The sequence below is a fragment of the Glaciimonas immobilis genome (genome assembly GCF_011947285.1).
Lineage (GTDB): Bacteria > Pseudomonadota > Gammaproteobacteria > Burkholderiales > Burkholderiaceae_D > Glaciimonas > Glaciimonas immobilis.
In genome coordinates, this window is record NZ_JAAOZT010000001.1 from 57,672 (window position 1) to 173,014 (window position 115,343).

At 51.4% G+C, this 115,343-nt stretch carries 98 protein-coding genes and 1 other RNA gene (1 of these 99 only partly in view); 67 read left to right on the forward strand and 32 right to left on the reverse strand.

Going from position 1 to position 115,343, the window contains the following annotated elements; translation table 11 throughout:
* The 10 genes from murD to lpxC all read left to right on the forward strand — a co-directional run.
* A protein-coding gene (gene murD / locus HAV38_RS00255) for a UDP-N-acetylmuramoyl-L-alanine--D-glutamate ligase (RefSeq protein WP_168051280.1) crosses the window boundary here: on the forward strand, positions 1-604 show its end. The gene continues 932 nt to the left of window position 1, outside the view; the window shows 604 of its 1,536 coding nt (coding positions 933-1,536); the start codon falls outside the window, past its left edge; it ends in the stop codon at positions 602-604.
* Complete coding sequence (gene ftsW / locus HAV38_RS00260; protein ID WP_168051282.1) at positions 601-1,851, forward strand: putative lipid II flippase FtsW; 1,251 nt, start codon at positions 601-603, stop codon at positions 1,849-1,851. Before murD ends, ftsW begins: the two co-directional genes overlap by 4 nt.
* Entirely contained in the window at positions 1,848-2,939 is a 1,092-nt protein-coding gene (murG, locus tag HAV38_RS00265) for an undecaprenyldiphospho-muramoylpentapeptide beta-N-acetylglucosaminyltransferase (RefSeq protein WP_168051284.1), read from the forward strand. Before ftsW ends, murG begins: the two co-directional genes overlap by 4 nt.
* Positions 2,929-4,332: a UDP-N-acetylmuramate--L-alanine ligase gene (gene murC / locus HAV38_RS00270; RefSeq protein ID WP_168051286.1), complete on the forward strand. Its 1,404-nt coding sequence runs from the start codon at positions 2,929-2,931 to the stop codon at positions 4,330-4,332. Before murG ends, murC begins: the two co-directional genes overlap by 11 nt.
* Positions 4,333-4,395: 63 nt before the next feature.
* Complete coding sequence (locus HAV38_RS00275; RefSeq protein WP_168051288.1) at positions 4,396-5,382, forward strand: D-alanine--D-alanine ligase; 987 nt, start codon at positions 4,396-4,398, stop codon at positions 5,380-5,382.
* 107 nt (positions 5,383-5,489) lie between these two features.
* Positions 5,490-6,254 carry a cell division protein FtsQ/DivIB gene (locus tag HAV38_RS00280; protein WP_168051290.1) on the forward strand — a complete coding sequence of 255 codons (765 nt, stop codon included), beginning with the start codon at positions 5,490-5,492 and terminating at the stop codon, positions 6,252-6,254.
* 27 nt (positions 6,255-6,281) lie between these two features.
* Positions 6,282-7,514 (forward strand): cell division protein FtsA, encoded by a 1,233-nt coding sequence (gene ftsA / locus HAV38_RS00285; protein ID WP_168051292.1) that lies wholly within the window; start codon positions 6,282-6,284, stop codon positions 7,512-7,514.
* Between the two features lie 358 nt (positions 7,515-7,872).
* Positions 7,873-9,060 (forward strand): cell division protein FtsZ, encoded by a 1,188-nt coding sequence (gene ftsZ / locus HAV38_RS00290; RefSeq protein WP_168051294.1) that lies wholly within the window; start codon positions 7,873-7,875, stop codon positions 9,058-9,060.
* Between the two features lie 328 nt (positions 9,061-9,388).
* On the forward strand, positions 9,389-9,892 hold the full coding sequence (locus HAV38_RS00295; protein ID WP_168051296.1) for a peroxiredoxin: 504 nt from the start codon (positions 9,389-9,391) through the stop codon (positions 9,890-9,892).
* A gap of 191 nt (positions 9,893-10,083) precedes the next feature.
* On the forward strand, positions 10,084-11,019 hold the full coding sequence (gene lpxC, locus HAV38_RS00300; protein ID WP_168051960.1) for a UDP-3-O-acyl-N-acetylglucosamine deacetylase: 936 nt from the start codon (positions 10,084-10,086) through the stop codon (positions 11,017-11,019).
* A 343-nt stretch (positions 11,020-11,362) separates the two neighbouring features.
* Here the strand turns inward: lpxC and HAV38_RS00305 are convergent, their stop codons facing one another.
* The gene (locus HAV38_RS00305) at positions 11,363-11,881 is read right to left on the reverse strand and encodes a hypothetical protein (protein ID WP_168051298.1); all 519 of its coding nucleotides are present in this window, start codon (positions 11,879-11,881) and stop codon (positions 11,363-11,365) included.
* Positions 11,882-12,096: 215 nt separating this feature from the next.
* Between HAV38_RS00305 and HAV38_RS00310 the strand changes: the two genes are divergently transcribed.
* The 5 genes from HAV38_RS00310 to HAV38_RS00330 all read left to right on the forward strand — a co-directional run bounded on the left by HAV38_RS00310 (position 12,097) and on the right by HAV38_RS00330 (position 18,955).
* On the forward strand, positions 12,097-12,948 hold the full coding sequence (locus tag HAV38_RS00310) for a M23 family metallopeptidase (protein WP_245182117.1): 852 nt from the start codon (positions 12,097-12,099) through the stop codon (positions 12,946-12,948).
* A gap of 318 nt (positions 12,949-13,266) precedes the next feature.
* The gene (gene secA, locus HAV38_RS00315) at positions 13,267-16,032 is read left to right on the forward strand and encodes a preprotein translocase subunit SecA (RefSeq protein WP_168051300.1); all 2,766 of its coding nucleotides are present in this window, start codon (positions 13,267-13,269) and stop codon (positions 16,030-16,032) included.
* Between the two features lie 348 nt (positions 16,033-16,380).
* Positions 16,381-17,619: a bifunctional glutamate N-acetyltransferase/amino-acid acetyltransferase ArgJ gene (argJ, locus tag HAV38_RS00320; protein ID WP_168051302.1), complete on the forward strand. Its 1,239-nt coding sequence runs from the start codon at positions 16,381-16,383 to the stop codon at positions 17,617-17,619.
* 58 nt (positions 17,620-17,677) lie between these two features.
* The gene (locus HAV38_RS00325) at positions 17,678-18,553 is read left to right on the forward strand and encodes an ATP-binding protein (RefSeq protein ID WP_168051304.1); all 876 of its coding nucleotides are present in this window, start codon (positions 17,678-17,680) and stop codon (positions 18,551-18,553) included.
* Entirely contained in the window at positions 18,554-18,955 is a 402-nt protein-coding gene (locus tag HAV38_RS00330) for an NUDIX domain-containing protein (RefSeq protein ID WP_168051306.1), read from the forward strand.
* A gap of 446 nt (positions 18,956-19,401) precedes the next feature.
* On the opposite strand, the gene yacG is transcribed toward HAV38_RS00330, so the two are convergent.
* From yacG to HAV38_RS00350, 4 genes are all read right to left on the reverse strand, one after another.
* Positions 19,402-19,587: a DNA gyrase inhibitor YacG gene (gene yacG / locus HAV38_RS00335; RefSeq protein ID WP_168051308.1), complete on the reverse strand. Its 186-nt coding sequence runs from the start codon at positions 19,585-19,587 to the stop codon at positions 19,402-19,404.
* An 18-nt stretch (positions 19,588-19,605) separates the two neighbouring features.
* On the reverse strand, positions 19,606-20,361 hold the full coding sequence (gene zapD, locus HAV38_RS00340; protein WP_168051310.1) for a cell division protein ZapD: 756 nt from the start codon (positions 20,359-20,361) through the stop codon (positions 19,606-19,608).
* 119 nt (positions 20,362-20,480) lie between these two features.
* Entirely contained in the window at positions 20,481-21,122 is a 642-nt protein-coding gene (coaE, locus tag HAV38_RS00345; RefSeq protein WP_168051312.1) for a dephospho-CoA kinase, read from the reverse strand.
* Between the two features lie 18 nt (positions 21,123-21,140).
* Positions 21,141-22,031 carry a prepilin peptidase gene (locus tag HAV38_RS00350; protein ID WP_168051314.1) on the reverse strand — a complete coding sequence of 297 codons (891 nt, stop codon included), beginning with the start codon at positions 22,029-22,031 and terminating at the stop codon, positions 21,141-21,143.
* Between the two features lie 866 nt (positions 22,032-22,897).
* Between HAV38_RS00350 and HAV38_RS00355 the strand changes: the two genes are divergently transcribed.
* On the forward strand, positions 22,898-23,428 hold the full coding sequence (locus tag HAV38_RS00355; RefSeq protein ID WP_168051316.1) for a hypothetical protein: 531 nt from the start codon (positions 22,898-22,900) through the stop codon (positions 23,426-23,428).
* A 237-nt stretch (positions 23,429-23,665) separates the two neighbouring features.
* Here the strand turns inward: HAV38_RS00355 and HAV38_RS00360 are convergent, their stop codons facing one another.
* Positions 23,666-27,496 carry an NAD(P)-binding protein gene (locus HAV38_RS00360; protein WP_168051318.1) on the reverse strand — a complete coding sequence of 1,277 codons (3,831 nt, stop codon included), beginning with the start codon at positions 27,494-27,496 and terminating at the stop codon, positions 23,666-23,668.
* Positions 27,497-27,906: 410 nt separating this feature from the next.
* On the opposite strand from HAV38_RS00360, the gene HAV38_RS00365 reads away from it, so the two are divergent.
* Positions 27,907-29,163 (forward strand): metallophosphoesterase family protein, encoded by a 1,257-nt coding sequence (locus HAV38_RS00365; protein WP_168051320.1) that lies wholly within the window; start codon positions 27,907-27,909, stop codon positions 29,161-29,163.
* A 5-nt stretch (positions 29,164-29,168) separates the two neighbouring features.
* Positions 29,169-32,633, forward strand: a complete 3,465-nt coding sequence (locus tag HAV38_RS00370) for a YhaN family protein (protein ID WP_168051322.1) — start codon at positions 29,169-29,171, stop codon at positions 32,631-32,633.
* 215 nt (positions 32,634-32,848) lie between these two features.
* Here HAV38_RS00370 and HAV38_RS00375 read toward each other — a convergent pair whose 3' ends face one another.
* The 17 genes from HAV38_RS00375 to HAV38_RS22050 all read right to left on the reverse strand — a co-directional run bounded on the left by HAV38_RS00375 (position 32,849) and on the right by HAV38_RS22050 (position 54,162).
* Positions 32,849-34,090 carry a type II secretion system F family protein gene (locus HAV38_RS00375; protein ID WP_168051324.1) on the reverse strand — a complete coding sequence of 414 codons (1,242 nt, stop codon included), beginning with the start codon at positions 34,088-34,090 and terminating at the stop codon, positions 32,849-32,851.
* Between the two features lie 23 nt (positions 34,091-34,113).
* A complete protein-coding gene (gene pilB, locus HAV38_RS00380) occupies positions 34,114-35,841 on the reverse strand; it encodes a type IV-A pilus assembly ATPase PilB (RefSeq protein ID WP_168051326.1) in 1,728 nt (575 codons plus the stop codon).
* A 275-nt stretch (positions 35,842-36,116) separates the two neighbouring features.
* A complete protein-coding gene (locus HAV38_RS00385; RefSeq protein WP_168051328.1) occupies positions 36,117-37,409 on the reverse strand; it encodes an HlyC/CorC family transporter in 1,293 nt (430 codons plus the stop codon).
* 338 nt (positions 37,410-37,747) lie between these two features.
* A complete protein-coding gene (gene ispB, locus HAV38_RS00390; protein WP_168051330.1) occupies positions 37,748-38,698 on the reverse strand; it encodes an octaprenyl diphosphate synthase in 951 nt (316 codons plus the stop codon).
* A gap of 322 nt (positions 38,699-39,020) precedes the next feature.
* Complete coding sequence (locus HAV38_RS00395; protein ID WP_168051332.1) at positions 39,021-41,375, reverse strand: Tex family protein; 2,355 nt, start codon at positions 41,373-41,375, stop codon at positions 39,021-39,023.
* Positions 41,376-41,653: 278 nt separating this feature from the next.
* Positions 41,654-42,583, reverse strand: coding sequence for a peptide chain release factor N(5)-glutamine methyltransferase (prmC, locus tag HAV38_RS00400; protein ID WP_245182118.1), 930 nt, complete (start codon positions 42,581-42,583; stop codon positions 41,654-41,656).
* Entirely contained in the window at positions 42,567-43,064 is a 498-nt protein-coding gene (locus tag HAV38_RS00405; RefSeq protein ID WP_168051334.1) for a disulfide bond formation protein B, read from the reverse strand. The genes prmC and HAV38_RS00405 overlap by 17 nt, the downstream gene beginning before the upstream one ends.
* A 189-nt stretch (positions 43,065-43,253) precedes the next feature.
* The gene (prfA, locus tag HAV38_RS00410) at positions 43,254-44,336 is read right to left on the reverse strand and encodes a peptide chain release factor 1 (RefSeq protein WP_168051336.1); all 1,083 of its coding nucleotides are present in this window, start codon (positions 44,334-44,336) and stop codon (positions 43,254-43,256) included.
* A gap of 201 nt (positions 44,337-44,537) precedes the next feature.
* Positions 44,538-45,845, reverse strand: a complete 1,308-nt coding sequence (gene hemA, locus HAV38_RS00415; RefSeq protein WP_168051338.1) for a glutamyl-tRNA reductase — start codon at positions 45,843-45,845, stop codon at positions 44,538-44,540.
* A 441-nt stretch (positions 45,846-46,286) separates the two neighbouring features.
* Positions 46,287-46,976 (reverse strand): response regulator transcription factor, encoded by a 690-nt coding sequence (locus HAV38_RS00420; RefSeq protein WP_168051340.1) that lies wholly within the window; start codon positions 46,974-46,976, stop codon positions 46,287-46,289.
* Positions 46,977-47,511: 535 nt separating this feature from the next.
* A complete protein-coding gene (gene minE / locus HAV38_RS00425) occupies positions 47,512-47,763 on the reverse strand; it encodes a cell division topological specificity factor MinE (RefSeq protein ID WP_168051342.1) in 252 nt (83 codons plus the stop codon).
* A 1-nt stretch (position 47,764) separates the two neighbouring features.
* The gene (minD, locus tag HAV38_RS00430) at positions 47,765-48,580 is read right to left on the reverse strand and encodes a septum site-determining protein MinD (protein WP_168051344.1); all 816 of its coding nucleotides are present in this window, start codon (positions 48,578-48,580) and stop codon (positions 47,765-47,767) included.
* A 31-nt stretch (positions 48,581-48,611) separates the two neighbouring features.
* Positions 48,612-49,373 (reverse strand): septum site-determining protein MinC, encoded by a 762-nt coding sequence (minC, locus tag HAV38_RS00435; protein ID WP_245182119.1) that lies wholly within the window; start codon positions 49,371-49,373, stop codon positions 48,612-48,614.
* A 261-nt stretch (positions 49,374-49,634) separates the two neighbouring features.
* Entirely contained in the window at positions 49,635-50,417 is a 783-nt protein-coding gene (locus HAV38_RS00440; protein ID WP_168051348.1) for a flagellar brake protein, read from the reverse strand.
* A gap of 113 nt (positions 50,418-50,530) precedes the next feature.
* Positions 50,531-51,592, reverse strand: a complete 1,062-nt coding sequence (locus tag HAV38_RS00445) for a M29 family metallopeptidase (protein ID WP_375791673.1) — start codon at positions 51,590-51,592, stop codon at positions 50,531-50,533.
* 1,646 nt (positions 51,593-53,238) lie between these two features.
* Entirely contained in the window at positions 53,239-53,856 is a 618-nt protein-coding gene (locus HAV38_RS00450; protein ID WP_168051350.1) for a carboxymuconolactone decarboxylase family protein, read from the reverse strand.
* 183 nt (positions 53,857-54,039) lie between these two features.
* Positions 54,040-54,162, reverse strand: a complete 123-nt coding sequence (locus tag HAV38_RS22050; RefSeq protein ID WP_260326407.1) for a hypothetical protein — start codon at positions 54,160-54,162, stop codon at positions 54,040-54,042.
* Between the two features lie 62 nt (positions 54,163-54,224).
* On the opposite strand from HAV38_RS22050, the gene HAV38_RS00455 reads away from it, so the two are divergent.
* The 9 genes from HAV38_RS00455 to HAV38_RS00495 all read left to right on the forward strand — a co-directional run bounded on the left by HAV38_RS00455 (position 54,225) and on the right by HAV38_RS00495 (position 66,984).
* Positions 54,225-54,383, forward strand: coding sequence for a hypothetical protein (locus tag HAV38_RS00455; protein WP_168051352.1), 159 nt, complete (start codon positions 54,225-54,227; stop codon positions 54,381-54,383).
* A gap of 316 nt (positions 54,384-54,699) precedes the next feature.
* Entirely contained in the window at positions 54,700-55,635 is a 936-nt protein-coding gene (locus tag HAV38_RS00460) for a LysR family transcriptional regulator (RefSeq protein WP_168051354.1), read from the forward strand.
* A 572-nt stretch (positions 55,636-56,207) separates the two neighbouring features.
* Positions 56,208-57,518, forward strand: coding sequence for an MFS transporter (locus HAV38_RS00465; RefSeq protein WP_168051356.1), 1,311 nt, complete (start codon positions 56,208-56,210; stop codon positions 57,516-57,518).
* 13 nt (positions 57,519-57,531) lie between these two features.
* Complete coding sequence (nirB, locus tag HAV38_RS00470) at positions 57,532-60,093, forward strand: nitrite reductase large subunit NirB (protein ID WP_168051358.1); 2,562 nt, start codon at positions 57,532-57,534, stop codon at positions 60,091-60,093.
* A gap of 130 nt (positions 60,094-60,223) precedes the next feature.
* The gene (gene nirD, locus HAV38_RS00475) at positions 60,224-60,571 is read left to right on the forward strand and encodes a nitrite reductase small subunit NirD (protein ID WP_168051360.1); all 348 of its coding nucleotides are present in this window, start codon (positions 60,224-60,226) and stop codon (positions 60,569-60,571) included.
* Complete coding sequence (locus HAV38_RS00480) at positions 60,568-61,821, forward strand: NAD(P)/FAD-dependent oxidoreductase (RefSeq protein WP_168051362.1); 1,254 nt, start codon at positions 60,568-60,570, stop codon at positions 61,819-61,821. The genes nirD and HAV38_RS00480 overlap by 4 nt, the downstream gene beginning before the upstream one ends.
* A gap of 13 nt (positions 61,822-61,834) precedes the next feature.
* A complete protein-coding gene (locus HAV38_RS00485) occupies positions 61,835-64,612 on the forward strand; it encodes a nitrate reductase (protein WP_375791674.1) in 2,778 nt (925 codons plus the stop codon).
* A gap of 113 nt (positions 64,613-64,725) precedes the next feature.
* The gene (locus HAV38_RS00490) at positions 64,726-65,682 is read left to right on the forward strand and encodes an alpha/beta fold hydrolase (RefSeq protein WP_168051364.1); all 957 of its coding nucleotides are present in this window, start codon (positions 64,726-64,728) and stop codon (positions 65,680-65,682) included.
* Positions 65,683-66,102: 420 nt separating this feature from the next.
* Entirely contained in the window at positions 66,103-66,984 is an 882-nt protein-coding gene (locus HAV38_RS00495) for a hypothetical protein (protein ID WP_245182120.1), read from the forward strand.
* Between the two features lie 38 nt (positions 66,985-67,022).
* Here the strand turns inward: HAV38_RS00495 and HAV38_RS00500 are convergent, their stop codons facing one another.
* The gene (locus HAV38_RS00500) at positions 67,023-67,553 is read right to left on the reverse strand and encodes an isochorismatase family protein (protein ID WP_168051368.1); all 531 of its coding nucleotides are present in this window, start codon (positions 67,551-67,553) and stop codon (positions 67,023-67,025) included.
* Between the two features lie 511 nt (positions 67,554-68,064).
* Here HAV38_RS00500 and HAV38_RS00505 point away from each other — a divergent pair.
* The 3 genes from HAV38_RS00505 to HAV38_RS00515 all read left to right on the forward strand — a co-directional run bounded on the left by HAV38_RS00505 (position 68,065) and on the right by HAV38_RS00515 (position 70,842).
* Positions 68,065-68,736, forward strand: coding sequence for a glutathione S-transferase (locus HAV38_RS00505; RefSeq protein WP_168051370.1), 672 nt, complete (start codon positions 68,065-68,067; stop codon positions 68,734-68,736).
* 304 nt (positions 68,737-69,040) lie between these two features.
* The gene (locus HAV38_RS00510; protein ID WP_168051372.1) at positions 69,041-70,534 is read left to right on the forward strand and encodes an AMP nucleosidase; all 1,494 of its coding nucleotides are present in this window, start codon (positions 69,041-69,043) and stop codon (positions 70,532-70,534) included.
* 110 nt (positions 70,535-70,644) lie between these two features.
* Positions 70,645-70,842, forward strand: a complete 198-nt coding sequence (locus HAV38_RS00515; protein WP_168051968.1) for a DUF1653 domain-containing protein — start codon at positions 70,645-70,647, stop codon at positions 70,840-70,842.
* Positions 70,843-70,922: 80 nt separating this feature from the next.
* Here the strand turns inward: HAV38_RS00515 and HAV38_RS00520 are convergent, their stop codons facing one another.
* Positions 70,923-72,131 (reverse strand): YbfB/YjiJ family MFS transporter, encoded by a 1,209-nt coding sequence (locus HAV38_RS00520; RefSeq protein ID WP_168051970.1) that lies wholly within the window; start codon positions 72,129-72,131, stop codon positions 70,923-70,925.
* 433 nt (positions 72,132-72,564) lie between these two features.
* On the opposite strand from HAV38_RS00520, the gene HAV38_RS00525 reads away from it, so the two are divergent.
* The 28 genes from HAV38_RS00525 (at position 72,565) to tatC (ending at position 99,410) form a co-directional block, all read left to right on the forward strand.
* Positions 72,565-72,783, forward strand: coding sequence for a VF530 family protein (locus HAV38_RS00525; RefSeq protein ID WP_168051374.1), 219 nt, complete (start codon positions 72,565-72,567; stop codon positions 72,781-72,783).
* 147 nt (positions 72,784-72,930) lie between these two features.
* The gene (locus tag HAV38_RS00530; protein ID WP_168051376.1) at positions 72,931-73,311 is read left to right on the forward strand and encodes a glutaredoxin; all 381 of its coding nucleotides are present in this window, start codon (positions 72,931-72,933) and stop codon (positions 73,309-73,311) included.
* 189 nt (positions 73,312-73,500) lie between these two features.
* The gene (locus HAV38_RS00535) at positions 73,501-74,214 is read left to right on the forward strand and encodes a transposase (RefSeq protein WP_168051378.1); all 714 of its coding nucleotides are present in this window, start codon (positions 73,501-73,503) and stop codon (positions 74,212-74,214) included.
* Positions 74,215-74,463: 249 nt separating this feature from the next.
* Positions 74,464-79,191, forward strand: coding sequence for a glutamate synthase-related protein (locus HAV38_RS00540; RefSeq protein WP_168051380.1), 4,728 nt, complete (start codon positions 74,464-74,466; stop codon positions 79,189-79,191).
* Between the two features lie 193 nt (positions 79,192-79,384).
* On the forward strand, positions 79,385-80,848 hold the full coding sequence (locus tag HAV38_RS00545; protein ID WP_168051382.1) for a glutamate synthase subunit beta: 1,464 nt from the start codon (positions 79,385-79,387) through the stop codon (positions 80,846-80,848).
* Positions 80,849-81,402: 554 nt separating this feature from the next.
* Positions 81,403-82,206, forward strand: coding sequence for an ABC transporter ATP-binding protein (locus HAV38_RS00550; protein WP_168051384.1), 804 nt, complete (start codon positions 81,403-81,405; stop codon positions 82,204-82,206).
* Positions 82,203-82,982, forward strand: a complete 780-nt coding sequence (gene mlaE, locus HAV38_RS00555; protein WP_168051386.1) for a lipid asymmetry maintenance ABC transporter permease subunit MlaE — start codon at positions 82,203-82,205, stop codon at positions 82,980-82,982. The genes HAV38_RS00550 and mlaE overlap by 4 nt, the downstream gene beginning before the upstream one ends.
* A 159-nt stretch (positions 82,983-83,141) precedes the next feature.
* Entirely contained in the window at positions 83,142-83,615 is a 474-nt protein-coding gene (gene mlaD / locus HAV38_RS00560; protein WP_168051388.1) for an outer membrane lipid asymmetry maintenance protein MlaD, read from the forward strand.
* Complete coding sequence (locus HAV38_RS00565; RefSeq protein WP_168051390.1) at positions 83,612-84,304, forward strand: MlaA family lipoprotein; 693 nt, start codon at positions 83,612-83,614, stop codon at positions 84,302-84,304. The genes mlaD and HAV38_RS00565 overlap by 4 nt, the downstream gene beginning before the upstream one ends.
* A gap of 296 nt (positions 84,305-84,600) precedes the next feature.
* Positions 84,601-85,230 carry an MlaC/ttg2D family ABC transporter substrate-binding protein gene (locus HAV38_RS00570; protein WP_168051392.1) on the forward strand — a complete coding sequence of 210 codons (630 nt, stop codon included), beginning with the start codon at positions 84,601-84,603 and terminating at the stop codon, positions 85,228-85,230.
* A 179-nt stretch (positions 85,231-85,409) separates the two neighbouring features.
* Positions 85,410-85,715 carry an STAS domain-containing protein gene (locus HAV38_RS00575; RefSeq protein WP_168051393.1) on the forward strand — a complete coding sequence of 102 codons (306 nt, stop codon included), beginning with the start codon at positions 85,410-85,412 and terminating at the stop codon, positions 85,713-85,715.
* A gap of 411 nt (positions 85,716-86,126) precedes the next feature.
* Positions 86,127-87,083, forward strand: a complete 957-nt coding sequence (locus tag HAV38_RS00580) for an ABC transporter ATP-binding protein (protein ID WP_168051395.1) — start codon at positions 86,127-86,129, stop codon at positions 87,081-87,083.
* A complete protein-coding gene (locus tag HAV38_RS00585) occupies positions 87,080-87,835 on the forward strand; it encodes an ABC transporter permease (RefSeq protein WP_168051397.1) in 756 nt (251 codons plus the stop codon). Before HAV38_RS00580 ends, HAV38_RS00585 begins: the two co-directional genes overlap by 4 nt.
* A 233-nt stretch (positions 87,836-88,068) precedes the next feature.
* A complete protein-coding gene (locus HAV38_RS00590; protein WP_168051399.1) occupies positions 88,069-88,332 on the forward strand; it encodes a BolA family protein in 264 nt (87 codons plus the stop codon).
* Positions 88,333-88,342: 10 nt separating this feature from the next.
* Positions 88,343-89,593 carry a UDP-N-acetylglucosamine 1-carboxyvinyltransferase gene (murA, locus tag HAV38_RS00595; protein ID WP_168051401.1) on the forward strand — a complete coding sequence of 417 codons (1,251 nt, stop codon included), beginning with the start codon at positions 88,343-88,345 and terminating at the stop codon, positions 89,591-89,593.
* A 164-nt stretch (positions 89,594-89,757) separates the two neighbouring features.
* Entirely contained in the window at positions 89,758-90,411 is a 654-nt protein-coding gene (gene hisG, locus HAV38_RS00600; protein WP_168051403.1) for an ATP phosphoribosyltransferase, read from the forward strand.
* 30 nt (positions 90,412-90,441) lie between these two features.
* The gene (hisD, locus tag HAV38_RS00605) at positions 90,442-91,767 is read left to right on the forward strand and encodes a histidinol dehydrogenase (RefSeq protein ID WP_168051405.1); all 1,326 of its coding nucleotides are present in this window, start codon (positions 90,442-90,444) and stop codon (positions 91,765-91,767) included.
* A 61-nt stretch (positions 91,768-91,828) separates the two neighbouring features.
* The gene (locus HAV38_RS00610; protein WP_168051407.1) at positions 91,829-92,611 is read left to right on the forward strand and encodes a DNA-methyltransferase; all 783 of its coding nucleotides are present in this window, start codon (positions 91,829-91,831) and stop codon (positions 92,609-92,611) included.
* Positions 92,612-92,933: 322 nt separating this feature from the next.
* Positions 92,934-93,530, forward strand: a complete 597-nt coding sequence (gene hisB, locus HAV38_RS00615; RefSeq protein WP_168051409.1) for an imidazoleglycerol-phosphate dehydratase HisB — start codon at positions 92,934-92,936, stop codon at positions 93,528-93,530.
* Positions 93,531-93,806: 276 nt separating this feature from the next.
* On the forward strand, positions 93,807-94,445 hold the full coding sequence (gene hisH / locus HAV38_RS00620; protein WP_168051411.1) for an imidazole glycerol phosphate synthase subunit HisH: 639 nt from the start codon (positions 93,807-93,809) through the stop codon (positions 94,443-94,445).
* Positions 94,446-94,586: 141 nt separating this feature from the next.
* Positions 94,587-95,408, forward strand: a complete 822-nt coding sequence (hisA, locus tag HAV38_RS00625) for a 1-(5-phosphoribosyl)-5-[(5-phosphoribosylamino)methylideneamino]imidazole-4-carboxamide isomerase (RefSeq protein ID WP_168051413.1) — start codon at positions 94,587-94,589, stop codon at positions 95,406-95,408.
* Positions 95,405-96,169, forward strand: a complete 765-nt coding sequence (gene hisF / locus HAV38_RS00630; RefSeq protein ID WP_168051415.1) for an imidazole glycerol phosphate synthase subunit HisF — start codon at positions 95,405-95,407, stop codon at positions 96,167-96,169. The genes hisA and hisF overlap by 4 nt, the downstream gene beginning before the upstream one ends.
* Complete coding sequence (gene hisI, locus HAV38_RS00635; protein WP_168051417.1) at positions 96,166-96,564, forward strand: phosphoribosyl-AMP cyclohydrolase; 399 nt, start codon at positions 96,166-96,168, stop codon at positions 96,562-96,564. The genes hisF and hisI overlap by 4 nt, the downstream gene beginning before the upstream one ends.
* 24 nt (positions 96,565-96,588) lie before the next feature.
* Complete coding sequence (locus HAV38_RS00640; protein ID WP_168051419.1) at positions 96,589-96,978, forward strand: phosphoribosyl-ATP diphosphatase; 390 nt, start codon at positions 96,589-96,591, stop codon at positions 96,976-96,978.
* A gap of 158 nt (positions 96,979-97,136) precedes the next feature.
* On the forward strand, positions 97,137-97,514 hold the full coding sequence (locus HAV38_RS00645) for a histidine triad nucleotide-binding protein (protein ID WP_168051421.1): 378 nt from the start codon (positions 97,137-97,139) through the stop codon (positions 97,512-97,514).
* Between the two features lie 161 nt (positions 97,515-97,675).
* Positions 97,676-97,912 carry a Sec-independent protein translocase subunit TatA gene (tatA, locus tag HAV38_RS00650; protein ID WP_168051423.1) on the forward strand — a complete coding sequence of 79 codons (237 nt, stop codon included), beginning with the start codon at positions 97,676-97,678 and terminating at the stop codon, positions 97,910-97,912.
* 68 nt (positions 97,913-97,980) lie between these two features.
* On the forward strand, positions 97,981-98,478 hold the full coding sequence (tatB, locus tag HAV38_RS00655; protein WP_168051425.1) for a Sec-independent protein translocase protein TatB: 498 nt from the start codon (positions 97,981-97,983) through the stop codon (positions 98,476-98,478).
* Positions 98,479-98,642: 164 nt separating this feature from the next.
* Complete coding sequence (tatC, locus tag HAV38_RS00660; RefSeq protein ID WP_168051427.1) at positions 98,643-99,410, forward strand: twin-arginine translocase subunit TatC; 768 nt, start codon at positions 98,643-98,645, stop codon at positions 99,408-99,410.
* A 128-nt stretch (positions 99,411-99,538) separates the two neighbouring features.
* Here the strand turns inward: tatC and HAV38_RS00665 are convergent, their stop codons facing one another.
* Positions 99,539-100,219, reverse strand: a complete 681-nt coding sequence (locus HAV38_RS00665; RefSeq protein WP_168051429.1) for a DUF2461 domain-containing protein — start codon at positions 100,217-100,219, stop codon at positions 99,539-99,541.
* A 10-nt stretch (positions 100,220-100,229) separates the two neighbouring features.
* Positions 100,230-101,399: a S1C family serine protease gene (locus HAV38_RS00670; protein WP_168051431.1), complete on the reverse strand. Its 1,170-nt coding sequence runs from the start codon at positions 101,397-101,399 to the stop codon at positions 100,230-100,232.
* A gap of 13 nt (positions 101,400-101,412) precedes the next feature.
* Between HAV38_RS00670 and HAV38_RS00675 the strand changes: the two genes are divergently transcribed.
* From HAV38_RS00675 to HAV38_RS00705, 7 genes are all read left to right on the forward strand, one after another.
* Entirely contained in the window at positions 101,413-102,195 is a 783-nt protein-coding gene (locus tag HAV38_RS00675; RefSeq protein ID WP_168051433.1) for a Nif3-like dinuclear metal center hexameric protein, read from the forward strand.
* 27 nt (positions 102,196-102,222) lie between these two features.
* Positions 102,223-102,609 (forward strand): RNA-binding S4 domain-containing protein, encoded by a 387-nt coding sequence (locus tag HAV38_RS00680; RefSeq protein ID WP_184013409.1) that lies wholly within the window; start codon positions 102,223-102,225, stop codon positions 102,607-102,609.
* A gap of 234 nt (positions 102,610-102,843) precedes the next feature.
* On the forward strand, positions 102,844-103,509 hold the full coding sequence (locus tag HAV38_RS00685; protein WP_168051974.1) for a TetR/AcrR family transcriptional regulator: 666 nt from the start codon (positions 102,844-102,846) through the stop codon (positions 103,507-103,509).
* Positions 103,510-103,534: 25 nt separating this feature from the next.
* Positions 103,535-105,325 carry an acyl-CoA dehydrogenase C-terminal domain-containing protein gene (locus HAV38_RS00690; protein WP_168051435.1) on the forward strand — a complete coding sequence of 597 codons (1,791 nt, stop codon included), beginning with the start codon at positions 103,535-103,537 and terminating at the stop codon, positions 105,323-105,325.
* Between the two features lie 76 nt (positions 105,326-105,401).
* The gene (locus tag HAV38_RS00695; protein ID WP_168051437.1) at positions 105,402-107,789 is read left to right on the forward strand and encodes a 3-hydroxyacyl-CoA dehydrogenase/enoyl-CoA hydratase family protein; all 2,388 of its coding nucleotides are present in this window, start codon (positions 105,402-105,404) and stop codon (positions 107,787-107,789) included.
* Positions 107,790-107,803: 14 nt separating this feature from the next.
* A complete protein-coding gene (locus HAV38_RS00700; protein ID WP_168051439.1) occupies positions 107,804-109,000 on the forward strand; it encodes an acetyl-CoA C-acyltransferase in 1,197 nt (398 codons plus the stop codon).
* A 252-nt stretch (positions 109,001-109,252) separates the two neighbouring features.
* Positions 109,253-110,017 (forward strand): enoyl-CoA hydratase, encoded by a 765-nt coding sequence (locus tag HAV38_RS00705; protein WP_168051441.1) that lies wholly within the window; start codon positions 109,253-109,255, stop codon positions 110,015-110,017.
* Positions 110,018-110,467: 450 nt separating this feature from the next.
* On the opposite strand, the gene HAV38_RS00710 is transcribed toward HAV38_RS00705, so the two are convergent.
* The 4 genes from HAV38_RS00710 to HAV38_RS00725 form a co-directional block, all read right to left on the reverse strand.
* Positions 110,468-110,863: a hypothetical protein gene (locus tag HAV38_RS00710; RefSeq protein WP_168051443.1), complete on the reverse strand. Its 396-nt coding sequence runs from the start codon at positions 110,861-110,863 to the stop codon at positions 110,468-110,470.
* Entirely contained in the window at positions 110,857-111,315 is a 459-nt protein-coding gene (locus HAV38_RS00715; RefSeq protein ID WP_280730136.1) for a DUF6402 family protein, read from the reverse strand. The genes HAV38_RS00710 and HAV38_RS00715 overlap by 7 nt, the downstream gene beginning before the upstream one ends.
* A 513-nt stretch (positions 111,316-111,828) precedes the next feature.
* Positions 111,829-111,978, reverse strand: a complete 150-nt coding sequence (locus HAV38_RS00720; protein WP_221313807.1) for an entericidin A/B family lipoprotein — start codon at positions 111,976-111,978, stop codon at positions 111,829-111,831.
* 279 nt (positions 111,979-112,257) lie between these two features.
* Positions 112,258-112,935, reverse strand: coding sequence for a MarC family protein (locus HAV38_RS00725; protein ID WP_168051447.1), 678 nt, complete (start codon positions 112,933-112,935; stop codon positions 112,258-112,260).
* Positions 112,936-113,423: 488 nt separating this feature from the next.
* Between HAV38_RS00725 and rnpB the strand changes: the two genes are divergently transcribed.
* Positions 113,424-113,751: RNase P RNA component class A (gene rnpB / locus HAV38_RS00730), an RNA gene on the forward strand.
* Positions 113,752-114,209: 458 nt separating this feature from the next.
* Positions 114,210-114,764: a fasciclin domain-containing protein gene (locus tag HAV38_RS00735; RefSeq protein WP_168051449.1), complete on the forward strand. Its 555-nt coding sequence runs from the start codon at positions 114,210-114,212 to the stop codon at positions 114,762-114,764.
* A gap of 20 nt (positions 114,765-114,784) precedes the next feature.
* Here HAV38_RS00735 and HAV38_RS00740 read toward each other — a convergent pair whose 3' ends face one another.
* Positions 114,785-115,141, reverse strand: a complete 357-nt coding sequence (locus tag HAV38_RS00740; protein WP_168051451.1) for a hypothetical protein — start codon at positions 115,139-115,141, stop codon at positions 114,785-114,787.
* Positions 115,142-115,343: the final 202 nt, after the last annotated feature.

Below are 115,343 nucleotides of genomic sequence, written 5' to 3' on the forward strand. Positions count from 1 at the left end.
TGCCTTACGGATTCGCGGTCAGCATAATGCTGCCAACGCATTATCAGCCCTCGCGCTAGGACGGGCAATCGGATTGCCATTTGCTGCGTTGCTGCATGGTTTGCGCGAATATCGCGGCGAACCGCACCGGGTAGAGCTTGTTGCCAGTATCGATAATGTCGAGTTTTATGATGACAGTAAGGGCACAAATGTTGGCGCGACAGTGGCGGCCTTGAATGGTTTGGGCCGTGGCCCGGACGGCGGTGCAAGCGCCAATCGACTGGTCCTCATCGCTGGGGGAGAAGGCAAAGGGCAAGACTTCACGCCATTGGCAGAACCATTGGCACGCTATGGACGTGCACTTATATTGATTGGTCACGATGCCGATGCGATTCGCCATGCGGTCAATAGCGCGTTGCTGGATGCAAGTATCGATATCGTTGATTGCGACACGCTAGAGCAAGCAGTTCAACGTGCAGCTGAGTTTGCCCATCCTGGTGACGCCGTGCTGCTGTCACCTGCGTGCGCCAGCTTTGACATGTTCCGTAACTATGCGCACCGTGCTGAGGTTTTTGTAGCCGAAGTGCGTCAATTAGCGCTGGCGCGTGGTGAGGTAAGCCTATGAAACTCGCTTTCCCATTCTTTTCGGGGAAGAGCGATAAGCCTGCGGATAAGCCGCGGGTGCCGGTGCGTATGCGTTCGGCTGATGGCAGTCAGCCGGGCGTTCAACGGTCCAAAATGATGGAATACGATCAGCCGTTGGTATGGGTCGTCGTGTTGTTAATGCTACTTGGTCTGGTGATGGTGTATTCGGCCTCTATTGCGTTACCGGACTCGCCTAAGTACGCGAGCTATAAAAGCTATAATTTTTTACTCCGCCAGGCAATTTTTATCTGTGTCTCGATGGTTGCCGGATTTGTGACATTTCGTATCCGCATCGCGACCTGGCAGCGATGGGCACCGTACCTGTTTGTGATTACGCTGGTGTTGCTGGCGATGGTGCTGGTGCCGGGTCTGGGTAAGGGCGTGAATGGTGCCAAGCGCTGGTTATCGTTCCGTGTTTTCAATTTACAGCCTTCTGAATTAATGAAGCTGTTTATCGTCTTGTACGCCGCCAATTACACCGTCCGTAAACAAGAAGTAATGCACAAGCTGACCAAAGGTTTTCTGCCGATGACGGTAGCGGTCGGGGTCGTCGGATTACTGCTGATGCTGGAGCCGGATCTGGGTGCGCTCGGTGTGATCGTGTGTATCGCGATGGGCATTTTGTTTTTGGGCGGGATTAACGGAATCTGGTTTGGCGGCATTACGGCGATGTTAGTGGCAATGTTCTCGTTGGTCATCTGGTTATCACCATGGCGCCGTGAGCGGATCTTTGCTTACCTGAATCCATGGGATCAAGAGAATGCATTGGGCAAGGCATACCAGCTTTCGCACTCATTGATTGCATTCGGGCGTGGCGAGATATTCGGTGTCGGATTGGGTGGTAGCGTTGAAAAATTGCATTATTTGCCCGAAGCACACACCGACTTTTTACTGGCGGTGATCGGCGAAGAATTGGGATTCGTTGGCGTCGTGGCGGTGGTCATTATGTTTTACTGGATTATCAAACGCGCGTTTGAGATCGGTCGTCAGGCGATTGCCATGGAACAGGTTTTTGCCGGATTAACTGCCAAAGGTATCGGCATCTGGATAGGCGTGCAGACCTTTATCAACATGGGCGTCAATTTAGGATTGTTGCCGACCAAAGGGTTGACCTTGCCACTGATGAGTTACGGCGGTTCAGGCGTGTTGATTAATTGTATTGGATTAGCGATTTTGCTGAGAATTGATTACGAGAACAGAGTCATGATGCGCGGGGGCCGACAATGAAAAAATTGTTGATCATGGCCGCTGGCACGGGCGGGCATATTTTCCCGGGTCTGGCCATTGCAGCGACCATGCGCCAACGCGGTTGGCAAGTGTCGTGGCTCGGAACAACCCATGGCATGGAAGGCGATCTGGTACCGCAGCACGATATTGAAATGGATCGCATCACGTTCTCAGGAATGCGCGGCAAAGGCCTTGCCCACACCTTGCGCGGCGCATGGCGTTTGTTGGCTAGCTTTCCCGCATGTTTTAATTTTATTGGACGGCGCAAGCCGGACGTTGTGCTGGGAATGGGCGGTTACGTCACAGTGCCTGGTGGCGTGATGGCGCGTTTGCGGGGTGTCCCGTTGGTATTAGTGAATGCCGACGCCGCATTGTTGTTGTCGAATAAGTTATTAGCCCCGCTGGCCCGTCGCGTACTGTTCGGATTGCCAACTGAGTTTGTGGGCACCGCGGATAAAGCCCTGGTGACCGGCAATCCGGTGCGCCAGGAAATCATGCAGTTGCCTTTGCCGGAGCAACGTTACAGCGGTCGTATCGGGCCGCTCCGTTTGTTAGTGGTGGGCGGCAGCTTAGGTGCCAAGGCGCTCAACGACTGCATGCCCGCCGCACTGGCACTGATGCCCGTTGCGGTGCGTCCCAGCGTGACCCATCAGTCCGGCAAGCAGCACATTGCCGCATTGCAGGCAGCGTACAAGGTGGCAGGTGTAGTCGCAGAAGTAGTCGCTTTTATCGATGACATGCCGCGTCGGTATGCCGATGCCGATCTGGTTGTGTGCCGCGCCGGTGCGATTACGGTGTCGGAACTGACCGCGGCCGGTGTCGCCAGTGTATTGATTCCGTTCGTCGCATCAACCACTTCGCATCAGCGCGACAACGCACGTTGGATGGCTACCAAAGAGGCAGCAATTCATTTAAAGCAAAGTGACTTAAGTAAGGAACGTTTGTCTGGATTGCTGACGCGCATGACGCGTCACGATTGCCAGTTGATGGCACAGGCAGCGTATGAAATCGGCCGCCGCGATGCGAACCAATCCATCGCACAGGTCCTCGAAGAATGTGCAAGTCCCGAAAGCAGTCATGAAACATAAAGTAAAAAATATTCATTTTGTTGGTATCGGCGGCTCCGGAATGAGCGGCATTGCCGAGGTATTGCTGAACCTGGGCTATACCGTGTCCGGCTCCGATCTCAGCTGCAACGCTGCGACCCGCCGTTTAGCCAAGTTAGGTGCTAACGTCATTTTGGGCCACGCCGCCGAAAACATTAAAAACGCCAATGCCATCGTCACTTCGACGGCAGTCAAGGCAGACAACCCGGAAGTTGTCGCCGGGCGTGAGCAACATATTCCGATCGTGCCGCGTGCGATGATGCTGGCCGAATTAATGCGCCTCAAGCGCGGTATTGCCATTGCCGGTACGCACGGCAAAACCACGACCACCAGTCTGGTTGCGAGCGTGCTGGCCGAAGGTGGCCTGGATCCAACCTTTGTCATCGGTGGTCGCCTGACCAGTGCCGGGGCCAACGCTAAATTAGGTTCCGGCGACTTTATCGTTGCCGAGGCGGACGAGTCAGATGCCTCTTTTTTGAATTTAACGCCCGTGATTGAGGTCATCACCAACATCGACGCCGATCATATGGAAACCTATGATCACGATTTTAATAAATTAAAACAGGCATTCGTTGAGTTCACCACGCGTTTGCCGTTTTACGGGGTCGCAGTACTGTGCATAGATGACGCCAATGTGCGCGACATCATGCCGCAAATATCAAAGCCGATCACCACGTATGGTTTCCACGCAGAAGCACAAGTGCGCGCCATCGATGCCAGGCCGGTCGCCGGCTATATGCAATTTACCGTGATTCAGGACGGTTATGCACCGATGCCGATCAGCCTTAACCAGCCGGGTATGCATAACGTTCAGAACGCCTGCGCTGCCGTAGCTATCGCACGTGAACTCGGCGTTGCCGACGCAGCGATTCAAAAAGCGCTGACTGAATTCCACGGCGTGGGCCGTCGCTTTACGCGCTACGGCGAGATCCCTTTGCCAGCCCCAGCCGCCACCGGCAGCTACACATTGGTGGATGACTACGGTCATCATCCGGTGGAAACCATCGCCACGATTTCTGCTGCGCGTGGTGCATATCCCGGACGTCGGCTAGTACTGGCATTCCAGCCGCATCGTTATACGCGAACGCGTGATTTATTTGAAGATTTTGTGAAGGTTTTATCTAGCGTCGATGTGCTGGTGCTGGCAGAGGTGTATGCCGCCGGTGAAACGCCTATCGTCGCCGCCGACGGACGTGCGCTGGCACATGCCTTGCGTGTAGCAGGGATGGGCGAACTGGTCTTCGTTGAAAATATTGCCGATATGCACGCCGCAATTGTCAACATAGTGCGTGATGGCGACGTTGTAATGACCATGGGTGCGGGTTCCATCAGCGCGGTACCCGCGCAGTTGGTGAATCAGACGGCGTCGGATTAAGTAGCGGCCAGGTAATACGAAAGATGGTGCAGTAACCAATATAGCGAGCACAAGCAGAGCAAAATGAGCGAAAAAAAGATGGCAACGGAATTCGGAAAAGTCGGCGTCCTGTTCGGTGGGCGTTCGGCTGAGCGCGAGGTGTCGATCATGTCTGGCAACGGCGTGGTCCAGGCTCTGCAAAGTAAGGGTATCGACGCGCATGCGTTTGATCCGGCAGAACGTAGTCTGGCAGAACTGGCTGCCGAAAATTTTGACCGCGTGTTCATCGCCTTGCATGGACGTTTCGGCGAGGACGGCACGCTTCAGGGCGCATTAGAGCAATTGGGGATTCCTTATACCGGCCCCGGCGTCATGGCATCCGCGATTGCGATGGATAAAGTGATGAGCAAGCGCGTCTGGCAAAGTTTTGAATTGCCGACGCCGCGATTTTTGGTATTGGACACAAGCACGGTGACCAGTGAAGAATTGCGTCAGTTACCCGATGCCCTAGGTTTGCCATTGATGTTAAAAGCCCCGCATGAAGGCTCCACAATTGGCATCAGCAAGGTAACGGGATACGCAGATATCGAAGCGGGCTTCGCATTGTGTGCAAAATACGATGAGGTCGTCCTGGCGGAAGAGTTTATCGCCGGGCGTGAGCTGACCGTGCCGGTATTAGGAGTCGGACGTAACGCCCGTGCGTTACCGATTGTCGAGATTCGGGCACCGGACGGCAATTACGATTATCAGCACAAATATTTCACCAACGACACCCAATATCTATGCCCTGCGCCGTTGGACGACGCATTGACGCTGCGGATTCAGGCGCTGGCCGTGCAAGCCTTTAATGCGCTGGGCTGCAAAGGTTGGGCACGCGTTGACTTCATGTTGCGCGACACCGATAACGCGCCATTCCTGTTGGAAATCAATACGTCGCCGGGCATGACCGGTCACTCTTTGGTGCCAATGTCTGCTAAACAGGAAGGTTCTAGTTACGAAGAATTATGTGTTGAAATATTGGCATCGGCGGGTCTGGAACTGCAGCATTCGGATAAAAGGATGCTGGGCTGATTAAGGTCAGAAGTGGTAACAAATTTGGTGCAGTGTAAAAAAATTGAAGACCAAAGTAGCGCAAAATTAAATATGCTTTGTAACCGTTCGCAATAAAGACAGCAATTATGTGGCAAGACATCAAAATATTGAATGCGACCTCCAACGCTTTATTCGGCCTGGCCCTGCTCGCCTTGATGGCGGGCGGAGCCTGGTGGCTGGCGCAGCGACCGATGTTTGCGCTGAAGGTGATACGGGTTGAGAGTGCTGAAAAAAGCGACTTGCGGCGGGTTAATCCATTGACCATCCGTGCGAGCGCTCTGCCGCGCATCAAGGGCAATTTTTTTACCGCAAATCTGGATTCAGTACGGGTGGCGTTTGAGTCCGTGCCTTGGGTGCGTAAGGCATCTGTCCAACGCGAGTGGCCGAATCAACTGGTGGTCACGATTGAAGAGCATCAACCGCTGGGAACCTGGGACGACGATGGACGATTATTGTCAGTAAAAGGTGACTTGTTTATCGCCAATCTGGACGAGGCCGAAGAAGATGGCGAGTTGTTGAAGTTCGGTGGTCCAAACGGTAGCGAAAAAGACGTGCTTGCGCGCTTTGCCGATTTTCAGAAATGGTTTGCGCCAATCAAACTGACGCCGACCGATGTGGAACTTTCACCACGCTATGCGTGGAGCGTTAAATTGAATAACGGCATGACCGTGGCGTTAGGACGAGAACAAACCAGGGCGACCTTGCATGATCGGGTCAATCGACTGATAGAAATTTATCCGCAATTGCTGGCGCGTTTGCAGGACCGAATTGAAAGCGTGGATATGCGTTATCCGAATGGTCTGGCATTAAAGGCTAGTAGCCTTGGTGCTGAACTGAACAATAAAAAATAATAAGCAAAAAATAATAAGCGGAAAATTATGACCAAAGACGCAAAAAACTTGATCGTAGGCCTCGACATCGGCACCTCTAAAGTGGTGGCTGTGGTAGCGGAAGTGCTACCCGACGGACGGCATGAAGTGATCGGTCTCGGCCAGCACGAGTCCAGAGGTTTAAAGAAAGGAGTCGTCGTCAACATTGAGGCCACGGTTGAGTCTATCCAGCGCGCGCTGGAAGAGGCCGAACTGATGGCCGACTGCAAGATTCGTAACGTGTATACCGGTATCGCCGGTAGTCATATACGCAGCTTCAATTCCAGTGGCATGGTAGCGATCAAAGACAAAGAAGTGACCGCTGCCGATGTGTCGCGCGTGATTGAAACCGCTAAGGCCGTCAACATCCCCACCGATCAGCAATTGCTCCATACCGTGCCGCAGGAATTTATCGTTGATAGTCAGGACGATGTGCGTGAACCAATTGGAATGAGCGGTATCCGATTAGAGGTGAAGGTCCATATTGTCACCGGCGCTGTGTCGGCGGTCCAGAACATCGTTAAATGCGTGCGTCGTTGCGGGCTGGAAGTGTCCGACCTTATTTTGCAACCGATGGCTTCAGCCGATGCGGTCCTGACCAATGATGAAAAAGAACTCGGCGTCGTGTTGGTGGATATTGGTGGCGGCACGACCGATGTTGCGGTATTTACGGAAGGCGCAATTCGTCACACCGCGGTGATTCCGATTGCAGGCGATCAGATTACCAATGATATCGCGATGGCGTTGCGCACACCGACGGCGGAGGCAGAAGAAATTAAATTGCGCTACGGCGTCGCTAAACAGATTTTGGCTGATCCAGGCGAAACGCTGGAAGTGCCGGGGCTGGGTGATCGTAACTCGCGCACCTTGTCGCGTCAGGCGCTGGCGGCAGTCATTGAGCCACGGGTTGAAGAATTATTCGCGCTAGTGCATCAAGTCGTGCGGGAGTCAGGCTACGAAGAAGTGCTCTCAAGCGGCATCGTATTGACCGGCGGATCGGCACTCATGCCCGGCATGATTGAACTGGCCGAAGATATTTTTTTGAAACCCGCACGTTTGGGTACGCCGCATTACAACGGCCAGTTGGCCGATGTAGTGCGCAGTCCGCGCTATTCAACGGTATTGGGTTTGCTGCTGGAAGCCAAAAAGCAATATCTGCGCGGCTACATCGTGACACGCCAGGAGGGTTCGGCTAAAGCGGTCTGGCAGCGGATGAAAGAATGGTTTTTGGGTAATTTTTAGATTTTTGAAACGGCGCTAACGGTACCCGTGGAAAAGTTCTGAAACGGTAAGCTCCGGGATGCAGCGCAAAGTGAATATGAGTAGCCGAAGTGTCAATTTCAGGTAATAGTTTTGGGTTGCAATTCGGTAAGTGGATGTCGGTGGCAATTTGGGTAGCAAAGCAGTCAGCAACTAAAGCAGGTCAGGCAGTCGGGTAAGTAACAAAGAGGTGTCGGTAGAGTAATCGCAGGAAATGTGGAATAAATTATTTTAAATTGGTCTTGTTAATGTTGTTTGTGTAACGCGCAGTGGTCAGTTGCCAGGCATCACACCGCGTGATGCCTATTGACTGGATGCTGCAACTTTATAAGGAAACATCATGGAAATCGATATGCTTGACAATGCAACGCTGGGTACCGTGATTAAAGTCGTTGGCGTTGGTGGCGCTGGTGGCAATGCGGTTCAGCACATGATTAACAAAGGTGTATCGGGAGTCGAGTTTATCGCTGCGAACACTGATGCACAGGCGTTGAAACACTCAAAGGCGCACAATGTAATTCAGATCGGTGAAACCGGACTGGGTGCGGGGATGAAGCCGGAAGTCGGTCGCAAACTGGCCGAAGAATCACGCGCACGCATCGAAGATGCGCTGCGTGGGGCGCACATGGTATTTATCGCCGCCGGTATGGGTGGTGGTACTGGTACTGGAGCTGCGCCAGTGGTCGCGCAGATCGCCAAAGAACTTGGTGCGTTGACAGTGGCCGTCGTGTCCAAGCCGTTCTCGTATGAAGGTCAGAAGTGCATGGACCTCGCCGACGAAGGTCTGGAAGCGCTGTCACAGCACGTTGACTCGCTGATCATCATCCTCAATGAAAAACTGGAAGAGATCTACGAAGACGACAGTATGGTGGAATGGCTGGAACACGCCGATGATGTCCTCAACAATGCCGTTGCCGGGATCGCAGAAATCATCAACGTACCGGGTCATATCAATGTCGACTTTAATGACGTGAAAACGATCATGGGCGAACAAGGCAAGGCAATGATGGGTACAGCCACTGCGCACGGCGTTGATCGTGCGCGCCTGGCGGCAGAGCAAGCGGTTGCGTCACCGTTGCTGGACGGCATCGATTTATCCGGCGCACGTGGGGTATTGGTCAACGTCACCGCAAGTCGTAGCCTCAAGGGTAAAGAAATCAAAGAAGTCATGGCGACCGTGCGGGCATTTGCAGCACCGGATGCATCGATTGCGCAAGGGATCGCGTACGATGAAACCATGGGCGACGATATCCGCGTCACCGTGGTCGCGACTGGTCTTGGCCGCGCACGCAAATCAGTGCAACTGGTCCAGCCGCAAATGCTGCGCACAGGCACGCATAATGAGCCGATGATGCAGCATGGTCACGCCAATGGCCATTCGGTTGGGCACGGTAGTTCAGGGTTTGACGGGATGAAAGCGCCAGCAGTATGGCGTCGTGAATCGGCTTCTGACACGGTGCGGGCACTGGAGAAAAATGGCATGGAAACTTATGACATTCCGGCCTTCTTGCGCAAGCAGGCAGACTAAGCAGAGCAGATTGGATTATCTGCAGCAAGGGCGATTATAGAAGGGCATCTTAAACGGTGCCTACCTATCACAACGCCCTGCAGAAACCTGCGGAACAAGGCATACTTAAGAACGTCGCGTCCTTTTTGGCGCGGCGTTTTTTTTCAATCAATTTTTTGGTCGTGGCAGTGCAAGCAGGCGCACGTATTTTTCGGCGAGGGCGCAAAAGTGTGCGGGCATTATTCGACTCGTTGCGCCCTCGGTGTGTCGTTCGCTCAACTTTTCACTTACTCGCGCTCGCTCACCTACTCGATCAGCTGCTCAAACAACTCTTTAAAGGACAAATATCATGACAATCAAAATCGGCGACACCTTGCCTGAAGGCCAACTGGCAGAATTTATTGAAACCGAGACTGAAGGTTGCGCTCTGGGACCAAATACTTTTAATGTCAGAGATCTTGTCAAGGGCAAAAAGATTGCATTGTTCGCAGTGCCTGGTGCATTCACCCCAACTTGTTCGGCCAAGCATCTGCCGGGTTACGTGAAGTTCGCCGCCGAATTCAAAGCCAAAGGCGTGGATGAAATCTGGGCCATCTCGGTGAATGATGCATTCGTCATGGGTGCATGGGGCCGCGATCAAAAGGCGACCAACATCGTGCGCCTGCTCGCCGATGGCAATGCCGCTTTCGTCAAGGCGCTTGGTCTGGATGCCGACTACAGCAAATCCGGGATGGGGACGCGTTCCCAGCGGTTTTCTGCTTACATTGATGATGGCGTGGTCAAACAACTCAATGTAGAAGCGCCTAAGACGTTTGAAGTATCAACGGCTGAAGTATTGTTGTCGCAAATATAACTTTGTAGCGCTTTGTTATTTTTTCTTAAAGAATGACCTGAAGACGGCGCGGAATACGCCGTTTTTTATATGTCCGGGTTAAGCTACCTGAAAAAAGCCAGATATTTTTTAAGCGTCGAATCCGTGTCGTTTATCCCACAAGTCAACACATGGTTACAGTTGATAATTTCGGTAACATCTATAATGGCGATATGTTGAAACAACGCACTATTAAAAAACTCGTCAAAACCATCGGTATCGGCTTGCATTCCGGCACCAAGGTGGAACTGACTTTGCGCCCCGCAGCGATAAATACCGGGATTGTGTTCAGACGGATTGATCTCGATCCCGTCATTGATTTTCCGGCGTCGGCCACCGGGGTCGGCGATACACGCATGGCTTCAGTGCTTTCCAAAGATGGTCAACGGGTATCTACGGTCGAACATTTACTCTCCGCTTGCGCCGGTCTGGGGATCGATAATTTGTACGTCGATCTGACTGCGGAAGAAATTCCCATCATGGATGGATCGGCAACATCTTTTGTGTTTTTGCTGCAGCAAGCAGGGCTGGAAGAACAGGGCGCTGCCAAGAAATTCATTCGCGTCAAAAAGAGCGTAGAAGTCCGGGAAGGGCAGGGCGACAAGGAAAAGTGGGCGCGGCTGGATCCGTTTGATGGCTTCAAGCTCAAGTTTTTTATTGAGTTCCATCATCCCGCTGTTGATGGTACAGGCCAGACCGCTGAGGTTGACTTCAGTATAGAGTCTTACGTCAAAGAAATCGCCCGGGCGCGTACTTTTGGCTTTATGCAGGATGTCGAGACTTTACGCGGGATGGGGTTGGCGCGTGGCGGCTCGCTGGAAAATGCGATTGTCATGGATGAGTATCGGATACTTAATAGTGATGGTTTGCGCTATGAAAATGAATTTGTTCGGCATAAGATTTTGGATGCCATCGGGGATTTGTATTTGATTGGGCATCCGTTGTTGGCTAGCTATACCGCGCATAAGTCGGGTCATGCGATGAATAATCAGTTGCTGCGGGCGCTTTTGGCGCAGCCTGATGCTTATGAGATTGTTAGTTTTGAGAATTTGTCTTCTGCGCCGGAGACTTATCAGAGGCAGGTGGAGCAGGAGTGGGCGCTGAATTAATCGGACTGTTCGATTGGTGGTAACTTAGAAGGTTACTGCTCCGTGGATGCTGGTCGGGGGCGGCCCGACACCCGGTCACTTTTTTTTGCTTCGCCAAAAAGAAGTAACCAAAAAAAAGGCGACCGCAGAGGCGTCGCCCGCCGTTGGCGGGTCCCCGATTATTTCGACTATCAGTCGGGTCGAAATACCAACTCGCTGGCGCTCAAACATGGTTTCCGACAATTCCCGCCTGACAGCCGAAATAACCTGCAACGCCTATGACGGGGTAGGTCAACTTCAACGGCAACTTCAACCGCAACCGCAACCGCAACCGCAACCGCAAACTATATCGGCGGTTGATCATTTATTTCCGCGACTGTTCTTCTTTATACCTTCTTACCAGTGATGCCAGTGCGGCTTTCAGGGCTTCGTTGCGGGGGGAGGATTCTAGTGTGCTTGCCAGGGTATCGAATGCGGAGACTGCTTGGGGCGTCAGGCTGAATTGTTTTACAGGGGTTAGTTTTTGCAATTTTTGGCTTACTTGCACTTTGATTCGGATTCCATTAACCTGCCAGTTCTCTGTGAGCAAGTAATTCTGCAGTTTTGGCAGTTGCTGTTTCAGTTTTGTCGCCAACGCGGCATTTGGGGCCGATAACACTAGTTGGCCGCCTTCAAAATGCAATACTTCGCATGCCTCGAACATGTTTGGTAATCCGGCGGCACATTGCTTTTGTAACGCCGCCATACGCGTGAGTGTGGGTAGCAAGGCGGCCATTTTGTCGTTGCCGCGCAGAAAATCGGCGGCCTCTCTGGACACCGATTTGGAAAAATTTGAGCCGGTCGGCCCTTGCCCAAAAGTAGAGGAAAATGAGAGTTTGCGCATAATGAAACGATATCACACCTGCCGCGCTAAGGGCCAGCGATCCCGCCTGTCTGAATGGTCGCGATGCAAGTAATCCTGTTACATCCGCGCTTTTCCCGCGCTAAGTCGATCACCTTGGACGCGCGTCATGTCACGCTGCTGGTTGTCCTGTTTGTTGGGCAGTGTTATTAGCGACTGCGCTGGTTTATTTTTTGACATTTCGCTATGCGTCCAGTATGCATATTCCGTTTATCCGAAGTCCTCTGGCAACTGAAAGCGGTCATCCATCGGAAAATGAGCAATATCTGAAAGAAAATCTGGCTGCCATGGCGATCAAGTTGGGACAGATGCAGGCGCAGTTGTTTCGATTGGATGCGCTCGGGGAGCGGGTTCAGGGGCTGTCGGGCGTGAAGCCGGAAGAATTTAACTTCAAACAGATGCCAGGCACCGGCGGGTCCAACCCATCCACCGCTGGAGACCGCATGTCGCCTGCTTCAAATTCTCACGGATTTAAATCTCCTGCATTTAATTCTCATTCCTTAAACATGTCGGAATTGCAAATAGCGCTCGATGCCATGTCACGCGACATCGGTCATCGTGCTGACTATATGGACGTGGTTGAAACGACGCTGATGAGCGACAAGATCAAGGCAAAGTTATTGCCGACCAATCAACCGGTCTCCTCCAATTACAATTCCTCAAGTTTTGGTTGGCGTCTGGACCCGTTCTCGGGCCGGAGTGCTTTTCATGAAGGGTTGGATTTTCCCGCGGTAACTGGTGCACCCATCGTTGCCGCCGCTGCGGGCGTGGTGATCGCGGCCGAATTGCACCCGGCGTATGGCAATATGCTGGATATCGATCATGGCAATGATATCGTAACGCGCTACGCCCATACCTCCATATTGCTGGTAAAGGTCGGGGATATTGTACGACGCGGTCAGCACATTGCCGATGTCGGCAATACGGGGCGATCAACCGGACCACATCTGCATTTCGAGGTCAGAATCAAGGGCAGCGCCCAGGATCCGCGTAAATTCCTTGCCGCGGGTACGGATCAGGCCAAGATGGCAGCGCTCATCGGTAATTAGTTGTTTTTTGACCTTATTGGCCGATAGCAGGCGATTCATCTGCGTAAATTGAGGCAACTGGGCATTGTTTCCTAGTGCATAACCCCAACCTGTCGAAGCACGCATGATAAAATCTCTCACTTAATTATTAAAGTCGGGAAGTACAGCCGCACTTTTAGCTGTAGTTTAAGTGAATCTCCCGACTCGCTTGCATTGTGTACGCTTCGCTTGCCTTTACTTTTAGGGTTCGCGCTTCGCCCTTACGTTAATGGTGGAATTAACTGAAGTTGTTTTGTGGAAACGCACAACATTTTCGACGCCTTTTTTTAGAATCCAAGCATGTCATTACTGACCCAGATTTTCGGTAGCCGCAACCAGCGACTGCTCAAGCAATACCAAAAAACTGTAAGCCAAATTAACGGCCTTGAGCCGACAATGGAAAAATTGTCGGACGCGCAGTTAAAAGCGAAAACTGCAGAGTTCAAGCAGCGTATTGAGGGCGGTGAAAAGCTCGATGATATGTTGCCAGAAGCATTTGCAGTATGCCGTGAGGCCGGTAAGCGTGTGCTCAAAATGCGCCACTTTGACGTCCAGTTAATTGGTGGCATGGTCCTGCATTACGGCAAAATCGCCGAAATGGGCACGGGCGAAGGTAAGACGCTGATGGCAACATTGCCAGCCTACCTGAACGCCTTGTCGGGTAAGGGCGTGCATGTGGTGACGGTCAATGATTATCTGGCGCAGCGCGATGCGGACTGGATGGGGCGTTTGTATAGCTGGCTCGGCCTGACCACCGGTGTGAATTTGTCCGCTGTCGAGCACGACGACAAGCAGATCGCTTATTTGGCCGATATCACTTACGGCACGAATAACGAGTTCGGCTTCGATTATCTGCGCGACAACATGGTGTTTGAAGCTGGCGACCGCGTGCAGCGCGTGTTGAACTTCGCCATCGTCGATGAAGTTGATTCGATTTTGATCGACGAGGCGCGTACGCCGCTGATTATTTCCGGTCAGGCAGAAAATCATACTGATCTCTACCAAAAAATTAATTCTTTGCCACCCCTGCTGACGTTGCAAGTCGGCGAGGAAACGCCTGACGGCAAAGGCAAAGTTGAGGTACCCGGCGATTATACGAAGGACGAGAAGGCGCATCAGGTCTTGCTGACCGAAGCCGGTCACGAAAAAGCTGAGCAAATTCTGACCAACATGGGCTTGCTCGCCGAAGGCGCATCGCTGTATGACGCGGCCAATATCAGCCTGATTCACCATTTGTACGCTGCTTTGCGCGCGCATTCGCTGTATCACAAGGATCAGCATTACGTTATTCAAAACAATGAAGTCGTCATCGTGGATGAATTTACCGGCCGCATGATGCAGGGACGTCGTTGGTCGGATGGTTTGCATCAGGCCGTAGAAGCCAAGGAAGGCGTTCAGATTCAGAACGAAAACCAGACGCTCGCCTCGATTACCTTCCAGAATTATTTCCGGATGTACGGCAAGTTGGCGGGCATGACCGGTACTGCCGATACTGAAGCGTACGAATTTCAAGAAATCTACGGTCTGGAAACAGTCGTTATTCCCCAGAATCGTCCAAATCAGCGAAAAGACCGTCAAGATCAGGTATACAAGTCATCGAACGAAAAGTACAACGCAATGCTGATCGATATTCAGGATTGCTACGAGCGCGGACAACCCGTGCTGGTGGGAACGACGTCGATTGAGAATTCAGAACTGTTGTCAGGGATTCTGGATAAGGCCAAGTTGCCGCATAACGTTCTGAACGCCAAGCAACATGCCCGCGAAGCCGAGATCATCGCCCAGGCAGGTAGCCCTAAGGCGATTACTATCGCTACCAATATGGCCGGTCGCGGTACCGATATTGTGTTGGGCGGCAGTGTTGAGAAACAAGTGCAGTTTATTGAAGCGAATGATCAGCTAAGCGATACCGAGAAGGCATTGCAATCGGCCAAGTTGGTCAGTGAATGGCAATCGTTGCACGACCATGTCACGAACGCAGGCGGTTTGCACATCATTGGTACCGAACGGCACGAGTCACGCCGGGTCGATAACCAGTTGCGTGGTCGTGCGGCGCGTCAGGGCGATCCTGGATCTTCACGTTTTTACCTGTCACTGGATGATGCGTTGTTGCGGATTTTTGCTGGTGACCGCGTTCGCTCTATCATGGACCGTCTGAAGATGCCGGAAGGCGAGCCAATTGAAGCGGGTATCGTCTCCCGCTCAATTGAGTCTGCACAGCGCAAGGTAGAAGCGCGTAACTTCGATATCCGCAAGCAATTGCTTGAGTATGACGATGTCGCCAACGATCAGCGTAAGGTCATTTATCAGCAGCGTAATGAGTTGCTGGAATCGCGCGACGTGTCAGAGATGGTCGGTTCGTTGCGCCATGGTGTACTGCACGATACCTTCCGCCTGTATGTTCCTGCCGAGTCGCTGGAAGAACAGTGGGATATTCCTGCGCTTGAAGCGGCGCTGGGCAGCGAGTTACATTTAGAGATTCCACTCGCCAAGGTATTGGAACTGGAACCCAATCTGACCGACGATGAGTTGTTGGAGCGTGTGTTGAACGCGGCAGACGCCGAGTATGCCGGCAAGTCAGAAGTCGTCGGTAAAGAATCATTTGCCGGGTTTGAGCGTAGCGTCATGTTGCAAAGCGTTGATAGCCATTGGCGCGAACATCTGGCAGCACTCGATCACCTGCGTCAGGGTATCCATTTGCGTGGTTACGCGCAAAAGAATCCGAAGCAGGAATACAAACGTGAAGCGTTTGAACTGTTCGGGCAAATGCTGGATCTGATCAAAAACGAAGTTGTGCGTGTGGTAATGACGGTGCGTATCGAAAACCGCGAAGAGATCGCGGCAGTCGAGGAAGAAATGTCGCACTCGCATCTGGAAAACGTCCATTTTCAGCACGCAGATTTTAATCCGAATGCCGGCGCCGAAGAGTTGTTAGCACCAACGGCACATCCGGACGAAGCCCGATTGCAAGCGTTGGTCGATACAGTCCCGAAGGTAGGCCGTAACGATCCTTGTCCTTGCGGAAGTGGCAAAAAATACAAGCAGTGCCACGGCCAGCTATCGTAATAGCGATAAAACCGGCGCTAGCATCGGGGTCGCTATAAATCTGGCAGGACAAAAAGCAAAGGCGGAGCCGGGAAACCAGCTCTGCTTTTTTTCTGGCGAGTCGGCCCGATCGAATGTCCCGATGCCAGCTTATCCGATTAAAATAGCTCCCTTGGCTACACGTTACCAAAACAATTTTTAACCTGTCCGGTCGCTTGAAGGTCGGTTGAAGAATCGCTTAAGAACAGCACGGCGAGGTTTTAGTCGTATGACTTACTTTAGCGTGGTTTTTTCACTGTGCGGAGCAGGTTTCCACACTATTTTTAGTTTTGATCTTATTTTCGATTTTGTCTTTTATTTAGGATACTCATGGCCGTTAATTCCCCACTCCCTGTTGCGTCTGATCTGAAACCAGTTGCCGGTATCGAACTTGGCTACACGGAAGCCGGTGTGCGCAAGGCGAATCGCAAGGATTTACTGGTCATGAAGCTGGCACCGGGCGCGACAGTTGCTGGCGTTTTTACGCTCAATCGGTTTTGCGCTGCGCCGGTCCAGGTCAGCAAGGCACATCTTGCGGCCGCCCGGGTTTCCGGTGAACCGATTTGTGCCCTGGTTATCAATACCGGCAATGCAAACGCAGGCACCGGTGAGACCGGTCTGGCGGCGGCAAATGCAACCTGTGCTTCGCTGGCAGCGTTACTCGGCTGTCAACCGGCACAAATTTTGCCTTTTTCAACAGGCGTGATTTTAGAGTCCTTGCCTCTGGATAGAATTCAGGCAGGTTTGCCCGGCGCATTGAAGAATTTGGATGCCGACAACTGGTTTAACGCCGCAGAAACCATCATGACCACGGATACGCAGCCTAAGGCTGCGTCGCAAACCGTCATCGTTGCCGGGAAATCAGTCACGATGACAGGCATCAGCAAAGGTGCTGGCATGATCAAGCCAAACATGGCTACCATGCTTGGTTTTCTGGCAATGGATGCCAAGGTCGCCCAGCCGGTGCTGGATCAACTGGTTAAGCATGCGGCGGATCAATCTTTCAATTGCATCACGATTGATGGCGATACATCAACTAATGACTCCTTCATGTTGATCGCCACCGGGGCGGGCGCGTTGCAGGTTGATAGCGTTGATTCTCCAGAATATAGTGCGCTTGCCCAAGCCGTCACCGATTTGTCGCAACGTTTGGCGCAGGCGATTGTGCGCGACGGTGAAGGCGCGACCAAATTTATTACGGTCACGGTGGAAGATGGCAAAAACGTGGAAGAGTGCCGCAAAATTGCCTATTCGATAGGCCATTCACCGTTGGTGAAGACCGCATTTTTTGCCTCAGATCCTAACCTTGGCCGGATTTTGGCAGCGATCGGTTATGCGGGCGTGGACGATCTTGATGTGGAGAAAATCAATCTTTACCTTGACGATGTCTGGGTTGCCAAAGACGGTGGTCGCAATCCTGATTACCTTGAGTCGGATGGACAACGCGTAATGAAACAAAGTGAAATCGCCGTCCGCGTAAAACTGGGACGTGGCGCTGCCGCTGCGACCATCTGGACCTGCGATCTTTCGCATGAATACGTCACCATCAACGCGGACTATCGCTCTTGATTTGACAGCGGCTCGAACTGCGCCGCATGGATTATTTGAATAACCGGATAGTGTGACTATGACGCAATTAGACCAATTTTTACTGCGTGCTGAAGCCGTGCTGGCACGCCTCGAAGCAATCCTGCCGAACCCGAATGCGGTACCTGACTGGCAGAGTGCCATCGCTTTTCGCTGGCGTCGGCGCAATGGTAGCCAGGGCGGCGGCTACTTGCAAGCGGTACGTCATATGTCCGCTATCGGCTTATCCGATTTGCACAACATCACTGCGCAAAAGGTGCAGATTGATCAGAATACGCGTCAGTTTGTGGCTGGCAAGCCCGCCAATAACGTGCTGTTAACGGGTGCACGCGGGACCGGCAAGTCATCGCTGATTAAGGCTTGTCTGAACCAGTACGCGGATAAGGGCTTACGGTTGATAGAAGTCGACAAGGATGATCTGGCGGACTTGCCAGATATCGTGGAACTGGTCGCTGGACGGGCTGAGCGTTTCATCATTTTTTGTGATGACTTGTCGTTTGAAGAGGGTGAAAGTGGTTATAAAGCGTTAAAAGTCGCCTTGGACGGCAGTATCGCTACGCAGTCCGATAACGTGTTGATTTATGCGACGTCCAATCGACGCCACCTGTTGCCGGAGAAAATGTCTGATAACGCATCTTACAAAACGACCGAGGACGGCGATCTGCATCCGGGCGAGACGGTAGAAGAACGCATTTCGTTGTCCGAGCGTTTTGGGTTGTGGGTGACGTTCTATCCGTTTAAGCAGGATGATTATCTGGATATTGTGGCGCACTGGCTCGGGCACTTCGGTTGTAACGCTGAACAGATTGCTGAAGCACAGGGGGATGCGTTACGTTGGGCATTGCAGCGCGGCTCTCGCTCCGGGCGAATAGCATGGCAATTTGCTAAGGATCATGCTGGTCGGATGGCGTCCTAGATGACAGAAGTCAGTGCACCGCCGGTGGATGTTGCGGTCGGCATATTGGTGCGGCCCAATGGTGATGTGCTGCTTGGGCAGCGTCCTGAGGGGAAGCCTTACGCCGGGTACTGGGAGTTTCCGGGTGGTAAAGTGGAACGCGGGGAGTCAATTTTTGCGGCGTTGCAACGGGAGTTCATGGAAGAGTTAGGCGTGGAGATTATCTCTGCAGAGGCATGGTGTGGGGTGCAATATCAGTATCCTCACGCAAATGTTCGGCTGCATTTTTATATTTGTCGTGAGTGGCGGGGCGAGCCGCAAAGTTTGGAGGGGCAGGCTTTTGCGTGGCAGGGAAGCGTTGCGGTTTCGCCGCTGTTGGAGGCTACTGTGCCGCTGATTGAGTGGTTGGATCAGGTCAGGTGAGGAAGCTTCGGCTATCGTTTGATAGCGTTTGATAATGCGCCATTGGGCGCGGATGTGTTTATGTAAGCGGTGGCCGATTTTTTGGTTGCTGAAACGGGTAGTACTCCGTGGATGCTGGTCGGGTGTGGCCCGACAGCCAGTGTCTTTATTTTGCTTGGCTAGGCGCCCCCCCGCAAATAAAGGCACCAAACAAAAGGCGACCGCAGAGGCGTGGCCCGCCGTTGGCGGGTCCCCGATTATTTCGACTGTCAGTCGGGTCGAAATACCAACTCGCTGGCGCTCAAACAGGTATTCCGACAATTCCCGTCTGACAGCCGAAATAACCGGCAACGCCTATGACGGGGTGGGTCAACTGCCAGTTCAACGGCAACCGCAACCGCCTTTGTGGTTGACGTCATTCGGTTTTGAACGACGCCCGTATTCAAGCGCCGCAGATTTACACAATCTTATTGCGCCAATTTGTTGTCGTCATCAATATCATCCGGCGGATTGACGGCGGGGATGGTGTATTTCTCTTCGGCCCAGGCGCCCAGATCGATTTGCTTGCAGCGTTCGGAGCAAAAGGGGCGGAATTTGTTTGTCTCGGTCCATTCGACTTTGGACCCGCAAGTAGGACAATCGACTATAGCCATATGGTTGAAAATTTTAAATTAAAAATTGCAGAGGGTTAGTTCGAAGGGGACCTCGCCTTCGAAAGCCTTCGGTTTCAGGTCGCCGCCTTGGGATGTGTAACGTATCCAGAGCATGTATTTGTTTGCCGAAATTTCGGGGATTGCACCTAATTGTTCATTCAGGGTAATACGTAACATCTGATAGGATTTCCCCTGCAACATTTGTTGATAGCTGCCGTTCTCTGCGCTGATTTTGACGGGGTGACCGGTTTCACGCAGTAAGCGTAACACGATACCGATGGCGTCAAATAGCGGTGCAAGCGGCGAGAACCAACTTAAAATGTCGGCGTAACGTTTCTCTGCGGGATGGTGTTGCCACGCGTAGTAGGACGGTAGGTCGAATTCACATGCTCCGCCCGGGATGATAGTGCGACCGCGGATGCTCATTAACCATTCGTTTTCACGGATGTGCTGACCGGTCCGACCCTGCATTCCCTTCAGCGCTTCGCTGGTCTGGTCAAGTTCGTTCAAGACTGCATCCAGCATTTCTGGCAGAACATTGGGATTAGATCTAAAACTCATTAAAGTTTGCCGCTGGCGCTCAAGTTCTTGCAGCAGGTCCATTTTCAGATCTGCACGTCCGGCGACTTCGAGCATCTCAAAGATCGTGGATAGCGCGATGTGATGCTGCAAAGGACTTGCCTGACTTACAAAAAAAACGAATTTCTCGTGTAGGTCTTCCAGTCGCAATAAAGTTCGAATGCGCTCATTAAAAGGATATTCGTAAACGATCAAAGTAACATCCCTTTATTATGATGGACCCAACAAGTAGTGATTCTGACCGATGCGCAGCAAAATTACAAATGCTCAGCCATTTTAATTAAAAAATCCCGTCTCAGCGATAAGCGGTCGTATCAACTTTTTGCAATCAGGGATTGATAAAACGCATGTAACCGTTCGACCTGAGGTGTTAGCGCTTCGATATCAGAGTTGTTAGTAATAACATCAGTGGCCGCTTGCAGGCGCTGTTGACGGGTTGCTTGCGCTGCCATGATGGCCCGGACTTGTGGCTCGGTCATTGCGTTGCGTTCCATTACACGTCTGATCTGGGTCTGCTCATCGCAATCAACCACTAATATGCGCGTCAGGCGCTGTGGCCAAGTGCCGGACTCGACCAATAAAGGAATTGCCAGCATTACATATAAACCGCGCGCCCGATTAATTGCCAGCGCGGTTTCGGCGCGAATCAATGGATGCAAAATGGCTTCCAGACGTTGCTTGGCGCTCGCGTCCGAAAATACATGATCGCGCATTTTTTTGCGGTCCATTGCGCCGTTGGCGGCGATGAATTCGTTGCCAAAGGCGGTTTGAATAGGGGCGATCCCCGCGCCGTCTTTGGCGGTGAGCGCATGGGCGATCAGGTCGGTATCAACGATTGCGGCGCCACGTGCGGCAAACAGATTGGTAACGGTTGTTTTACCGCTGCCGATGCCACCCGTGAGGCCGACTCTGAAAGACGCGGCTGGCTTTACGTCAAGCGGGAGAGGCTTAAGCATGATCTCTGAAGGTTACCATTAAAGTACATAACCAAAATAAGCTTCTAAAATTTGATGACCATACAATAAAGCCAGCAATCCGGCACCCGCCAGATAGGGGCCAAACGGGATGGGTTTGTCGCGGCCATGCCGACTAAAAACAATCAACGCAATGCCGACTATTGCACCGACCAGCGATGAGAGCAATATAATAATTGGCAACATTTTCCAGCCCAGCCACGCGCCGAGTGCGGCTAATAACTTGAAATCGCCGTAGCCCATGCCTTCTTTACCGGTGGCGAGCTTGAACAACCAGTAAATCGCCCACAATGCGAAATAACCGGCAGCGGCCCCGATTACGGCCTCAGTGATTGGGACAAAGGTCCCGCTAATATTAATCAATAGCCCGGCCCAGAGTAAACCTAGTGTCAGATCGTCGGGCAACAACTGCGTATCCGCGTCTATAAACGTCATGGCGATCAACAAATAGACGAACAGCAACGTCCCGAGTCCCATCAGGCCACTACCAAAGCGCCAAATCATGAAGCCGGACAGAAAGCCGGTAAGCAACTCAATGATCGGATAGCGCTTTGAAATAGGCATCTTGCACGCTGCACACTTCCCACCGAGCACCAGATAGCTGATCACGGGGATGTTCTCGAGCGCGCCGATCTGGTGATTGCATTGCGGGCAGGCCGAGCGCGGCAACGTTAAGTTGTAGCGCTCTGTATGCGGTAACGCCTGACCGCTTTCCTGAGCGACATAGTTATCCGATTCACGCTGCATCATTTTAGGCAGTCGATGAATCACAACGTTCAAAAAACTGCCTATCAGCATCCCGAAAATAGCGGCAAATATCGTGGGAATAAGGTTGCCGGAGGGGGCGAAGAGGACACCGCTAAGCGCGTTATTTGTTAAAAGATCGATCATCCGTTTTAGTCGCTTTGTCAGTTATCAGTGTATGTACGTCGGGAGCTCGCACCGACTTCTTGGAACTTGTTCCGGATCTGATTCCCCGGCCTAATTGGTGATAAATATTGCTAGAAATCTTAATGGTCTAAAGACCACCCGTTTTTTACGCGCTATTTATCACCAAATTACGCCCGCTCGTTGGGTCTGATCGCGTCGCCACGCATTTTGCGCCAAAAAAACGTCTGGTACTACGCAATGTGTAAAGGTTAAATAAAATTCGTTAACAAGCGTTTTATTACAGCATGAAAAGTGTGTGCAAAACCGTTTATTTCGAGCAATGCGCGTCTTTTACTTATTTTGGTGTCCGTTGATTGGTTCTAGCCGTCGATTCGGTGACGCCATTTCTGTATCGATAAATGTCGCGTTAAGTGTGACAAAAAGCGGCCCCGCGGCGTATTAACAACGGTTGCAACGACTTCAAATCACGGGCCGAGGACCTCATCATAGGCAGCCATATGGTTTGTGCTTTTGCTTATATTTTCGCTAGAGCCATTGATAGGGCCGGTTTGGGGATTGTGTGCCTTTCACAAATGACGTCTGACATGCCGGACAGAGTGACGCTAACGCCATGCCGTGGCATTCGCTGGCTAGACGAACCGTACATAAACGGTGTGAAGGCGGGGATTTACTGTATCTTCATAGAAAGAAAAGTATTGCGTCAAACATTGGTGCAATGTGTTCAGTTTTTTGCGAACCGATAGCCGGTTAGCAGGTCCGACCCAGCTTTGAAGATGCAATTACCCCAAAGTCGCGCGGATCATGTTTGCTTTAATCGCACGCTAGCTCGCAACGGCGTTGTCGGTATTTATAACAGGGGATATTTCATGGCATGGCATCTACGCAAGGCATCTCTTGGTGCCGCTCTCTGGGCTGGTCTGATCGCGATCCTAATCAATACAGTCCTGCTACATATGGCGGATTTTATTCCGTTACAGACCGCTCACGGAGGTTTGCTCAACCTGTTAGACCTGGCTTTTGGCACAACGCTCGTAAAACTTGGCGTCGCCAGTGTGTGGCGCGTACTAGGTCTGCCGACACCGGACGGGGCCATTTTCAGGACAGGATTTCATGTCCTCGTGGGACTGGGGATGGCGATCGTGTACGCCTTTATTATTGAGCCGCGCCTGCCCGGGCCGGCTTGGGTCAAAGGGTTAATGTATGCGCTGGCGTTGTGGTTGCTCAATACCCTATTGATCTTGCCTTTGATCGGCGAGGGGATTGCTGGTAGCAAGCATTTGAGTGATGCGGGTATGGCTTATTATGCTGCTACGCATACGGTATTTTTCGTGCTCCTGGCGTTGCTATATGCGCTGTTTTCCCCTTCTCGCGTCCAGCAGAGCTTGCGGTATCGCTGAGCAGCGCCGCAGCACACGCTCGAATACGGCAGCGGCAGATACACGTAAGGGAGGGAGCTGATTCCGGTTAATTATTTCACCTAAAAACGTGTATCGGGAGGCTGCTGCGTCGCAATGAACGCAGCAGCCAACAACTTCGACGGCAGGCCGTCTGTAAGGGATCTCAATCGTTCCACGCTACCGGCCGAGTCACTAATTACTACTATGTGTCGTGCCGATACCCATTTGCGGTCCGGGTTACTCTGCGTTTATCTGTCTTCTATATTGCCCCGCGAGTATCTCCTCTGCCGCTTTTTTCCCGGCCAGAAACGCGTGATCCGAATTGTAATACTCCCATTCGCTATAGCGTCCCGCTAACACAACGTCATGTTGCGCCAACCACGTTTTAATGGTGGCGACGTTAGCCAGACGCGCATGGTCGTAGACGACGTAAGCATAGGGAATATCCACCAGATTACTGGTCAGCAATTTATCTTCCGACGTCAGCATGCCGACTTTGATGCAATCCGCGACGCAACGGTCGATCAGTGCCTGTCCATCTACCGGCAATGGCTTCCAGGGTGAATATGAAATCTCGCAAGTCAATCCGAATCCACCCGGCGGATTGCAAAGTGGACTGGTATTTCCCTGAACAAAGATGCGATGGAAAATTGATTCTTCCGGATAATAGACCCAGTGTTTATCCGTGATATTTTCGCGGTTAATCCCCAAATTCACACAGCGAACCGAGACGTGGCGCAGGGCCTGGGCCGCCGCCCGTACAGCGGCGGGCGCTTCCTTGCCGATCAATTTCACCAGTTCCGGTAATGGCATGGTGCTGATCAAATGGTCGTAGTGTATGCGTCGTCCGTCAGATAACGTGACGATATGTTCGCGAGGTAGTAAATGGACTATCTCCGTCGAGGTCGCCACTTCTCCTTTTATATAAGGCAGGAAGCCATTCATAAGGGCTTGAAAGCCACCCTTTAATGGATAACCAAAGCGCGCGTTCGGTCCCATAGGCCTGGCCACCGGCTCGAGTGCACCTTGAATTATTTCTTTTAAATCGGGTAGGGGCACCCGGCCGCCGAGCCATGACGTTTCCATTTCTGTTAGTGGAACGGTCCATAGTTTTTTGTTGTATGGAATTGCAAAATGTTTAGCAATGCCCGCACCCCAGACCTTATAAATAAATTGCTCAAAATTATGCGGGTCAGTCGACTGAACGGCGGTAGCAATTAAGGCATCCGCGCTCATGGTCCCATCGCCACAACAATCTTCAACCGGAGGCAGGATTGCGGCCTGCGCGATGCCGACACCGCCGAGAGTTCTTGGCGGTTGCGTTCCCTGCTTACCCTGTTTACCATAACGCGCCTCAATCGCCCCGAGAACACACTCTGCAATCACCGTCGGGGGCAGACCGTATAACGCGCCTTGAAACGGATAGCGCGTATGTACGCCTTTGCTGTAGACCCATGCTTCGCGATTCTGCCAGTGCAGGTTGTCGCCTAACAAAATCTTATAAAGTTCAAGAACGTACGCATCGTTCGAGAACATGATGTGTCCTGCATGATCGAAAGTGAAACCTTCATCGTTCACGGAACGGCACCAGCCTCCGACTTCCGCATTTTTTTCAAGCAGGAGCGCGCCCTCGCCGTAATGATAAGCCGCACTTAAACCAGTAGGACCGGCTCCGACGATCACGCATGGAGAGGATTGAAGCGCCCCATTCACCGGGACGTCCTTCCGTTCTAATTTGTCGGAAAAGTAATCCTCACTCAGTCCAGAGAGTGGAACCGGCTTTTTTTCGGCGATACGTTTTTGTAAAAGGGTCCCCATTTGCGCCACAGTGTCGTCCCAGGAGGTCGCCGCTACGACTTGCCGCATCTTGGTGATCAATGCCGATTTTTGCGGTTCCGTCAGCGCGAGCGCCTGTTCGCACCCGGTAATAAAGGCGGGGATGTCGCGTGCGACGGTCACTATGGTGCCGTAAGGTTGTTCGACGTCGGCAATAGCGGTACTGACGATGGGGAGTTCCGCTGCCATGTATTCGAGCACCTTGGTAGGGCTGATATAGCGGGTCGCCTCGTTTAACGCGAACGGTAGTAAGCAGACGTCCCAACCCGCCAAAAATTGCGGCAAAACTTTATAGGGCTGCTGCCCCATATAATGAATATTTGCACGGCGCGGCAAATTTGCGGGATCAATTTTTACCACCGGTCCCACCAACACGATCTGCCACTCAGGGTGCGTATCGGCCATCGCAGCAATCAACGCCACATCAAAGCGTTCATCAATCACACCAAAAAATCCCAGGCGCGGGTAGGGGATGTTTTCCTGCGCGGGGTGGGCGTTTGTGCGATCAAGCGCTTGCTCAAAATGGACCACATCAACGCTACTGGAAAAACAGTACGCATTGTTATGACGCTTACGCTTTGCCTCATACAGGCTCGGTCCACCGGTGAATAATATATCCGCGATATTGAGTAGCGCGGACTCCCTCTGAAGCAATTGTTTGGGCGAATTTTTGAAACCGGATAGCTCATCCATGCAATCATAAACGACTAAACAAGGCTGAAGTTCTTGCAACAACGGCAGCGCCATTGGTGTATAGAACCACACGATAGGCGCCTCATCAGCGCGCGCGATCTGCGCCAGCAAAGGCTTTAGTATGGGCAACTGATCATCGTGAAACCCGGCTGCTTTGATCGGCGTATGGGGGCGGTACACCGTAAGGTTGGGGGCGGCCTCCAAAACTTCCATAAAGCTTTCGCCTTCATGGAACACGGGTTCTTCGATAAATAAAATTTTGTAATGGTGTGCCAGACGCGACAGCAATTGTTGTGGCCGTTGGTAAACGAAATCCCAGCGAAGATGGCAGAACACGATGATGGTAGGCATGAAACGCTCCTTTCGCCCTGAGAGGGCATTGGTTGAGCAAAGGTTTTGAGTCAACTGTTGTGCTTGGTGAACGGCCAGTGCATACGGTTGGCACAGCACGCGGGCCAAGGGATCTGCCTGCGTCGGCGCGACATCCCATAAACCGCTGCGGTGCCAGGAACATGGATCGCTCCAATCAGGACGGTCGATAATCGGATAGATACAGATGCCACTCAGGTCGACGCCTTTTTGCATCGCCACTGCAACCTCCTGTGCGATCTCGCGGATCCAGACACCGCGTCCGCTGCCCACGTGGCTTGTTTCCGCTAACAGCAAAGGCCGCTGGTAGCGCGCATACAACTCAACCAGTAATTGATGCAAAGGTATGCGACGCTGATCTGAAAGATGCCACCATAATCTTGCATTGGTACAGCTTTCCCACTGATTGCTGTGATAATAATTGGCGCCCATTAAATCCAGATAACGTGGCGCGCCACCTAACTCCGGATCCTTGCGTCCACATAGCATGTCCCATGCGTCAAATTGCGAAGAGCGAAGGTATCGCGCCGCGCCGCCGTCATCGTGGTTCTCTGGCGAAACGAGATGAATCAATGGATCGCAATGCAGGATGCGCGCCTGCGGAATACTTTCCCAGATAGCATCGCACCCGGCCAGCGTCGCGCGTACTAATTGCCGCTTACCTTCCTCCGGTGCGGTGTTGTGGTCAGAATTCAGGCAATAAAACATGCCAGTCGATAATCCCCAACTGGTAAAAGAAATTTCGTTGATCGGAGAAAAAACCGGCACGCCCACCGAAAACGGGGCCAGGAAGGCTGCGACATGACGACAGAATCGTGCAAACCGCGGCACAAAATCGGGTCCATAAAGATCGATATCTGAAGGCCAACCATAATGACAAAGGGTCCAGCATATTTGCAAACCCATTTCCTGCGCCACGCGTGCGCGCGTCGCAATGGATGAAAAGTCGAATTCACCGTCACGTTCAACCAGCCGCCAACCGACGCTTTCCCGCACAGTACGAATATCAAACTGCCGCAATAATTCATAATCTGCACGCACCCGATCTATATGTCCGGTAGAGTCGTTCATCGACACCGGCTGTTGCCCATAACTGATGTGGTCCGCACCTTCGTACCCCGCCTGCCAGAACGTGCTGTACACGGTGGACATGCAAGCCGTGTTATTCATGCTGGTAATTTAAAATGCAGTTTTCAGTTGCTGTGCGCATGCTCAACCCCTTCAATAGTTGCGCCATCCCATTTAAATGCAACGTGAATTGAAGGGGCGACGAAATAAGCTTGTCTCATCATAACGAAATCGGGTAAATACACTATCAGGTAAAACCCGATGTTGGGGTAGGAATAAATGACGGGTTTAGCAAGACGCAGATACCTGCCAATGCAAAGCAGAGATTTATATTTCCGCCATGAGCCAGGTCCTTTTATTGGGTGCTCAGAAAAAAATTAAGCGCAATTAAAATTTCCTGCGGTTTGTCCATTTCCCCGGCATTATGGGAGACGTCAATAACCCAGGACGCGCATCGGTGATAACGTGACCTACCCATGGAATGTCGTTATTGCACCCAACAGGAAATAGCTATGAAATTCATCCACGCCGCCGATATCCATCTCGACAGTCCCTTGACCGGGCTTAGCGCCTACCCTGACGCGCCTGTGGAAATGCTGAGAACCGCCACAAGACGCGCATTCACCAACCTCTGTGATGAGGCTATCGATCAAAAAGTGGACTTTCTGCTGATTGCAGGGGACCTTTATGACGGTAGCTGGAAAGATTTTAATACCGGCATCTTTTTTTGTAAGCAAATGGGACGTCTCAAGAAGGTGAATATTCCGGTGTATATTTTGTACGGCAATCATGACGCTGAAAACGAAATGACTAAGACGTTACAGCTTCCAGATAACGTGTTCACGTTTGAGGCACGCAAATGCACCACTCACCTGATACCGCATCTTAAAGTTGCTCTTCATGGCCGCAGCTTCAAGGATGCCGCAACCACTGAAAATTTAGTCACAAGTTATCCGACGCCAACGGATGGCATGTATAACATCGGTGTTTTACATACCGCGTTAGAAGGTAACTCGGCGCATCCAAATTATGCTCCTTGTACTGTCGGCGAGTTGCACGCAAAAGGCTATGATTATTGGGCTTTGGGGCACGTTCATGAATACTCTGTCATTAGCGGGGCCGCAACGATCGTTTTTCCAGGAAACCTGCAGGGCCGCCATGTCAAGGAAAGCGGACCACGCGGTGCCGTGCTGGTTACGGTCGACGGACATGGGGACTGCGTGCTTGAGCGTCTTATTGTGGACGTTATTCGTTGGCATACTTTGATAGTTGATGTTTCCAGCTGTGTTGTGTTGGCCGATGTGGTGCGAACGGTGGGCCTGCAGCTTGAAGCGTTGGTCGCAACCAGTCCGGCGCATATTCCCTCTGCCGTGCGCATCAGCATCAATGGTCGTACGGCCGTCCATGGGGAGCTATTTGGTCTGGCCCGTCAACTTCGTACTGAAATTTTAGCGCTCGCAGCAGCTACCGACCCCGACTCTCTTTGGATCGAAAAAGTGCAGATTAATACAAGCGACCTCGACCACAACGAGAATTTGTCCCTTCGCGGCGATGCCGTTGCTGATCTGCAAACTATTCTTGATCAGGCAGAAAATGATCCGGAATTTGTCGACGCACTGAAGGCGGACCTCATGGCTTTAATCACCAAGGCTCCGATCGAACTTCAGACCAGCGTGTCTTACTTCAAGGAAATTCGTGCCGGCGACGTGAGCCGAATACTGGCAGAGGTCAGACCAGCACTGGTGGCTTATCTGGCGAAAGCGGAGTAACGGAAATGCGACTACATCAGCTACAACTCATCAAATACGGTAAGTTCACGGACCGCAGCGTTGACTTCCCGAAGGCTGTACACGATTTCCACTTTATCGTTGGTCCAAATGAAGCGGGCAAATCAACCTTGCGCAGTGCTATCCAGGATTTATTATTTGGTATTGCAACGCGCTCACCCTTGGCGTTCGTCCATCCTTTAAGCGATCTGCGCTTGGGAGCATCAATCTCTGAAGGTGACATGGCACTTGATTTCCATCGTGCGAAGGCGACTAAAAACACGCTTCGTACACCGCACAATGAGGCGATGACAGACACGGTACTCGTCCCTTTTCTGGGCGCGACGGACCGTAATTTTTTCGATCAGATGTTTGGCCTGGATCACGCCAAATTGATCCAGGGAGGAAAAAGTATACTTTCGGCAGAAAACGATATCGGCCAAATTTTATTTCAATCGGCTGCCGGCATAGCGGGGTTGGGTAAAATTCGTGATGCGCTGGTTACTGAAGCAGAAAGCCTGTGGGGGCCACGCAAGGCAGCCGATCGCGAATATTATATTGCGCAAGAAAAGCTTGACGATGCTAGTGCAATGCTAAAGGCGGCATCTATCAAGGCCAAGGCATGGGAGGAAGCAAACCGAACGGTCGACGAATTACAAACGGCATTGAGCGACGAGATTGCGTTGCACGGAAAGCTGAACGGGAATCGTAATCGGTTGGAGCGGCTGCGTCGGACAGCACCATTTTGGATCACTATCCGTGAAATGGAAAATCAACTTCGGGACTTGGGGGAGGTCATCGAAATGTCGGCGAACGCTGAAGTCCAGCTTGCGAAAGCGCTAGTGGATAAGGCTGGTGGGGAGCACCAACTTGATTTCCGCGATAGCGAAGTCGAACGTATTTCTCTGGAACTAAAAAACGTCCCGCTCAATAACGCAGTGTTTGAATGTTCCTCAGATATAACGGACCTGAATGAAAAACGTCTCCGCTATAGTGCCTATGCAAATGATATCGGACGGCGTGAAATTGAGGTCAAGGAACTTTGGAAAGAAGTGATCCGCGTTTGCGAACAGCTCACCTGGCCTGCGGAAACGGACGCGTTATTATTTCAGCGCATTCCGACACTTTTAGTAAGACGTGCTCTTGAGGCAAGCGCGCTAGCGCACAGCGGATTGCAGCAAGCGTTGCAAGGAGCGCAGTCAGCCGAAACCAGCAAGAAGAACGATTTATCCGATGTGATCGAGCAAATCAATGACCTCGGCAACCGGGTGGTTCCTGTTATTTTGCGCGCTGCGTTAAACACCGCACGCGCCATGGGGGAGACACAGTCTACTTCGCGCACCCACGAGACTAATTTGAGAAAGGCCTCAGCCGCGCTGGAAACATCGCTGCAGGCACTAGGATCCTGGAGGAAGACCGTTGCCCAACTGGCGGTATCGCTTTTACCCGAAAGTTCGACCATTTCCCGTCTTGAGCAGGACCGGCTGGCACTCTATACAGAGAACAAAAATGCTTCGCAACAATTAGAAGATGATGAAATCGAAGTAAAACGCATCGCATTATCGATCACCCAATTTCAGGATTTGCACCACCCGACAACCAAAGATGACGTCACGCACGCACGTGATCAACGAAATTTATCGTGGACGGCGATTAAAAGTCGCACCGTGACAATGGACGAGGGTGGAAATTCGTTCGAGGCGGCAATGGATCATGCCGACACGATGGCCGATCATCGACTTGATCAGGTAGAGGAAAGTGCTGCATTGCAAAGTCTTCAGCATGAATTGCAGCGCGCCATTGCTAAACATACAGCCAGTACCGCCAGATTGCTGCGTGCGGAAACTTCGGCGCACCAATTCGACACTGCCTGGAACGACACAACCAATGCCGTCGGCTTGTCGGGGCTTCCGCTAGAAGCGGCCCGCGAGTGGCTGGTAAAGACTGCAAAGACCCTGGACTGCAATGTGAGTTATCAGATGGCACAAGAGGCCGCAGACGCATACCAGGCACAGACCGCCACTGCGCGACAAACCTTATTAATCGCACTTGGAACGGTAGGGGTCGTGGTCGGCGAGGATGAGCTACTCAGCACCTTATGTGCGCATGCCGAGTTATTCATCAAGGACGCAGATAACACCGCCATTCGATACGAAGGCCTTTCAATCCAATGCAAGTCAGCGACCGCAGTGTTAAAAACATTAGCTCAATCCGTCGAGGATGCTCACCATGCACTTGCACAATGGAATAGGTCCTGGCTTGCAACGCTTGATAAAGCAAGGTTGCCACCGGATAGCAATGTGGGGTCGGCCAAGGGAGCGCTTGAGCTGATCGCTGCGCTCGAAGACAAGCTGAACAGGATGCGTGAGATTCGGGTCAATCGTATCGAGGCCATGAATGATGACCTGGCCGAATTTGACGGGCAAGCACGCAAACTTGCAGAGCAATTGGACGCAACATTGGTGTCCCAATCTGGGGCGGCCATTGCACAGGCGCTGGCGGTACGATTGCTTAAAGCACGTGAGGCGCAGAAAGATTCCGTCCGGCTCAAGACCGCATTGCGTTTAGCGCAAGAACAAGTAATCGCAGCAAAGGAAAGTATCAAGTCAGCGGATGCACAATTACAGCCCTTGCTGGAGCGAGCCCGCGTCGATACAACCGATCAGTTAGCCGATTGTATTGCCCGTTCCGCTTTAAAAAAGGTGTGTCAGAACACACTCGCCAACGCAGTCGAAAATTTTCTTGCCGGTGGCGATGGATTGACCCGAGACCGCATAGAAGGCGAGCTTGCTGAAGTGGATATCGCCGAGATCGGGACTGAACTTACGCATATTCAAGCCGCACTTTCCTCTGCTGTAGAGCGACAGGGATTGCTCTCTGCCGAGCATGCAAACGCTGTACGCAGTTTGGCGGAAATGACAGGGTCTGACGATGCCGCAACGGCGGAAGCCCGGCGACAAGAAGCCTTGGCGCAGATGACAGATGCAGCTGAACGATATGTGCGCGTCTGCACTGCAGTACGTCTTCTAAAATGGTCGATTGAGCGATACCGGGAACAGAAGCAGGGACCCATGTTGGCGCGTGCCAGTGCTTTGTTTTCAAAACTTACTCTTGGGGCTTTCAAAAAACTTCATGTGGATTTTGAAAGGGAAACTTTAACTTTGGAGGGGCAGCGCGATACCGGACAGTTGGTTGGCATCGCCGCCATGAGCGACGGTACGCGTGATCAATTATATTTTGCGCTGAGGCTTGCCGCGCTTGAGTTACACCTCGATCAGGCGTTGGCGTTGCCGTTCATCGCAGACGATTTATTCATCAACTATGATGATGATCGTGCGAAGGCCGGTTTAGAAGCACTTAAAGAACTCTCCACCAAAACGCAGGTGATTTTTCTGAGTCATCACGCGCATCTGGTAGATATAGTCAAGGAGGTTTTTGGATATGACGTGAATATTGTAACGGTAGAACGCTGATTTTCTGGGTGCTTGTCCGATAGATTCTTCGGCTTATTCTGCTCGTATTGGCTGTAGAGGCGCAAGCGCGTCGCACCGGCAAATCTACGGTCGCCACATGCCAATTTCGGTATCCAAATCGGGTGTACTTTGCACTTTCCTAAAGCCTGATATTGAAATCTGCTGCAAACCAGGTGATTTGCAGCAGACTAAGATGATTCCGTACATTTCCTACATCAAACTACAGATCCCAATTTAAAGATTGGCAAATACATCGCAATTACAAGTCCGCCAATTAGCACACCCAGAATCACCATAATCAATGGCTCCATCAGGCTGGACAATGACGCCACCGCATCGTCGACTTCTTCCTCGTAGAAGTCGGCTACCTTACCCAGCATCTGGTCCAATGAACCGGATTCTTCACCGATTGAGACCATTTGCGTGACCATGTTGGGGAAGACTTCCGAGTTTTGCATGGCGACTGTCAGACTGGTGCCGGTGCTTACTTCACTTTGAATTTTTTTGGTCGCGTGGAGGTAGACGGCGTTACCGGCGGCACCGCCGACGGAGTCCAGCGATTCTACTAACGGCACACCGGCCGAGAACATGGTCGCTAAGGTACGGGTCCAGCGCGCCATGGTTGCTTTGCGGATGATGGAGCCAAAGATGGGTGCTTTCAGCAGCGCTTTGTCCATGAATTCCTGGACTTTTAACGACCGTTTCCACGATTCAAAAAATAGATACAGTCCACCGAAAACGCCGCCGAAAATGAAGTACCAGTTGGCAACTACGAAGTCCGAGATGGACATCACGAACAGCGTTGGACCCGGTAAGTCGGCACCGAAGCTGGAGAACACCGTTTTAAACGCCGGTACGACCCAGATCATAATGACCGCGGTGACAATAAAAGCGACCGCCATGATGGATACCGGATAGAACATCGCGGATTTAATCTTGGCTTTGATCGCGATCGTTTTTTCTTTGTAGGTCGCGAGTCTGGCCAGCAATTCTTCCAGAATACCGGCTTGTTCACCGGCGCCGACCAGATTACAGAATAGCGGATCGAAATACAGCGGAAACTTGCGGAAAGCCTGATTCAGACTCGTGCCTGTTTCCACATCCAGGCGGATGTCATTGATCAGTTTGGATACCGATGGATTGGCATGGCCTTTGGCGACGATATCAAATGATTGCAGCAGAGGTACACCAGCCTTCATCATGGTCGCCAGTTGACGCGTGAACAGGGCGACGTCTTTCTCGGAAATCTTTTTTCCGGAACGGAAACTTTTTTTCTTGAGCTTGCTGACCAGAATACCTTGGCGGCGCAACGTAACGTTGACAAGCGTCTCGCCGCTGGCGCGCATTTCTCCACGAACCAAGCGTCCTTTTTTGTCCTTACCTTCCCAGACATAAACAAATTCTTTGACTTGGCGTGCGCTCGCTGTGTTGCGTGCATTGGGTGCGGCAGTGGCCATGACCGGTGTACTCCTTTAGGCGTCTAAATGTTGGTGCAGCTGAGTACTTCTTCGAGGCTGGTCAGTCCTTGTTTGACCTTTATCAGTCCCGATTCTCGTAAAGTACGCACACCCTCTTGTTTGGCTTTTGCTTCAATTTCCAGCGCGGTCCCATGCGCCAAAATGATGCGTTCCAGTTCTTCGGTAATTGGCATGATCTGATAGATCCCGACCCGGCCTTTGTAACCCGACCCGTTGCAACGCTCGCATCCAAGTGGCTTGTATGGCTTCCACGTGCCATCCAGATCATCCTCGATGAACCCTGCGTCAAGTAGCGTCTCGTCGGGGATGGAAACAAGCTGTTTGCATGTGCATAGTCGGCGTGCCAGACGCTGAGCGGTGATCAAAATCACGGATGAGGCGATGTTGAACGGTGCAACGCCCATGTTCATCAAGCGCGTAAGCGTGGACGGCGCATCATTTGTATGGAGTGTAGAAAACACCATGTGCCCGGTTTGCGCGGCCTTGATTGAAATATCGGCGGTCTCCAGATCGCGGATTTCACCGACCATAATAATGTCAGGATCCTGCCGCAGAAAGGCTTTGAGGGCGACCGGAAAGGTTAGCCCCGTACGATCATTAATGCTGACCTGATTGACGCCCGGCAGATTGATTTCGACCGGATCTTCGGCGGTGGAAATATTGATGCTGGGCTGATTCAGAATGTTGAGACAGGTGTATAGCGAGACGGTTTTTCCCGAGCCGGTCGGGCCGGTGACCAGGACCATGCCATAGGGGCGCTGAATCGCTTCCATCAGAATCGCTTTTTGATCCGCGTCATAACCCAGCGCGTCGATCCCCATCTGGGCCTGGGTTGCATCCAGAATACGCATGACGATTTTTTCGCCGAATAGTGTCGGTAAGGTACTGACCCTAAAATCAATAGCGCGGGTTTTTGAGATGATGAGTCGCATACGACCATCTTGCGGGACGCGTCGTTCAGATATGTCAAGTTTGGATAAAACCTTAATCCGCGAAGCCAGTTTTTCTTTAATCGACAGCGGTGGTTGGGCCATGTCGCGCAACACGCCATCTACGCGAAAGCGGATACGGTAAAACTTTTCGAATGGTTCAAAATGTAAATCTGATGCGCCCATATTAATCGCGTCGGTCAACATCTTCTGCAAAAAACGCACTACTGGCGTGTCGTCCACGTCATTCGCTGCGGCAGAGGAGTCAGCGGAGGAAGAGTCTTCTTCAACGAAGTTAATTTCTTCGCTGTCGCCGATCATGTCGGTGAGGCTTTGTTCAGCACTCTTGGAGTGTTTCTGAATTTCTTTCAGTAAAGCCGGGTGTTCAACGATGATTGGCTCAACCATCAATTCAGTATGGAACTTGATCTGATCCAGCGCTTGCGTATTGGTTGGATCCGAGATCGCGACGTAAATTTTATTGCCGCGTTTGGATAGGGCCAGCACCGACTGGCTTTCCATCAATTTTGGATCGATAGCTTTTGCGGGCAGCAAACTTAAGTTGAGAGCGGAAAGATCGACTAATGGATAGCCAAAGGTCTCCGCGCAAAACACCGCGAGGTTAAGAGCATTGACGTGTCCGCTACTTATTAGGACGTCAATAAATCGGGTATTGTCGTTGCTTGCGGTCCTGTTTAAGCCTTCAACCTGATCGATAGATAGCCGCCCAGCCTGCACTAATGCGCGGGCCAATCCGGACATCGGGCGGTTTTGATTAACAGGTGGAAGGACTACAGCCATAGAAATTTACGCAAATAGAAATAGCGAGGTAATGCTCGATAACTTTGATCATGCCTATACGCAACTGATCTGTAAAGCTTTGTGCACGATTCTAACGTGCACTTAAGTTTTTACTTAATTTGCGTGTTGCTATAAGGTTGTGTATAGATAATATTTTCTCTAACTTGGCAGTCTGACTATATATCTCGTTTACCCAGAAGCCACATCAATTGCAACCCTGAAACGGGCAGTAATATTGGTAACAATAGCGCTGCCAATACGCGGCTAGGTTCGGCCTATTTGCCGCGTGCGTGATTGGCGGGGCGAACCAGTTTGGCGACTTTGATGGCTTGATTTTGAACTTGCGTAATTTCGATGATGCAACCAGCAATTTTAAGACTGACTGTGTTTTCAGGAATATCCTGTAACCACTCCAGCACTAAACCGTTCAGTGTTTTTGGCCCGTCAAGGGGAAACGCTAGTCCCAAACGCTTATTGATGTCACGCAACGACGTTACGCCTTCGAGGCGGCATTCGCCCTTGTTATCCCAGCTGAAACTGTCGGCGCGCGCCGCGCCCGGTTTGGAGGTAGTGAATTCACCGATCATTTCCTCAATGATGTCTTCCAGCGTTACCAGTCCGTGGACTTCGCCGTATTCATCGACGACAATCCCCAGGCGTTCATGGTTTTCTTGAAAGTATTGCAACTGGGTAAAGACGTCAGTCCCTTCCGGTACAAAATACGGTGCAGTAAGTAATGCGCGGAAATGGTCAACCGTTAATTCATCATCCTGATTAAGCAGTGCCATGGCTTTACGGACGTGCAGGATACCGACGATCCGGTTAATCTCGCCTTCATAGACCGGCAACTTGTTGTGATAGCAGGTAGTTAGCTGGCGCTGTATTTCTTCAACCGATACCGATAGGTTCAGCGCCTCTACCTGAGCGCGCGGTGTCATGACATCTTCGACCGAAATTTTCTCCAGATCAAACAAATTGAGCAGGATACTTTTGTGTTTTTGCGGCATGAAGTTGCCACCTTCGAGCACGATCGAGCGCAACTCCTCAGGCGACACTCTAAGATCTTGCGCGCTTTTTCCGGTCTGGATGCATAATATTTTTAAGATGCCCGAGACAAATAAATTGACGAACCAGATGATCGGCTTCACCAGCGTCATTAAAGGTTTCAGGATAAAGCTGGCGAACAGGGCGATGCGTTCTGGAAACGTTGCGCCGATCACTTTTGGTGTGATTTCGCCAAACACGATAAGCAGGAACGCCACGCCAGCGGTAGCGATGGTGATGACCTTTTGATGATTCCCGAATGTGTTGATGGCAATGGCTGTCACCAGCGCGGTCGCCAGCGCATTCACCAGCGTATTGATGATCAGGATAAGCGACAGAAGCTTATCGGTGCGATCCAAAAGCCACATAGTTGTCGTAGCGGCCTTGCTGCCGCGTTTTGACAAGTGGCGCAAGCGATGTTTGTTGGCGGCCATCAAGGCCGTTTCGGACATCGCGAAAAAAGCTGAAAGGAAGATTAATACGCCAAGTGCAAAAAATTGCACCCATAAGGGAACGGCATCCAAAGGGTCACCGTATAAGGAAAGTGGAAGTAGAGGAGGGTGTTGTGGTCATTATTTACTGGAGCGAGAACAAAGCTGAAAGCGCAATTTATCTTTAACGGGTAACCGTCAGATAAATCTCGCTGCACCAACCTGGAGCTCCGCGGTCTTTCATATGTTTGTGAGTAAATGTTGCGTATTGGAATTTCCGACCTGAGGCCGTGGCGGTGAACTACAACAGCGGTTCTCGATGCTAGGCAGCAATTTTAGTGTTTACCGCGTGTACTTCCTTCAAGGTTACCCCTAGAGGCAACGCAATATTCGTTCCCCCGTTCTGCAAGTACCTGATCCCGTCATCCAGCTCAGTGATTGCGTTCTACTGCAAATATGGCCAATTGCAACAAAGCCGTTTTATAGTCACTCTCTGGTAGCAAAGATAGTGCAGCTGTAGCCGATTGTGCGGATTTTTGCGCTTCTTTACGCGTATAGTCGAGCGCGCCAGAGTGCGTGATCGCTGAAAGAATAGCATCAAAATGTTGCTCATCGCCATTCTCTATGCAGCTCCGTACCAAGGCCCGCTGTTCTGGTGTGCCGTGTTGCATCAAATAAATCAGCGGAAGTGTGGCCTTGCCTTCACGCAAGTCGTCGCCCACGTTTTTTCCGATATCCTCCGCGTTGCCTGAATAATCCAGCACATCATCAATTAGTTGGAAAGCGGTACCGACTGAGCGCCCATATTCGCCCGCCGCATCAATTGCACGGTCATCCGCGCCAGCAATGATTGCGCCGATTTGTGCGGCCGCCTCAAATAGCTTGGCTGTTTTGGAGCGTATAACTGCCAGATAACGCTCTTCGCTGACGTCAGGATTGTGCATATTAAGCAATTGCAGCACTTCACCTTCCGCGATGACATTGGTGGCATCGGCGACAATTTGCATGACGCGTGCGTTTTTAACATCCACCATCATCTGAAAAGCGCGTGAATATAAAAAGTCACCAACCAGCACCGACGCCGCATTGCCAAATAACGCGTTCGCTGTCTTGCGTCCCCGCCGTAGCGAGGACTCATCAACGACGTCATCATGCAGCAAAGTAGCAGTGTGGATAAATTCAATGACGGCGGCAAGTTCGTGGTGTTTATTACCTTCGTAGCCAAAAGCCTGCGCTATCAAAAGTACCAGCACGGGGCGCAAGCGTTTGCCGCCAGCACTGATGATGTATTCGGCAATCTGGTTAACCAGCGGCACTTCAGAGTGCAATTTGTCACGAATGACCGCATTGACCGCTTCCATATCGGTCGCGATCGGGTTCATGATGGACTGCTGAGACGGTATAGTGAGAGCGACGGACAAAATAAAGACCTGTTCGTAATCGTTGAAATGAAGTGCGAATATTATACGACGTCAGGCTGAGAAGCTCTTCGCGTTTATGCACCGTAGCTTATTTAAGCATATGTTATCTGCAATATTTCTCTTTAGAAACTCCACTGGAAAAAAGTAAAGCGACGTTTGAGATCGCTGTTATTCACGTGCTTATCGCGATTGTCGCCGTTTTGCTATCCGCTGAAGTCGTTATTGCCCGAGATTTTGCGCGCGAGTCTGGAAGAAAAGTTGCGCAAGAATCCCGGATATGTTTTTAGCCTTTCAGCTTGGCAAATGCTGCCGCCATCGCACTATTGGCGGGCGCGGCAAGCGGTGCCGACTGTTGCCGTTGATGCTGGGAAAGCCGCTTTGCATCGTTACGATCGCCGCGTTGCTCCGGTTTGCTGCCAGCTACCGGGGCGCTGTCTTCCAGGCGCATGGTCAATGCAATACGTTTGCGCTTTTCGTCGACTTCCAGCACTTTAACTTTTACGACCTGTCCAGCTTTGACCACACTGTGCGGATCTTTGACAAAGGTGTTGGAAAGCGCGGAAATATGCACCAGGCCGTCCTGATGCACGCCAATATCGACAAAAGCACCGAACGCTGCGACGTTGGTGACGACACCTTCCAAAATCATATCCGGTCGTAGATCGCGCATTTCTTCGACGCCATCCTTAAAGGTCGCAGTGGTGAACTCAGGACGCGGATCGCGACCAGGTTTTTCCAGTTCTTTCAGGATATCGGTAATGGTCGGGACGCCGAATTTTTCGTCGGCATATTTGGCAGGATTGAGTGACTTTAAAAGCTTGTCATCGCCGATAACGCCTTTCACATCTTTTTTGATGTCCGCCAGAATTTTTTCGACCAGCGGATACGACTCTGGATGAACCGCGGAGGCATCGAGCGGATTGTTACCGTTCATGACGCGCAAAAATCCGGCGGCTTGTTCAAAGGTTTTATCGCCCAGACGCGGTACTTCACGTAAGCCCGCACGTGAAGTAAACATGCCCTTCATGTCGCGATAGGTGACGATGCTTTGCGCCACGCTTGAATTGAGGCCAGAGACGCGCGCCAACAAGGGAGCAGAGGCGGTATTCACATCAACACCAACCGCATTGACGCAATCCTCAACCACGGCGTCCAGCGAGCGCGCCAGCTGGGTTTGCCCGACATCATGCTGATACTGGCCTACGCCAATTGATTTTGGATCAATCTTTACCAGTTCGGCCAACGGGTCTTGCAGACGGCGCGCAATCGATACAGCGCCACGAATCGAGACATCCATATCCGGCAGTTCGCGCGAGGCAAATTCGGAGGCAGAGTAGACGGACGCACCCGCCTCGGACACGACGATTTTGGTCAACTTAAGCTCAGGCCGTAACTTGATTAAATCCTGCGCCAGCTTGTCGGTCTCACGCGAGGCCGTGCCGTTACCGATTGAAATGAGAGAAACGTTATGCTTTTCGGCCAGTTGCGACAGCGTGTGCAACGAGCCTTCCCAATCGTTGCGCGGCTGATGCGGATAAATTGTACTGGTCCCGACAACCTTGCCGGTCGCATCCACGATGGCAACTTTGACGCCTGTGCGCAATCCCGGATCCAGGCCCATGGTGGCGCGCGGTCCGGCTGGCGCGGCTAACAATAGCGCCTTTAAATTCAGTGCAAAAACGTGAATGGCTTCAACTTCCGCTTTTTCGCGCAGGTTGGTCATCAGCTCGGTTTCCAGATGCATGAATACTTTAACGCGCCACGCCCAGCGGACGGTGTCCGATAGCCATTTGTCAGCGGCGCGGCCTTTATTGCTGATGCCAAACCGGGCAGCGATGCGTCCTTCGCAAGGATTGTGGGGCGCGTCCCATTTTGGCTTTTCTTCTTCCGTATCAAGGCGCAAAACCACGTTCAGCATTTCTTCGCGGCGACCGCGAAATAATGCCAGTGCCCGATGGGATGGAATGGTGCCGATGGTTTCGGAGTAATCGAAATAGTCTGCAAATTTTTCGCCAGCGTCTTGTTTGCCTTCGACTACTTTGGACTCAACGATGCCATGTTCGGTCAGGTATTCGCGCAATGCTTGCAATAGCGACGCGTCTTCAGCGAAGCGTTCCATCAAGATTTGACGGGCACCGTCCAGGGCGGCTTTGGCATCTGCGATACCTGGATTGTCGCCATTGTCGGTAGTGAACGCAGGTTTGAAATATTGGACGGCCTCTTCTTCCGGATGCAGGTCAGGATTGGCGAGCAGGGCGTCAGCCAGTTCGGTCAGACCCGCTTCGGCAGCGATTTGCGCTTTAGTGCGACGTTTTAGCTTGTACGGCAAATAGAGATCTTCAAGGCGGGTTTTGTCTTCCGCCAGAGAGATCGCGCTGAGCAAAGCGGGCGTCATTTTCCCTTGTTCTTCAATTGAACTCAGGATAGCGGCGCGACGTGCCTCCAATTCGCGCAGATAGCGTAAGCGCTCTTCTAGCAGTCGTAGCTGGATGTCATCAAGGCCGCCCGTGGCTTCTTTCCGATAGCGGGCGATAAAGGGCACGGTTGCGCCTTCATCGAGCAGGGCGACAGCAGCGGCTACTTGGGCCGGTTTGGCAGCAAGTTCAAGGGCAAGACGTTGTTCGATCGAAGGCAGCATGGGAGTCTAAAGAATCAGATTCAGGCGTTGGACAAGAAAGCGATGATACGCAACTGAGATAATTTCGCTAGTCTTGACAAGCTGAAAAAGTCAGTTTGTAGAAAAAGATTGGATGTACGCTGTCTGAAAAATTGTAATTTTGTAATTTTTTTGATCACACGCATTGGATATCCAGCCCTTCAGCGGTAGCAATAACGGGTGTTGTCACTACGCAACCAATTAAAAGAGGGCATGGCATGATCGGATGATGCAGTATTAACTAACGCGGGACGAAACCGCTAAGCGCTTTGGCTGGCATATTTCAGTCGACCGCCGCTGACCCGCGCAATGCCCGCCAGATCTTGCCAGCTTTGTACGGACTCAAATGGCAATGCCAGCAACAATTCACGCACCGCTTCGGCCTGATCATAGCCATGTTCCATCAACAGCCATCCACGGTCTTTCAAATGGGCGGCAGCGCCGCTTGCGATGATCCTTAGCGCGCTTAATCCATCGGCATGATCGGTGAGCGCGTTGATCGGTTCAAACCGCAAATCGCCTTGCGACAGATGCAAGTCGCCTTCGACAATATAAGGTGGATTGGCGACGATCACATCAAAGCGGTGACGGTCCGCCCCCGCGTCTGGGTTCGCGCTGTCTAAAGCCGCATACCAGTCGCTTTGGAGTAATTTGAATTGGTTCAGGCCGACAGGCAGGTGACGCTCTGCGTTGCGGCGGGCGACCGCCAGAGCCTCATTGCTGAGATCGACCGCCGTGACCCGCGCAGCAGGCCGCAGCGAGGCAATGGCAATCGCAATGGCGCCAGAGCCTGTGCCGAGGTCCAGCACGCTCAGGTTCGATTGTCCTTCCGGTAGACGTTCCAACGCCAGTTCGACCAGTAATTCAGTGTCTGGACGTGGGATTAAAACGGCTGTGGTGACTTCAAGCATCAAGCCGAAGAACTCGCGCTGGCCGACAATATAGGCAATCGGCTCTCCTTGCAGACGACGCTGAAAGAGTTCGTTTAATTGCGCGGCCTGGTCGGCATCTACTACCCGCTGATCCTGCGTGATAAGCTGCGTGCGTGCGAGTTGCAACGCGTGCATCACCAGCAGGCGATTTTCAAGTGGTTCGAGTGGCGCGGTCTTAAGGATGGTTGCGATGCTGAACCCCGCTTCGATTACAAAGGCGGAATGTGGCGACTGCATGCGTTCATTCAAAATCGCCATGGTTGGTCCGTTTGAGCAAAACTTTCCCCAATATGACGGTCAGCACCACAAACCAGAACAACGACCATTGTGGAATCGACAGGCCAAGTATCTTATCGTAAGAAGCGGAGCATAGCGCCCATGCATCGACCTTAAAAACAGAGGGCAACAAGGACGCTGGCGGTAACGCATTGAGCGGTGCTTCCAGTGCGTCGCGGCCACAGCTGGTCGATGGATGGGCGATCACCCAGAGATGCCAGCCGGCGGTACCGGCACCACCGATACCGGCGAGCATGCCGATAGCAGCACTGGCCTTGCGAACGCTATCGGGCATGCTGGCCGAGACCAGACAAACGATGGCAATGATCGCAAAGGCGTAACGCTGAATCACGCACAGCGGACATGGTTGCATATCCTTAACGTGTTGCAGGTAAAGCGCCGCTCCCAGCAGGGCAAGTGCGATGAAAGCGACAGCGAACAAAATGGATTTGGATGATTTCATATTTTTATTGAAGAAGTGAAGTATCGATCTACGGAACAGAGACTTACGGTTTTGTAGGATATTACCTTGAAAGGTCCGATGCCGGGACAAGTCCGGCGACGGTATGATGCCGCGGGTAGCACTTGGTTGCAGTATTTATGGCAGGGCGCGCGCTCTCAATGTGTGATCAAAGCCGCTGCCATTGTATGCTTACCGTTCATCGCCCAAAGCGGCCAGCAATTCAGCCTGATGTTCAGCCGCCAGCGCGTTGCTCAGTTCTTCCAGATCGCCATCCATTATATGATCGAGTTTGTATAAAGTAAGATTAATACGGTGGTCGGTCATCCGACCCTGAGGGAAGTTATAGGTCCGAATGCGTTCGCTGCGATCACCTGAGCCGATCAGCGATTTACGGGTCGCCGCTTCTTTTGATTGTTGCTCGCGCAGTTGACCGTCCTTGATGCGGGCGGCCAGTACTTTGAGGGCCGAGGCTTTATTCTTGTGCTGGCTACGATCGTCCTGACATTCAACGACAATCCCGGTGGGCAAGTGCGTGATCCGCACTGCAGAATCGGTCTTGTTAATATGTTGACCACCGGCCCCGGAGGCGCGATAGGTATCGATGCGAATATCGGCCGGATTGATCGCAATATCGGCGACCTCATCGGCTTCCGGCATGATCGCTACGGTACAGGCTGAGGTGTGGATCCGGCCTTGCGTTTCAGTCGTCGGTACGCGTTGCACGCGATGTCCTCCGGACTCGAACTTCAATTTGGAGTAGGCACCAAAACCGACCAGACGGACGATGACTTCCTTGTACCCGCCGACTTCAGAATCGGACGCAGATACCATCTCGATCTGCCAGCGATTGCGCTCTGCAAAGCGAGTGTACATGCGCAGTAAATCGCCGGCAAATAGTGCGGACTCGTCGCCGCCGGTGCCAGCGCGGATTTCCAGAAAAATATTGCGTTCGTCATTGGGGTCTTTCGGCAACAACATTTTCTGCAAGTCCGCTTCCAGCTGCTCCATGCGCGCTTTAGCGCTATTGATTTCTTCTTGTGCAAACTCTTTCATGTCCGGGTCCGACAGCATTTCCATGGCGGTCTGCACATCCGCATCGGCCTGCGTGTAATTCAGGTATAAAGCGACTAACGGTCCTAACTCGGCGTGCTCCCGCGACAGCTTGCGATAGCTGTCCATGTTGGAGGTTGCTTCTTCCTGATTCAGTAAATCGTTGACCTCGACCAGTCGGTTCGACAATTGGTCAAGCTTGGCAAGCATTGATGGCTTCATGGGTATGTTGGTTTAGCGTGCAGCAAAGTAGCGCTGCGAATGAATAGGGACAAATAAACGCTAAATATCGGCGTGAATACAAGACAATACTAAGAGTAAATGCTAAAAATCAAAGCGATGAAATTAGGCTATAAATAAGCTGAGCAAATAAGCGCAGAATTCACCGGGCCAGTGTGATGACTGACTATATGGTGTGCGTCGCTAACGCTTGCCGCGGAATAATTGCGGCAACAAGATGGCGAGGCGCGCGCGTTCGTCGCCTTGTGCATTGTGCAGCGCCTGCTGCGGGCCATGCAAGAATTTTGCGGCCATCCCTTTGGACAGCGCCTCAAGAACGATGTCGATATTTTCGCCTTTGGCGAGCATTTTGCGAGCGCGTTCTAACTCGAACAGGCGCATTAACTCGCTGCTTTCATGCAGATCCTGAATGACTGGCACCACGGCGCGACTGTCGATCCAATGCATGAACGATTGCACGCGGGTTTCGATAATTGCTTCGGCTTGCGATACGGCGGCCTGGCGATTTTCCATGCCGGTTTGTACTACTGAAGCCAGATCGTCTACCGTGTATAAAAATATGTCGTCCAGGCGACCAACTTCACTTTCGATGTCACGTGGCACCGCCAGATCGAGCATAAACATAGGTTTATGGCGGCGCGCTTTGACTGCGCGCTCGACCATGCCTAAACCGATGATTGGCAGTTGCGACGAGGTGCAGGACACAATAATGTCGTAGTTGCCCAGTTCGCTGGGCAAGTCAGCCATCCGTAACGCTTGTCCGCTGAAACGATGCGCCAATATTTCTGCACGCTCAAGCGTTCGACTAGCGACGGTCAGGGTTTTGGGATTCTGTGCCGCAAAGTGCGTTGCACATAATTCAATCATTTCGCCCGCGCCGATAAATAGCACATTCTGACCGGCGACGGCATCAAAAATACGCTCTGACATGCGCACTGCAGCGGCCGCCATCGAGACGCTGTGCGCGCCGATTTTGGTCGTCGTGCGGACTTCTTTCGCCACCGCAAAAGTACGTTGAAATAGCTGATGTAAGTAGGTGCCTAATCCCCCGACTGCCTCGGCATGACGGACCGCATCTTTCATCTGCCCTAGAATCTGCGGCTCGCCTAATACCATGGAGTCTAATCCAGACGCAACGCGGAACGCATGACGCGCCGCATGATCATGGGGCAAAGTGTACAAATGTGGGCGTAGATCGGCGTATGAAAGCTTGTGATAATGGGCCAAAAAGTGCGCGGTCGAATCGATCGCAGTGTTAATATCTACGGCCCCGTCCGGTCCGGCTGATATGTCGCTGGCGGCATATAACTCGGTGCGATTGCAGGTCGACAGAATGGCCGCCTCGTCGGTCCTGCCTGAAGACGTATTGTCACTAAACCATGCACGGGCGGCCGTCACCGCCTGGCCAATCTGGTCAGCGGGAAAGGCTACTTGTTCGCGCAATGAAATGGGCGCGGTAGTATGGTTAAGGCCGACGGCAAGCAAGTGCATTTTTGAGACAACTCAGGTAAAAGAACGGACCGGTCTAATTGACGCACAATTATACCCTGCGCAGCAACAGATGAATTTCACCGTCCTATTTCCACAGGGGGATTTTTTCCATGAGGGAAATGAATATTGTTGCAACAGCGTACGCATTGCTGGGCTTTATTAAATTTTAACTCTTTTTGCTCGCCATTAATGCGTTCATAACACTGTTTAAACTCGACAATTGCAGATATAGCAACGTATGCAGACGATAAATGCGGCTACTGGTGAACTTTACCGTTAAGTAATAGCCTGCTGCCTGCCGTGCGGGGTTTTTACCAAAAATATAACTTGGAGGGCTTTCGCGTTGTGCCGGCTTCCTCAGGTGCGTGTTAAGTCGTAGTCAACTTGTAACCGGGGCGTTTGTCTGTTTCGTAGAAGCTGACCTAGCTTCGCAGCCGGGCATTAGTCTGATAATTGTTCCAGACGGTATCCGTAGCTGTAAACGGGAGCAAGCCGGAATCCCTTTTCGGGACGTAATTGTAATTTAGTGCGCACGCGCGAAACATGCGTATCCATGGTGCGCGACGGTATATCGATATCGCGCGACCATACGGCTTCGAGTATATAAGCGCGGGAAAGTGGTCGACCAAGATTGCGAAAAAAAAGCAACGCCAGGTCAAATTCCTTTTGCGTGATCTCAATCTGTACGTTGGCCAGGCTCAGGCGTGCAGAGCGGGTTTCAAAGACATAGTTCCCAAAGGTAATTTGCTCGCTGGCATTTTGAATCGGGTAGGCGCGGCGCAACAGTGCCTGTACCCGTGCGACTAACTCGCCGCGGCGTATCGGCTTAATCATGTAATCGTCTGCGCCCGCGGCCAGTCCTGCCACAATATCGTCCTCGCCCGAGCGGCTGGTCATAAAAAGGACAGGCAACTCGGGCGGTAATTTTTCTCTTACCCACTGCAACACTTCAGGTCCGCTGAGATCAAGTACCTGCCAATCGAGAATAAGCATGTCGTAATTCTCTCGACGCAACTGGCCCAGGATTTCCTTGCCGCTTTGAAACGGGTGACAAACATGCCCGCTAGCGGTCAGCACCTGGCAAACGAGATCGGTTTGACTTGGGTCGTCGTCAAGAACAGCAATTCTCATATGATGGTCTGGTTGGCTAAATATTGATTATTGAAGTCAGTTTGTGGGGCTAACGTAGCCCTTCCGCTAGCTTGACCTGTGTTCTGACTGCCGGGTAAGGAGCGAGCCTTGTAGTGTTTTTCCGCGACCTCGCTAATTGCGTCATTTTCGACGTCATCGCAATAGTATTATGCTAACACTTTTATTGGAATAACATTTATTCGCTCATTGAATCACGAAGCTACAGGTTTTAGCGTGGCAGCGATCTTTGTACTCAGAGAACGAGGATTTGCAACCGGTATAAGTGGGAGAATACAGCTTTTATGTTCAACTCGCGCTGTTTATATTGCCCATTGACAACATCCAAGACATGCTCTTCAGAGGTGGCGATAACGGAACGCATTGTCGGATTAACAATATGTTGAATGACATCAGGGCGCTAGGCGACATGCGCCTCACGCCCTGACGGGTGACCTGCTGACGAACTTGCAAGGATAAGTGGTCCCTGTGGTCGTTGATGGTCGGCAAAGATTTCGGTAGGATCTTTTATGCTGCTTCAAATATCGGGCAGCACAACATTGACGTCCAATACCTCCAGATCCCCCTGTCGATCTAGCGATATCTTGATGTCGCTGGCACTCACCTTGGTGTACTTGGAAATAACTTCGAGCAGTTCCTTATGCAGCGCAGGCAGGAAGTCAGGACCCTGACGGCCGCTACGTTCACGCGCGATAATAATCTGTAAGCGCTCTTTCGCGGCAGATGCGCTTTTCGGCTGCTTGGTAAACAAAAATGAAAGCAGAGCCATTTTACTTCCCTCCAAATATGCGCGAGAGCAAGCCCGGTTTTTGATAATTAGCAAAGCGCAGAGGCACCTCGTTACCCAGAAAGCGAGAAACCACATCCTCATAGGCTATAGCGACGTCGCTACCTTTGACGTGGATCGCGGGGTTACCCTGATTTGAAGCATGTAAAACGGCTTCGGACTCAGGAATGATGCCGATTAACGGTATGCGCAAAATATCTTGTACGTCAGTGTGCGATAGCATTTCACCGGCATCGACGCGTTTTGGAGAGTAACGGGTAATCAGCAGATGCTCCTTGACCGGTTCGCCGCCATTTTGTCCGCGCCGTGATTTAGCCTGAATAATGCCTAAAATCCGGTCCGAATCCCGCACTGACGATACTTCTGGATTGGTCACAATAATGGCTTCATCGGCAAACGTCAACGCCATCACCGCACCGCGTTCAATCCCCGCAGGAGAGTCGCAGACGATGAATTCAAAATCCATTTTCGCCAGGTCTTGCAACACACGTTCAACACCTTCTTCGGTCAGCGCGTCTTTATCGCGGGTTTGTGAGGCGGGAAGAATAAACAAATTATCGCAATGTTTGTCTTTTATCAACGCCTGGTTCAGCGTCGCTTCTTTGTTCACCACGTTGATCAGGTCATACACCACGCGTCGTTCACAGCCCATAATCAAATCAAGATTACGCAGGCCAACGTCAAAATCCAGAACGGCGGTTTTGTGACCGCGCATTGCAAGGCCTGACGCAAAGCTGGCGCTGGAAGTCGTCTTGCCGACGCCCCCTTTACCAGATGTTACAACGATGATTTTTGCCACAAAAAACTCCTATTTTTAAATACGGAAAAAACTATGATCGAGCCGGTGAATTAAGCGAAATAATATCAATTCGGTCGCCGCTAAGCCGAATTTGGGCTGCCTGTCCCTTCAATTCTGCTGGAAAGCCATCTTCAAATGTGCGGTATACACCGGCAATGGATACCAGTTCAGGCTCCATCCCGGTAGCAAAAATACGTGCTTCGGTATCACCGCTGGCACCAGCCAGCGCCCGACCACGCAGCGGCGCATAGACATGAATGCTGCCATCGGCAATGATTTCTGCACCATTATTGACCATCGCAGTGATGATCAGATCGCTGCCACGCGCATAAATCCGTTGACCGGCGCGGACCGGCGTATCAACAATCATCGGGTTATTAAAGGGCAGCGCAGGTACCGGTCGATTGTCCGCTTGCGGAGGCAACGCTGCTACAACTTCGGGCGAAGAGTGCGCAATCGTCGTTGTAGGGTCGGCGCGGGGCGCAACCACCGTATCGATACTCAATCCGTGGGCGACGATGCTGGCATGCATCGCCGCTGGCGCGTTGCGTACGGCAACCGCGTTGATTCGATACGTTTTTAGCAATTTTGTAAGGGCGTCCCAATCTATATCCCTGGTCGCGTGTTCCAGCGCGGAAATGTCGATAACGGCGAACTCATTGTCGAAGAAATCGTCAATACCGGCCGTCATCTCTTTTAGCGCGTGATCCAAGATAGAAAGGTCCGTCTCATGGAGAATGACTGCCACTGCCACCACCGTTGCAATCTTTATTTCAATTGGCTTACGTGTCATATGTTTAGGCATAAAGCAACTAATTGAACGAGCGAACCAGAGTGCAACCGGAGGCCGCTAACGACTCGCAAATAGGGTTAGAAATCAGTATGGATTGCCTTAAAAGCATAGCCAAATTTTTTTTGAATAAATGATCTTACCAAATCCCCGGGGGATAGCGATAAAAAGCTGCGCCGTGCGAATATTTCTCGCCACGAAATAGTGGCCATCAAGTCCGGCACAGAATTTTTTATAATCGTTGTTTTGTGCCCGGTCAATGCGCTAAGCAGGCTTGCGACTCAGGTCAAGGGATGCTATCACGCGTTGTAAAATTGCTTCCTTGACTTTGGGTAGCGGAAAAAATCGGCAACCGAAGTGATGTATGGGGTCGTTGAAGGTGTGACTGTTATGGATGAAGTTGATGGTCAAATCCGTAGCTAACTCTCCCAGGTCGCGAAAATCGAATGTAGCATCGGTGAGCGTCATCCCAATGACAAGGTCACCAATAGTCGGATCGGTCGAGCGCAATCGCGCCCCCGCGAGTGAAACGTCGACAACGCAGAAAGACGCCCGACGCTGATCTGGTAGCGTAGCGGTGCACATATAAGGATTAAGGCTAGGTGTTTCAAACCGAACGTGTTCGCGCCGCTGCATGCGATACAAGCTTTCCGGCAGTTGGGATATGAATACAGGCATGCCCTCATGCACATGGCGTTCTGGCACGCCGCAAACAAATTGGACATGCGCACCGGATTGCATACCCGAAAACAGGTTTTCTCCCGATTCCTGATGTTGTTGATTTTCTATCTCGCTGTCTCCCGCCGCATAGTAAAAAACCCCAGCTCTGTCATCGACGGCCACGATACGGGTGACGATTCGCGCGCCTCGTCGGCCAAAGGAAATATCCAGAGGATCTGCATGTTGTGCCAACTGCCGGAGCAAACTGACGACGTCATTCGGATGAACGATGCGAAAGTCATCCAGTGCGGCTAGTGAAGCTTCCAGCGTGGTCGAAGGCAGGTCTATATCCGCGCCGATTTCCGGTACTGTACTAGTTGTCTTCATTTTTTTCCAAGGTTTGTGCGAACCGACTCTCGTACAAAAGGCATCGATGCCAAAAGGGTAGCGTAAATATTACCTAATTTTGGACGGTAAATATAAAAAATCTACCAATGTAATCATACTTGCCATGTGCCATTTCGGTACACGAGGGCATCGTCGAGATAGACCGCATTTGTGACGGCAAAGACATCAATGTGAAATCTGGCGTCCGCGCGCCTGATCGCGGGCTTATTATAGACGCCGTGTTTAGCCCCCAGCGACAGATGGATCCCGCACATCCTCTCATAGGTACCAATATCACTGACAAAGCGGTCCTGTGAAAACGCACGATTCATGCCAAAGCCCAGTTCGCGCAGCCAGACAGTGCCTTCTGCCGCACGAATGTTGCTCAGCACCTGGTCAAACTCAGGCGTAGCGTCAATCGCCTCCGTCACGCGGCCTTTGGTGATCACCAGCGTAATTGGTTGGGCGGGCTTATTTACCCGAAATTGCGTGTCGCCAAAAACGAAAATGCGCACGCGCCCGTTTACCGCCTCTAAATCCTGTGCTTCAGTGAAAACCTCGCCAATAGGAAATTGCCCACCGACATTTTTCATGGCGCGGTAATCACCAATATTTAGTTTGGCAGATTCAAAGGGCGAGTCGAAGATCAGGCGCTCTCCGCCGCTATCTACAATGCCGATTTTAGCGCTATCGATGCGCGTTTTCAACGCATAGCCGACATCCCGATAATACGCAGGATCGTATGCCAGCGATTCGATGTAATACAGCGCTTCACGTCCCGCCATGCGGGAAAGGTGGGGGTGTTCGATCACTTTAAGTGCCCGTTTAAACAACTCTACGCGCAAACGAAAAGCTTCAAGCCGGAAGTTGGTAGATTGAATCAATACCACCAGATCGCCAGTCGCCAGCGGCGCAAAGGCAGCCAGCACGACATGCGGCGCAACGACGTCAAAGTCGATGAAAGTCGCTGTTGGCAGACAACGCCGGTAGGCTTCAGTCAACCCCACCGCCAACGTACAGCGCTTATCAAACACTACCACGGCTGCGTGCGGCGGCGCGTGTTCAATCGCGATCGATAATATGTCGCGCAGATGCCTTGCCGCGACATCCACAGTCTCAGCAGGAAGTGCGTCAAAGGACACGGAAGGCACAGCGTTGGCAAGGGAGATCATCATCGTTTCATCGTGTCGAAATGCTGAAAATGTCACTTCAGGCGACGCGACTACGACATCATGCCATTTTCCGGGAGTTCCATTTTAATCGACAACCCGTGCCGGTGATGATTTACAGCATCAGAACGGCATAAACGGAAGAAAAACTGGAACAGGTGTGGTTAAAGGTACAGGAAATGCGCGGAGAAAAGCCTAGAGGAGAATTACGTGGGTTACATGTAGAGAGACTGTTCTGGGGGAGGGACAGATTGCATTATGGTGTAAACCGATATTGCCTCGGTCTGATCTCAAGCTGCGGGGCTAGAGAATATTGATTCTGCTTGGTGAACGTGGTGTGCCTGGAACCTCATGCCGCGCGAGAAGATACACAAAGCGCAAACACCACATGTGAGAATCAATAAACTCGGACCATCATTGCTTATCGCCAAACGGCAACTACTATCTGCATCTATTTAGGGGAACTCCTTTCTGAGGATAGTAAAATTTGTTCAACGATCCATTCGCCGCGGTGGACGCCTAAATGCATGTCGCCGACATGGAGTCCTGCACTTCAAGCATCGCTTTTGTTTCGGCTTGTCCTCTTGAGTCCGCGATCTCATTAATATTTTGCGGAGGTAATTTGCCACTCCGCACAACCACACATTTGTAAAGGCTATGGCCACCGTCTGCAGCTTGTCCTGCACCTGCTGACATAATCCCGAGAGCCAAAATTGTCAAAGAAATGGCTCGGGCCGAGCATAAATTTAATTGCATATAATTCCTAAAAAATACAACACACTGAAATACCAATTCAAATATCTCGGTAACGCATTTTATTAATTTGAGACCCTTGAAGTGGCGGAGAAGTGAATTAACTATAGCTGTCGTCAGGTAATGCGTCCAATTGTGAATGGTAATCATTAATTTATTTGAAATAGGTGTTACCTGCCCATAAAATATATGAGCGGTTGAGGTCAATATTTGCATTCATACTTTGAATTTATGTGAGTTTTATTATGTGAAGAAATTATATGGAAGAAATTCAAAGGGGAATAATTGGTGAGATATATTATGATGGAGTGCAATAAGCTTCACTAGCATCCTTACCGCATTAATATTTAAATTTTCGATAAATGTGCTCCCAGTACCGTCTCGCCAAAAAACCAGATATCCGCATGATTGAACGGGCGGCACAAATTGATTGGACCCAAATTCAAAGGATGCACATGAACAGTGGAACGGTTTCACGGGCAAAGCGCGGCACCTATCGCCAACAATAAATTTTAAACGCCGGGGGCCGAACAATCTCAGGTACATGGCTATTGCCGGGCGCGCGTGCCCATGACTTCAATACCAATCAGAATTTTTGTGTAGCGCAGATTATTTAGTGCGGAAGCCTATGCCCCTACTTAGGGCCAGCAGACGACTTACTGCCTGATGAGCGGAGCATCCGCTAACGGTGGTTGTAGCGCCAGACATTGCCAGCACTATTGTCTCCACCAGCGTAAGTATTTTGGAAGTAGGCAAAGCCCGGCTGCGAATCGATGTGCCGTCTTTCGGTTACCCACAATTTTCTGAAGTGTTCGTCAAAAAAAGCAAAGGTACAAACCAACTAAAAGCTTTTGTTGTTTGTACTTTTGCTTCGAATAAAAGTTAATTGTTAGGTAAACTTAATCGGGAAATCGTACCAACTTAACGGCCCCGGCAGGTAGTTGATATTGGGCCACATTGAGTTGCATCGCCAGTAAGGTGTAATAGGCATTAATGCCGGTGAGATCGACGATGCCTTTGTTGCCGAAGCGCTTTTCAGCCCGACTGAAAGTCGCATCGGAAACGCGTTTGTTCTTATTCAGCTCTGTCGTAAAATCGTAAACCATTTCTTCATCGTCACTCATTCCGACTGGTCGTCGGCCCGCGGCAATCGCACTAGCAATATCTGGTTTTATACCGGCCTTCATGGCGATAGGATAATGTACATACCATTCATAATCTTGCGTCCATTCCCGCGCAGTAATCAGAATCACGAGTTCGCTTAGGGTATTGCCGAGGGCAGAGTTGTAGCGCAGATAATCGCCCATAGCCCGAGCCTGGCTCATCACTTGGGGGCTGTACATCAATGGCTCAAACGGGCCAAAAACCGGTACCTTGCGCGATGCCAGAAAATCTTCGGCCGCTTTCTTTTGTTCTTCGGTATATTTTTCTGGCGCTATCGTTGGCAGGCGATTAGCGGCATGCGCGGCCGCATTGAATGCAAATGCGATAGAGAACGCGATAGCGATTTTTTTCATACTGTCCCTTTGAATTTTTTTAGTGCACTTATTTTACTTTCTTTTGGAGGACTGCTTCATATTCGGTAACGATTTTTGTGATGAAACCCAGCGAACTATATCGCGATTGCTTGCGCCAGTTCATATCATTAGCGAGATATTCCGCCATGCAAGCTTATGCAGTCGATGACTAATTCGTAGACACTAGTCCCTCAGCAGTGCGCCACCGTCGCGCAATATCTCGGGGTCCGAAGGGTGTCGATCAAGCAGTTCCGCCAACGCGCCGACGAAATGCCTTAAACGTGCGCCGTCAGGGTGATGGGACATAGCATCTTTCCTTATATTAGTAACGGAAAACTACGATCGAAACTACTGGAAACATCCAGCTTATGAGGGATGGCACCTGCTTCTGCGTAAACGTCGGCGGTATGCTGTTGCGTCTTGATGACGCTATCGTCCAATGCGATCCATTTGCTCTGGCGACGGTCCAGCGACATCTGGCGACTTCGTTGGGAGCGCCGATCAGTTCTGCTAACGTGGCAGAGTAGGCCTCCGCATGATCGTTGGACCAGCGTTGCGAACGCGCAAATCGTTGCAGAAAGTCTTGCAGCGCGGCACGTTTGATTTTGATCGCGTCGTCATGCGCAATCAGGTAGCTAAGACCAGCAAGTCTTGAAGTTTGACGAGAAAATTTTTTGTTACGAATGTTTTAGTGTGGTCATTTAGGAAATTTAGTAATAAATGAAATAAATGACAATTGTTTATCTCGACTTTCTACGAGGAAACGGGTAGATCGGGTAGCGCAGACTGCGCGTTTTCTATTAAAATTAGAAATACATTTTAGGAGGCAAAAGCCACTTTTTTATGAAAATCGATGATATAGATGCATTTGTTGCAACGGTAAGATGCCAGTCGATTAGCTTAGCGGCAGAAGCATTGCAACTAACGCAGTCGGCTATCACCCGGCGTGTACAGAATTTTGAAGAAGAACTCGGGATTGAATTGCTTGACCGAACCACCAAACCGCCGCGGCCAAATCCGATGGGCAAAGTAGTGTACGAGCAATGTCGCGTGGTCTTGCGTGAAGTCAGTGAATTGCGCGACATGGTGAGTAATGAAGTTGTACCAGCCGGTACCTTCCGCCTTGGTATTACGCAAGCGATTGGTGATGTTATATTACTGGACGCGTTAAAGCAGTTGAAGCAAACTTTTCCTGATTTAAGTACCCAGGTAGCAACCGGATGGGGCACGCAACTGGTCGCCAAAGTTGCCAATGGCGAGATGGACGCAGCGGCAGCGTTATTTCCGTCCACCAAAGTGTTGCCCGATAACGTTATCGGCGAGACGTTGGGGCGTGTCGAGCTAGTAGTCGTGGCGGCTAAAGGCACGATGACCAAGCGCAGTTATAAATTGAAAGATTGCCACACGTTCGGCTGGGTGCTAAGTCCGGATGGTTGTGGTTTTCGCGCCGTCTTGCAGCGTGCATTGACGGGCCAGGGCTTGTCGTTCAAAATCGGGCTTGAATCGTTTGGCGCTGATTTGCAGATGGGCTTGGTTGCCGCGGGACTTGGACTGGGTTTTATGCCATTGCCGCAGCTGGAGCGTAGTACCCATCGTGATAAATTGGATATCATCTCCATCAGCGATTTCAAACCCATTCTTGATATCTGGTTAATTCAATCGCGACTGCCCACGCCGCTGCAGCAAGCGGTCGACTTTTTTAGTCTATCAGTGGCGAACGCATTTGCTGATAAAAACGCTGTAGTTAATGCAAAGCCGCGGCGGCAACGCTCTGCCTGAGAGAGTTAATACCCACGCGCTAAGAGTGTAAGAATGCAGTCTAAGGGACTTAGCAAACATAGCTGGTAACGTCCCTCGCCCCAGGCTCCAACCCATGGTACCAGATCGAATGCGACATCCCGGCGGGGCGAAATAAGTGTTCGCAGTGAAAGAGGAGGCGCTTCGAACCCTCCCTTTCTTTGCTTAATCTTTTCTTCGTGTTACTTGTTTTGTACTATTAGGTATCAAGTAAAAGTTTATGCCGTATTTGCCTATTTTTGAGCAACTTCACACGCTCCCCAAAAAATAGCGCTCTCCCACCTTTCTCGCACCATTTAAATGCGGATCAAATTAAATTGATGCATTTATACCGGTAGCGTCCCGTTAAAACAATCTGGAACCGCGTCCTCTAAGGCTACAGCGTTGTGGCATGAGATTTGCTTATTAGAGATCAACAGAGTCAATGATGATTCCGTAACGATTAACTTTTACGCAAATCTAATGATGGATTTGTCAGGACAACGGCGTCCACTCAGCTAGGGTTTTATTACTCGGCAGAGTGGGCGCCTTTTTGTTTTTATGGGATAAAAAACATGACCAGCAAAGCCACCAGCATCAAACTCTTTAGCTTCAGCACGCCGCAAATGCGCGCTTTCCATTTGACCTGGATGGCCTTTTTTGCATGCTTCTTCGCATGGTTCGCCTGCGCACCGTTGATGCCCGTCATTAAGGGGCAGTTTGGTTTGACACTGGGGCAAGTGGCCAATATCAACATCGCTGCGGTTGCGGTCACGATTTTGGTCCGTTTGGTTATCGGCCCGATGTGCGACCGCTACGGTCCGCGTAAGACGTATACCGCGTTGCTGCTGATTGGCGCGATTCCTGTATTTGGCGTGGCATTTGCACAAGGCTACGAGAGCCTGTTGTTCTTCCGTCTCTGTATTGGCGCGGCTGGTGCCAGTTTCGTTGTAACGCAATATCACACCTCCGTAATGTTCGCACCAAACGTCGTCGGTACTGCCAATGCGACTTCTGCGGGGTGGGGTAACGTCGGCGGCGGTGTTGCTCAAGCGTTGATGCCATTGTTGCTGACAGCACTGTTGATGATGGGCGTGAGCGAAACCATGGGATGGCGTTTGTCCTTGCTGGTTCCGGGTGTGCTGATGGTCATCATGGGCTGCGTGTACTGGCGTTTTACGCAAGATTGCCCAGAAGGTAATTACTCGGAGATGCGCGCAAAAGGCATCGCTATTGAAGGCGGCAAAAAAGGCGGTTGGGCGAGCTTCCGTGCCGCTGGCAGTAATTACCGCGTCTGGATGCTGTTTGTCACATACGGCGCTTGTTTTGGTGTCGAACTATTTATCCATAACATCGCTGCAATTTATTACGTAGATCATTTCGGTCTGACATTAAAAGGTGCTGGACTGGCTGCGGGTAGCTTTGGTTTGCTTGCCCTGTTTGCCCGTGCCTTGGGTGGCTTCTTATCCGACAAAGTGGCGCTGCGCGGTAGTTTGAATATGCGCTCCAATTTGTTGTTCGTCCTGATGATCGGCGAGGGACTGGGCCTGCTGTGGTTTGCGCATGCAAATAGCATCACTTTAGCGATCGTTGCGATGCTGACGTTTGGTTTATTCACCCATATGGCTTGCGGTGCGACTTACGCCTTAGTGCCTTTTGTCGATCGTAAAGCGCTTGGCGGTGTCGCTGGCATCGTCGGCGCAGGCGGCAACGTGGGCGCGGTGCTGGCCGGGTTTCTGATGAAGGGCCTGGGAGATGTCCAAAACACATTGAGCTTGTTGGGGATCATGGTCACCGTTTCTGCACTGTGCGCTATAGCCGTTCGGTTTAGCGCTTCAAACAATGTCAGCGAGCAGGCATTGGTTAGCAAGACAATCACAGTATAAGGAACTGCAGATCATGAAAATTATCGTCATTGGCCACGGCATGGTGGGGCACAAATTTCTGGAAAGTCTGGCGGAGAGTCAAGACGGCGCCGCGCCACGTCTGGAAGTTACGGTATTGTGCGAAGAGCCTCGCCCTGCCTACGACCGCGTGCATCTTTCCGAATTTTTCGCTGGTAAATCGGCCGCAGACCTCTCATTGGTTCCGGAAGGTTTTTTTGAGCGCGAAAATATTTTGCTCAAGCTAAATGCCAAAGCAAGCGTAATTGATCGCGTTGCAAAGACGGTAATAGTCAGTACGGGTGAAACGCTGCATTACGACAAGTTGGTCATCGCGACCGGCTCCTATCCTTTTGTCCCGCCGGTGCCTGGCAATGATCGCAAGGACTGTTTTGTGTATCGCACTATCGAAGATCTGGAGGCGATGCTGGAATGTGGCAATCGCTCTGCGTCGGGCGTAGTTATCGGCGGCGGTTTGCTCGGTCTGGAATGCGCTAAAGCCTTGCGCGACATGGATTTGCAAACGCATGTGGTCGAATTTTCACCGCGCCTGATGGCGGTACAGGTAGATGAAGGCGGCGGTCGTGTTTTACGTTCTAAAATTGAAGATCTGGGCGTTACTGCGCACACGCAAAAAAATACAGTCAATATCGTTGATGGTGAAACCCACACGCATCGGATGAACTTCTCGGATGGTACGCATCTTGAGACGGACATGATTGTGTTCTCTGCCGGGATTCGTCCGCGCGACGAACTCGCCCGCAGTAGCGCACTTGCGGTCGGCGAGCGTGGCGGCATCATGATCAACAATAGTTGCGTGACCAGCGATCCGGACATTTACGCGATTGGCGAGTGCGCCCTATGGAATGGCAAGATATTTGGTCTGGTCGCTCCCGGCTATGACATGGCGCGCACTGCGGCCAGGCATTTGTTAGGCGGCACTGCCGAGTTCACCGGTGCAGATATGAGCACCAAATTGAAATTGATGGGCGTTGATGTGGCCAGTATCGGCGATCCGCATGGCAATGTTGCGGGCAGCCGGTCGTACCATTTCACCGACGAACGCAAACAGATTTATAAAAAAATCGTCGTCTCCGATTGCGGCAAGTATTTGCTCGGCGGTGTGATGGTAGGCGATGCCACAGAATACGGCACGCTGCTGCAAATGATGCTTAACCGCATCGAATTGCCAGAGTCGCCAGAGTTCCTGATCCTGCCGCAAGCCGACGGTAACGCCAAGCCGGGCTTAGGCGTAGATGCGTTGCCCGATGCCGCGCAAATCTGCTCTTGCAATAATGTCTCAAAGGGTGATTTGTGCGCCGCGGTGTGCGGCGGGGTCACGACTATTGGTGAACTAAAAACCTGCACTAAAGCGGGTACTTCCTGCGGCGGATGCGTGGCACTGGTCACGCAGATTATGAAGTCGGAGATGAAGAGGCAAGGTTTCGCCGTCAACAATCATGTCTGCGAACATTTTCCGTACAGCCGTCAGGAACTTTACCATTTGGTGCGATTTGAAAAAATTCATACCTTCGATGCGTTGCTGGCTAAACATGGTCACGGTTTGGGTTGCGATGTATGTAAACCCGTAGCGGCCAGTATTCTGGCTTCTTGCTGGAATGATTTCGTGCTCAATAAAGAACACGCAAGCTTGCAGGATTCGAACGATTATTTTCTTGGAAATATTCAAAAAGACGGAACTTACTCGGTCGTGCCACGTATGGCTGGCGGCGAAGTTACACCCGACGGATTGATCGCGGTTGGACAAGTCGCTAAGAAATATGGCCTGTACACCAAGGTCACTGGCGGACAACGAATTGACCTTTTTGGCGCGCGCGTTGAGCAATTGCCACCAATCTGGGAAGAGTTGATCGCAGCCGGTTTTGAGTCAGGCCATGCTTACGGCAAGTCGTTGCGAACCGTGAAATCATGCGTCGGTTCGACCTGGTGCCGTTATGGCGTTGACGACAGCATGGGTCTGGCGATCGAGCTTGAGAATCGCTACAAGGGTTTGCGTTCACCACACAAGATCAAATTCGGTGTTTCCGGTTGCACGCGTGAATGTGCAGAAGCGCAGAGTAAGGATGTCGGCGTCATCGCCACCGAAAAGGGCTGGAACTTATACGTGTGCGGCAATGGCGGTATGAAGCCACGCCACGCTGAACTGTTAGCCTCAGATCTTGACAAGGCGACGTTGATTCAGACGATCGATCGCTTCTTGATGTTTTATGTGCGTACCGCCGACCGCCTGCAACGTACCAGCGTTTGGCGCGACAATCTTGAGGGCGGTCTGGATTATCTCAAAGAAGTGATTTTGCAAGATAAGCTGAAGATTGGTGTTGAGCTTGACCGGGAAATGCAGCAAGTGGTCGATACGTATGAATGCGAATGGAAAAAAGCCGTGAGCGATCCAGAAACCCGCAAGCGCTTCCGCCATTTCGTCAACACCGATCAAGTCGATGAAAACGTCGTCTTCATGGAGGAGCGTGGGCAGATTCGTCCGGCGACTCTGGTTGAACGCTCGGCCAAAGTCATTGAGATCATCCCGATTGTACCGGTACTTGCAGAAGTTGAGTGATGCAGTTAAGTGAGGGCAGTCGAGGGTCAGGCGAAGGTTACGGGCAAGCGCAACGCCCAGCTTGCAAACAGTACCGCGTAACTGGCAACTTGCCGGATTAATTGTCTATTGAAAGTGGGAGAAAAATATTATGCATAGCGATAATCAATTAGACAGCTGGATTGCGGTCTGCGCGCTCGACGATATTGTAAAAAATACCGGTGTATGTGCACTGATTAATGGCGAGCAGGTAGCTGTATTTCATGTCAACGACGGTGAAGAGCGCGTGTTCGCCATCAGCAATTACGATCCTAATTCGCAGGCAGCGATACTGTCGCGCGGAATGGTGGGTAATCTGGGCGAGCGTATTGTCGTTGCCTCGCCAATGTATAAACAGCATTTTGATTTGCAAACCGGCGAATGCCTGGAGTACCCGGAACATTCTGTGAATGCTTATCCGACCCGGGTGATCGATGGGAAGGTCTGGGTCGGCGCATGACCAGCGCAACCGGCCACCCTAAGTCTGCCAAGCTTGCCAAACCATCGTTGGTGGTCATCGGTAACGGCATGGCTGGCATGCGCACAGTCGAAGAGTTGCAAAAAATGGCGCCGGATTTATACGATATTACCGTGTTCGGTGCCGAGCCTTATGGTAACTACAACCGCATATTATTGTCCCCGGTGCTGGCTGGCGACAAAGGTGTGGAAGACATCATGCTGCATACGCGGGAGTGGTACCAACAAAATAGCATCACCCTGCATGCGGGCGATCCGGTAGAGCACATTGATCGCCGCCGCCGCATCGTACGCTCCCGCGCTGGCGTTGAAGTCAAATACGACCGTTTGCTATTGGCGACGGGTTCTACGCCATTTATTATTCCGGTTCCTGGGCATCAGTTGCCGGGCGTTATCGCGTTTCGGGATATTCAGGATGTCGAAACCATGCTGGCTGCGGCACGCGACCATCGTCACGCGGTGATCATCGGTGGCGGTTTATTGGGTCTGGAAGCTGCCAATGGGTTGTTACGTCAGGGGATGGATGTAACGGTGGTACATGTTACCGATAGCCTGATGAATCAGCAACTGGACAAGCCCGCTTCGGCACTACTAAAAAAAGCGCTGGAGTTAAAAGGTTTCCGCTTCATGCTGGAAGCGCACACCACCGAAATCCTCGGTGCAGAACGGGTCACGGCAGTGCGCTTTAAAGATGGCACCGAGATCCCGGCAGACCTGGTAGTCATGGCAGCGGGTGTGCGTCCGAACATTGCTTTAGCCAAAAAATCCCATCTGCATTGCGAGCGTGCCATCGTCGTGGACGACACCATGCAGACCTACGATCCGCGCATTTATGCAGTAGGAGAGTGCGTACAGCATCGCGATGCAACCTTCGGCTTGGTGGCGCCCATATGGGATCAGGCCCGAGTCTGCGGCGCGCATCTCGCAGGGGCCGGGCATCGCCGTTACGTGCAACAAGCGACCGCAACCAAGCTTAAAGTGACCGGCGTTGATCTGTATTCTGCTGGCGATTTTATCGGGGGTGAGGATACTGAGGATCTGGTGCTGCGCGATCCACGCAAAGGTATTTACAAGAGACTGGTCCTGAAGGACAATCAAATTGTTGGTGCGGTATTGTATGGTGACGTTAAAGACGGCCCCTGGTACTTTGATCTGATTCAACATAAAACTGACGTGTCCTCGCTACGCAATCATTTACTATTCGGGCAAGCGCTTTGCGTGCAAGCCGCCTGATGAGGAACCTACCGTGAATTTGTCCCAGCCTCCGCAATCAGTCGTGCAATCCGCTTTCAATGGTGCGCCTGACCCACAACCAGTATCAACGACTTGCCCGTATTGCGGCGTTGGTTGTGGTGTGGCCGCGACGCTGCTTGCCGATGGCAAAGTGACGATTGCCGGCGACCAGAACCATCCCGCCAATAAAGGTAGATTGTGCGTCAAAGGTTCGGCGTTGGACGAAACAGTAGATTTAAATGGTCGCTTGTTATATCCGCAAATCAGGGACGCCGTCAGCAATACGATGGCGCGCGCAAGCTGGGATCAGGCGCTGGATAAAGTTGCGCAAGGATTCAATGACATCATCGCGCGGCACGGTCCAAACGCCGTTGCGTTCTATGTATCCGGTCAGTTACTGACCGAGGATTACTACATCGCCAACAAGTTGATGAAGGGCTACATCGGCAGCGCTAACATCGACACCAATTCCCGCTTGTGCATGTCGTCCGCAGTGGCGGGACACAAGCGCGCATTCGGCGAGGATTTGGTACCTGTCTGCTATGAGGATCTGGAGTTGGCGGACTTGGTGGTGCTGGTCGGCTCTAACACGGCGTGGTGCCATCCGATTTTGTTTCAGCGCATTACCACAATCAAAGAAACCCGGCCCGATGTGAAGATCGTCGTGATCGATCCGCGCCGTACTGCGACCTGTGAGTCGGCTGATTTGCATTTGCCGGTTAAGCAGGGCACCGATGTCTGGTTGTTCAATGGCTTATTACATTACCTGTCGCAAAACGGCCTGACCGATAGCGGCTTTGTCGATAACCATACCAATGGTGTAAGTGGCGCGCTGAGCGCTGCTGAAGCCAGCAGTGCTGAGTTGATGACAGTCGCCAAAATCTGCAAAATAGATCCAAACGATTTGCTCACGTTTTACCATTTATTTGCGAGTACAAAAAAAGTCATCACCGCTTTTTCGCAAGGCGTAAATCAGTCCTCAGCCGGTACCGATAAAGTCAACAGCATCATCAACTGTCATTTGATTAGCGGGCGTATCGGCCAGCCCGGCATGGGTCCTTTTTCCATCACCGGACAACCCAATGCCATGGGTGGCCGTGAAGTCGGTGGTTTGGCGAACATGTTGGCGGCGCATATGGAGTTGGACAATCCGACCCATCGCCAGACGGTCCGCACATTCTGGGATTCGCCCGCGATTGCAGATAAGCCCGGTTTGAAAGCGGTTGATCTATTTCAGGCCATCGAACAAGGCACCGTAAAAGCGATATGGATAATCGCAACCAATCCACTGGTCAGTTTGCCTGATGCCAATCAGGTCCAACGCGCGTTGCTGGCGTGCGAGCTGGTGGTTGCTTCAGATATTATTGAAAAAACCGATACCAACGCCTTTGCGCACGTATTACTACCTGCGCTTGGTTGGGGCGAAAAAGACGGTACCGTGACCAACTCGGAGCGCTGCATCTCACGTCAGCGTGGGTTCTTACCTGTGCCGGGAGAGGCGCGACCAGACTGGCAGGCATTGTGCGACGTGGCGCAGCGCATGGGTTTTGATGGTTTTGGTTTTAACAGTGCCCATGAAATTTTTGATGAACACGCACGGTTGAGTACGTTTTGTAATGGCGCGGCAGAAGGCGATTTTACGCCGCGCGTATTCAATCTGGCAGGGCTAGTCGGCATGGACAGCTTGCAATATAACGGTTTATCACCAATTCAATGGCCCGTCTTGCGCGATGCCTCGGGAGAACTGCGCAGCACGCAACGCCTGTTAACGGACAACCGCTATTCTCATCCTGACGGCAAAGCGCGCTTTATCGCGACTCCGCCGCGAGCACCGGTTCACGCCACGGATGAAGACTTTCCGCTAGCCCTTAATACGGGGCGCGTCCGCGATCAGTGGCACACCATGACGCGTACCGGCAAGTCGGCCAAGCTGGCGGATCATGTGCCGGAAGCTTTTATCGACATGCATCCGCAAGATGCGCTGTTATACGGTGTGCGCGAAGGAAGTCTGGCCCGGGTGTCCTCTAAATGGGGCGCGATGGTGGCCCGCGTGCAACATGGCGGCGGAATCGGGCGCGGTAGTTTGTTTGTACCTATCCATTGGAGCAATCAATCGGCGTCCGATGCGCGCATTGGTGCGGTGGTTAATCCGGTAGTCGATCCGGTCTCCGGCGAGCCTGAGTTCAAGCATACACCGGTGCGGGTCGAAGATTTTCCGGTGGCATGGCATGGTTTTGTGCTGAGCCGGGAAGAGGTTGCGATGGCAGGCGTGACACATTGGACCCGGATTCAGGGGCGTACTTTTGCGCGTTACGAGCTTGCTGGCCGAAACATCATTGCTGACCATAATAAATGGGTGCGCGAGTTGTTGAACCTTGACGATCCGGATGCGGATTGGCTTGAATACGCTGATAAGACTGCTGGGGTGTACCGTGCCGCCCATCTGATTAACGATCAAATTGAAACCTGCGTGTTTATCTCACCACGGCCAGATTTGCCGTCGCGTGCCTGGTTGGCGAGCCTATTTGCGAAGGATCAGCTAGAAGACGCGGACCGCGTTGGCCTGTTGATCGGTCAGCCTATTGAGAAGGGCGCGGATGCGGGACCGACGGTCTGCTCTTGTTTCGGCGTGGGACGCAATACCATTTGCAATGCTATTCGTGAGCAAGGGTTGACCACGGTGGTACAGGTGACGAGTTGCCTGAAGGCGGGCGGAAACTGTGGATCGTGCGTGCCCGAAATTAAAAAATTACTCGCCACCACGTTGGTAGAAGAAGCCGCAACGCAGTAACTTTCGAGGTTTACGCTGATAGGGCCTGCGCTCTGTTGCTGCCTTTGCTTTGTCCTATTGCCTGATTTTAGCGTGGTCGTTGCATTGCAGCGCGGCCCCGTTAGAATAGCGCCATGAGATCCTCCGCTTTCTACCCATTGCAAAATCCTTTTAATGACGGTTATTGTGACGTTGGACAAGGGCATCGCCTTTGGTATGCACAATACGGCAATCCCGACGGCATCCCATTGTTATGGTTGCATGGCGGCCCGGGCAGCGGCAGTAGCCCGCGCCATCAGATATTTGCCGATCCCTCGTTATATCGACTTGTGCTATGTGATCAGCGTGGCTGTGGACGCAGCACGCCGGGTGGTGCGATAGCCGACAACGACACAGCGCGACTGGTGCAGGATATAGAAGATTTACGTTTGCATCTGGGACTTGGCAAGGTGTTGTTAGGAGGCGGTTCCTGGGGCGCTGGTCTGGCGCTGGCGTATGCGCAGCCTTGGCGCTCGTCCTTGCTAGGGTTGATATTACGCGCACCTTTTCTGGCAGGAAAGAACGATATTCAACGCTTTTTTCAGCCTGCTGCCGATGTTGCCGGTGATGCATGGAAAGCTTTCGCCCACCACGCACCGGCGACCGAACGAGCGCATTTGCTGGGCTATATCGCGGCGCAATTATCTGTAGACAGTCCGGGTGCAGCGATATGGGCGCAAGCGTGGCGCGACTATGAGCGGCAGTTGGCGCAGCCAGACGCGAGCGACGTAACGTCCACGCCTGCGCCAGCGGAACTGCAGCGCTTATTATCACGCTACCGTGTGCAATCACATTACTTAATCAATCACTGTTTTCTTGACGAAGCAGATTTACTACGAGCATCCGCCGACTTGACCGGTTTGCCGGTGGTAATCCTCCAAGGTCAAAGTGATCAAGTCTGCGATCCCGATAACGCGTTGCGCCTTCATGCGCACATTCCGGGGAGTCGGCTAAAAATAGTTGTCGGGGGGCATGATCCATTTCAACCCGAGATGGCGATGGCCTTGTTAGACGCGTTAAACTGTTTTGCCCGACATACCCGGTTCGATTGATTTGAACTGTGAAACCGTTCCGCCCTGGCTTTGGGGAAAGAAAATTTTGCTCTAAAGCGTGGGATCGTTATCTTCGTCGCGGTATGATCTTGTTGATCGCAAGTTGATCGCAAGTTGATGACGAGGCGTGGGAATCCGAATCCATGCCGCTTTACCGCAATTTTGTCCCAGATCATCCTTTCTACATTGAAAAATGACAGTCAACGTCGTGACTTTATGCGGGTAGCGCTCTTCCGGTAGCTGTATTTGGTCGGAGAGATGGCGCCTTATCCAATAAGCGCAGTAACGCCGTATACATAATGTTTCACAATTTAACGTGAAGAAGAGGGAAGTATTGTTTAAAATCCGGTTTGGATTGATTTTATTAAGGTCGGATCATTGCATCGTCCGTCATAACGACGTCCGACAAACACCGCTAAAGTGAGTAAAAAGACAATGCAGTTAAGCAGTTCGCTGAGAACACGTGCACGGCGCAGGACAGTGATCGGTATTGCCTTGTCGGTATTACTTCATATCGGCCTGTTCACGTTTATCTGGTTTCAGATGGACGAAGTGGTGCCGCCAGCCAAGCCGGATGCCGAACCGCTGGTCGTCTCGTTACTTAAAAGCAAGCAGGACACCCAGACAAGAGTGGTCTCCGTGCCTAAGGAGAAACCCGCAGCGCGGCATCCGCCAGCCAAACCGGTGGTGCGTCCAAAAGTGCCGCCTAAAGTAGCAACAAGTCCGCCACGTCGCCCTTCCCGGTCAACGCCGCCGCCCCCGCTGGCACCAGAACCTTCACCGTTGCAGGCCACTACGCCTTCGGCGATTAAACCTGCGCCGCCTGGGGTGGATATGAGCACGATGCTGGATGCTGCGCGTAACCGACGCCGTGCAGAAGCCGAAGCCGAGGGACGGCCCGATCCTGATCCGGGCGCGCCCGCAGAAAGTAACGGACCAGCCGACAATTCTGTGGCGATGGCTAATATTAAATTTATGGCACGTAAAGGCGAGGGTGGCGGCGGTGTGTTTCAGATCACCAGCAAAGGCCCGCGTGTTGCGCGTTACGTATTTCGCGGTTGGGGTGCTAACCGGTTAGAGAGCCAGCGCCAGACGATCGAGGTGGACGCTGGCCTGAATGGCGATGTTGATCTGGCGATTATAAGAAGCATGATCAAATTAATCCGCAAACGTTATCCCGGCGACTTCGAGTGGGACTCGCAACGATTGGGACGCGTGGTAACGCTTTCGGCAAAAGAGGACAACCAGCAGGGTTTGGAAAACTTCTTGATGCAAGAATTTTTTAGTACACGTTCACGCTGATCAACGTCGCTTAAGTGTCATTAAATATTACCCAACGACTATTTGATTAGCGGCAATATTTGCCTGAAAGCCGGATGTTCGCTGCTGCGCACCCATTCGTAAGCCACCATCTCAACCGTGACCATTTCCGCGCCCGCCTGTTGCAAGCGCACCAGGGCCGTGTCGCGGTCGCTGGCCTTGCGCGAGCCGACTGCATCCGTCACGACCCGCACTACAAAACCATGCGCAAGTAAACCGAGCGCAGTTTGCAGCATGCAGATGTGCGCTTCGCATCCGGCAATCATGATTTGTCGGCGGGTGCGGGGCAGCACGCCTGGCAAACCGTCAGCGCACGCGTTGAAATGGACTTTGCTGACCGTTTTTTCGCACAGAAGCTTGATCGCTTCTTCATTTCCGCCAAGCTTGGCAGGGCTTTGTTCTGTACCGATGATCGGCACATGGAGCAATTTGGCGATTTGTCCTAACCGAACCGCTTGCGCTGTTACGCGCTCACCCTCATGAATGGCGGGCATCAGGCGCGACTGAAAATCTACTAAAAGCAGGGTGGATTTTTCGACTTCGATTAACATCTTGACCCCCTTGGTTTTGTCGTTCTGGTTGTTTTTCGGCTATTTTTTTACTTATCGTGTTGCTTTTGGATTGCCCTCGCACGCTAAAATTGCGTGGCGGACGGCACCAGCCAGTTGTTTTTTATTATAGGACTTCCGCATAATCGTCACACCGATTTTTTATTTTTATAATTGGCATGGTTCAAGCCGGATTCGACCGCACCATTGGCGACTCTGCCCGGCCATTTTCTTTGAAGACATTTGTCGACTCATGCCAGCCGATATTGCGATAATGTTGTGGTGATAATCTTCGAACTGTTTCCCTACGTACTTCGTTGGCACCTCGATTGGTACCTCATTACGTACATCTCTGCTTGCCTGTATGGCGATTTGTCTAATGGTGCGCGTAACGCCAAATCATTGCGGTCGACCGCGCTTGGTGCAAAAGCAGGTTGCGATGGCATAATCAGGCACGCGGTCAATTTTATGTGGCCACCACGCAATGCCACTCACTTCATTGGAATACCGGGCTATGATAACTGTGCACCATCTGAATAATTCACGCTCGCAGCGTGTCCTCTGGCTGCTGGAAGAACTTGGCCTGGAATACGAAGTAAAACGCTATCAGCGCAATCCAAAAACCATGCTGGCACCGGCCTCCTTGCGCGCCATTCATCCGCTGGGCAAGTCGCCGGTCATCACCGATGGCGATAGCACGGTTGCAGAGTCGGGCGCGATCGTCGAATATCTGATCCAGCAATATGGCGACGGACGTCTGATACCAGCAGTGGGTACCAAGGAGCGCCAGCGCTACACCTATTGGCTACATTATGCCGAGGGTTCTGCCATGCCGCTGCTGGTGATGAAGCTGATTTTCGGCCGACTCGCCATGCCACCGATGCCAGCACTGTTACGTCCGTTCGCTCGCCTGATATCTGGCGGCGTGCAAAAGAGCTACATCGACCCGCAACTAGTAACGCATCTGCGTTTTATGGAAGAGGAACTGGCAAAATCTACGTGGTTTGCCGGTGATGATTTTACTGCTGCGGATATTCAAATGAGTTTTCCTCTAGAGGCCGCGAGTATGCGCGCCGGTCTGGACAGCTCGCAGCCTCTGCTAATGGCGTTTTTAAAGCGAATTCATGCACGGCCCGCGTATTTGCGCGCGCTTGAACGCGGTGGCAAATATGACTTTGCGCAATGATCATTAGCTGGGACGCGCAGATAATTTAGCCAGTGGTAATTCGCACATAATGTCGTGTTTGTTCAAACATTTTTTGCCATACAAATTAATGGCATCAATGACATCAATGACAATAACCATCAAAAACCACCGCCGACGATGACTAAATTTAACTTAAGTCGCACAGGTGCTATTCGATTCTGCGCAATCCCAGTAGAATAAAAAAACAGGCGGCCGAATCTGCTCCGTTCGGTCGTGCCTATGCATTGGATAGAATTTTCTATCATTTGACCTGTCAAAGTTTTCAGGCATCCAAGGAGAAGCAATGTTCAAAACTGAAAAGTTTACTGACCCGCAAGCCGCCGTGGATCGCGTGTGCGCCATCTACGAACAAAACACCGGCTTACTACGCGATGCTTTTAAGCGGTTCTCAAACGGAGAAGTTTTGCCGGGCCGGGTCCGCGCCTGTTATCCGTTTGTACGGATCACGACAGAATTCAACACGCGTGCAGATACCCGACAATCGTTTGGTTTTGTTGCCGGCCCCGGCATCTACCAAACGACGTTAACGCGCCCATCGTTATATGCCAATTATCTTGTCGCGCAGTTTAAACTGCTACGCGATAACCACGACGTGCCGCTGGAAATAGGTATCAGCGACTTGCCGATTCCAGTGCACTTTGCTTTCTCAGAAGGCATACATGTAGAGGGCAATCTGGACCCGGAACATCTGCGCCATCTTCCCGATGTTTTCGATTTGCCCGATCTGGCCTCAATGGATGATCGTATCGTCAACGGTACTTATCAACCGCAACCGGGCGAGCCGAATCCGCTGGCGTTATTTAGCGCGCCGCGCATTGATTACTCATTGCATCGTCTGAAGCATTACACCGCAACCTCGCCAGACCGGTTTCAGCGTTACGTCCTGTTCACCAACTATGCATTTTACGTGGATGAATTTATTCGTATGGGACGTGAGCTGATGCAGGCGTCCAGCGATCCCGAACAACGCGCCTATCGCCAGCAATATACGGCGTTTGTCGAGCCTGGGGACCTGACCACCTGGAACGCGAACCTTGATGACCTGCCATCTGATCGCAAAATTACCGGTATTGCGCCTGCGCGGCAACCGCAAATGCCCGCCTACCATTTGCAGCGCAGTGACGGCACCGGCATTACATTGATCAATATCGGCGTTGGGCCGTCCAACGCCAAAACCATTACCGATCACGTCGCTGTATTGCGCCCGCATGGTTGGATCATGCTCGGTCATTGCGCCGGTCTGGCGGCATCGCAACGGATGGGCGATTACGTGCTGGCGCATGCATATGTGCGCGACGATCACGTACTTGATGACGACTTGCCTTTGTGGGTGCCGATTCCCGCGCTGGCGGAAGTGCAGCTGGCTTTGCAAGATGCGGTGGCGCATATCACGCAGTTGGAGGGATATGAACTTAAGCGCATCATGCGTACGGGCACCGTCGCATCGGTCGATGATCGGAACTGGGAGTTGCGCGATCACAGAGTGCCGTTATTGCGCTTCAACCAAAGCCGTAGCATTGCGCTGGATATGGAGAGCGCTACCGTTGCCGCGAACGGGTTCCGGTTTCGGGTGCCTTACGGAACCTTGCTATGTGTCTCCGATAAGCCGCTGCATGGCGAGATAAAATTGCCTGGAATGGCCAACCGGTTTTACGAACAGCGCGTTAACCAGCATCTTAAAATAGGTATCAAGGCCTTGGAGCTATTGCGTCATCAAGGTGTGGAGCAAGTACATAGTCGCAAGTTGCGGAGCTTTAGTGAGCCTGCGTTCCGCTAATTATGCGGATTGCAGCAAACCGGCAATTGACGCATTCAGGCCCGGTACATGTGGCCGAATGTGTCCGATTGCCCAGAATTTAATCCGCATAGAATATGAAAGGACGACAGATGCAGTATCGGCATTTTAAAGGCGGCGTATATGATTTTATCTGTGAGGCCACGTTAGAGTCAGACCCCAGCGTGACAATGATCGTGTATAAGGCTGCCAATGGTTCGATCTGGACGCGGCCCCGTAGCGTGTTCTTTGAGCAGATTGAACATGACGGAAAAATGACGCAGCGTTTTGAACCGATAGTGACAGGTTGAGCGATAGCGCTTGTCAGGCGTATAAAGATAGGCGGATAAAGAATCCTGGCAGATGGTTTTGTCAGGATTTATTTTTTTCGTTAATGACTTGCCTCACGTAAGTCTGGTCTTAATGTGCGGGTTTTGTTATACATCATTCCAAACAGGGCGGCACCGATTAATAACGTGACGGCAGCAACGCTCAGCGATGCCGTGAATGTCCCCGTGCGCTTTACCATGTAGGTAGCCAGCGGTGGTCCGATAATCTGGCCCAGTCCATATACTGCGGTCAGCCAGCCCATCAGAGCACGGGCATGATCTGCATACAATCGGCGCGCTTCACGCATCGCAAATAAAGTGATGGCCGTAAACGGTAAACCAAGAAGTATGCATCCCAGCGCAAATCCGAACACAGTTGGGTAGGCAACTCCCATCATGACACCTAACGCCTGCATGACATAACAGATAGCTAGCAACAACCGGTTGTCGCAACGCGCCGGAATTTTGGTCGCCAGCAATGCGCCGATGGAGATGCCGACGCCGAATAACGGCCAAAGCAAATCCGGCCAATGTGAATTGGGCAATGCCAGTCGGGCAATGACGGGTAAGAAAGTGGCGGTAATGATATAGCCGAATCCACCTACGCCGTAGACTAGCACTAGCTGTATAGACTGGCGTTTCACCTGCCGCGGTTCCAATTGATGGGCGTTCGAGGCGGCTGGTGCCGATATGCTGGACGACGTGGAGAAGGTCCGCCATACGCTGGCGCTAAGGAGGGCGGCCAGCGCTGCAAATAGTAGCCAGCCGCTCGCTGCGGACCATTCGTGCGCGACCATTGTGCTGGCGGGCAAGCCGGTGAGTAAAATGCCCACACCGGGGCCGCAATAAATGATTCCGCCTAACGCCGGTAAGCGGAGCTGTGCTAATCGTTGCAGACACCAGCCAGAGGCAAATACAAATACGACGGAACTGGTGATGCCCGAGAGCGTACGTAACAGCATCAGCATCAGCATCAGCAACCGCACATCCGGCGCATACGTTAGCCCCATCCCAAGCGTTAGCAGAATGGTCGCGACTAAACCTGATTTGATAAAGTATGTCGGATTGCCGCGCAATATGACGCACAGTAGCGCGCCGACGAAATACCCGACATAGTTTGCCGTTGCCAGCCAGCCGCCCGTGTTCAGGTCAACTATGCCGTCGTGTAGCATCATCGGTAACAGGGGCGTGAAAGCAAAGCGGCCAATGCCCATGGCAACGGCCAGCGTCAGTGTGCCGGATAGCGCGACGCGCCAGGCTTGCTTATGCATTGCTGCGGATGGCAATTCTGGACTGGCCGTCAGCGAAGTGAGTGATACCTTCGATGCGTTCGTTGGGTTTGATGTTTCCGATGTCGCTGATTTGACCGATGTAAAATTAGACACTATTTACCTTCCCGCTGCCTGGTACCGCCGAGGAGGGCGGATGTTTGTTCTGCGCTAACGCCTTCGTGAGTGTTGATGTTGACATACGGCATTGTAATGCTCCGGATATTGATCTTGCGGGATGGTATTCATCTTACATTGACAAAAGACTTCTTAAAAATGAATAATCGGGGAAATAGCCAGCGCGACGTATTTTCATCGTTGCCTTTCGTCGCGGGTAAGAGGGTTTGATTAAACAATCCAGAGGGACGTAGTATTAACCTGCGCAGGCCTTCTATCCAGCAATCGAAAAAATCTCCACAAATTCACACAAACAATCATGTCCTCAGAAAACCAACAAAATCCGTTGCACGGTATAACCCTTGAAAATATATTAATCGCGCTAGTCGATCATTATGGCTGGGAAAAATTAGGCAAGCTGATCGATATCCGCTGTTTTCAAAGTGATCCCAGTATTAAGTCCAGCCTGACGTTTCTCAGAAAAACGCCTTGGGCGCGAGAAAAAGTTGAAGCGCTCTTCAGTAATTTAAAAATGTAAATAGCTTTCCTGATGAGTATAGGGAGCAACCGCGTGGGGGTTCGATTGGTCTGAATATTCGACGGGATGCGGCGGCTATGAAAAATCCCTCACTCCGGGTACTCTAGCTCATTAGCGTTTATGCATATTTGCCAAAAGGAGTTTGAAATGGGACGCAACATTCTTGATGAGTCACGCATTCATCCCGCTATTCGGGACAAAATATCTCGGGACAACGCCGATATAGTGCTAGAGGTGAAGGCTGCGGTCGCCACGCATGCAGTCGTGGTGGTCGGTATGGCGCAAAATCCTTTCCCCCGGAAGGCGCGTAAGGCACTGGACGCGCTTGGGACACCCTATAAATATCTCGAATATGGCAGCTACCTCTCCGGTTGGAGGCGTCGTAATGCGTTAAAAATGTGGACGGGCTGGGGCACCTTTCCTATGGTGTTTGTGCGCGGCACGTTAATTGGCGGCGCCCATGAACTTCAGCTTCTGATTGCAGACGGAAGTTTTAAACGTATGCTCGTAGCCGGGCAAACCGAATAGAAATTCAAACAATTGCACCACCGGAAATTAGCCACAGAGCGTAAGCTTACGGCGCAGCCTGACGTGAAGCAAGTATTTGGATAAGCGCTAAATGCCGACCAAGGCCTGTACGGCTCGCTTCAACGTATTTAAGTAGGGTCAGAGTCGTCGGTTGAGATAAAATAATTTAATTCAACCGATATTGCGCTTATGGCCCGTTTAGCCCGTCTCGTCGTTCCCCACCAACCCCATTATTTGATCCAGCGCGGTATCGACCAACAATTGATTTTTCGCGATACTCAGGATCACGTCGCGTTTTATGACTGGTTACGTCTTGCCGCCCGGCAGTTCAAAGTAGCGATTCACGCCTACGTTTTAATGGGAAATCAGGTGCAAATGTTGGCCACGCCAGCAGATGCGCAGGGGTTAGCGCGCATGATGCAATGGGTGGGCCGCTACTACGTTCCGTATTTTAATCAAAAATACACGCGGATCGGGACGCTCTGGCAAAGTCGTTACAAAGCCGCGGTGATCGATCCCGAGCAATACTTGATGAAATGCAGTCTGGCGATTGATTGCCATCCGGTACATGAGGGCTTGGTGGCGTCACCTGAACAATTTCACTGGTCCAGCTACTTACACCATATCGGTAGCAAGCAGGATCCGATCATTACCGATCATCCTCTGTACTGGGCGTTGGGAAATACGCCGTTCGATCGCGAGGCAACCTATAAAGAACTGATGGAGCAAGCGCTTACGCTGCCTTGGGACGACGGATTGGTAAGCGCGGTCGGAAAAGGCTGGGTGCTTGGGTCTGAGGCCTTCAAGTTCAGACTGGAGCAACAATGTAATCAGCGTGTGCGCCCTGCGCGGAGGGGGCGCCCTTTCAAAACCTTGGTAACCCTTGCCGATGTACCAAAATGATCACGCGGGTTGCACCAGAATGATGCATTATCAATCCGATCACAGAAAGATTGCCACTTATTATTAATAGACTTTTGAAGGGGCATTTCTCCCTTATAAATCCGATTAAACCGGATCACTCTGTCCCCAATAAAATATTAACCAAAATAAAGTGTATTTAATGCGACTCTGACCCTAATTATTATGGTTGTGCTGTACCCATCTCTGTTCTATTCTTATACCCTTACTGTTAGAGTGGTGGAGTACGTGATGCAAACAAAGCAAACGCGGCAAGACGGACATGCTGTACCCGCACAAGGTTTATACGACCCAAAAAATGAGCACGATGCTTGTGGCGTCGGCTTCATCGCGCACATTAAAGGCAAAAAAAGCCACTCTATCGTTGAACAGGGCTTACTTATTCTGAAGAATCTGGATCATCGCGGTGCGGTTGGGGCGGATGAACTGATGGGCGACGGCGCTGGTATCCTGATTCAGGTTCCTGATCAATACTATCGCGAAGAAATGGCTAAACAAGGCGTGATTTTGCCGCCTCCGGGTGAATTTGGCGTGGGAATGGTTTTCTTGCCAAAAGAAAATGCTTCACGCATCGCTTGTGAGCAAGAGATTGAGCGCGCAGTTGTATTAGAAGGACAAGTAGTGTTGGGCTGGCGCGACGTTCCTGTCGATATCGACATGCCAATGTCACCAACGGTCCGTGAAAAAAAGCCGGTCATCCGCCAGATTTTCATTGGTCGCGGTCCGGACATCATGGTCACCGACGCCCTTGAGCGCAAGCTGTATGTCATCCGTAAATCTTCTGGTCATGCTATTCAGGCGCTGGATTTGCTGCACGGCAAAGAATTCTTCGTGCCGTCCATGTCAGCGCGTACCGTCGTCTACAAAGGTTTGTTGCTGGCAACGCAAGTCGGCGTGTACTACAAGGACTTGCAAGATCCGCGCTGTATTTCAGCATTGGCGCTGGTCCATCAACGGTTTTCTACCAATACTTTCCCTGAGTGGCCGCTGGCTCACCCGTATCGCCTGATTGCCCATAACGGCGAGATCAACACCGTTAAAGGTAACTTTAACTGGATGCGCGCACGCGAAGGCGTGATGAAGTCCAATGTGTTGGGCGACGATTTGCAAAAGCTGTTCCCGCTGATCTATGAAGGTCAGTCTGACACCGCCTGTTTCGATAACGCGCTTGAGCTGTTGCTAATGGCGGGCTACCCGATTGCGCAAGCGATGATGATGATGATTCCTGAGGCGTGGGAAAACCACACCACCATGGACGAAAATCGCCGCGCCTTCTATGAATACCACGCTGCAATGATGGAGCCATGGGACGGTCCGGCCGCAATGGCGTTTACCGATGGTCGTCATATCGGCGGTACTTTGGACCGTAACGGTTTGCGTCCTGCCCGTTATATCGTCACCGATGACGATCTGGTGGTGATGGCATCCGAGTCTGGCGTTTTGCCGATTCCTGAGTCCAAGATCATTCAGAAATGGCGTTTGCAACCGGGCAAAATGTTTTTGATCGATCTTGATGCAGGTCGCATCATTGACGACAAAGAATTAAAAGACATGTATGCCAACGCCAAGCCATACAAGCAATGGATTGAGTCGGTACGGATTAAACTTGACGCGTTGAAAGAAGAGCCAGCGCAATCTGGTTCAATGATTCCGCTGCTGGATCGTCAGCAATTATTCGGCTACACGCAAGAAGATTTGAAGTTCCTGATGTCGCCTATGGCCGCCAACGCGGAAGAGGCTATCGGTTCGATGGGCAATGACTCGCCGCTGGCTGTCATGTCTAACAAGAACAAGACGCTGTACAACTACTTCAAGCAGTTGTTCGCGCAGGTCACCAATCCACCGATCGATCCGATCCGTGAAGCGATGGTGATGTCACTGGTGTCGTTTATTGGACCCAAACCGAATGTGCTGGATACCAACAACATCAATCCACCGATGCGTCTGGAAGTGTCGCAGCCGATTCTGGACTTTTCTGATATTGCCAAATTGCGTAACATCAGCGCGCACACTGGCGGCAAATTTAAATCGCATGAATTGAATATCTGCTATCCGGTTGCATGGGGCAAAGAAGGTATTGAAGCGCGTCTGGCATCGTTGTGCGCCAAGGCCGTGGATGCGGTTAAGTCAGGTCATAACATTCTGATTATTTCGGATCGTAAGGTCGATGCGGAACAAGTCGCGATCCCTGCGTTGCTGGCAACCTCGGCGATCCATCAACATCTGGTCAGCAAGGGTTTGCGCACTTCTACCGGCCTGGTGGTTGAGACCGGCTCAGCACGCGAGACGCATCACTTTGCGTTGCTGGCAGGCTACGGCGCGGAAGCCATTCATCCGTACCTGGCAATGGATACGCTAAGCGAAATGGCCCACGGTTTGCCGGGTGCGTTGTCGCCAGAAAAAGCGATCTACAACTTCCAGAAAGCCGTCGGCAAAGGCTTGCTGAAGGTGATGTCGAAGATGGGTATTTCGACCTACATGTCGTATTGCGGTGCGCAGATTTTTGAAGCCATCGGCCTCAACAAAAACATGACCGACAAGTACTTCAAAGGGACTTCATCGAACGTTGAAGGTATTGGTGTATTTGAAGTCGCAGAAGAAGCATTACGTCTGCATCGCGCCGCGTTCAGCAACGATCCTGTGCTGGCAAATGCGCTGGATGCAGGTGGCGAATACGCGTACCGGATTCGTGGCGAAGAACATATGTGGACCCCGGATGCGATTGCTAAATTGCAGCATTCAACCCGCTCCAACAACTTCAACAGCTACAAAGAATACGCGCAACTGATCAACGATCAAACCAAGCGTCACATGACGCTGCGTGGCTTGTTTGAATTTAAGCTCGACCCAAGCAAGGCGATTCCGCTCGATGAAGTCGAATCCGCCAAAGAAATCGTCAAGCGTTTTGCGACCGGTGCGATGTCGCTGGGTTCGATCTCAACCGAAGCGCATGCCACGTTGGCAGTTGCCATGAACCGTATCGGCGGCAAGTCGAATACCGGTGAAGGCGGCGAAGATGTGAATCGCTATCGTCAAGAGTTAAAGGGGATTCCGATCAAGCAAGGCGATACGCTGGCGTCCGTGATTGGTCGCGAGAATATCGAAGTCGATACACCGTTGCTGGCCGGTGATTCGCTGCGCTCAAAAATCAAACAGGTTGCTTCAGGACGATTTGGTGTGACTGCTGAATACCTGACTTCTGCTGATCAGATTCAGATCAAGATGGCGCAGGGTGCCAAGCCGGGCGAAGGTGGTCAGTTGCCGGGCCATAAAGTATCCGAGTACATCGCAAAATTGCGTTTCTCGGTACCGGGCGTGGGTTTGATTTCACCACCGCCGCATCACGATATTTATTCGATTGAAGATTTGGCGCAACTGATTCATGATTTGAAAAACGTCAATCCAAAAGCATCGATTTCAGTCAAGCTGGTTTCTGAAGTAGGCGTTGGAACGATTGCTGCCGGTGTCGCTAAAGCCAAGTCCGATCACGTGGTCATCGCAGGTCACGACGGCGGTACTGGCGCATCGCCATTGTCGTCGGTCAAGCATGCCGGATCACCATGGGAACTAGGTCTTGCCGAGACACAGCAGACACTGGTACTGAATGGTTTGCGTAGCCGTATTCGGGTGCAGGCCGATGGTCAGATGAAGACCGGCCGTGACGTCATTATTGGCGCATTGCTGGGTGCTGATGAGTTTGGTTTTGCGACCGCGCCGCTGGTCGTTGAAGGCTGCATCATGATGCGCAAATGCCATTTGAACACTTGCCCGGTCGGTGTGGCGACACAAGATCCGGTATTGCGCGCCAAGTTCTCAGGCAAGCCGGAACACGTGGTCAATTTCTTCTTCTTTATTGCTGAAGAAGTACGTCAGATCATGGCCCAGCTTGGTATTCGCAATTTCAACGATTTGATCGGACGTTCAGACTTCCTCGATAAAGCTAAAGCGATTTCGCATTGGAAAGCGCAAGGTCTGGATTTTTCGCGGATTTTCTATCAGCCAGCACTGGCCGAGGGCGAGGTGTATTACCACACCAAAGAGCAGGATCACGGCTTAAACAAAGCGCTGGATCATAAGTTGATTGCGCAAGCCAGAGCCGCGATTGATAAGGGTGAGCGCGTGTCGTTCATCTCGCCGATCAAGAACTTGAACCGTACTGTCGGTGCCATGTTGTCCGGTGAAGTCGCCAAGAAATACGGTAACGACGGCCTGCCGCACGACACGATTCACATCCAGTTGCAAGGTACTGCCGGTCAATCGGCTGGTGCGTTCCTGGCGCACGGGATTACGCTTGATCTGGTCGGCGAAGGTAACGATTATGTCGGCAAGGGCCTGTCGGGCGGGCGCATTATCGTGCGTCCAAACACTGAATTCCGGGGCCGCGCAGTCGATAACATCATCGCCGGTAACACCGTCTTGTACGGTGCGACTGCTGGTGAGGCTTTCCTGAACGGCGTAGCAGGTGAGCGCTTCGCGGTGCGTAACTCGGGTGCCCTTGCAGTTGTCGAAGGCACGGGCGATCATGGTTGTGAATACATGACAGGCGGCACAGTGGTGGTGTTGGGTGAAACCGGCCGAAATTTTGCCGCCGGTATGTCGGGCGGTCTGGCGTATGTCTACGATCCTGATGCGCAGTTTGCGGCCCAGTGCAACATGTCGATGGTCACGCTAGAAGTCGTCCTGAGTCAGGGCGAGCAGGAAGCGACCATCGAGCGCGCGATCTGGCATGCGACTACCCGTAACGATGAACCGCAAACGGATGAAGTGATTTTGAAAGGCTTGATCGAGCGCCACTTTAAATACACAGGTAGCACCCGAGCGCGTTACCTGCTGGATAACTGGGTCGTTTCGCGGGCTAAATTCGTCAAGGTATTCCCGACCGAATATAAGCGCGCCCTGGGTGAATTGAACGCTGCGAAAGTCGTCGCGCCAGCCGCCAAGGAAAAAGTCGTCGCTTAATCGCCTCGTCACTGAACTTCGCTGAATGTACGGTTGGTGTTGCGCTGGCTCTTGTATTTGGGTCAGCGTTTGCCAACATAACGATATCGATTTACTATGCGCCTCTCGCAACCAGTACTTAGCCATATGGCCTGAAAAGACCGGATGGTGTGACTGAATGCAAGGGGCGAGTAGCTAAGAATGTGAGTGGAAAATGGGTAAAGTAACGGGTTTTATGGAATATAGCCGCATGCCTGAGACGTATGAGGCACCGCTGGCACGCAAAAAGCATTACAAAGAATTTATCCTGCAATTGGGCGACAAAGAAGCTAAAGTGCAAGGTGCGCGATGCATGGATTGCGGTATTCCATTTTGCAACAATGGTTGTCCAGTTAATAATATTATTCCCGATTGGAATGATCTGGTGTACCGCGGCGCGTATCAGGAAGCACTGGATACCTTGCACTCGACTAATAACTTCCCGGAATTCACCGGTCGTATTTGTCCTGCACCGTGCGAGAGCGCGTGTACGCTCGGGATCAATGATGATCCTGTGGGCATTAAATCGATTGAGCATTTCATCATTGACAAGGGTTGGGAAAACGGATGGGTCGTGGCACAACCGGCGCTAGTGAAGACCGGTAAAAAAGTTGCCATAGTTGGCTCCGGTCCTGCAGGTTTAGCCGCTGCACAGCAGTTGGCGCGGATCGGACACGACGTGACGGTATTCGAAAAGAGCGATCGTATCGGTGGCCTGCTGCGTTACGGTATTCCTGATTTTAAGATGGAAAAAAGCCATATCGACCGTCGCGTCGCACAGATGGAAGAAGAAGGCGTCGTTTTCCGTACCGGTATTTTGGTCGGCAAGGATTTTCCATCGAATGTGAATAACTGGGCCAAGAAGACGATTTCGCCAGAAGAACTCAAGGCCGAATTCGATGCGGTCGTGATTGCAGGCGGTGCCGAGCAGCCACGTGACTTGCCTGTGCCGGGCCGGGAACTGAAAGGCGTACATTTCGCCATGGATTTCTTGCCGCAACAGAACAAGATCAATGCTGGCGATAAAGTAAAAGATCAAATCCTGGCTGGTGCCAAAAACGTGATCGTCATCGGTGGTGGTGATACCGGTTCGGATTGTGTCGGTACTTCTAATCGCCAAGGCGCAACGTCGGTATCACAGTTTGAGTTGATGCCAGAACCACCAGAGAAAGAAAACAAGCCGATGGTATGGCCGTACTGGCCGATCAAATTGCGCACATCGTCTTCACATGAAGAAGGTTGCGATCGCGATTGGGCTATCGCGACCAAGCGTCTGGAAGGTAAAAACGGCAAAGTTGAAAAATTGATCGCTGCGCGGGTCGAGTGGAAAGACGGCAAAATGCAGGAAGTGCCGAATTCGGAATTCGAAATGAAAGCGGATCTGGTGTTTTTGGCAATGGGATTTATCTCGCCTGTCGCACAAGTACTGGAAGCGTTTGGCGTGGATAAAGACGCACGCGGTAACGCCAAAGCAACAACCGATGGCGAGGGCAGCTATAAAACCTCGGTCGATAAGGTTTTCGCAGCGGGCGATATGCGGCGCGGGCAATCTTTGGTCGTATGGGCAATCCGCGAAGGCCGTCAATGTGCGCGCGCCGTCGATGAGTTCTTAATGGGCGCTTCGGTGCTGCCGCTGTAACAGTGAATGTCTATGCCGACCCCGCCACGTACATGTATTGATGTCGGCGCTGGTTCAATGGATTAAAAGATAGCAGGAGGGCATATAACAATGCTCCCTGTTTTTTTTTGGGGAAAGTTTGCCGCATTAATCGACCTGGCGGGGTTGTACTTTCCTTGCTACGTAAGCGGCCCGATCGCGATAAGCTCATATCGCCGGCGTCGGAGGATAGGAAAGACAGTTGAGGAGGCATTTTTCAAGTCACGTAGAATGACAATCGCAATGCAGCCACTTAGCTAACGAATAGTCGAGGGTAGGGGTGTAGAGGATTGTAATTGCTGCAATATTTTAGCGATTCATTTGAAATTCATCGTATTGCAATCCGGAAATAAAAATACCAAAAAGAAAAATGCCGGATAAAATAACGCGGTTTTGCGAAGAATTGGCAAAATATCATGTGTACTTTCAGGCGAATTAAAGATGGTTTTTCAGGAGTGAGAACAATATGTCACTGGTTTATGAACAATTGTTGCAAGTGCACTACAATATCGCCTTTGATATGAACGGTGGGCTTTGTGGGTAATATTGTCGAAATCCGCGATGTGGCTTTTAGTTATGGTGATCGGATGATTTTGTCATCCCTTCGGATGGACTTCCCACGCGGAAAAGTTACCGCGATCATGGGTGGTTCCGGTTCCGGAAAGACCACCATTTTGCGTTTGATCGGCGGCCAGTTGCAACCGAAGACGGGAACCGTTGTCGTCAATGGCGAGGTGGTGTCCCAGTTGAAAACCCCGGACCTCTACGCGATGCGGCGTCGCATGGGGATGTTGTTCCAGAACGGCGCATTATTCACAGATCTGACCGTATACGAAAACGTAGCCTTTCCAATACGTGAGCACACGGACTTGCCGCCTGAACTATTAAATAATCTGGTGTTAATGAAATTGCAAGCAGTCGGGTTACGTAATGCAGCACAATTGATGCCTTCCGAAATATCCGGCGGTATGGCACGACGCGTCGCATTGGCGCGGGCGGTGGCTCTGGACCCGTGTCTGGTGATGTACGATGAGCCTTTTGCGGGATTGGATCCGATTTCCATGCGCGTTACCGCTTCGTCGATTCGTAAGCTCAATGATGCGCTGGGGTCAACTTCCATTGTGGTGTCGCATGATGTCGATGAATCCTTTGCGATTGCAGATTATGTTTATTTTCTGTCGCAAGGCAAAATTGTTGCCCACGGCACCCCTGAGCAGATGCGCGCATCCTCTGACCCATTCGTGAAGCAATTCGTCTACGCCGAAGCCGATGGGCCGGTGCCTTTCCATTATCCAGGCAAATCTTTTGCAGCGGATCTTGGGCTGGAGAAGCGATCATGATGGGGAACCTATTTGGTGCAGTGGGGACCCATGTGCGTGAAGGTCTGGCTGGCATTGGCAAAGCCGGGCGGATGTTTTTTGCCATTTTGCGCGTCTCAGGAGGACTTTTTAAACGCCTTCGACTAATTACCGACCAGATCCATTTCATCGGCAATTATTCGATGGTAATCATCGGTATCTCAGGTCTTTTTATCGGTTTTGTATTGGGCTTGCAGGGCTATTACACACTGAATAAGTACGGATCGGAGCAGGCGCTAGGCTTATTGGTAGCCTTGTCGCTGGTGCGTGAACTGGGTCCCGTGGTAACGGCATTGCTATTCGCTGGCCGTGCTGGAACCTCGCTCACCGCCGAGATCGGATTGATGAAAGCAGGAGAGCAATTGGCGGCGATGGAAATGATGGCGGTCAATCCGATGCAGCGCGTGATTGCGCCTCGCTTTTGGGCTGGTATATTCGCCATGCCGCTGTTGGCAGCAGTATTTAGTGCGCTCGGTATTCTGGGCGGGTACGTAGTCGGCGTGCGCTTGCTCGGCGTCGATGAAGGCGCTTTCTGGTCGCAAATGCAGGCTGGTGTCGATGTGTGGCAAGACGTAGCAAATGGCGTTCTTAAAAGTATTGTGTTTGGTGTCGCGGTCACATTTATAGCGCTATATCAGGGTTATGAGGCAAAGCCAACGCCGGAAGGCGTGGCTCGCGCCACGACGCGTACCGTTGTCATTGCGTCATTAACGGTCCTCGGCCTGGACTTCTTGCTAACCGCGCTAATGTTTAAATAAACTTCCCCAATCACAAAATGCGCCGGTGCCGGTGTGGTTATTTGATCACGCTTTGACCACGCTTTAGTAATGCATTTTGTGCTTTGATACTTTTTAGTAGTACCTATGGCAGTATTGAAGCGAAATGACGCTTCGTCTGGCATTCTTGAGGTGATAAATATGCAACAAAAATCGGTAGATGTTTGGGTCGGTCTGTTTGTGATATTCGGTGCGCTGGCGTTGTTCTTCCTCGCTTTTAAAGCCGGCAACCTTGGCGGGGCTTCGTTTCAGGCAAGTTATCCTGTGATTTCCAAATTTGATAATATTGGCGGTTTAAAGCCGCGCGCCGCAGTCAAAAGTGCTGGCGTGGTCGTTGGTCGGGTGGGCGCGATCAATTTTGACGATAAAAACTTTCAGGCGGTCGTCACATTAAACATGGACGAACGCTATAAGTTTCCAGTGGATAGCTCAGCCAAAATTCTGACAGCAGGATTGTTGGGCGAGCAATATATTGGGATAGAAGCGGGCGGTGATTCCAAGAATCTGGTCGCTGGAGAAAATATAAAAATGACACAATCGGCTATCGTGCTTGAAAATTTGATCAGTCAGCTTATTTACAGCAAGGCAGCGGACGGAAAGGATAGTTCGCAATGAAGACCATGACGCGCTTGAGCGCTTTAGCAGTTGTTGTGACACTCAGCGGCTGCGCCACCACTGGCGGCGGCAACCCACAGGATCCGCTTGAGGGCTTTAACCGGGCCATATTTACGGTCAACGATAAATTTGACCAGGTTGCATTGAAACCGGTAGCAACCGCCTATAGAAACTACTTGCCGTCGTTCGTCCAAACCGGCGTTAATAATTTCTTCGGCAACCTCTCCGATGTCTGGAGTGCTGTGAATGGTTACTTGCAGGGCAATGGCGTGGATGGCACCACCGCGGTAATGCGCGTGGCTGTCAATACGACTTTTGGCCTTGGCGGTTTGCTGGACGTTAGTTCCGCTGCCGGCTTGCAAAAAAAGAACAAGGATTTTGGTCAGACATTAGGTAAGTGGGGCGTTAGTTCCGGTCCGTATCTGGTCTTGCCGCTATTCGGGCCGTCGAACATCCGCGATGCATCGGCGCTGCCGGTGGACCTTTATGGGGACATCTGGTCCTATAAGTATCCTGTGCGCTGGCGCAATACGGGCGAGCTGGTGCGCCTGGTTGACAAGCGTGCTAACTTATTGGATGCATCCGGTCTGCTTGAAGAGGCAGCATTAGATAAATATGAATTTGTGCGCGACGCCTACACACAACGTCGCCAGAGTCAGATTGACGGACCCTCTAAAGACGCGGATTAAATACAAGGGGATGCACCGTGTCGCGGGGACAGATGTAAATAGTTGTAAAAGATCTCCGGATTTGACGTGCTGGCAGCAATGATTAGTATGTTGACGCCATCCTGACAGGAACAAGTTGAAAAATTCGGCGTCATACAAATGTTGCACATACGGATATGTTAAGCGTAACAAAGCCGTTTAGAAGGTGTTATCGCTTTTTGGCTTATCTGTGACTTGCTGCGGCAGGCCTGAGCCAAACGTGCTGATTGCACTTAACAGTCCGCCATTTACCTCATCTTGCGAAAAGTTATTACAACATGAATACTCTAAAAAAATATCTTGCCGTAGCCCTAACCTTTAGTGCTTTGTCATTTGCCGGTGCGGCCATGGCGCAAGAAGCGCCGGATGTGCTAGTAAAGCGGATCAGTCAGGACGTGATTGAATCCGCCAAAGCCGACAAGGGCATTCAAGGTGGAAACCAGCAACGAATCCTTTCTCTGGTCGAAGAAAAAATTATTCCGTTTGTGGATTTTGAGCGCATGACATCGCTGGCAGCGGGCCGTTTCTGGCGCGAAGCCACCCCAGAACAAAAAAAGCAGTTGACTACGCAGTTCCGTAGTTTGCTGGTTTATACCTATTCGGGTGCATTGGCGCAAGTACGTGATCAAAAAATTGACTTTAAGCCAATGCGTGGAGCGGCAACCGATACCGAGGTGGAAGTGCGTTCTCAAGTGATTCAACCGCGCGGCGAGCCGATTCAATTGAACTACCGTATGGAAAAGCTAGGCGACGGCTGGAAGATTTATGATGTCAACGTGTTAGGCGCCTGGCTCGTTGAGTCATATAAGGGCACCTTTGCTTCTGAAATTAGCCGCTCAGGTATCGACGGTTTAATTAAGACGCTAGCGGATAAGAACAAAGGCCGCGCAGATAAGGTTGGTAAGTAATCGTTCTTAGTTCTTACTAACCAAATTAATGCAACTTAGTTCTTACTAACCAAATTAATGCAAACAAGGCGCCTCCCGGCGCTTTGTGGCTGTCGGATTTTAAATTTTCCGGTAGGTGATAACGCTTTAACTAGTTATTTACGCATCACTTTGTACTCAAATATTATTGATTGATCATCATGTTCAGGCCATCTCATTCTCTTACTGTCGGCAATGCCAAACTCGCTCTCGAAGCAGGACTGAGGGCGATTGAGGGCGGCGAAACCGAAATCGATTTCGGCGATGTGGTGGCAGTTGACTCTGCCGCCGTAGCGACATTGCTTGCATGGCAATGTGCGGCACTTAACCAAGGTCTCTCACTGCATTTTTTTAGCTTGCCTGCCAATCTGGAAAGTTTGATTGATTTATACGGTGTCTCCGATTTATTATCTGGCGTGACTCAACCGGACCTGGACGCCCCTGAGTCCAAGCCGCAGCATCACTGATCTTGTTGAATGGCTCGTTAGTGCGTTGCCCTCTCCTTAGCTTTTTTCCCGTTTAAATTCCTGACCTGTGGCGTTCGAAAGCGTCGTTCTTTAAGGGGCGTCTCTGCTGCGACAAACTTGCGACAAACGGCGTTCCTTAGTCAACATAGGGCGATGAAGGTCGCTCCCCGACTCTGAGATGGTGTTGAAGCCATGAGGAACGGGAGCGTCGATTCAACCAAACCGCCCTTGAGTCAATAAAATCGCCCTAATTCATAAAGCAAAAAAGCGTATCCTCCCTCCTTTTTCGTTCCGGTTTGGTGCCAATAACGGTAGTGGTTCTGGAAATCCCCTATAATCGAGGGTTTCGCGTTCCGCAATATTATTTGCGGCAACAGGCGCGCTATCCTTTTTTAAAGCAAATCAGCCACTATGGCGGCCATACAAATTACGAACGTTAAAAAACGTTATCAGTCGCTTCAGGCGTTAGATGACGTTTCTCTCACTATCGAAGAGGGTGAATTTTTTGGTTTACTTGGGCCTAACGGCGCTGGCAAAACTACCTTGATTTCGATTATTGCTGGCTTGAACCGGGCGGATTCCGGCAGTGTTAAGATTCACGGTCATGATGTTATTAGTGACTTCCGAAACGCACGCAAAAAGCTTGGCGTCGTGCCGCAAGAATTAGTTTTTGATCCATTTTTCACCGTACGGGAAACATTGCGTTTGCAATCAGGTTATTTCGGCCTGAAAAATAACGATAAATGGATCGACGAGGTGATGGAAAACCTCGATTTGACCAGCAAGGCCGACGCCAACATGCGCACGCTTTCCGGCGGTATGAAAAGACGCGTATTGGTAGCGCAGGCTCTGGTGCATAAGCCGCCGGTGATCGTGTTGGATGAGCCGACAGCCGGTGTGGACGTTGAGCTACGCCAAACCTTGTGGAAGTTCATTTCTCAATTGAACCGCGATGGTCATACCGTGGTTTTGACGACGCATTACCTCGAAGAAGCGCAGGAGCAGTGCAACCGGATTGCGATGCTTAAGCGCGGCAAAGTTGTCGCACTGGATACAACCGCTGGCTTGCTCAAGCGTATTTCTGGCTCACAGTTAATCGTGCACCTGCTAGCCGGGGTCGCGTTGCCTGAGACGCTGTGTCCACTGGTTCTTCAGGCGGGTAGCAATGAAGCCGCAGGTAAATTTGCGTTACGCGTCACGGCGTTTACCGATGTCGAGCCGATTCTGGCCACGTTGCGTCAGACGGGTGTAGTCATTGATGACATGTATTTACAACAAGCCGATTTGGAAGATGTATTTTTGCAGATTATGGACGGTAAAAGCGTGGACGGTATTAGTGTTGGAACAAGTATGGGCGGTGCCCGATGATTGGTTTTCAGACGCTGTTTTATAAAGAAGTACTGCGCTTTTGGAAGGTCGCCACACAAACAGTCGGCGCGCCGATTTTAACCGCGATGTTGTATTTGTTGATATTTGGTCATGCTTTAAAGGGCCACGTGCAAGTGTATCCGGGCGTAGAGTACACCGCGTTTCTGGTGCCGGGTCTGGTGATGATGAGTGTATTGCAAAATGCATTTGCCAATACGTCGTCCTCGCTGGCGCAATCTAAAATGACGGGCAATCTGGTATTCGTCCTGCTGCCGCCGCTATCTCATTGGGAATTGTTCGGTGCTTACGTGCTGGCCTCGATTGTGCGCGGCGTTGTGGTTGGGGGCGGCGTGCTGCTCATCACTGGATTTTTTGTTGATTTGTCATTTGTTGCGCCATGGTGGATCATTATTTTTGCGATACTGGGTGCGGCGTTTTTAGGTACGATGGGATTAATTGCGGGCATTTGGGCGGATAAGTTCGATCAGTTAGCAGCGTTCCAAAATTTCCTGATTATGCCCGCAACATTTTTGGCTGGCGTGTTTTATTCGATCCATTCGTTGCCACCGTTTTGGCAGGCCGTCTCGCATTTCAATCCATTCTTTTATATGATTGACGGCTTCCGGTACGGATTTTTTGGACAGTCGGACATCAATCCGTTAATCAGTCTGGCGATCATTTCGGTGTTTCTGTTGGCGCTGGCAACGATAGCGGTGCAAATGCTGAAGCAGGGTTATAAGTTGCGTCATTGAGGTGAGCATTGAGGTGCGTATGAGTTGGCAGTTGCAACTAAAGAATAAATGGCAATTGCAGGCAAGCAGTAGTCTCATGCGGTGTTGGTATTTGTACGAGATTGCGTTACATCGCTACGATCTTGGGTAGATGATCAATAGATCACTATTCAGATCGCCAGGGTTGAACCACCGATGATGATACTCGGTGTTATCACTTAATTAATGCATTATTAAATCAGGCAGGTTTTATTATGTTTCCTACACCGGAACTCGTTAAAAGTTATATAGCTGACGGTCTCACCTGTTCGCACCTGGAAGTCGAAGGCGACGGCCAGCATTTCACAGCGGTGATTGTCTCGGAAGCCTTTGCCGGGCAACGCCTGATTCAGCGGCACCAGATCGTCTACGCCGCATTGGGTGATCGGATGCGCGAAGAAATCCATGCGCTTTCGATGAAAACCATGACCGCTGAAGAGTTCCAAAAAAAGAGTGCATCGGCCTCTGCTCAAAGTTAAAAGACTAAATATGGATAAACTATTAATTCAAGGCGGTAATCGCCTCGCCGGTGAAATCGTTATTTCGGGTGCCAAAAACGCCGCGCTGCCGATTCTGTGCGCCGGTCTGCTGACTTCTGATCAGCTTGAACTGCGTAACGTACCGAATTTGCACGATGTCTCGACGATGCTGAAGCTGTTGAGTCAAATAGGATTAAAGTCCGTCAAAGAAGGCCACTCGGTCATCTTGCAGGGCGACGCTATCACCAGTCTGGAAGCGCCGTACGAGATGGTAAAAACCATGCGCGCGTCGATTCTGGTGCTGGGGCCAATGCTGGCACGATTTGGTGAGGCAAGAGTATCGTTGCCCGGCGGTTGCGCAATTGGTTCGCGCCCGGTTGATCAGCACATCAGAGGCTTGCAGGCGATGGGTGCCGAAATCAACATCGAATCCGGTTACATTCATGCCAAGGCCAAGAGATTAAAAGGCGCGCATATCGTGACCGATATGATCACTGTCACCGGCACTGAGAATTTGCTTATGGCGGCAACGCTGGCAGACGGTGAAACCGTCCTTGATAACGCCGCACGTGAGCCTGAAGTAACGGACCTCGCCCAATTGCTGGTGGCAATGGGTGCCAGGATCGAAGGCATCGGTACCGATCGTTTGGTGATTCAGGGCGTAGATAAATTGCACGGCGCCTCACACTCGGTGATTGCTGATCGTATCGAAACCGGTACCTTCTTGTGTGCGGTAGCAGCAACCGGGGGCGATGTCCTGTTAAAAAACACGCGTAGCCACACGCTGGATGTCGCGCTCGACAAGTTGCGCGAAGCAGGCGTTATTTTGACTTCGGGCGATGACTGGATCAGGGTGCAGATGGCAGCGCGACCGAAAGCGGTGAGCTTCCGTACGACAGAATATCCAGGATTTCCGACTGACATGCAAGCCCAGTTTATGGCGATGAACCTGATCGCTGACGGCACTAGCCATGTGACTGAAACAATTTTTGAAAATCGCTTCATGCACGTCCAGGAAATGAGCCGTCTGGGTGCGTCTATCGATATTCAGGGAAATACTGCGATGGTCAAAGGCGTTGATAAACTGTTCGGTGCGCCCGTAATGGCGACTGATCTGCGCGCCTCCGCATCGCTAGTTATCGCCGGTTTGGTTGCGCAGGGTGAAACACTGATTGAACGCATTTACCATCTGGATCGCGGTTACGATCAGATGGAGCGCAAGTTATCGGCAGTAGGTGCCAAAATTGAACGCGTGAAATAAGTCGATGGCATTAGTCAACGCTATTAGTCAACGCTATTAGTGAACGTTATTAGTGAGTGTAATAGTGAGCGCAACTGTCGAGGGTGCAAGCCAACTGTACAAGCCAACTGTACAAGCCAATCGTATAAGTCAATCTTCGGGTTGGCAATGACTGAGAGAAGCAAATGAGTCAAAAATTAACCCTGGCATTGTCCAAGGGGCGCATCTTTGAAGAGACCTTGCCGTTATTGGCGGCTGCTGGCATTGTCGTTATGGAGAATCCGGAAACGTCGCGCAAGTTGATCTTGCCCACCAACGATCCGTTGGTCAATGTCATCATCGTGCGCGCTTCCGACGTGCCAACCTACGTCCAGTACGGCGCTGCCGACTTTGGCGTGGCCGGCAAGGACGTGCTGCTTGAGCATGGTGGTGAAGGCTTGTATCAGCCGATTGACCTGAATATTGCAAAGTGCCGCATGTCGGTTGCTGTATCGGCAGGTTTTGATTACGCCAGCGCAGTGCGTCACGGCGCACGGTTGCGTGTTGCAACCAAATATCTGCTGACCGCGCGCGAACATTTTGCGGCCAAAGGCGTACACGTTGACCTGATTAAGCTGTATGGCTCGATGGAGCTGGCACCCTTGGTAGGCTTGGCCGACGCGATTGTCGATCTGGTCAGTACCGGCAGCACACTACGCGCCAATCATCTGGTCGAAGTTGAGCATATTATGGAGATATCCTCACGATTAGTCGTTAATCAGGCTGCGTTGAAGCTAAAGCATAAGCAGCTTCAACCCATTCTGGAGGCGATTCAGGCAGCAGCCACCAGAATTACTTGAACCATCATAATTTCTACAGCAATCAAGATCATGCCCATTAAAATCAGAAAACTGAACGCTAGCGATGCCGATTTCCAGGCCCAACTTTCGGCCCTACTGGCGTTTGATGCGAGTGAAGACGATGCCATCGACCAGTCTGCAGCGCAGATTCTGGCCGATGTTAAGGCACGCGGCGATGCGGCAGTGCTGGATTACACGCGGCGATTTGACCGGTTAGACGCGGATACCGTTACCGCGCTGGAAATTGGCCAGGATGAATTGCAGGCAGCATTGTTGCAATTGGCGCCAGAGCGCCGTGCAGCGTTGCAAACCGCCGCTGATCGCGTACGCGCCTATCACGAACGCCAAAAACAAGAATGTGGTTCCGACGGCTTTAGTTATACCGAAGCCGATGGCACCGTGCTGGGCCAAAAGGTTACGCCGCTAGATCGCGTCGGTATTTATGTGCCGGGCGGCAAGGCCGCTTATCCCTCATCGGTGCTGATGAATGCGATTCCGGCCAAAGTTGCCGGCGTACAGGAAGTCATTATGGTGGTACCCACACCAGATGGCGTCAAAAACGAATTAGTGTTGGCCGCGGCCGCTATCGCTGGCGTGGATCGGGTATTCACTATAGGTGGCGCGCAAGCAGTTGGCGCGCTGGCTTACGGCACGGCCACTATTCCGCCGGTCGATAAGATCGTCGGGCCGGGGAATGCGTATGTGGCTGCCGCCAAGCGTCGCGTGTTCGGCACCGTCGGCATCGACATGATCGCGGGACCCTCCGAAATCCTGGTGATTTGCGACGGAACGACCGACCCGGACTGGATCGCCATGGATCTGTTCTCGCAAGCGGAACATGACGAGTTGGCCCAATCAATTTTGTTATGCCCCGATCCTGCCTATATCGATCAGGTCGAAGCCAGCATCAATCGTCTGCTGGCGGGTATGCCGAGACATGACATTATTCGTACCTCGTTAACTAATCGCGGCGCGCTGATCACAGTGAGGGATATGGCCCACGCCTGCGATATCGCCAATTTGATCGCCGCCGAACATCTGGAAATCTCCGCCGCGGAGCCGCAGCAATGGGCTGATCGTATCCGTCACGCCGGTGCGATGTTTTTGGGTCGCTTCTCTTCGGAGGCATTAGGCGATTATTGCGCCGGCCCCAATCACGTTCTGCCAACCTCGCGTACTGCGCGCTTTTCTTCGCCGCTGGGTGTCTACGATTTTCAAAAGCGTTCGAGCATGATTTTTATCAGTGAGGCTGGCGCGCAAACGCTAGGCAGGATTGCTGCTGAACTGGCTTACGGCGAAGGTCTTCAGGCGCACGCACGTTCAGCCGAATATCGTCTGAACAACGACGCTAAATGATCCCGCTTTCAGGCAGGTCCAATGCGCGGTGCAATGGGACTGCTGCTGTCCGGTCGCTGATATGCTGAGCTGGCAAAACCAAATATTCGGCGAGGACGCGTTGCAAGGACTGGCGCGAATTCCCGATGGCTCGGTAGACCTGTTACTGGCCGATCCGCCTTACGGGTTGGGCAAGGATTACGGTAACGATTCCGATAAGCTTGAGATGTCCGCGTATTTACGCTGGACCGAAGAGTGGATCGACGCTGCGTTACCGAAGCTAAAACCCAACGGTAGCCTGTATATTTTTCTGACCTGGCGCTACTCGCCGGAAATATTTGTCATGCTCAAACAGCGCATGATCATGCTTAACGAGATTATCTGGGATCGCCGCGTACCTTCAATGGGTGGCGGCACCCGGCGCTACTCTTCGGTGCATGACACTGTGGGGTTTTTTGCACTCGGGAAGGATCACTATTTCGATCTCGATGCAATTCGGATTCCGTATGACGTTGAAACCAAGAAGGCACGTAGCCGTTCCATTTTTGTCGGCGCAAAATGGCTGGAACTGGGCTATAACCCCAAGGATGTCTGGAGCGTATCGCGATTGCACCGTGAACACCGCGAACGTGAAGATCATCCTACCCAGAAGCCACTTGAAATTATCGAACGCATGATCAAGGCGTCATGCCCGCCGGGAGGGGTTGTATTGGACCCTTTTATGGGCAGCGGCACGACTGCGGTCGCGGCCCGACGCTGTGGACGTAACTTCGTGGGATTTGAATTGAATCCCGAATATTGCACGTTGATAGCGCAGCGACTGGCACAACTTGACGTGACATCCGAAGCACCAGCGTCCGTATGAAGTTGCCCCGGTGATATGCGGGCGTGGGGCTGCTGCGCCGAAGAATGCAGTCTTTGTTGATAATCTGCTGTCAATCGAACCTGGCGTCCAAATCCCGGTAAAATGGGGCGCATATTCCGAATAGGGAAATCGGGTACTTTTCAGCTAGCGCGACTATGAGGTGATTGCGTCCTGACCCTCTTATGGTGGTGGCGTGACGGTAACCGTATTTGATCAGTACAAGTTTCACGTATGGTCATGCAGGTCCGGTCTCCCTCCGGTTTTACCCTATTCTTAATGCCCCAAAAGGGCCTTTTATCGTAACCTTGGTCTCAATTTGAACATGTCTACCGCCCGCACCGCATCGATTACTCGTAACACCAATGAAACGCAGATTCGCGTCGCTATCAATCTAGACGGCACCGGTCAGCAAAAGCTGAACACCGGAGTACCTTTTCTTGATCATATGCTGGACCAAATTGTGCGTCACGGCCTTATAGATATTGAAGTCGAGGCGGTCGGCGACCTGCATATCGATAACCATCACACGGTGGAGGACGTCGGGATTACATTAGGACAAGCTTTTGCCAAGGCAATCGGCGATAAAAAAGGGATTCGTCGCTACGGTCACGCTTACGTGCCATTGGACGAAGCGCTGTCACGTGTAGTCATCGATTTTTCCGGTCGTCCAGGCCTGGAGTTTCACGTGCCATTTAAACGTGCAATGATCGGGTCATTTGACGTTGATTTGACACACGAATTTTTTCAGGGCTTTGTCAATCACGCGCTGGTTTCATTGCATATTGATAATCTGCGCGGTGATAACGCGCATCATCAATGTGAAACCGTTTTCAAGGCGTTCGGCCGGGCCTTGCGCATGGCGACGGAACTTGACCCACGCTCGGCTGGCACGATCCCGTCGACTAAAGGTAGTCTCTAAGCAGGTTAAGTCGTTTTTTGCACTGCCCTTTGCCACCTGTAGTTATCGGTTATTGCTTACTGGCTATTAATTGTCAGATACTACTTACCTTATTAACGCGGAGTCGACGCCTCCGGTGTTGAACGTAAAGCACGCAGGCTGATAACGCGTTTCTAACAAGTTACTGCTCTTACGCTAATAATATTGTCAGTATTCTGGTCCCCGGAGAACCTGGCAGGTTTTAAATGTTGCAAGTGCGCTCATTAGCCGCTTCATCGTTCGTATTTACTTTTTATTATGAAAAAAATTGTTATAGTTGATTATGGTGTCGGTAATTTGCGCTCTGTAGCGCAAGCGTTGCGTCAGGTGGCCCCAGAGGCCGACGTGCAAATATCGGGTGAAGTCGCTGATATTCATGCGGCTGACCGAATCGTACTGCCCGGCCAAGGCGCGATGGAGGATTGCATGCGCAGCTTACGTGACTCTGGTGTACAAGAGGCGGTAATGCTGGCGGCACGCAACAAACCGCTTCTGGGCATCTGTATAGGCGAACAAATGTTGTTTGACTGGAGCGAAGAAGGCGATACGCCGGGCCTGGGTTTGTTGCCAGGTAAAGTCGTTCGGTTCCGTCTGGACGATCAATTGCAAGACGATGGATCGCGCTTTAAAGTGCCGCAAATGGGTTGGAACCGTGTGCGGCAGTCGGCGTCTCATCCGCTCTGGCAAGATGTGGCGGACGATGCTTATTTCTATTTTGTGCATAGTTATTACGCGGTACCTGCCGATCCAGCCCACACGGTAGGAGAAACACATTACGGCGCGCCATTTAGCTGTGCAGTCGCGCGTGATAATATTTTTGCGACGCAGTTTCATCCGGAGAAAAGTGCCTCCGCCGGACTGCAGCTGTATAAGAATTTTGTTCACTGGAATCCTTAAGCGCGTGGCGCTGACCAGTGTATGTTTGTCGGTTAAGCTTAGTCTTCGTTTGTTTGCGTTGTTTAAGCGTGGATTTTGCGTTAATTTTGCGTTGAAATTATCTAACCGCCTTTTTTCTAACTTACTTACCAAATTGTGGCCATGCTGCTAATACCTGCCATCGACCTGAAAGACGGTCACTGTGTTCGCCTTAAGCAAGGTGATATGAATCAAGCAACTGTATTTTCTGATGATCCAGGCAAAATGGCCTTGCATTGGCTAGAGCAAGGCGCCCGCCGTCTGCATCTGGTCGATCTTAACGGCGCTTTTGCGGGCAAACCAAAAAATGAGTCAGCCGTAAAATCCATCATCAAATCGGTTCGGGCGTTCGCATTAGCCCATGGAATCGATGAGATTCCGGTGCAATTGGGCGGCGGTATCCGCGACCTCGACACCATTGAACGTTATCTCGACGATGGGTTGAGCTTTATCATCATCGGCACTGCCGCTGTCAAAAATCCGGGCTTTTTGCACGACGCGTGTAGCGCTTTCCCCGGCCAGATCATCGTCGGCCTGGACGCCAAAGATGGCAAGGTGGCTACCGATGGCTGGAGCAAACTATCGGGTCATGAAGTTATTGATCTCGCCAAAAAATTCGAAGATTACGGTTGTAATTCGATCATCTATACGGACATTGGCCGTGATGGCATGATGGGCGGCGTGAATATCGAGGCCACAGTAAAACTGGCCCAAAGCATGTCTATTCCCGTCATCGCCTCTGGTGGCGTGCACAATATTCATGACGTTGAAGCCCTCTGTGAAGTCCAGGAAGAAGGCATTGAAGGCGTCATCTGCGGACGTTCGATTTATGAGGGCACGCTCGATTTACGCAGTGCTCAGGAGCGCGCAGACGCGTTGACTCAGACGGCATCTCTGGACGGTGACGATGACGCTTCGGAGCAATCCGACGCTGATCAGTCATGACTCTTGCTAAACGTATCATTCCTTGTCTCGATGTGACCAATGGTCGGGTCGTGAAGGGCGTTAACTTTACCCAGTTACGGGATGCCGGCGACCCGGTCGAAATTGCACGACGTTATGATGAGCAGGGTGCAGATGAGCTGACGTTCCTTGACATTACGGCGTCGTCCGACAATCGTGATCTGATTCTGCACATTATTGAAGCTGTGGCATCGCAAGTGTTCATCCCGCTGACCGTTGGTGGCGGCGTGCGCGTGGTCTCGGATGTGCGGCGGTTGTTAAATGCTGGAGCGGACAAGGTGAGTATCAATACTTCCGCGATCACCAACCCGCAATTAGTGGCCGACGCCGCAAGTAAGCATGGATCACAATGTATCGTGGTCGCCATTGATGCCAAACAAACGGCGCCCGGAAAATGGGAAGTTTTCACGCACGGTGGGCGTAATGCTACAGGGCTGGATGCAATCGAATGGGCGCAAAGGATGGAATTGCTCGGAGCAGGGGAAATCTTGCTGACCAGCATGGATCGTGATGGTACCAAGGCTGGTTTCGATCTGGCCCTGACAAGTAGCGTCTCCAACGCGGTTAGAATCCCGGTTATTGCATCGGGCGGCGTAGGTGGATTGCAGGATCTGGCCGACGGTATCAAAATCGGACGTGCGGATGCCGTATTGGCCGCAAGCATCTTCCATTACGGACAACACACGGTACAGGAAGCAAAACGTTTTATGGCCGCACAACAAATACCAATGAGGCTGGCATGAGTGCAACCTGGTTAAATAAAGTCCGATGGGACGAATACGGTCTGGTGCCGGTTATCGCGCAAGAAGTCGGCACCGGTGACGTTCTGATGTTCGCATGGATGAATCGTGACGCGCTGGCAAAAACCGTGGCGCTCGGCGAGGCCGTCTACTGGAGTCGTTCACGCAAGAAATTATGGCACAAAGGCGAAGAATCGGGGCACGTGCAAAAAGTGCATGAAATCCGCCTGGATTGCGATGAAGACGTGGTGCTCTTAAGAGTGGAGCAAGCGGGTGAAATCGCCTGCCATACCGGACGCCATTCGTGTTTCTTTCAAAAATTTGATGGTACAGAAAAGTCAGGTCTCTGGAATGCGGTTGATCCGGTTCTGAAAGATCCTGAGACGATTTACAAATGAATAATGAAATAATGAATCAGCACCATGAGTGAAACTTTACGAAGGTTGGCCGAGCTTATCGAATCGCGCAAGTTGATCAACGGCGGCGATCCAGAAAAGTCCTACGTTGCGCGGCTATTTGCCAAAGGCGACGATGCCATTTTGAAGAAAATCGGCGAAGAAGCGACCGAAACGGTGATGGCTGCTAAAGACGCGCGCGTTGACGGCGACAAGACGCACGTGCTGTATGAGTGCGCGGATCTTTGGTTTCACTCGATGATTATGCTGGCGCAGTTCGATCTTACGCCACAGGACGTCCTCAATGAGCTGGCGCGGCGCGAGGGCTTGTCTGGAATCGAAGAAAAAGCGAATCGCAAACTGATTGATCGCGAACAGCAAGAGGCACGGGACGCGCAGGACGGCCCGGCGGCGTAACAGACACGGCAGACACGGGCTCACTATGCCTTCCGGCACGATATTAATTGGTGCACCTGAAGCGCAGGTAAAAGTGCAGGTAACCTGCACTTTTACCTGCGCAGGTTACGGCGCCTGACACCCTTTTACACGCAATAAACAAGATATTGGAGGCCGATTTGGATAACTGCATTTTTTGTAAGATCGCGACTAAACAAATATCACCGCGAATGGTTTACGAGGACGATGACGTGATGGCTTTTCACGACCATAATCCAGCCGCACCCGTGCATTTTTTAATTATCCCCAAGCAACATATCGACACATTGGCGGGTTGCAGCGAGCAGCATGCGGCGTTGCTAGGTAAAATGATGTTGTTGGTGCCGCGTCTGGCCGAAGAGCAGGGTTGCGGGTATCGGGTTGACGCTGACGGTAAGGCTAGTGGCGGTTTCAAGACTTTGTTGAATACCGGTCCTGATGGCCGTCAAGAGGTATACCATTTGCATGTGCACGTAATAGGTGGAGCGCATCCATGGAAAGCCCAATTGCCGGCGTAAGATGTTTTTCGTTTTGTTTAGCGCTAAAATAGGGCACTAAAAAAATGCCAGGAAGAGCGGCAATAATAGAATTACAGTAATAGTAGACATTCCAGCTACAACAGACTTGTTGGAGTGTGGTCATAGGCGTTCCGGACATTACAGTCCGGTAAGGAGAAAGTATGGGATCGTTCAGTATTTGGCACTGGTTGATAGTGCTGGTCATCGTAATGTTGGTATTCGGTACCAAAAAAATTGGCAACATGGGCGCTGATCTCGGCAAAGCCGTTAAGGGTTTTAAAGACGGCGTCAAAGGCGAAGAAGAGAAAGAAGCGGAGATACAGGCCCCACAAGGAACGCAAGTACCTAAACCGACCATCGACGTTACCGCCAAAGAACAGGATAAAACCGGCCGTTGAATGATAATTGCCGACTGCATTTAATGTGGTCTGAGTAATGATAATTCAGTGTTTGCCGCCACGACCTCATGATTGATATTGGCCTAACCAAACTAGCAGTAATTGGCGTCGTTGCGCTGGTTGTTATCGGACCGGAAAAACTGCCGACCGTAGCCCGTATGGCGGGGTCGTTGTTTGGTCGCGCGCAGCGGTATATCAACGAAGTCAAATCCGAAGTCAGTCGGGAGATTGAACTCGAAGAGCTACGTAAGATGCAAAAAGATGTGCATGAAGCGGCGAGCGGATTTGAGCAAAGCGTCTCGCAGTCGATCTCGGACACTAAAGATTCGTTACATGCTGCATGGGACGATAAGCTCATTGACACGCCATCGATCACCGGCAACGTTGAGCAGCTGACACGAAAAGCCAAAAATTTTCGTAAGAAAAAGTTGGCGAAGAACAGCGCGATTCCTGGCTGGTATAGAAGTCAGCAGGGTAAAAGAGTGCGGGTCACTTCCGGCGCGGCGCGGGTTGCAAAATACCGTCCCGCTGGCCGGTCTAAAAGCGGATCATCGTTTTACGCATGACAGTGCGCTGCCGTCTTAATCCTCTCTTTGACGTTACCCTTTTGAGTAAAAGTGTCGACGGCGAGAACCTGTTAGCCCTCGTTACCCCCGTTACCCCGTTAAGTCGTCGGATTTTTCGCGGCTTTTCCAGCAGGCTAGTCTGCAAAACATCGTTGTAATGAGCCATGACTGAAGAACAAAAAACCAGCCCCGTCGAGGAAACTTTCATCTCGCATCTGGTAGAGTTGCGCAATCGCATCATGAAAGCATCAATCGCCATTATTGTAGTCTTTTTGTGCCTGATGCCATGGGCCGCAAACATCTACGACTTTCTCGCTGCACCGATGATTGCCGCATTGCCGACCGGTGCCAAAATGATTGCTACCGGCGTCATCACACCGTTTCTCATACCGGTCAAAGTGACCCTGCTGGTGGCGTTTGTGATCGCCTTGCCGTGGGTGTTATATCAGTTGTGGGCATTCATTGCGCCAGGTCTATATGCGCATGAAAAAAAGCTTATCGCGCCGCTCGTGATTTCTTCTTCCGCTTTATTCATCATCGGCGTCGCTTTTTGTTACTTTCTGGTGTTTAAAGTAATTTTTCACTTTATCAATAATTTCGCGCCAAAGTCGATTTCAGTGGCACCGGATATCGATAGCTATTTCGATTTTGTGATGACCATGTTCATTGCTTTCGGTATGACCTTCGAGGTGCCCATCGTGGTCATCGTACTGGTCCGCATGGGTCTGGTTTCGCTCGAAAAGCTCAAGTCCATTCGTCCCTATGTAGTGGTTGGCGCGTTCGTCATTGCAGCTATCGTTACTCCGCCGGATATCATGAGTCAGTTATTGCTGGCGGTGCCGCTCTGTGTGCTGTATGAAGTAGGCCTGCTGGTTGCGCCATTGTTCGTCAAGGCAACGCAAGCGCCGAAAGACGCCGAAGAAACGGTCTGAGCGAAACTTGCAGCGCCGGGTTGCTATAACCTTGCCGCCCTTTAGCCGCAGTACGCGGCCCTACTAACCCGTCCTGCAGGCCTTGCGTAATCGTCATCGAAAACGGCGGCGCCCAGGCTTCTGAAGCTTCAGACTGACGGGTTGATCTGACGAAGCCAAGTTACCAAGGGATAGGCATCCTTAAAACTCGCAATGAGTTGCGCCTGCATCGCATCGCCAAGCATTTTATTGATCGGCTGCTCTCTGCGAACAATAAAACTTTTCAGGCGCACGTAGTCCAGATGAGGCGTCTCGCCGTCGAAACCCTTGGGTGGGCGGACCAGTTGATCCCCGAGCTCCAGGCCATCGTAACTGTCCAATAATTTTTTATTTTTAATTAATTTGCCAAAGCCGCTGCTATCGGCAACGATTTGCTGGCGGATGGCACGCAACCGGTCTGCCGGTGGAATATATTCGCCGGCGGCGATCCGTAGCATGCCGTCGGCATTAACGTGAAAATAATACATCGGGCCACCACCTTGACTTGGGCGCTTTAGCCCGCTGGCCGTTATTGCCGCAGAAAAAGTGGTTTTATACGGATTTTTATCGTGCGAAAAGCGCATGTCGCGGTTGATCCGGAACAGCGCTTTTTTTGGATTACAGGCGGCCACCGCAGGATCGAAGCGGCTTATTTCGGCAATCAGATGGATCACCAGTTCGAGAAATTCGGCGCGCAAAATATCGTATCTGGGTTTATTCATCACAAACCAGGCACGGTTATTGTTCTCCGATAACTCGGCCAGAAACTGCGTCAGGTCGCGCACGTGCATCAGCGTCTTTCTATTGTTGTTCTTGATGTTTTATAGCCGGACGCTTGCCGATGGTAAGATTAATCGCGCTTTTTTTAGCCTTGCGTATTACCATCATTTTGACTTGGGTCCCCGGTGCAAACTTTGCTACAACATTCAGCAGATCGGTTGTGTCTGCCACTGGGGTCTCATTAATGGCGACCAGGATATCGCCGGGTTTGATACCTGCCCTGTCGGCCGGACCATTTTTTAGAACGCCCGCGATAATCGCACCGGTCTTTTGCGTCAGGCCAAAGCTTTCTGCCAGTTCGGGCGTAATGTCTTGCGGTTCAACCCCGATATAACCCCGCACCACGCTGCCGGTGTTAATGATTGATTCCATTACTACCTTGGCGGTTGATACCGGAATAGCAAACCCGATGCCGAGCGAACCGCCGGTGCGTGAATAAATTGCCGTATTTATTCCAAGCAGATTGCCATTGGTATCTACCAGTGCGCCGCCGGAATTGCCGGGATTGATCGCTGCGTCGGTTTGAATAAAATTTTCAAATGCGTTGATGCCGAGATGACTGCGGCCCAAGGCGGATACGATGCCCATGGTCACTGTCTGCCCAACGCCAAACGGATTGCCTATTGCCAGGACTACGTCGCCGACATTAGCGTCTTCAATATGACCAAGGGTGATCGCTGGCAAATTCGGTAAGTTAATCTTGATGACTGCCAGATCGGTGTCAGGGTCGCTACCGACCACTTTAGCTGTGGCTGTGCGCCCATCGGACAAACCAACCTCAATTTCATCTGCGGCTTCAACCACGTGGTTATTGGTCAGTATGTAACCCTGTGAACTTACGATAACGCCCGAGCCCAGACTAGATTGTTTTTCTTCCGGTTCAGAACGATCGCCGAAATATTTTTTGAATAAAGGATCTTGCAACAGCGGATTGGCCGATTGCCTGGATTCTTTGGTCGTAAAGATATTAACCACCGAGGGCATAGCGCGTTTGGAGGCGCTGCGGTAGGAGTTCTGGGTTGTTGTGCCAGGCGATGCTTCTTGAATCGGCACATTGGTAGAAGCAATATGTAGTCGCGTGTTGCTCGTCAACGCACCATTCACCCATTCGGGTTTAAGGGTCGTTACAATGAACCAAATCGCTAAACCGATAGTTACGGTTTGCGCAAACAATAGCCAGAAACGTCGCATAGTGAGGTCAGAAATGCAAAAAAAGTTGGTGGGGAAAAATTCGGTAAGCCGCGTGGAACTTGAAAAATATGTGGCAGAGATGCTGAATGTTACACAATACCGTGATTATTGCCCAAATGGCCTTCAGGTGGAAGGACGCGCTGAAATTTTCTCCATCATAACCGGTGTCACCGCAAGTCAGGCTTTACTTGAGGCCGCACTGGAAGCCGGTGCCGATGCGATACTTGTACATCACGGATATTTTTGGAAAGGTGAGGACGCACGGGTGATTGGGCCTAAACACAATAGACTGAAATTGCTTTTGACGCACGACATTAATTTGTTCGCCTATCATTTGCCACTGGACGCCCATCCGGAGTTAGGCAACAACGCGCAATTGGCGCAGGAGTTGGGGTTGGTGGCGCATGGTCGTTTTGGAGACGATAATCTCGGCTGGTTGGGCACGGCGGCCGATGCGGCAGTGCAAACCGTCGGCGACCTGGCACGATTGGCCGCCGCCAGACTACGACGCGAACCAATCCTGATTGGTGATCCTGATCAACCGTTAGGACCTATTGCATGGTGCACCGGTGCCGCACAAAATTATTTAGGCAACGCGATTGCTGCCGGCGCAAGCGTATATATCAGTGGAGAAATTTCCGAACCGACCGTGCATTTAGCACGAGAGTCCGGCGTCGCGTACATCGCAGCAGGACACCACGCCACCGAACGCTACGGCGTGCAAGCGCTGGGACGACATCTGGCGGAACATTTCGGGTTGTCCCACCGTTTTATTGACATTGATAATCCCGTTTAAGAAGGTCTATCGCAAGGTAGAGATAATATGCAAAATAACATCGAGACAGTGCGGATTGATAAGTGGCTGTGGGCCGCGCGGTTTTTTAAGACCCGTTCGCTTGCTACCGAAGCCGTTTTCACCGGCAAAGTGAGCCTGAACGGTGATCGGGTGAAGCCCGCGCGTAACGTTAAAATCGGCGATACGATGGTCATTAACAATGGCACCAACGAGTGGGAAGTCATCGTCCAAGGACTGGCAGAGGTGCGCGCCTCAGCAGTGATCGCCCAAACGTTATATGCAGAAACTGAACAAAGTCTGAGCAAACGGGTGTTGATAGCGGAAGACAGGAAGTACTTTCACGAGCCGACGATGCTAATAAAAGGCCGCCCAACCAAGCGCGATCGCCGCCTGATAGACAAAAACGAATCGTAGAATGCGCGAAATAGGCTAAATAGAATTGATCAGGCCCCTCTAAGTGTTCAATTGCGCAATTTATCAGCGCTGAATCGTCCGCTAGAATCAACCTTCTAAGTTGTGTCGGGAGCCTTATTTTGGTGCATAATAGTACGATCGTTCGCATTATTCTATTGGAGCGATTATTACACCACGACTTGAGAAGACGAGATCACTGTGGCACACACAATTATTGGAACGCAGGCCAAATTCATGCGAAAAGGCGAGCTTACGCGGGTGGCCATTCTCGATGTTGCACTTGATCTGGCCAGTCGCGACGGCCTGGAAGGACTCACGATCGGGTTGCTGGCCGAAAAAATGAGTATGAGTAAGTCTGGCGTATTTGCGCATTTCGGCTCACGTGAAGATCTGCAAATAGAAGTCGTCAAACTTTACCATCGCCATTTTGAACAAGAAGTATTCTACCCCAGTATCAAGGAAGCACGCGGCCTGCCACGTTTGCGCGGCATGTTTTCGCGCTGGATCAAGCAAGTCACGATAGAAATTTCATCCGGCTGTATTTATATCAGTGGCGCGGTTGAATATGATGACCGCCCGGGTCAGATTCGCGATGAGATCGTATCAATGGTCGATACCTGGCAAAAAGCATTGCGCCGCTGCGTAGTGCAGGCAATCGAAGCCGACCATCTGCGTACCGATACCGATGCCGATCAGTTGGTGTATGAGATGTACGGTTTAATTTTGGGTCTGCATCATGATGCCCGGTTTCTAAAAAAGGCGGGTAGCGAAGAACGTGCACAGGCCGGGTTTGATCGCCTGATCCAAAGCTACCAAAGTAATTCATCCGAACAAAAAAACGATGCCACCAAAATGGCGTCAACCAAGAGTCAACTTTCGCTGCCTAATAAAGCAGTCTGACAAATTTAATTATCAGGAGAGCACCATGGGTCAATACGTCGCGCCACTGCGGGATATGCAATTCGTCATGCACGAGTTGTTACATGTCGAAGATGAACTGAAGCAGTTGCCGAAGCACGCGGAGATCGATGCGGACATTATTAATCAGATTCTGGAAGAGGGCGGCAAATTTACCTCTCAGGTCTTGTTTCCGATCAACCACTCAGGCGACCGCGAAGGCTGTCACCATGACAAAGAGCACAATACAGTAACGACGCCGAAAGGCTTCAAAGAGGCGTACAAGCAGTACGTTGAAGCTGGCTGGCCTGCGCTGTCATGCGTACCAGAATTTGGCGGTCAAGGTTTGCCTTTGGTGATGAATAACTCATTTTACGAAATGATGAATTCTGCCAATCAAGCTTGGACCATGTATCCGGGCCTGTCGCATGGTGCTTATGAGTGCCTGCTTGAGCACGGTACACCAGAGCAAAAGTCCGTCTATTTGCCGAAGCTGGTGTCCGGCGAGTGGACCGGTACGATGTGCCTGACCGAATCGCATTGCGGGACCGATCTTGGGATGTTGCGTTCGAAGGCAGAGCCACAGTCAGACGGATCGTACCTGATTACCGGAAGCAAGATTTTTATCTCCGCTGGTGAGCACGACATGGCCGACAACATCCTGCATCTGGTGCTGGCACGTTTGCCGGATGCACCGCAAGGATCAAAAGGTATCTCTCTCTTTTTGGTCCCGAAGTTTCTGCCAAATGCGGACGGTACTTTAGGTGCGCGTAATCCGATTACATGCGGTGCGATTGAAGAAAAAATGGGCATCCATGGCAATTCGACTTGCCAGATGAATCTGGATGGCGCGCAAGGCTGGATCATCGGCGGACCGCACAAAGGCCTAAACGCCATGTTCGTTTTCATGAACGCCGCGCGTCTGGGTGTGGGAATGCAAGGACTTGGCCTGACCGAAGTCGCGTACCAAAATGCGCTGGTGTACGCCAAAGACCGTATCCAGATGCGCAGCCTTTCAGGCATCAAAGCACCGGACAAGGCAGCCGATCCGATCATCGTCCATCCGGATGTCCGCCGTATGTTGTTGACTGCTAAAGCCTACGCAGAAGGTGGTCGCGCATTCTGTACTTACGTTGCCTTGCAAATTGATAAAGAATTGAATCACCCGGACGAAGTGGTGCGTAAACATGCTGCGGACGAAGTGGCACTGTTGACACCTATCGTTAAGGCCTTTATTACCGACAACGCCTGGATTGCTACGTCGGAATGCATGCAGGTCTACGGTGGCCACGGTTATATCTCTGAATGGGGCATGGAGCAATACGTTCGGGATGCCCGCATCAACATGATTTACGAAGGTACTAACACTATTCAATCGCTGGATTTGCTGGGCCGCAAGGTATTGATGGATAACGGCGTCAAGCTGAAGAAATTTGGCGCCAAAGTCCAGGCTTTCATAGAGCAAAATGGTACTGATGAAGCCTTGTCAGAATTCATCACGCCATTAGCCGATCTAGGCGATAAGGTCACGAAACTGACCATGGAAATCGGCATGAAATCGTTCCAGAATCAAGATGAAGCTGGCGCGGCTGCGGTACCATATTTGCGTCTGGTAGGGCATCTGGTATACGCGTATTTCTTTGCGCAAATGGCGAAGATTGCGCTGGAAAAGCAAGACAGTGGTGACACGTTTTATGTTTCAAAATTGGCGACAGTACGGTTTTACTTCGCTCGTTTATTGCCAGAAACAGCTATGCTGATCCGTCAGGCACGCGCCGGTTCGGCCACCCTGATGGCGTTAGACGCTGACCTGTTTTAAAAGTTTGTGCACAGTGGAACACTGTTTTCGCTGTGCATCTTTCGTATCAGGATTTTGCTAAATTAAGGAGACAACAGTGTCCAATTTCATCGTAAAAAAAGTTGCCGTACTCGGTGCTGGCGTGATGGGTGCACAAATCGCTGCCCACTGCCTGAATGCCAAAGTACCGGTCATCCTGTTTGACCTGCCAGCTAAAGAAGGCCCGAAAAATGGCATCGTGCTGCGCGCCATTGAGAATCTGAAAAAACTCAGCCCCGCACCGTTAGGTAACAAAGACGATGCCGCGCTAATAGAAGTTGGCAATTATGAAGACAATCTGGCGTTGCTGGCCGATTGCGATCTGATCATCGAAGCCATCGCCGAGCGTATGGACTGGAAGCACGATCTGTATAAAAAGGTCGCGCCACATATCGCACCGAACGCGATTTTTGCCTCTAACACATCTGGCTTGTCAATTACTGGTTTGTCCGAAGGTTTCGATGAGGAATTGAAAGCGCGCTTTTGCGGCGTTCACTTCTTCAATCCCCCTCGCTACATGCATCTGGTTGAACTGATTCCTACCGCGTCGACGCGCCCGGAAATTTTGAATCAACTAGAAGGATTCCTTGCCACCACATTAGGAAAAGGCGTAGTCCGCGCTAAAGATACACCGAACTTTATCGCCAACCGGGTTGGCGTTTTCGGTATCTTATCGACCGCGCATCAAGCAGAAAAATTCGGCCTGTCGGTCGATGTCGTGGATGATTTGACCGGTGCTAAATTAGGTCGCGCCAAGTCAGGCACATTCCGTACCGCTGACGTCGTCGGTTTGGATACAATGGGCCATGTCATCAAGACCATGCAGAACAGCCTGCAAGATGATCCATTCTTCAGCGTATATGCTACACCGCCATTGCTGGCGAGCCTGATTGAAAAGGGCGCATTGGGTCAAAAAACCGGCGCCGGATTCTACAAAAAAGTCGGTAAGGATATCTTGCGGATTGATGCTGCGACGGGTGAGTACGTTGCGGGCGGCGGCAAGACAGATGATATCGTAGCGCGCATTCTGAAAGACAAAGATCCAGTCAAGCGCATGAAAACGCTGCGCGAATCGACTAATCCGCAAGCACAATTCTTGTGGTCAATTTTCCGCGATGGTTTCCATTACATCGCAGTGCATCTGCAGTCGATTGCCGACAATGCGCGCGATATCGATTTCGCGATGCGCTGGGGTTTTGGCTGGAGCGTTGGTCCGTTCGAAATCTGGCAAGCCGCTGGCTGGCAGCAAATTGCTGGTTGGGTTAAAGAAGATATTGATGCAGGTAAAGCATTGTGTAACGCTCCTTTACCGGCATGGGTATTTGACGGCCGCATCGGCGTTCATGGCGCTGAAGGCTCTTTTTCGCCAGCGAAAAAAACCAGCGTCGCCCGCTCAGCCCTGGCCGTATATCAGCGTCAGACGTTCCGTGCGCCGCTAGTCGGCGAAGGCATTGCTGACGGCGCAACTGCTGGCACCACTGTATTTGAAGACGAATCGGTTCGCCTCTGGCATCAAAATGACGACGTTCTGGTGATCTCCTTCAAGACCAAGTTGCATGTCATTGGGCCTGGGGTTATTGCTGGCCTGAGTATGGCTGTTGCTGAAGCCGAAAAGAACTTTAAAGGCTTAGTCTTGTGGCACGCAGACGCCGCCAACGGCGGTGCATTCTCGGCCGGTGCTGACTTGCAATCGATGTTGCCATTGTTTATGTCCGGTGGCGTCAAAGCAATCGAGCCGATGGTTGCGCAACTCCAGCAAGCATTCATGGGCCTTAAATACGCCAGCGTTCCGGTAGTTGCGGCAGTCGCTGGCCTGGCATTGGGCGGGGGTTGTGAGTTGGCGTTGCATGCCGCCAAACGGGTTGCTGCACTTGAGTCTTACATTGGTCTGGTCGAAGTCGGCGTTGGTTTGATACCAGCGGGCGGTGGCCTGAAAGAAGCGGCTGTCCGCGCGGCAAATGATGCTGGCGGCAACGATATTTTGCAATTTTTGAAATCGTCATTCCTAAATGCGGCCACTGCAAATGTGTCCAAGTCAGCGCTTGAAGCCAAAAAAATGGGCTACCTGAAATCAAGCGACGTCATCGTCTTCAATGCCTATGAGTTGTTGCATGTTGCCAAGGTTGAAGCCCGTGCAATGTTCGACGCTGGATATCGTCCGCCATTGAAGGCGCTGATTCCAGTGGTCGGTCGCGGCGGTATTGCGACCATCATGGCGCAGTTGGTCAACATGCGCGATGGTGGTTTCATCTCTATGCATGACTACAAGCTGGGATGCATGGTTGCTGAAGTCGTTTGTGGCGGCGAAATTGAAGAGGGCAGCCTCGTAAGCGAGCAATGGCTCCTGGATTTAGAGCGCAAAGCCTTTATGGAATTGCTGAATCATCCAAAAACGCAGGAGCGCATTATGGGCATGCTGCAAACCGGTAAACCGGTCCGCAACTAATAACGGAGATTTAAATGACTAAACAACTTCAAGACGCTTATATCGTTGCTGCGACCCGTACGCCAATCGGTAAAGCGCCACGTGGCATGTTCAAGAACACCCGTCCTGACGATTTGTTGGTACGTGTACTGCAATCAGTGATGGCGCAGGTGCCGGATCTGGACCCTAAACTGATCGAAGATGCGATCATTGGTTGCTCGTTCCCCGAAGGCGCACAAGGCCTGAACATGGCACGTAACGGTATCTTGCTGGCTGGCTTGCCCAACACCATTGGCGGTGTCACCGTCAATCGTTATTGCGCCTCCGGCATTACTGCTATTGCGATGGCTGCTGACCGGATTCGGGTTGGTCAGGCTGACGTCATGATCGCTGGCGGTGCCGAGTCGATGTCGATGGTGCCAATGATGGGCTTCCACCCATCGGTCAATATGAATGTCTTCAAGGACGAAAATATCGGCATGGCATACGGCATGGGCCTGACCGCAGAAAACGTCGCCAAACAATGGAAAGTGTCCCGCGAAGCGCAGGATGACTTTGCCTTGCTGTCGCACCAAAAGGCGATCGCCGCGCAACTAGCCGGTGAGTTCGATGACGAGACTACTTCGGTCGATATCATTGAGCGTTTTCCAAATCTGGCAACCGGTCAGATCGATATCAACACACGCACCGTCAGTCGCGATGAAGGTGCGCGTGCCGAATCGACCCTGGCGGCACTGGCTAAATTAAAGCCGGTATTTTCGCCAAAAGGCAGCGTCACCGCCGGTAACAGTTCGCAAACCTCGGATGGCGCGGGCGCATTGGTTCTGGTCAGCGAAAAGATTTTGAAACAATTTAACTTGACGCCACTGGCACGTTTCGCATCCTTTGCTGTGCGCGGGGTTCCACCGGAAATCATGGGAATAGGTCCAAAAGAAGCGATCCCTGCCGCGTTACGCGCTGCCGGCATTACCCAAGATCAGCTCGACTGGATCGAATTGAACGAAGCGTTTGCGGCGCAGGCGATAGCGGTGATTCAGGACCTCGGTCTGGATCCATCCAAGGTCAATCCAATGGGTGGCGCGATTGCGCTGGGTCATCCGCTGGGCGCAACCGGTGCTATCCGTGCTGCGACCACGATCCATGCGTTACGTCGTAAGAATCTGAAATACGGTATGGTCACAATGTGCGTCGGTACCGGTATGGGCGCCGCAGGTATTTTTGAGCGCATGTAATATCGGTAGAACGATAAGCCGATTGATACGCTGATCGACTGAACGTTGCTTACTTCTGGAAGAGCCGTGCCGCTGTCGCTGTACGGCTCTTTTTTATTGACCAAATCAACGGCATAGATGAAAGTGAATGCAGCTTTTCGTCATTGCCTGCCATGTCGTTACGTAAATGACTAACGAATAACGGTTAACGGTCAACGTTCCCTGCGACCGTATTTTTATATAATAAATTTTTTGCGTTTCTGGAGATGAAAATTGGACATTTTGACGAGTAAGGAAAACGGTATTTTAACGATCGCTATCGATCGTCTGGACAAGAAAAATGCGTTAACCGCTGCGATGTATCAAACGATGGTCGATGCGATCAAGGATGCTGAAGCAGACGCGTCTGTGCGCGTGATTATGTTTGTTGGTAAGCCGCAGATATTTTGCGCAGGTAACGACATCGAAGACTTCCTGAAAAATCCGCCCAATAGTCCTGCCAGCCCGGTATTTCAGTTTTTATGGCAAATCAGCCACGCCAGCAAACCGTTGGTGGCAGCGGTGTCCGGCGCTGCGGTCGGTATCGGTACCACCATGTTATTGCATTTCGATCTGGTATATGCCGCAGATAATGCGCGATTTTCAATGCCGTTTACGCAGCTTGGTTTATGCCCGGAAGCGGCATCCAGTTTGCTATTTCCACAACTAGCCGGTTATCAGCGCGGTGCAGAGAAATTGCTGCTCGGTGAAGCATTTGACGTCAACGAGGCGCTGGCAATGGGGTTGGTCAACAAGATACTTCCCGCCGAAGAATTGCTAGCGTTTGCACAGGCGCAAGCGGCCAAGCTGGTGGCGTTGCCTGCGGCCTCAATCCGCATCACCAAGCAATTGATGAAGGGTACACAAACAGCAGCAGTCGAGGCCAAAATGACGCAGGAAATTTCGCATTTCGGTGAGATGTTAAAAGCGCCGGAAGCCAAGGAAGCGTTCACGGCATTCTTCGAAAAGCGTCGGCCGAATTTTGGGCAGTTTAATTAATTTGGTTGTATTTGGCCGGACTGCCGGGGAGAGAGGGCGTCTTTTTTAAGCCTCACCCTGATTTCTCGGCACTTTTTGAGAGCTTAATATTGTCATCGTTCGTATCGCTAACACCTGCCATGACAACAAGTTCATCATCTGACCAAAATATGCTAACTAGGGGTAATCCTTTTGCGTAAGTTTCACCTATAAATTTACCCTCCGCTGTGTATGCTCTGACTTATCCGTGTTGATCATAGTCTCCAAAAGAATTTCCGGGGAAACCTACGTATGGGATCCATTCATCAATGCTGAAGACCTTATATCGCTGATAGTAAAGCTGATAGTAAAATTCGTTGTTAGGGCTATATCTTTTCTTCCCGTAGGGTATTCCCTCGCGCCATTTGAAATAAAAAAGATAGATCATTAGCGGTAAAAATATTATAAAAATTAGCCTCCTTTTTTTGACTTTTACCATGGCAGTTCAGCAGTAGTTGGAAGTTGAATTCTTCCATCATTGTATTTATTATGCACGCCATCCATCACTGCAAGTACATCACGAGACCAGAAAATGTGTGCTCTCGGTATCCCATTTGCGAAAACTTCTCCAATAAATTTTCCGTCAGCCGTGTATGCCCTGACATATCCGTGTCTATCGTAATCTCCATCTGAGCCTTGGGGAGCAGGTACAAATGGAATCCACTCATCAATGCTAAAAACTTTGTGTAGTTGGAAGTAAAACTTATTATTCGGACTATATTCTTTTTCTCCGTAAGGTGTTCCCTCGTGCCATTTTGAATAAATCAAATAGACCATTAGCGGTAAAATTATTATACAAATTAGCCTTCTTTTTTTGACTTTTACCATGGTATCGGGATTTCCATTCCTCTGGGAGCCTTCGTCCACATCACATCCGAATATACGACGAAATCGCCACCTGTTTGATGGTGCTTCTGATACCGACGAAAATCTTCGTTAAAGACCGGAACCAGGCTCGGAAACATTTCAGCGATTTTGCTCATATTTCTCGCGTTATACATCAACATGTAAACGGCCGTCTCCGCTTTGGGCAATAACCGACTTTTACTCCATACGCCCAAGGGGAACATTTGTTCAAAGGTTGAAGTAGTATTGAAATCATAGGTGTCGCGAAAATAAATGCCAATTTGCTGAACGATAAAATCATCGCGTTGCAGTAGCAAATTCATGCGTGCCTCACCGACGATGGCTATTTTGAAAGTGCCTTTGCCAACAGCGCCATACAATTCGTCAAGCACGTCCACTTTTGAACCAAATTCTTCAAAATTTACCTGGTACACACTAGTAAGCGCGATGCCGACCTTGACAGCGGTTGGTGGAAAGGCCCTCTGTTACGAACCCTTTTGCGGTCGTGAGGTCGCCGATAAGAATGTAATAGCGTTTAGCCAATGGCGTTCCTGATAAGTTGATCTTCGTAAAGTGCAGCGAAGTATCTCCTCATTTGGTCGCGTTTGGACGCGTTTGGAATGCAAGTTAGGTGTTTGACTTATGCGAGCGTACAAAAGCAGGCGAAAGACTTTGCAATGCATTATTATTTTTGCGATTGTCTTAGAATTCGTTTGCGATCTGCAGCGAGCGAATTGCGCAGGTGAAGAATATAGCGTGTAATACGACGCCATCGGACGTAATAACATTGACGCTTCTCTTGTTTTTAATACGCAGGTCGACGTCAGCAAATCCCGTCATTTTTTCAACCTAAACGTACATAAAAAAACCCGACAAAATGTCGGGTTTTTTATACAAAGGATGCGCGTTACATCATCCTGTCAGGTCTGGCTTAATTACATTTTGATTTACATTTTTGATTTAGTGGTTTCCGCCGCATCATGTACCTTTGAGCCGCCGGCCTCAACGTCCTTGCCCATGCCTGCGAAAGTGTTACAAGCGGAGAGAACGCTGAACAAGCTCAGTACTGCTGCTATCGAAACGATTTTCTTGATCATAATGGGCTCCTGGGGCTGTTAAAAAATGCCATACCGTGAAACCACGGGTATGTGCTATGTGTCGGTCTCGCATTGGTAGTGTGCCTAATCTCGTTGATAAATTATACTGATAGTTACCACACATAAATATTAGTGATCATTGTCAATAATGAATTATCAAAAGTTGAGAAAAGTCAGCATTAGATTAACTTTTCTGAGAGATTGTGTCCATAGTCGCAGCGTATCTGTTGTTTCCCGGTAAAAGGTTCTTTAAATCTGGTGGAGTACGTGCTAGTGGCATTACAAACCGATTGAGCGTAGCTGAAGTAGCAAGCCACCAATGCCGTCCCACATAATCTGGACGCCGATGCAAAGCAATATAAATGAATACATCCGTAGCATCACGGTCGTGCCCGTGTCACCCAGAAATCGCACCAATACCCCCGCGAAGCGATTGCTAAAATAGACCGCGGCGGCGGCCAGCGCTAATGCGACAACCGCCGCGGTGAGTGTGATGAGGACCGGCACCTCCGGTATCCGCAGACCTGCGCCCAGAGTAATCGCGACCGAAATTGATCCCGGTCCCACCGTAAAGGGGAAGGTTAGTGGGTAGAAGGCTTTTTTGGAAGCGAGTTCTTTGGTCCAGAGTGATCCGGGAATCGTTTCTATCTTTTGAACCTCCTCCATGTTTAGTAGTTTCCATGCGGTAGCGATGACCAGCAAGCCACCGGCGACTTTTACAACCGGGAGCGAAATACCAAAAAAGGCTAATACATGCGTACCGATAAACATCCCGGCAACTAGTAGAATAAAGGTATTGACGGCAACGCGCCACGCCAGCGCATTGCGCGTGAGGTCCGAGGCACCGGCAGTCAGCGAATGAAAAATCGGCGCGTTGCCGGGAGGATTCATGATCGGTAATAGCGCGGCCAGGACAAAGAATACGGTCTTAAGAAATGCGAGTAGGTGAAGTTGCATCCGGTCCGTTCTATCGTTAGGGCAGTAAAGGGGCGCGCAGGCTAGCACGTCCCGATTTTAGACTGAGGAAGGTCTGGGCGGCAAGAACTTAGAAGCCAAACGCAAACGCTGCGCTATCAATTCCAGCTACTTCTCCGTTAATGCATTGGGCCAGTAGCCTGGCGCTTCCATGCGTTAGGGTCCAGCCAAGTCCACCATGCCCGACGTTCAGAGATGGATTGCCAACAGGTGAAGCGCCGACGGGTATTTCCGAAGAGTAAAAACGCTACCATACAGACGTCCGCAGTGGATCGCAGCCAAACAAAGCCTGGCTGCGGACGGGCATAAAAAGACGCCGCAGACGCCCGTAAATTTAGAGTGGACCATACGGATTGCGGGGTGAACGGTACCATGCTGTTTCGGTATTGAGCGCGCCAATATCCGGGGCCACAATGGTATTCCTGCGATCCAGCTTTGCGAGCGGCCAACACTGAGGTAGAATGCGGTTTGAAGTAAGCCAGACAACCGCTGGTCGTGCAGTGCAAGCTGCGTGGCGGGAGGAAGGTCCGGACTCCATAGAGCAGGGTGACGGTTAATGGCCGTCCGCCGTGAGGCGAGGAATAGGGCCACAGAGACGAGCGTATTAAGTTACGGTGAAACGCGGTAACCTCCACCCGGAGCAATTCCAAATAGGCACGCGTTGATGTTGCTCGCGGAGCGTGCGGGTAGGAAGCTTGAGCGCTGGAGTAATTCAGCGCCTAGAGGAATGGTTGTCATAACGGGCGGGCGCAAGCCTCAACGTCGTAACAGAATCCGGCCTATCGGCTTACTTCATTTTTTACTGATTTTGCCGGTGCAGCATTGCATCCTGGTAACCAAATCGCTCTTTCTCCTGCCGTGATATCAGACCCTGTCTGAGCGTATGATAGTGCCTGAAATAACTTCTTTAAGAGGGCCGCAGATATATCTCGGCATATCTTTGGATATTCTCTGGAAGTTTTGAGGATTCTTTTCGGACTTCTTCCCAATCGTCGCTAAAGTATTGTCCAAATTATTCTGCAATGTTTTGGGAAATTCTCGGGTGATCCAGATTCTCCGTAACAAATTTTTCCGTTAGCATTGATTGATCCAGCGATCCCGGTTTCATTCTTAAGCACTTTTTTTGCCTTTCCTGCTGCGTCCCTCCTTATCCAATCATTTTTAGAATTCTTTAGAGCTGCTGAATCCAGTTTCAATATGTTCGCGTATATCACTCTGCAAGCTCCGAAACAATCGCCTTTCTCAAGGAAACTATCATGCGCAAAATTAGCTCCGTAATCACTCTCTCCGCAGCATTGTTGGTCGCGAACGTGGCCTTTGCTGAAAACACAGTGATGGTCGGTGGTCAAAGTATGCTCCCAAGCAAAGACATCATAGATAATGCAGTCAATTCAGCCGATCACACCACGCTTGTGGCTGCAGTAAAAGCGGCTGGACTGGTCGATACGCTCAAAGGCAAAGGTCCGTTCACTGTTTTCGCACCTACCAATGCGGCTTTTAATAAATTGCCCGCCGGTACCGTGGATACTCTGGTGAAACCAGAAAATAAAGCAACGCTGACAAAGATTTTGACATACCACGTCGTACCAGGACGTTATGATTTTGCCGCGCTTTCGAGCGCGATCAAAAAGGGTGGCGGGCAAGCCGAGCTGGCAACAGCGAGCGGCGTTAAACTTACCTTCAAACAAAACGGTATGCATAATATTGACGTCATCGATGACGGTGGTCACGTAGCCAGTATCAGCACCTACGATGTATATCAGTCGAACGGCGTGATTAATGTGATCGACACCGTCATGCTCCCAAAATAACTTTGCGCTTGACGGCACAATCAGTCGTCCGGGCAGCAACCAAGTGAAAAATTAATTAAGCGCAGTGCAGGCACCATCGTTACGCTGTTGCCAGCAGCCCATCGATCAAAAAGGTGGTTGTGAGTTGGGACGACATCATTCTCCGGTGTCGTCTTTTTTTTTGGAATTACGAAAAATCGCCCCAGCGGCGTAGTGCTTTCCTGGTCAGCACCTGGCCCGACCAACGTAGCCCGGCCACCGTGGCCCGACCACCGTGGCCCGACCACCGTGGCCCGGAACAACATCATGTTGGCGTCGGCATGTTTGGCAACTCCGTTGCTGGAACAATTATTCGCAAGTCCTATTCTTGTACTTTTTTTGATCAAAGCTTTTTGCATTAGATTGCCAATCGGGGCGAGGCCGTGTTGACGCTCATTGTGACGGTTCTTGTGATGCGCATTGTGACGCTCATTGTGACGCTCATTGTGACGCTCATTGTGACGCTCATTGTGACGTTTACGTAAACGTCAATTCTTGCTATCCTGCACCGGATGCATAGCCACCAATACCCATGGAGCGACGCCAGAAAATTACCCCTAG

Bases quoted from the DNA above. Each gene is read 5' to 3' on its own strand.
- ftsW (WP_168051282.1), top strand. From the start codon at position 601: ATGAAACTCGCTTTCCCATTCTTTTCGGGGAAGAGCGATAAGCCTGCG.
- murG (WP_168051284.1), top strand. From the start codon at position 1,848: ATGAAAAAATTGTTGATCATGGCCGCTGGCACGGGCGGGCATATTTTC.
- murC (WP_168051286.1), top strand. From the start codon at position 2,929: ATGAAACATAAAGTAAAAAATATTCATTTTGTTGGTATCGGCGGCTCC.
- HAV38_RS00275 (WP_168051288.1), top strand. From the start codon at position 4,396: ATGAGCGAAAAAAAGATGGCAACGGAATTCGGAAAAGTCGGCGTCCTG.
- HAV38_RS00280 (WP_168051290.1), top strand. From the start codon at position 5,490: ATGTGGCAAGACATCAAAATATTGAATGCGACCTCCAACGCTTTATTC.
- ftsA (WP_168051292.1), top strand. From the start codon at position 6,282: ATGACCAAAGACGCAAAAAACTTGATCGTAGGCCTCGACATCGGCACC.
- ftsZ (WP_168051294.1), top strand. From the start codon at position 7,873: ATGGAAATCGATATGCTTGACAATGCAACGCTGGGTACCGTGATTAAA.
- HAV38_RS00295 (WP_168051296.1), top strand. From the start codon at position 9,389: ATGACAATCAAAATCGGCGACACCTTGCCTGAAGGCCAACTGGCAGAA.
- lpxC (WP_168051960.1), top strand. From the start codon at position 10,084: ATGTTGAAACAACGCACTATTAAAAAACTCGTCAAAACCATCGGTATC.
- HAV38_RS00305 (WP_168051298.1), bottom strand. From the start codon at position 11,881: ATGCGCAAACTCTCATTTTCCTCTACTTTTGGGCAAGGGCCGACCGGC.
- HAV38_RS00310 (WP_245182117.1), top strand. From the start codon at position 12,097: ATGCATATTCCGTTTATCCGAAGTCCTCTGGCAACTGAAAGCGGTCAT.
- secA (WP_168051300.1), top strand. From the start codon at position 13,267: ATGTCATTACTGACCCAGATTTTCGGTAGCCGCAACCAGCGACTGCTC.
- argJ (WP_168051302.1), top strand. From the start codon at position 16,381: ATGGCCGTTAATTCCCCACTCCCTGTTGCGTCTGATCTGAAACCAGTT.
- HAV38_RS00325 (WP_168051304.1), top strand. From the start codon at position 17,678: ATGACGCAATTAGACCAATTTTTACTGCGTGCTGAAGCCGTGCTGGCA.
- HAV38_RS00330 (WP_168051306.1), top strand. From the start codon at position 18,554: ATGACAGAAGTCAGTGCACCGCCGGTGGATGTTGCGGTCGGCATATTG.
- yacG (WP_168051308.1), bottom strand. From the start codon at position 19,587: ATGGCTATAGTCGATTGTCCTACTTGCGGGTCCAAAGTCGAATGGACC.
- coaE (WP_168051312.1), bottom strand. From the start codon at position 21,122: ATGCTTAAGCCTCTCCCGCTTGACGTAAAGCCAGCCGCGTCTTTCAGA.
- HAV38_RS00350 (WP_168051314.1), bottom strand. From the start codon at position 22,031: ATGATCGATCTTTTAACAAATAACGCGCTTAGCGGTGTCCTCTTCGCC.
- HAV38_RS00355 (WP_168051316.1), top strand. From the start codon at position 22,898: ATGGCATGGCATCTACGCAAGGCATCTCTTGGTGCCGCTCTCTGGGCT.
- HAV38_RS00360 (WP_168051318.1), bottom strand. From the start codon at position 27,496: ATGAATAACACGGCTTGCATGTCCACCGTGTACAGCACGTTCTGGCAG.
- HAV38_RS00365 (WP_168051320.1), top strand. From the start codon at position 27,907: ATGAAATTCATCCACGCCGCCGATATCCATCTCGACAGTCCCTTGACC.
- HAV38_RS00370 (WP_168051322.1), top strand. From the start codon at position 29,169: ATGCGACTACATCAGCTACAACTCATCAAATACGGTAAGTTCACGGAC.
- HAV38_RS00375 (WP_168051324.1), bottom strand. From the start codon at position 34,090: ATGGCCACTGCCGCACCCAATGCACGCAACACAGCGAGCGCACGCCAA.
- pilB (WP_168051326.1), bottom strand. From the start codon at position 35,841: ATGGCTGTAGTCCTTCCACCTGTTAATCAAAACCGCCCGATGTCCGGA.
- ispB (WP_168051330.1), bottom strand. From the start codon at position 38,698: ATGAACCCGATCGCGACCGATATGGAAGCGGTCAATGCGGTCATTCGT.
- HAV38_RS00395 (WP_168051332.1), bottom strand. From the start codon at position 41,375: ATGCTGCCTTCGATCGAACAACGTCTTGCCCTTGAACTTGCTGCCAAA.
- prmC (WP_245182118.1), bottom strand. From the start codon at position 42,583: ATGGCGATTTTGAATGAACGCATGCAGTCGCCACATTCCGCCTTTGTA.
- HAV38_RS00405 (WP_168051334.1), bottom strand. From the start codon at position 43,064: ATGAAATCATCCAAATCCATTTTGTTCGCTGTCGCTTTCATCGCACTT.
- prfA (WP_168051336.1), bottom strand. From the start codon at position 44,336: ATGAAGCCATCAATGCTTGCCAAGCTTGACCAATTGTCGAACCGACTG.
- hemA (WP_168051338.1), bottom strand. From the start codon at position 45,845: ATGCACTTGCTTGCCGTCGGCCTTAACCATACTACCGCGCCCATTTCA.
- HAV38_RS00420 (WP_168051340.1), bottom strand. From the start codon at position 46,976: ATGAGAATTGCTGTTCTTGACGACGACCCAAGTCAAACCGATCTCGTT.
- minE (WP_168051342.1), bottom strand. From the start codon at position 47,763: ATGGCTCTGCTTTCATTTTTGTTTACCAAGCAGCCGAAAAGCGCATCT.
- minC (WP_245182119.1), bottom strand. From the start codon at position 49,373: ATGACACGTAAGCCAATTGAAATAAAGATTGCAACGGTGGTGGCAGTG.
- HAV38_RS00440 (WP_168051348.1), bottom strand. From the start codon at position 50,417: ATGAAGACAACTAGTACAGTACCGGAAATCGGCGCGGATATAGACCTG.
- HAV38_RS00445 (WP_375791673.1), bottom strand. From the start codon at position 51,592: ATGATGATCTCCCTTGCCAACGCTGTGCCTTCCGTGTCCTTTGACGCA.
- HAV38_RS00450 (WP_168051350.1), bottom strand. From the start codon at position 53,856: ATGAAAAAAATCGCTATCGCGTTCTCTATCGCATTTGCATTCAATGCG.
- HAV38_RS22050 (WP_260326407.1), bottom strand. From the start codon at position 54,162: ATGTCCCATCACCCTGACGGCGCACGTTTAAGGCATTTCGTCGGCGCG.
- HAV38_RS00455 (WP_168051352.1), top strand. From the start codon at position 54,225: ATGAGGGATGGCACCTGCTTCTGCGTAAACGTCGGCGGTATGCTGTTG.
- HAV38_RS00460 (WP_168051354.1), top strand. From the start codon at position 54,700: ATGAAAATCGATGATATAGATGCATTTGTTGCAACGGTAAGATGCCAG.
- HAV38_RS00465 (WP_168051356.1), top strand. From the start codon at position 56,208: ATGACCAGCAAAGCCACCAGCATCAAACTCTTTAGCTTCAGCACGCCG.
- nirB (WP_168051358.1), top strand. From the start codon at position 57,532: ATGAAAATTATCGTCATTGGCCACGGCATGGTGGGGCACAAATTTCTG.
- nirD (WP_168051360.1), top strand. From the start codon at position 60,224: ATGCATAGCGATAATCAATTAGACAGCTGGATTGCGGTCTGCGCGCTC.
- HAV38_RS00480 (WP_168051362.1), top strand. From the start codon at position 60,568: ATGACCAGCGCAACCGGCCACCCTAAGTCTGCCAAGCTTGCCAAACCA.
- HAV38_RS00490 (WP_168051364.1), top strand. From the start codon at position 64,726: ATGAGATCCTCCGCTTTCTACCCATTGCAAAATCCTTTTAATGACGGT.
- HAV38_RS00500 (WP_168051368.1), bottom strand. From the start codon at position 67,553: ATGTTAATCGAAGTCGAAAAATCCACCCTGCTTTTAGTAGATTTTCAG.
- HAV38_RS00505 (WP_168051370.1), top strand. From the start codon at position 68,065: ATGATAACTGTGCACCATCTGAATAATTCACGCTCGCAGCGTGTCCTC.
- HAV38_RS00510 (WP_168051372.1), top strand. From the start codon at position 69,041: ATGTTCAAAACTGAAAAGTTTACTGACCCGCAAGCCGCCGTGGATCGC.
- HAV38_RS00515 (WP_168051968.1), top strand. From the start codon at position 70,645: ATGCAGTATCGGCATTTTAAAGGCGGCGTATATGATTTTATCTGTGAG.
- HAV38_RS00520 (WP_168051970.1), bottom strand. From the start codon at position 72,131: ATGCATAAGCAAGCCTGGCGCGTCGCGCTATCCGGCACACTGACGCTG.
- HAV38_RS00525 (WP_168051374.1), top strand. From the start codon at position 72,565: ATGTCCTCAGAAAACCAACAAAATCCGTTGCACGGTATAACCCTTGAA.
- HAV38_RS00530 (WP_168051376.1), top strand. From the start codon at position 72,931: ATGGGACGCAACATTCTTGATGAGTCACGCATTCATCCCGCTATTCGG.
- HAV38_RS00535 (WP_168051378.1), top strand. From the start codon at position 73,501: ATGGCCCGTTTAGCCCGTCTCGTCGTTCCCCACCAACCCCATTATTTG.
- HAV38_RS00540 (WP_168051380.1), top strand. From the start codon at position 74,464: ATGCAAACAAAGCAAACGCGGCAAGACGGACATGCTGTACCCGCACAA.
- HAV38_RS00545 (WP_168051382.1), top strand. From the start codon at position 79,385: ATGGGTAAAGTAACGGGTTTTATGGAATATAGCCGCATGCCTGAGACG.
- mlaE (WP_168051386.1), top strand. From the start codon at position 82,203: ATGATGGGGAACCTATTTGGTGCAGTGGGGACCCATGTGCGTGAAGGT.
- mlaD (WP_168051388.1), top strand. From the start codon at position 83,142: ATGCAACAAAAATCGGTAGATGTTTGGGTCGGTCTGTTTGTGATATTC.
- HAV38_RS00565 (WP_168051390.1), top strand. From the start codon at position 83,612: ATGAAGACCATGACGCGCTTGAGCGCTTTAGCAGTTGTTGTGACACTC.
- HAV38_RS00570 (WP_168051392.1), top strand. From the start codon at position 84,601: ATGAATACTCTAAAAAAATATCTTGCCGTAGCCCTAACCTTTAGTGCT.
- HAV38_RS00575 (WP_168051393.1), top strand. From the start codon at position 85,410: ATGTTCAGGCCATCTCATTCTCTTACTGTCGGCAATGCCAAACTCGCT.
- HAV38_RS00580 (WP_168051395.1), top strand. From the start codon at position 86,127: ATGGCGGCCATACAAATTACGAACGTTAAAAAACGTTATCAGTCGCTT.
- HAV38_RS00585 (WP_168051397.1), top strand. From the start codon at position 87,080: ATGATTGGTTTTCAGACGCTGTTTTATAAAGAAGTACTGCGCTTTTGG.
- HAV38_RS00590 (WP_168051399.1), top strand. From the start codon at position 88,069: ATGTTTCCTACACCGGAACTCGTTAAAAGTTATATAGCTGACGGTCTC.
- murA (WP_168051401.1), top strand. From the start codon at position 88,343: ATGGATAAACTATTAATTCAAGGCGGTAATCGCCTCGCCGGTGAAATC.
- hisG (WP_168051403.1), top strand. From the start codon at position 89,758: ATGAGTCAAAAATTAACCCTGGCATTGTCCAAGGGGCGCATCTTTGAA.
- hisD (WP_168051405.1), top strand. From the start codon at position 90,442: ATGCCCATTAAAATCAGAAAACTGAACGCTAGCGATGCCGATTTCCAG.
- HAV38_RS00610 (WP_168051407.1), top strand. From the start codon at position 91,829: ATGCTGAGCTGGCAAAACCAAATATTCGGCGAGGACGCGTTGCAAGGA.
- hisB (WP_168051409.1), top strand. From the start codon at position 92,934: ATGTCTACCGCCCGCACCGCATCGATTACTCGTAACACCAATGAAACG.
- hisH (WP_168051411.1), top strand. From the start codon at position 93,807: ATGAAAAAAATTGTTATAGTTGATTATGGTGTCGGTAATTTGCGCTCT.
- hisA (WP_168051413.1), top strand. From the start codon at position 94,587: ATGCTGCTAATACCTGCCATCGACCTGAAAGACGGTCACTGTGTTCGC.
- hisF (WP_168051415.1), top strand. From the start codon at position 95,405: ATGACTCTTGCTAAACGTATCATTCCTTGTCTCGATGTGACCAATGGT.
- hisI (WP_168051417.1), top strand. From the start codon at position 96,166: ATGAGTGCAACCTGGTTAAATAAAGTCCGATGGGACGAATACGGTCTG.
- HAV38_RS00640 (WP_168051419.1), top strand. From the start codon at position 96,589: ATGAGTGAAACTTTACGAAGGTTGGCCGAGCTTATCGAATCGCGCAAG.
- tatA (WP_168051423.1), top strand. From the start codon at position 97,676: ATGGGATCGTTCAGTATTTGGCACTGGTTGATAGTGCTGGTCATCGTA.
- tatB (WP_168051425.1), top strand. From the start codon at position 97,981: ATGATTGATATTGGCCTAACCAAACTAGCAGTAATTGGCGTCGTTGCG.
- tatC (WP_168051427.1), top strand. From the start codon at position 98,643: ATGACTGAAGAACAAAAAACCAGCCCCGTCGAGGAAACTTTCATCTCG.
- HAV38_RS00665 (WP_168051429.1), bottom strand. From the start codon at position 100,219: ATGCACGTGCGCGACCTGACGCAGTTTCTGGCCGAGTTATCGGAGAAC.
- HAV38_RS00670 (WP_168051431.1), bottom strand. From the start codon at position 101,399: ATGCGACGTTTCTGGCTATTGTTTGCGCAAACCGTAACTATCGGTTTA.
- HAV38_RS00675 (WP_168051433.1), top strand. From the start codon at position 101,413: ATGCAAAAAAAGTTGGTGGGGAAAAATTCGGTAAGCCGCGTGGAACTT.
- HAV38_RS00680 (WP_184013409.1), top strand. From the start codon at position 102,223: ATGCAAAATAACATCGAGACAGTGCGGATTGATAAGTGGCTGTGGGCC.
- HAV38_RS00685 (WP_168051974.1), top strand. From the start codon at position 102,844: ATGCGAAAAGGCGAGCTTACGCGGGTGGCCATTCTCGATGTTGCACTT.
- HAV38_RS00690 (WP_168051435.1), top strand. From the start codon at position 103,535: ATGGGTCAATACGTCGCGCCACTGCGGGATATGCAATTCGTCATGCAC.
- HAV38_RS00700 (WP_168051439.1), top strand. From the start codon at position 107,804: ATGACTAAACAACTTCAAGACGCTTATATCGTTGCTGCGACCCGTACG.
- HAV38_RS00710 (WP_168051443.1), bottom strand. From the start codon at position 110,863: ATGGTAAAAGTCAAAAAAAGAAGGCTAATTTGTATAATAATTTTACCG.
- HAV38_RS00720 (WP_221313807.1), bottom strand. From the start codon at position 111,978: ATGATCAAGAAAATCGTTTCGATAGCAGCAGTACTGAGCTTGTTCAGC.
- HAV38_RS00725 (WP_168051447.1), bottom strand. From the start codon at position 112,935: ATGCAACTTCACCTACTCGCATTTCTTAAGACCGTATTCTTTGTCCTG.
- HAV38_RS00735 (WP_168051449.1), top strand. From the start codon at position 114,210: ATGCGCAAAATTAGCTCCGTAATCACTCTCTCCGCAGCATTGTTGGTC.
- HAV38_RS00740 (WP_168051451.1), bottom strand. From the start codon at position 115,141: ATGCAAAAAGCTTTGATCAAAAAAAGTACAAGAATAGGACTTGCGAAT.